The organism is Paenibacillus sp. FSL R5-0519, assembly GCF_037974275.1.
Classification (GTDB): domain Bacteria; phylum Bacillota; class Bacilli; order Paenibacillales; family Paenibacillaceae; genus Paenibacillus.
The window spans coordinates 3343188-3458530 of sequence record NZ_CP150234.1 but is presented as its reverse complement, the minus strand read 5'-3'; the positions used below and the strand labels follow the sequence as shown (position 1 = coordinate 3458530).

The following is a 115343-nucleotide window of genomic DNA, read 5'->3' as shown; positions in this document are numbered from 1 at the left end:
GAAACTCTGGTCAGCGCGTTTTTGTTTGAATACCGAGGATTGTTGGATTCATATTATGAAAGGAATCGGTACTTTATGCATAAGCGCAGCTCTCTTATGGAAAACTCTGTAGTGTGATTCATTAGCATGATTTTAATTGGGAGGTTAGCATTGTGACAAAACAGGACCCGCAAGAGCTTTTAAAGAAAAAACACGAGCTGGATGAGCAAAAAAGACAGTTCACTAATTTTTCCCGAAACATTTCAGGTCATGGTGAGGTTGAAGCTGGCCAAGAGTTCAGTGTTGACCGGGTAGAAGATGATCAAAACCGTATGAAATCGGTTGAGAACAGACGCGGCGAAGTCTAAAAGTTCAAATTTAAGCTGATCCTTTAGGGGATCGGCTTATTCATGCCAAGCTTTCTAACAACACAGGACTATGTATGGTAGTTGCACAAAAGAGAGGATATAGAAGGTGGTCAATCGTTGTAAAAGGTCGTATATTATTACTATGTGGATTGTGGAGTGAACATGGACCACATCGCAAAATGATAAACGATTTTACATAGAAGGACGGGAAAAAATGGACTTTAAACCACTTGCTACATTTATTGACCGCATGACATCTTGGCGTATACCGTGGGCAGAGGTATTGGTGATGCATCGAAATGATACTGTTTTCCATTACCGTAATGGTTACGCTAATCTGGAGGACAAAACGCCTATTAGCGATGGAGCAATCTTCAATCTATACTCCATGAGTAAAATCATGACCTGTGTGGCAGGACTGCAACTAGTGGAGAAAGGTGAAATACTGCTAAGTGATCCACTTTCCGATTATTTGCCCGAATATGCCGATATGACGGTGAAGAAAACGATGGTAAACGGAGAGGTTCGACTGGAAAAGGCTACAAGAGCCATTACCGTACGCGATTTGTTCACCATGACCGCCGGATTCTCCTATGACGTAGGTAGTCCAAGTATTCAGGAAGCCGTAAAAAACACCCACGGAACATTGCCAACACGTGAATTCGCGAAAGCGCTAGCGAAGGAACCGCTTTTGTTTGAGCCAGGAACACATTGGAATTACAGCATGTGCCATGATGTGCTCGGAGCCTTGGTGGAAGTCGTCAGTGGTAAAAGCTTTGGTGCGTATCTACGGGACGAAATCACCGGACCACTTGGTATGAACGACACAACGTTCAATCTGAACAATGAGCAGCAGAAACGCCTTATTCCGCAATATGCATACAATGACGAACTTGAAAAGGCTGTACGTATGGATGGGAATGGATTCCGTGTAGGTACTGAGCTGGAGAGCGGTGGCGCTGGGTTGTTATCAACCGTTAGCGATTATGCACGGTTTCTGAACGCGCTTACTGGACGTGGTACAAGTCCTGAAGGTGTACGCGTACTGTCACAAGCTTCAGTGGAACTGATGCGAACGGATCATCTGAACGAGATGACTCGCGGTGACTATTCGTGGGATCATATGTATGGATACGGCTATGGACTAGGTGTCCGTACGCATATCTCCAAAGCACGCAGTGGTTCGCTGAGCCCGCTTGGTGAATTTGGATGGAGTGGTGCTGCTGGTTGTATGGCTATTATTGATCCGGATTCAGAGCTTACGGTCATGTATGCCCAGCATTTGCTGAACAGTCAGGAAGGATATGTTCAACGACGCTTACGTAACGTGGTGTACTCCTGTCTATAAATTATATCGTTTTCGAATGTGGAAGAAGAGCCGCTGATCAGCGGCTTTTTTATGTTATATGGATTAATAACGAAAAAATAGATTGATATATATTTCTTTATTAGAAAGGGTATGTTATCATTCTTAGGAAAATAGTACTAGTAGGAGGACATGCTTATTGAACGTAAACCTATATTAATTACATAGCTTGATCAAAAGTACACTCTAGCAAGACTTATTAAAATGTTGAGATTATGCACGATTAAAAATTAGAAATGAGCTTTTAGATGTATATTTTATTAATCAGAGGAGAGTCATCAATGATACACCCTAAATACAAAGCAAAATGGGCTTCCCTAGCCTTACTTACCTTAATCAGCTATGTTCTGAGCGCATTGCTCCTGCTGCCGCCCAATGCCGCTGCCAAAGGAGAGCAAATCTCAGCCAAACAGCTGGAAAGTATGAGCCGGCTTTCATTTACGCTTCGTGATGCCAAGCAAACGGCATACACGGTTTATATTTTTGCTTATGATGAACAGAAGAGCACGCTGACCGAGGAAAATGGTTGGACGAAAAATAAAAAAGGAGATAAAAGTTACACTGGAACCTATCGGGCGGCCTTGCTGAAAAAAGGTGCAGCATACGGAACAGTGCAAGCAGCAAAACTGGATCTGAATACGATTATTTTGCCTCAAACCTGGAACTTCGTTGTGAAAGGCAAAGAGGCGAGTACACCAGATATGCTGATGATCACGGACTGGGGAACTTCTAATTTCAATGAAGTGAAAACGTATATCGTTCGTTCCGGGGAATTGCGCCGTGTCACATATGTCGATAATAAAGGAAAAAAAATTGACGATGCATACTCCGCGATCAGAGATGGTGGAATTCGTACTCTTACAGGTGCCCGAGTGCAGTTCAAAAATTACAACAACCTTCAATTCGTCTATGGCGTTAATACGTTTAAGCTGAATGTGAACAAATTGGAAATGCGGTTGGAAGATACGCGCAACCTTCGTACAAGAGATTGGCCGAACTCGGGTGTTGGCGATCGTGCTTACCTGAAAAGTCTGAAGGATGCTGCACTGAAGGGTGCATTGCCTGGGCGAACGGACATCAAGATTGGCATGACGCTTCAAAATGCACAAAAAAAGCTGGGGAAACCCAATTCTCGTTCTAACGAAGAATGGGGAGCGTTCTATTATTATTCTAAATTCGGCGTTGGATTCGATTCATATATGCACGAGCTTACCAATAAATCACGTATTGCCGTTTTTGACCTGTACAATGAGAAGCAAAATCTTTCGCCATGGAATGTGAGAATATGGATGGGGAAACCGTCTTCAGAATATTACAATGAAGTCGTAGGTGGTTATGAGATGGTATATCATTTGGGTAATCACGCCATTGTATTTAACTATGAGGAAGAAGAGGACTTGATTGACTTTACGAGTATATATTAAGGGATATAATCCAGAGAATTGAATATTCATGGGACTGTATAAACAGACAAAAGCCGCTAATTAGCGGCTTTTTTTAATGTCCATAAGATGCACTATGAGTTATTTTATTGGCGTGTTATCGGCGCTTTGTACAGAACGTACACGATTAACCAAGTAGATGCCAACGGATACGAACAACAATGCGGCCAGATTCTTCAATTCCAAGATCGTTTCGCCGAGGAATAACGCTGATAACAATGCACCAAACACAGGGATAAGAAAGTTATATACAGATACTCTTCCGACCTTATTGTACTTAAGAAGCATATTCCATAGACAAAATGCAACGGATGACAGCAAGGCCAAATAGATCAAATTACTGGTGGATTCCAGGGTGAAATGAGTGACTCGTCCGCCGAGTAATAGACCTAACAGCGTAAGCACCAGTCCACCGATGAACAGACTGACCCCTGTAATGATTAGAACATCGATGGTCGCGGTGAGACGTTTTGCGTAAAGGGCTGTAACGGAAAACACAAGGGCTGCTAAAATAATGAAACCTTCGCCTGTAAATGAAAAGGAAAAAGTAAGCAGATCGGTATGGAAGTTTACGATAATGACGCCAACGAATCCGAGCAAGCAACCAACGATTTTATTTCTGCTTAATTTGTCGTTTTTATAGATAAAATGGGCGAGAACAACACTGAAGAAGGTCGTCGTTGCGTTCATAATGGAACCTTTGACGCCCGTCGTATTAGCTACGCCAACGTAGAAAAACATATACTGCAAACCGGTTTGCAGTATACCTAACATGATAAGGCTTGTCCACTGAGTCCTGGATAATTGAAGCTTCTCTTTTCGAACGATACGAGACAAGAGTAATAGCAGCAAGCCCGCCAGTGTGAATCGATATCCGGCAAAGACGTATTTGGAAGCAATGTCTTCCGGCAGAATGTTAAATGCGATATATCCAAGTTTGATGGACGGGTACGCACTACCCCATAACAAGCAGCAAAGGCTCGCTATAAGCATGACGAAAATGGGATCACTAAATTTACTCGGTTTGTGGTTTTCAAGGGTATTTCTCTCTATCACTTTCAATCTTCTCCTCGCATTTCATGCTCATATGTATGAAGCTATTAACTTTCCTGACCATATCACATATCGCTAATATTTGTAATGATAATTAATAAATCGCTCTCCAGGTGGGAAAATTGGTAAGAAGGAGCGGTTCGTGAGGCGTCATTGTTATAAGTTTCTTTCTAATAAAATACCAACTTGTTCTGCAACAAAGTGAGGTTGCCGGGGTAACCCATTCGTGAAATAGGATTCCACTATGCCAACGATAGCTGTACCAAAAAACGTAAGGATGACATCTTTCGTTAGTCCTTTATTTTTTTCCTCTGTTAATTTCACCTCATCTTCCAGTTCTTCGATGACGAGAGCGAGGAAGCGACTGCGGAAAAAGGGGGCCCCTTTACTTCGTATCATAGCTGAGAAAAATGAATAGTGCATTTCAAAATAATCGAACCAAAGTAGATTGCTTTCTATAAAATCCAGATCGGATGCTTCCTTGCATAATCTTCTTAGTTCTTCAATATGTTCTTCGATTAATTTATCCAGCAAATCAAATTTGTCCGAATAGTGATGATATATCGTTCTGCGGCCGACATTAGCATGATCTGAAATATCTTGCATCGTAATGGTGTCAAAAGGTTTCTCGTTTATAAGTCTAATAAAAGCGGATTTGATAGCTTCCTGTGACTTAAGTACTCTTCGATCTGTGATAGAAACGATAGTAATCACCATTCTTTCCAGAGAGTAATTGCACAAATGTTGTCTCCTTGCGCCATAAGGCACAGATCGGGTTGATTTGATCCTTGCAGAGGCAGTGCAATTATTTTATATTATACACGAATGTGCGATATCGCACGTATGTGTGTAATCATTTTTTAGGTCAACATAGGAGCAGGACGCATTAATCAATAAGATCACATTGGAGGAAATGAAATGGCTAAATATGAAGAAGTTCAACATGGAGTAATATTCCCGGTAGGAGAAAAAAACGAAGCATATGCACAATATTTTGTAGGGCAAAGTTATCTCCAATCCTTAGTTGCTGATCCCAAAGTGAATGTGGGTGTTGGAAATGTGACGTTTGAACCGGGATGCCGAAATAACTGGCATATTCATCGCGGTGGATTTCAACTGTTGTTAGTAACTGGTGGGGAAGGTTGGTATCAGGAAGAAGGCAAACCTGCTCAATTCCTAAAAGCCGGCGACGTTATTGTGACTCATGATGGTGTGAAACACTGGCATGGAGCCGCTAAAGATAGTTGGTTTGAACATATTGCAATTACTGCAGGTACACCAGAGTGGCTGGAACCTGTTACAGATGTAATGTACGAAAATGCTACAAAATAAACAAATAATCTTGTAAACACAGGGGAGGCATGCTGTTTGAGTTGCGACTAGCGCAAGTCAGAGCATACCTTCCCTAAATTTTTTGCGATAATTCGACGGCGTGACTCCGTAATGACTAGAGAATTGTCGCGAGAAATAGTCCGGTGAAGGGAAGCCGACCGCCAATGCAATTTCCGTAATGGGTCGCATGGTATGTTTTAGTAATTGTTCAGCTTGCTGAAAGCGATATTTCATTAATGTTTCCATAATGGAATCGCCTACTTGTTCTTTGAACAAATGAGACAAACGCGAGGGAGATAAACACACACTCTTTCCCAAGTCTTCGATTAGAATATGATCCATGTAATTTCGGGTTATAATATTCAATACTTCCTGAACGCGTGAATCCAGTTCTCTCTTCGATGGATTGTGACTTGCTACCAACAAAATAATCTCTTCCAATGCGTTCAGTGTTAGCTCATCCCTCAAAATAGAATCTCCATATAATCTGTAAGAGATTACTCTGGAAAAAGCCGACTCGATCGCTTTTCGGGAACTGTCGTTTTGGATAGTCAGTTGAATTAGAGGACCATCTGTATTACTGGAAGGTATCCAATCCATCCAGGTCAGACGCGGCATGAAATGAGCCCACATTTTATTCCAAATAAACCCTTGCTCGGTGAAGTAGTCCTGTGTGATTCCGGGAGATACGATAGTCAACGTCCCTTCTTCACAGCTTAGGTATCCATTAGTCCCATTATATATACTTCCTTTACCCGATAATGTATATATGATTAGCCAATCTTTGGTGCCTTGGGGACGATAACAAGAGTACCCATAAGATTGAATATAATGGTCGGAGACCAGAATACCGGGAGGATGCGTGTATTGTTTTTTTGTATGAAACATAGCAGGATTATCTGGTTTGTTAGCCATATCCTCATTCCTTTCGCTTCCCTACATATTCTAAAATAATATATGAGATTGACATGAAATGAAAGCGTTCTATATGGATGAAAGAAAGAGGTGAGCCGCATTTCAGATCAAGAGCATAACAAGAGGATAGTTCAACTTGCGGGGGAATGGAAATATGTACTGGATCCCCAAGATATCGGTGAAACCGAACAATGGTATGAGTCGTTTGTTTCCCAATCGAAAAGTTTGATAACACTGCCTGGTACGCTAACAGTCAATGGGATTGGAGACGTAACCGAATGGGGCGATGAGATGGATCGAGAGTCGGTCCGTTCTCTGCGGAAGCGTCATTCGTATATTGGATCAGCATGGTACGAATACAAAATCGATGTACCTGCTGAGTGGGTTGAAAAACGATTTGTCTTATTTCTTGAGCGGATCATGTTTCAGTCTTCCTTATGGGTGAACGGTCAACTTGCCGGACAGCAAGATAGTTTATCAGTTGCTCATGAATATGACGTGAGTACATTTATTCAAACTGGAAGGGTTAACCGGTTCACCCTTCGGATTGATAATCGGGATGTTCAGAATCTGGGAAGTCATTCGAGCGCGTATACAGAAGAGACGCAGACGATCTGGAACGGGATTATAGGCCGAATGGAGCTGCATATTTCAGAGCCATTCTGGGTGAGTAATATACAGGTCTTCCCGAAGCCGGACCTGCGCTCTATTGTAGTGAAGGGCACATGTTATAATAAAACCGATACTGAAGCTCATGCCGATTTACGAATATACGCCCATATCCAACATGGCATAAAATCACATGCGGTTCCTGAGATAGAGAAAGGCATCCATGTCTCCGCCGCCTCCTCTGAGAACTTTGAATGGAAGATGGATATGGGTGAATCCCCCTTGTTGTGGGATGAATTCAATCCTAATATCTATGAATTAAGAATAGAAGCAAATGTATTATTGGAAAAATACAAACCAATTCAAATTGCAGAAAATCAGACATTTGGCATGCGATACTTCCATCGCAAGGATAGAGAATTGCGGATGAATGGAGGGCCTGTTTTCTTGCGAGGAACATTAGAGTGTTGTATCTTTCCGTATACAGGTCATCCACCGATGGACATTGAATCATGGCTCAAGCTGTTTCAGGCAGCTAAGAACTACGGATTGAATCATATCCGTTTTCACTCATGGTGTCCACCTGAAGCTGCATTCGAAGCGGCTGATCAATTGGGGGTCTACCTGCAAATCGAGTCTCCCATGTGGATGGATACGTGGAATATGGCAGTAGGTACGCACTCAGAGCACTACACGTACTTACCTGAGGAGGCTCGCCGAATTGCTCAAGTCTACGGTAATCATCCTTCATTTTGTATCTACAGTAATGGCAATGAACTGAATGGTGACTTCGACCTGCTGCACCGGATGGTAGACGACTTGAAATCGTTCGATGACAGGCGGTTATACACGCTCACCACGAACTGGGATCGGAAGCTGGATTCAGCAGATGATCTGTTTATTGCCCAATCTGTTGATGGCATTGGTGTTCGCGGACAATATTTTCCGGAAGAATTAGCGTTGTCCACTCAGCTGGACTTCCGAGACGCTGTAGCCAATCGCCCCGTACCTGTTATCTCTCATGAAGTGGGACAGTACGCTGTTTACCCGGATGTACAAGAGATAGAGAAGTATAACGGAGCGTTACGTCCGGTTAATTTGGAGGTCATCCAAGCAGATATGAAGAAAAGAGGTTTGCTTGGTGACCTTCGTTCATTTGTCCACGGTTCAGGCATGTTTGCAATGCAATTATATCGTGATGAGATCGAGGCTGCACTGCGAACGCCGAGTCTTGGAGGATTTCAGTTGCTGGATTTGCATGATTTTCCTGGTCAGAGCACCGCAACAGTAGGTCTCCTTAATGCATTTTGGGAATCGAAGGGCTTGATCGAACCTCAACAATTTCGAGAGTTTTGCGGGCCAACGGTACTGTTGCTTCGCATGCCGAAACGGATATATACGAATACAGAGCTTTACGTGGCAGAGATCAACATCGCCCATTTTGGAATAAAGGAATTTCCACCATCCTCCATCCAGTGGACAATTGAAGATGAACAAGGCGGCATGCTTGATTCAGGTTCTCTGCTTACAGACACGATTCCTCTTGGATCAGGTCAGCCCTTAGGCCGCATAGTTTCAGATGTTACACATCGAATACAGAAAAGCAACAGACTGACAATATCTTTGGAACTCAAGGGTAGCAAAATACGAAATGAATGGCCGTTCTGGGTATACAATTGCAGCGGGAAGGATAAGGAACTTCCTCAGGGCATAGTGGTAAAACGAAGTTTGGACGACGGTATGGAGAAGATCCTTGAAGAGGGAGGGACCGTTTTATTTTTGGCAAAGGATAGTGATTTAAGAAACACCATTCCAGGGAAGTTCTATCCGGTATTTTGGAGTCCTGCGCATTTTGCAACGGAAGCACCGTGTGGTATTATTGTGGATTCTGAACATCCGGCCTTGAACAACTTCCCGACCAGGGAGTACGCGGAATATCCATGGAAGGACCTGCTGGAGCGATCCGTAACTCTTGTGGTGAACGATGACATTGCATTTAACCCAATTGTTCAGATCATACCAAACTTTTTTCACAATCGAAAACTGATGAATCTTGCGGAATACACTATTGGAAAAGGAAAGCTGATCATCTGCGGAATGGATATCGAGAATGATATGAGTAGTCGACCTGTCGCAGCTCAGCTTCGCGGAAGCTTAATCGACTATATGTCCTCAGAATCATTTGCCCCCAAAGTATCGATGGAGTTGAATGAGCTTCGCCAAGTGCTTGAGAAGAATAAGCAACCTGCCATAACAGGAACTGTTTCATGCACTTCTGATCATGAGCTCGCTAGCGGTAAGTTAGCGCTAAGCGATAGCATGAACTATGGCAATGATGCCAAGTACGGAAATGATGGTGTTGATGAAACCTACTGGCAGGCAGAAGATGATACTCCAGGCCACTGGTGGCAAGTGGATTTATTACAGGAACGTTCCATCATAGGAAGCAAGGTGAAATTTCACGAGGAAGGCAACTTTCTATATGTGATTCAGGTTTCAAGTGATGCAACTGAATGGCGTGTGGTTGCTAACCAGACTGGACAGACATCACAGGTACAGACACGGATGGATCAATTTGAAGCAAAGGGGAGGTATGTAAGAATTGTATACAATGGGTTACCAAAGGGAGTTAGGGCAGGACATTGTGCATTTGAAGTTTATGGCAGCTGACCCGAGCAATGAATTTTATGAACCTTCCAGCGTAACATAGGTTTGGTATTCTAAGGCTTGTCTCAAAATCTGTTTTTTTAGGATTATGCAGACAAGTCTTATTTAATAACTTAGTTCCTTTTAATAAGTCCCATCTATTGAGTCTATTGCTCTGGGGCGCGCCGAACAGGCAGTATGGCTTGGATTTGTATATTTTTCAACAGAGTTTAGTTGACTTGGAGAAATTTCCAGAATGAAAGCGCTTGTCAAATCGAAAGTAATATGATAATTTAATATCTGTAACCGGTTACACATAGAGGAGAGCAACTTATGACAACAATTAAAGACGTAGCTCAACTGGCGGGCGTATCTGTTGCCACTGTATCCAGAGTCATCAATGATAGAGGTTATGTTCACGCGGATACACGCAAGAAAGTGGAAGATGCTGTGAAGGCGCTTAACTTTTCGCCAAATGAAGTGGCCCGCTCATTATATAAGCGCAAGTCCAAACTGATTGGCCTGTTGTTGCCGGACATTGCCAACCCCTACTTTCCGCAGTTGGCTCGCGGTGTAGAGGATGGGATGCAGGAGCAGGATTATAGACTGATATTCGGAAACAGTGATGAGGATGAACGGAAGGAGCAGGATTACATCCAGACGTTTATCCAGAACAATGTGGTCGGTGTAATCTCTTCAACGAACTACCCTCATTCTTCAATATATAAAAACCTGAAGATTCCCGTCGTGTTTTTGGATAGAACATCACTGGATCGTCCATCCGTGTATGCGGATGGCAGGGAAGGTGGAAGACTAGCTGCAAGGGAGATTATCCAACGCGGCAGTCGCCGGATCACAGTTATGCAAGGACCGTCACAGATCAGACCAGCTCAGGATCGCTTTGAAGGGGCGATAGAAATTATCCGTGATGCTGGGTTAGATTACCGGGTAATCCAGACGACCTCATTCTCAATTAACGAGGCAGGTATATGGGCTGAAGAATTGTTCAGGAAGTATGCGGACACAGATGGGGTGATTGCCAGTAATGATATCGCAGCTATGGCAGTACTGCATGAGGCCTCACGAATTGGAAGGAAGATTCCTGATGATGTCCAAGTGATTGGTTTCGATGATATACCGATGAGCAGCCTGTTATCGCCGGCATTGTCCACCATCCATCAGCCAGCATACGAGATGGGAAGAGAAGCGGCGGGATTACTTATCAAGCTTGTGGAACAAGCTGCAGTAAAGAATAAAAACATACAGTTGCCCGTAAGCTTCATCGAACGGGGCACTACGAGAAAGGTGAGATCAGATGGCTAAAATATGTGTAATTGGAAGCAGTTCAATGGATCTGGTTGTTACTTCGTCAAGACGGCCGGGGGCGGGTGAAACCGTTCTCGGAGACAGCTTCAAAACGGTCCCTGGCGGTAAGGGAGCCAATCAGGCTGTCGCTGCTGCGCGACTGGGGGCCGAGGTTGCGATGATCGGCCGGGTAGGAGACGACGCTTTTGGCAAAGATATTTTAGAGAACTTCAGAACAAATGCTGTAAATACGCAAAATGTGAAACCGGTTACACATTTAGAAAGTGGAACGGCTCATATCATTCTGGCGGAAGGTGATAATAGTATCGTAGTGGTTGAAGCGGCGAATCGCGAAGTCACTCCTGCATATGTCGATGAAGCAGCGGAAGTGATCCGCAATGCAGATATCGTACTGATTCAGCAGGAAATCCCGGAGGAAACTGTTGTTCATGTCAGTGCAATGTGTGCGGAGTTCGGAACACCATTATTGCTTAATCCAGCTCCGGCGAGAAAATTGCCGCAAGAAGTTATTGATAACGCTGCATATATCACACCAAATGAGCATGAGGCCGAGATTTTGTTTCACGGTATGAGTCCGGCACAGGCATTGCGCCAATATGCGAACAAACTGTTCATCACGGAAGGCAGTAAAGGGGTTCGTTATTTTGATGGCACAGAGGAAATTCTAGTCCCAACTTATAAGGTGCAGGCAGTCGATACGACTGGTGCAGGGGATACGTTTAACGCCGCATTTGCAGTTGCCTTGGCTGAAGGTCAACCGTTGCAAGAGAGTATACGCTTCGCTAATCGGGCTGCATCGTTGTCAGTCACCAAGTTCGGAGCGCAGGGCGGCATGCCAACGCGTGATGAAGTAGAGGAGAGCTTGTAATGAAAAGATACGGCATGTTGAATAGTCACATCTCCAAAATTCTGTCTGATCTCGGTCATACGGACATGATTGCGATTGCGGATGCAGGTCTACCCATACCGGACGGAGTTGTTAAAATCGATCTGGCCCTCAAACTGGGAACACCCAGTTTTCAGGAAGTCGTGGAGCTTATCGCAGAAGATATGGTCATTGAGAAAATTATTGTGGCAGAAGAAATTTACGAAGGCAATCCTGCAGCTATGCAATTCATCACTGAGAAGTTCAGTGAGGAAGCCATCGATGCTTCCGTCAGTCACGAACAATTCAAAGTATTAACTCGACAGGTGAAAGCGGTCATCCGCACAGGCGAAGCGACACCGTATGCCAATTGCATTTTACAATCGGGAGTCCATTTCGGTTAAAAGGAGGTTGCGTAATGCATATTCAGATGCAAAACATTCATAAAGCGTTTGGTACCAATCAGGTGCTGAGCGGAGTGGATTTTGAACTAAAAGACGGTGAGGTTCATGCCTTAATGGGGGAGAATGGAGCCGGCAAATCCACACTGATGAACATTCTGATTGGTCTCCATGAGCGAGATCAGGGAACCATCAGAATAGACGGAGAAGAAAACTATTTTGCAAGTCCGAAGGAAGCAGAGAAGTTAGGGCTCACCTTTATACATCAGGAGCTAAACGTGTGGCCTGAAATGACAGTGCTGGACAATCTCTTTATTGGCAAGGAAATGACATCATCCTTGGGGCTTCTTAATACGAGACAGATGAAAGCGCTTGCCAAAGAGCAGTTTGAAAAATTGTCCGTTGACATCCCATTGGAACGTCCTGCGGGAGAATGCTCTGTCGGGCAGCAGCAGATGATAGAAATCGCCAAAGCACTTATGACAGATGCCAAGGTTATCATTATGGACGAACCAACAGCCGCCCTCACGGAGCGCGAGATACAGAAACTGTTTGGTGTAATCAGCTCACTGAAGAAGGACGGAGTATCCATCGTGTACATTTCTCACCGCATGGAGGAGATATTCACGATCTGTGACCGGATTACCATTATGCGTGACGGCAGAACGGTAGACACTCAGCCCATTCCACAGACAAGCTTTGATGAAGTGGTACGGAAAATGGTAGGTCGTGAACTTACCGAGCGTTATCCTGTCCGGAATCCTTCTTATGGTGAAGTTGTTCTGGAAGTAAGGAATGCAAGCAGCAGAAGGTTGTTCGAGAATATTAACTTCACGGTGAGAGCGGGAGAAATCCTCGGTTTCTCAGGACTTATGGGTTCTGGGCGAACCGAGATTATGAGAACAATCTTTGGTTTGGATACGCTGGATAGCGGTGAAATCTTCATCCGCGGCAAAAAAGCGAACATTCGTAAACCGGCAGATGCAGTGAAACATGGAATCGGATTTATTACCGAAGACCGGAAGAATGAGGGGCTGGTATTAGACTTCTCCATTCGCGAGAATATGGCGTTGACGAATCTGTTCAGTTTCTCAAACAAAGGTTTCATCTCCGCTTCGAAAGAACAAGATTTCGTAGATACATTGATCAAACGTCTGCAGATCAAAACGCAATCCTCCGAGACGGCGGCAAGGAATCTATCCGGGGGTAACCAGCAGAAGGTGGTTATTGCGAAATGGGTTGGTATTGGTCCAAGCGTACTTATTCTGGATGAACCCACACGCGGGGTGGATGTCGGAGCGAAGCGCGAAATCTATGAATTGATGAATGAACTGACAGACCGCGGTGTTGCAATCATCATGGTATCGTCGGAGCTACCTGAAGTGCTTGGCATGAGCGACCGGATCGCAGTTGTGCATGAAGGACATATCAGCGGCGAGGTTGCAAGGGAAGTAGCAACACAAGAACACATTATGACATTGGCCACAGGGGGACAGTGATATGACAACAATGCAGGAAAACAAAACGGCTAAAAGCGGGTTCCGTTTCTCAAGCGTGATACAAAAATTGGGACCGCTGCTCGGTTTAATCATTCTTATTCTCATCGTATCGGTGTTGAATCCAAGTTTCTTGGAACCGCTTAATATTTTGAATTTATTGCGTCAAGTCTCGATTAATGCACTGATTGCCTTTGGCATGACATTTGTTATCCTAACGGGTGGAATTGATCTGTCAGTTGGATCGATCCTGGCTTTATCCAGTGCTTTTGTAGCAAACATGATGTTGTCCGGTCTGGATCCAATCTTGTCCATCATTATCGGGGTAGCACTCGGTGGTGTCATGGGTATGGTGAACGGACTGATGATTACCAAAGGCAGAATGGCTCCGTTTATCGCTACATTGGCAACCATGACGATATTCAGAGGATTAACGTTGGTGTACACAAATGGTAATCCAATTACAGGACTCGGGGATAACCTGTTGTTCCAACTGTTCGGCCGTGGATACCTGCTGGGCATTCCGGTACCTGCAATCACGATGCTGATTACCTTCATGATTCTATGGATTATTTTGCATAAAACGGCTTTTGGCCGCAAAACGTACGCCATCGGCGGTAATGAGAAAGCTTCCATTATCTCGGGTATCAAAGTTAATCGTGTAAAAATTATGATCTACTCCCTGACAGGTATGCTCGCTGCTTTGGCAGGTGCAATTTTGACATCACGCTTGAATTCAGCGCAACCAACAGCAGGTACATCCTATGAGCTGGATGCAATCGCAGCGGTTGTATTGGGTGGTACAAGTCTTGCCGGAGGACGTGGACGAATTGTCGGTACCCTGATCGGTGTTCTGATTATGGGCGTACTGAATAATGGATTGAATTTGCTCGAAGTAAACTCATTTTACCAAATGGTTGTGAAAGGTATCGTCATTGCCATTGCCGTCCTGCTGGACCGCAAGAAAACAGCATAAGGAGAGAATATATATGAAAAAGTGGACAATAACACTTGTAAGTGTGATGATGATTATCGTTCTGGCCGGATGCTCTTTGGAACCACCGGAATGGGCCAAACCTGACCCTTCCAAAAGTAACGGACAGAAGAAAATAGGTTTGTCGATCTCTACACTAAACAATCCATTCTTTGTATCACTAAAGGACGGGGTCATGGCTGAAGCCAAAAAACAGGGAGTACAGGTCATTGTGGTGGATGCACAGAATGATTCGGCCAAACAAACCAATGATGTGGATGATCTCATTCAGCAAGGCGTCAGTGCACTTCTGATTAACCCTGCTGACTCTGCTGCGATCTCCACAGCGGTTCAATCCGCCAATAGTGTGGGCATTCCTGTTATTACGCTGGATCGCTCCGCAGACAAAGGCGAAGTGGCAGCATTAGTAGCCTCGGATAACGTTAAGGGTGGACGCATGGCAGCGGAATACTTCGTGGAACAACTCGGTGAAGGAGCCAAAGTTATTGAACTTGAGGGTGTGCCTGGCGCTTCTGCAACAAGAGAACGGGGTAAAGGCTTCCATGAAGTGGCTGACAAGCAACTCGATGTGGTTTCCAAGCAATCTGCGGATTTTGATCGGTCCAAAGGATTAAATGTCATGGAGAACTTGCTGCAAGGTAATCCGGACGTGCAAGCGGTATTTGCCCATAATGATGAGATGGCACTTGGTGCGATTGAAGCGATTCAAAGCTCGGGTAAAGACATTCCGGTCATCGGATTCGACGGCAATGATGATGCAATCAAATCCATTAAAGATGGAAAATTGACGGCAACCGTCGCTCAGCAGCCTGTACTAATCGGTCAACTGGCGCTGCAAGCTGCTCTGGATGTGCTCAGTGGCAAGCAGGTGGAGCCATCGATCCCGGCTGAATTAAAGCTGGTAACGAAGGAAAACGTGAACGAATAAATCATGATATGCAATGTTTCTCGTCTTGTGGAGAAGAGCATAGGGATATAACCAAGCCGCTAATTTAGCGGCTTTTTTTCATTTTATAAGTGTGGACATCACATCAAATGGACCTATTGGCGTCTAAAAGCCTTCAAAATATACCCCAATTGAATAGTATTTTTTTATTGTTTTGGATTGCTCCAAAAGAGTGTTTTTGGATATGTATAACCAATCCATCGATTGATATACTAGCATGACGTTCTACACAATCTTCACAATACATAAGGAGGAAGCTTATCTTAATGATTCATTCCTGTGCGGAATAGAAAGAAGGCGAATGACATGAAGCATCTAGTTGAAGAAAATCTCCAATCGGTAAGACGGCAAATCGCATTGGCCTGTCAGGCCTCAGGGCGTGACATATCGGACATTACCTTGTTGCTCGCCACCAAAACGGTACCGCTAGAGAAATTACAAATGGCTATTCAAGCAGGTGAGGTCCTGTTCGGAGAAAACAAAGCTCAAGAACTTCGGGACAAATTTCCACTTATGGAACAAAACAAACAGGTAGAATGGCATTTTATCGGACATTTGCAAACAAACAAAGTAAAGGACGTTGTTAAATATGTTACGCTCATTCATTCCGTAGATCGTCTGAAGCTGGGTCAGGCGTTACATAACCAGCTTCTCAAAGAGAATAAGACTCTAGACATTCTAGTGCAAATTAACACCTCCTACGAAGAAAGTAAATTTGGGGCCTCTCCAGAAACAGCCATTGAGCTTGTAGAACAATTAACTCAATTCGAAACGTTGAACGTGAAGGGCTTAATGACCATTGGAAAACTGAATGCAACGAATGAAGAAACACGGCATTGCTTTCGTTTGTTAAACCGTATTCGCAATCAGATTAAAGAGAAAAATATTCCGCGTGTAGAAATGGATATTTTATCGATGGGCATGTCCGGTGACTTCCAGGTCGCCATTGAAGAAGGAGCTACAATGATTCGTGTAGGAACAAGTGTATTTGGGCCACGGTATTTACCAGACGAATATTACTGGAATGAAAACACACGCATCGATGATTAAGTGAGAGGTCGTGTTAAATATGAAGACAGCATCCCCTTCATTACGTGGTCGCGATCTGATCTCACCGATGATCGCCGCCTTAATATCCGTGATTGTTAATTACGGGGGTACATTTATTCTTGTGTTTCAAGCTGCAAAAGTGGCTGGTTTAAGCCCGGAAATGACGGCTTCCTGGATTTGGTCCATCTCGATTGGGGTTGGAGTAACGGGGATCTGGCTCAGTTATCGATACAAGGAACCGATTATTACAGCCTGGTCTACACCGGGTGTGGCGTTTCTCGTTTCAGCATTAGCGGTGACCCCTTATCCAGAAGCTATTGGCGCTTACATGATTTCAGCAGTCGGATTTATTATTTTGGGTATGTCAGGCATGTTTGAACGTTTTGTTCGACTTATTCCCCCAGGCATCGCTTCCGGATTGTTAGCAGGTATTTTGCTACAGTTTGGAATATCGGCCTTTGGAGGGGCTAAGCTTGATCCTTTGCTTGTTACTGTGCTGTTTGCCGCCTACATCGTGCTAAGAAGGTTTACTTCCCGTTACGCCATTGTTGGTATATTGGCAGTTGGTTTGATTTATTTGATATGCATGGGAAAAACGGACTTCAGTACGATCCAATTGGCGGTCGCTTCGCCTGTATTTGTTTTCCCCGCGTTTTCGTTAAATGCTTTACTTGGCGTTGCTCTGCCACTGTTCATTATTACTCTGACAGGGCAGTATATGCCCGGAATGCTAGTTTTGCGTAATGATGGATTCAAGACAAGTGCCAATCCCATTTTGGCGGTAACAGGTTTGGGATCACTGCTTGCAGCTCCATTCGGCTCACATGCGTTTAACGTGGCTGCGATTACCGCAGCGATATGTACAGGAAAAGATGCACATGAGGATGCAACAAAACGGTACATAGCGGGGATTGCTTGTGGAATCTTTTATATTCTTGTTGGTATTTTTGGCGTAACCTTAGCTGCACTGTTTTTGATTCTTCCTGCTACCTTTATTGCAACATTAGCCGGACTGGCGTTACTAGGAACAATTGGTGGCAGTCTCGCGAATGCATTAACGGACCCTAAAGGACGTGAAACCGCATTGATTACCTTTCTGGCGACCGCAGCCAATGTGACCTTACTTGGTGTTGGTGGTGCATTTTGGGGACTATTTGCAGGAATGATGGCGCATCTACTAATGAATAGTAGAATTCCCAAAAAACGATTTGGATCGAATAGATAATTTCTATATGGAGAGGAAGATGTTCATGAAACATTTGGAGAAGCAAGATCAAGTCATAGGAAATGCTGTCCAGCAAGAGCTTGCACGGCAGCGGAATACGATTGAACTGATTGCATCAGAGAATTTTGTGAGTCAAGCTGTGATGGAAGCAACGGGTTCCGTATTGACCAACAAATATGCGGAGGGGTATCCGGGCAGAAGATATTATGGCGGATGTGATCATGTCGATACCGTCGAAGAGATAGCGAATCACCGCCTTAAAACGCTTTTTGGAGCTGAACATGCGAATGTGCAGCCTCACTCCGGTGCTCAGGCAAACATGGCTGTTTATTCTGCCTCAGTGGAGATCGGTGACACAATCCTTGGTATGAATTTATCCCATGGTGGTCATTTAACACACGGAAGTCCTGTTAATTTTTCAGGGAGATTGTACAATTTTGTTCCATACGGTGTCGATGCACAAACGGGTCGTATTGACTTTGACGAAGTACGTAAACTTGCTCATAAGTATCGTCCACGCATGATTGTTGCAGGTGGAAGTGCATACCCGCGGACCATTGAGTTTGAATTATTTGCCCAGATTGCAGCCGAAGTGGGAGCGCTTTTCTTTGTAGATATGGCGCATATAGCCGGAATTGTTGCCGCAGGTTTGCATCCTAACCCGGTACCACATGCACATTTTGTTTCAACTACCACACATAAGACCTTACGAGGACCACGAGGGGGAGCCATTTTGTGCGGGGAGCCGTGGGCACAGTTGATCGACAAAGCTGTATTCCCGGCAATTCAGGGTGGTCCATTTATGCACGTCATAGCGGGGAAAGCAGTGGCATTCGGCGAGGCATTACAACCTGATTTCACAACATATATGGAGAGTGTTCTGGATAACGCCAAAGTATTGGCAGAAACATTAATTAATGAAGGACTCACCCTTGTATCAGGAGGAACAGATAATCATATGGTGTTGGTTGACTTACGATCCATTGATCTTACAGGCAAAGAAGCCGAGGCATTACTTGATAAAGTAGGGATTACGGCAAATAAAAATGCAATCCCTCACGATACGGCAAGTCCTTTGGTTACGAGTGGTATCCGCTTTGGAACACCGGCTATGACTTCAAGAGGGCTTGGAGGCAGGGAAATGAAAGAAATCGGTCAGCTTATAGCGCTTGCCTTCAAGAATCCAACGAACTCGGATGTCAAAAAACAGATATTAGGTAGTGTCCGCGAAATCACTTCAAAATTCCCTTTATATGAAGGGCTTGAATAGTTTAAGAGCAGAAACATTTGTAGCCTGCAATTGATCCTGATGGATTACAATTGCAGGCTTTTAATGTTGCTTGCTTAAATTGAGAACTTATTTTTTTGAACAGAAGAGATACACCCTAAGTGAAGTTTAAGACACACCCTAATACGCTATTCCTACACGAGACTGTACATACTCATCAGATATTAATTGCTGATAAGCAAACTCTGCCGTATCGATTACAGATATTGAAGTTCCACCGTCTGGCAAGTAGTTGCGCTCAACTCGATACTTACCGAGCGATTCTCCATCATATAAATAGGTGGGGCACACAATCGTCCATTCCAACTCTGAGGACTTGAGAATGTTGTACATTTCCAGATGCTCTTCAGCTGCGCGCGTTGACTTACGTTTGGATTCGGAGGATTGAAAACGAAACAAGCCAGGATCCGTTCGACTTTCCAATATTCCTGCTGTACCAATGGTAATGATTCTTCTGATATGCTCCTGAGCCATAGCCTCAACAATTAATTTCGTGGATTGTGATACTGTAGTCGTTCCATCGGTACTTAAGGAACTAACTACGAGATCCACACCCTGTATGGCTCGATAAATATCTTCTTTGACTAAAGCATTCCCTTGATGCAGAACGAGATTGTCATCGCTGATTTGTACCTTTTCCGGGCTTCTAACCAGTGCAGTTACATGATGGTTGGAACGTAGGGCATTAGAGACGAAATGATTTCCAACCCGTCCGGTGGCTCCTAACACTAAAATTTTCACTACAAAAAACATCCTTTCGAATCCGATTGGAGAGCATGTTCTCCATCATAATACAATCTTTGCAAGCCGGCGTATGCCTTCCTCAATCTGATCCTCATCCACTTTCGCAAAACCTAATATCCATCCTTTTCGATGACTCTCCAGGCAATATCTACTAAGCGGATACACGCGCACACCTTGATCAAGAGCAGCATTCGTCAGCGCTTCTTCATCAAATGACATTTCAGATTCTAGAAGCATATGTAATCCCGTTTCCACACCGCTTAATGTAAATCGTGAGCCTAACCCAGAAGCAACAATGGCTTTAGTCATGACTTCGTGTCTGCGTCGGTATATGTTCCGAACTCTTCTCATATGGCGCATAAAATGACCACGCTCAATAAAATGAGTTAGCGTTAACTGTTCCATAATCGGAAGATGACGATAAGTCAATTCATGAACTTGGGTAAGACGATCGATGGCTATTCTGGGCCCGATGATAGCGGATAGCCGAATGCCAGGTGCAACCATTTTGGAAAAACTCATCATATAAAGCGTATTCTGAGGTTGCTGACTGAATATAGTCGGAAGTGGATCTCCACGGTACCTAAATTCGCTATCGTAGTCATCCTCAACAATCCAATATCGATGATGAGCAGCCATGTGCATTAATTGTTGCCTGCGAGGTTCTGACATAATAACACCTGCTGCGCATTGATGAGAAGGTGTGACATATACGAGTTTTGTCTGTGGGTGAATACGATCTACACATAATCCATACTCATCGACTGGAACCGAATCGACTTGCATCCGGCGGTGTTTCATCGCCATCCAAGCAGCAGGGAAGCCGGGATCTTCTACGGAAACTCTATCTCCCTCACTTAAGAGGGCCTGAGCGATTAAATCAATGCTATGTTGTGCACCGGACGTTAACAAGATTTGATCCATTTCGATATGAATGCCTCGTTCAAGTGACAAATAACGCTGAATCTGCTCTCTTAACGCCAGTAAGCCTCTCGCATCACCGTAAGCCCAAAGATCCAGATTGGGTTCAGTGGAAGCTTGTAAAAAAGATTGCCTCCAGGCTTTTGTGAAACTTTCATCCAGATAAGGCTCGTGGGGATTAAAATCTATCTCGATCTTGCGGCGGTCTCTATTGCCGAACCAACGATGCAGATGACCAATAGATTCGGTTAGTGCAGGCAGTTCGGGAGGAAGCGGACCTTGGATCGTGGTTTCTTCTGATGAACGCGGGGCGTATGCCCAATCACTAACCCTTGTCCCTGCCCGACGGGAAGTTACCGTATACCCTCGGCTAAATAATTCCTCGTACACAATCTGTATGGTTGACCGTGAAACACCAATCAATTGGGCGAGTTCGCGGGATGGGAGCAGCAATTCACCTGGTCTCCATTTTCCGGTTGTAATATGTTGAATCGCTTGATCCAAAAGTTGCTGCCAGATCGGGCGAGGGTCATCTCGATTCACTTTTAGCATAAATTCAACTCCAATGTGGGGCGTTATGGATTGCTTTTAATTATGTATTTATGGTCGTTATTGGCACTCCATTGATTGATATATTATCATGGAAAAAGTTTGATTTGTAAACAAAACAAAGCTGTACTAAAGGGTTCTTTATCATGTGTTCAATTTATTTTGGTCGTTCCTGGCTGGTTCATACTCGATTCATATTCAAGCCACAGACAGTTCATCATGTTCGGTTACACTACTGGAGTACTACCACAGAGATTCCTAATCCATAGACTAGACAGGAGAAGATGAGATTGACACGAAAGAAACGAAGTTCTATCGCCGCCATAACCTTGGTGCTTGCGATGATGTCCCCAATGTCGGCCATGGCCACACCCGCAACCAGTGATGGTGGTAGACCTACGTATGATGTAACTAAAAAGGCAGCAAGTGAGAAGGCGAAGATACTTACCGAATCATACGCTACGACAAGTGTACAGTACGCACTGATGGATGGGGGCGAGATTGTAATTTCCGGTCAGGCCAGCAAAGATGGCTTAAAAAACAACATTCCGCTTTCGTCTGATACCATGTATGGCATTGGTTCAACCAGTAAAATGGTGCTTGCTACCGCCGTAATGAAGCTGGTGGAACAAGGTAAAATCGATCTTGATGAGCCTGTCGTGAAGTATATCCCGGACTTTAAAATGAAAGACAATCGTTACGATAAGATTACACCACGTATGCTCCTGAATCATTCATCCGGACTTCTCGGAACATCAAGTAACAGTGCAATTCTGTTTGGAGATCATGATACCTATGCACATGATACGTTACTGGAACAATTGGCGACGCAGCATCTGAAGGCCGACCCTGGTGCATACTCGGTGTATAGTAATGATGGTTTTACATTAGCTGAAATTCTGGTTGAACGGGTCAGCGGCATGAGTTTCACCACGTTCATGCACCGTTACATAACGGAACCACTTGGGATGGATCATACTAAAACACCGCAGGATATTGTGGACCTTAGCCAAATGGCAGCAACATATTCCTCGTCGCAAGAGGAGAAACTTCCATTAGAGACTACCAATATGATTGGGTCGGGAGGTATCTATTCCACCGCAGAAGACCTGGTTCAATTCTCGAAAATCTTTACAGGTGAGGTTGAAACGGTTCTTTCACAGCAATCTGTAGCGGCCATGCAGCAAGAAGAATACAAAAGAGGCATGTGGCCGGAAGAAGGCGATTCGTCCATTGGCTATGGCCTGGGATGGGACAGCGTGAATCTGTTTCCTTTTAATGATTACGGCATTCAGGCAGTAAGCAAAGGTGGCAATACGATAACCTATCATTCCTCATTGATTGTGTTACCAGAATATAATATGGCTGCTGCCGTAACCTCTTCGGGCGGTCACAGCTCAACGGATCAATTGCTGGCAACGGAACTGTTGCTTGGTGCGCTAGAGGAGAAAAATATGATTCCAGAGCGTAAGCCGGAGAAGTCTCATGGTACACCAGTGAAAGCAACCATGCCAAAGGAAATTTCACAGCATACAGGTATGTATGGCGGTGGTGCAAACATGTTATTGAGCTTGGCCGTGCAGGATGAAGGACAATTAACAATATCTAATCTGTCGTCTCCTAACAGTCCTGAACAGACATATACGTACACCGCTGAGGGATCATTTGTTAATGACGCGGGAACGGAAAAGCTCAAATTCGTTCAGGAAGTCAACGGAAACACATACTTGTGGTCCCGCTCGTATCAGTCTGTTCCCGGACTTGGACAAGTTGCTTCTTCTGAATATAAAGCAGAAAAGCTTGAAACTAATGAACTGTCTGCAGAAGTAAAGGCAGCATGGCAGAAACGGCAAGGCAAAGCATACGTGTTGGTCAATGAAAAATACACATCCACATTGTACAATGCAGCTATGCCGGTCATTCCCATTCATACTTTTAATGAGCTGCCTGGTTATATCTACACCAATAAAATTATGGGAGCTAACCAAGCCGTAAACCAATTGCAAATTCCTGGATTAGCAGGACGTGACACAATGGAGTTTAATTTCTATGAAGAAAATGGTGTGGAATACGTTACAGCCGGAGGCAATGTCTATGCCGCTCAAGAAATCATAGAACCGATCTATGCGGGAAGACATTCGAAGACAACAATTCAAGCAAATGGTCATGCTACATGGTACTCAATTCCGGCATCGGCCGCAGGTAAAGAAATGACGGTTAAGATGTCTTCAAACAGCGCATTTGCTGTATATAACCAAGCAGGTATAGGTATTAATCATACAGTGGTCAGTGGAAAAAATGAAATTGTATTGCCTGAGAACGGAACCATTGTGTTCGCGGGTGAAGCTGGTTCGAGTTTCGGGATTGTATTGACAACCAGAGAAAATTAATAGATGATAAAAAACTGTATAACAAAAAGTCGCGGAAATCGCGGCTTTTTTGAGTTTTAAATTTTAAATAATACGTTTTAAAGTAAATGTACCTTTTTATGAGATCCACAATGTAATATTGGGTTTCGCATAGCTTACCTAGAGGGTAAGTATGAAGAGGGCTTTTACTGGTTGGAAAAAATTACGGAGGAAAATGTTGCAAGTGGAAAGGCAGGGCATTGATTGTTAATATACAGTAAATAATAACAATCAAATGGGCAGAAGATCGACAAGAAGCATAACAGTAATACCGATTCCAAAGAAAATAATGATTATTCGGACAACCGAGACGGGGAGGACACATGAAAACAACGAAGATCTCATTTTTTATACTTTCACTGATGCTGCTCCTGGTGAGCGGTCTATCAGGGTGGGTTGGGAACGCTGCTGCAGCATCCGATTCAGGTAAAACTTATATTATCGGAACCGATATCACATTTGCTCCATTCGAATATCAAGACGAGAATGGTGATTATGTAGGTATTGATATGGATTTGCTGGATGCCATCGCCAAAGACCAAAATTTCAAGTACCAAATCAAAGCTCTTGGATTTAACGCAGCTGTACAGGCACTTGAGGCCAATCAGGTTGATGGTGTCATTGCAGGCATGAGTATTACGGATGAAAGAAAAGCAAAATTTGATTTCTCAGAGCCATATTATGATTCAGGCGTAGTCATGGGTATTAGCGCAAATAATGATACCATAAAGAGCTACGAGGATCTTCGTGGTAAAAAGGTCGCCGTGAAAACGGGTACAGAGGGGTACAGCTTTGCTGAGTCAATCGCCTCGAAATATGGATTTACCATTGTTCCATTCGACGATTCTTCCCAAATGTATGATGATGTTAAGACAGGTAATTCCGCCGCCTGTTTTGAAGATGAGCCTGTACTAAGATTCGGGGTAAAACAGAATAATGGTCTGAAAGTGGTTACTGACAAAGAAGACGGGGCTTCCTACGGATTTGCGGTAAGTAAGGATAAAAATCAGGAGCTTCTGGAGATGTTCAATGCTGGTCTCGTGAATATCAAAGCTAACGGTGAGTATGAGCGCATTATTGCGAAATATGTTGGAGAGAATGCCCAAGTCGCCAATCAAGGTCGCTGGGAGCTCATTCAGAAATCTCTTCCTGCCTTATTTAAAGGTCTGGGGAACACACTTATATATACGATTGTGTCACTGTTCTTCGCGTTTATCATTGGTTTGATATTCGGATTCATGAAGGTGGGACAGAACAAATTCCTACGTGGTGTTGCCACTGTATTTGTAGATATCTTCCGCGGTATTCCGCTGATTGTCCTGGCATTCTTTATCTATTTCGGGATTCCACAGGCGATGGGCTTCACGATGCCATTGTTCCTGGCGGCTATTCTGACACTTAGTTTGAACGCAGGAGCATATGTAACTGAGATTATCCGAGGCGGGATTCAATCGATTGATCGTGGTCAGATGGAAGCTGCCCGTTCATTGGGACTTCCTTATCGCAAAGCAATGATTAAGATTGTCATTCCGCAGGCAGTGCGGGTTATGATTCCGTCCTTTATTAACCAGATGGTGATCACGCTGAAGGATACGTCCATCTTATCCGTTATTGGTCTCGTAGAGTTGACACAATCGGGTAAAATTGTCATCGCAAGAACGTTCTCCTCTTTTGACATTTGGTTAACGGTTGCTGTTATGTATCTGATTGTTATCATCACATTGACCAAAGTTGCTGATTATCTGGAGGTGAAGGTTCGTCGTGGCTAAAATAAAAGTTGAAGGTTTGAAGAAAAGTTTCGGCTCGAATCAGGTTCTCAAGGGAATTGATGTAGCAGTCAACGAAGGAGAAGTCGTCTGTGTCATCGGACCTTCCGGCTCAGGAAAAAGTACCTTCTTGCGCTGCATCAATCAACTCGATGCGATTACGGCAGGCCGGGTTATCGTAGATGATCAGGATCTGAATGACCCTAAAACCAACCTGAACAAAGCTCGTGAGAATATTGGAATGGTATTTCAACATTTTAACTTGTTCCCTCATTTTAGTGTGCTTAAGAACATCATGTTTGCGCCGAGAGAACTCGGGATTTTAAATGCACAGCAGGCGCGTGATACAGCCCTCCAGTTACTTGAGCGCGTGGGCCTGTCTGATAAAGCAGACAGCTTCCCAACACAACTGTCAGGTGGACAAAAACAACGTGTAGCTATTGCTCGTGCACTTGCCATGAATCCGGATGTGATGTTATTTGATGAACCGACTTCGGCGCTTGACCCTGAGATGGTAGGCGAAGTTCTTGGTGTTATGAAGGACCTCGCGAGCGAAGGAATGACGATGATGATTGTTACACACGAGATGGGTTTTGCACGTGAAGTAGCTGATCGCGTCATCTTCATGGACGGTGGTTATATTGTCGAACAGGGTACCCCTGAACAGATATTTGGAAATCCGAAGAATGAACGGACGATCAGCTTTTTGGAAAAGGTACTCTAGAACTGATCAAGACTATACAGTTATCACATTGGAAGTCGCTAGTTTTAGCGGCTTTTTTTGTTATATTTAAGAGGTGATTTAATTTAATATATTTGAATACCAAATCCAGCAAGAAAGCGAGGTCTGTACTCCATGGAAAATGTGTCACAGGAAGACAAACTGGAATCCATCAAAGCCTTTCAATCAACCATCCACAAATCTGAAAATGCTTTATCGAATATGGCTCAGAAAAGTAATAACACAACATTGCTACAGAAACGTCTCCAAGCTTTTTACATTGGTCTAGCTTTGTTGGATAAACAGTGGAATCAAAAAGCTCATTCATACACCAAGGAAGATATAACAGAAGCCCAACTTGTTTTGATTGGATTGTTTCCATCCCTTGAGAGCATGTATGCCAAAGCCAAAGAAGGTAGCCCCCAAAAGACTCTTCTGGAAAGAAGGATTAGAGCATTTCATCTAGCTGTTCAAGCCATGGAGACATATCGTCTATCGAATGGGGACTGAATGTAATTCATCTTAACGATGAACAAGATATGAGAGAGAGGCCTGTCTATTTTAAATGACAGACCTCTCTTTTTCTTTTGCAAGCTTAAGAAAACCGATAAAGACGCACACCGTGTGTTGGCACAGTCGAAGTGAAGGAATTCTCTGTACATTCAGCAGCTTCCCCGCTCCACAATTCAGTACCTGCGGTAATACCGGACAGTCCGATCTTATCAAAAGACAGATCCACGGGAAGGGGGTTCTCTCCTGTGTTAAATACAGCAACGTAAGCGGAACCATCCGCATGTTGGGCAGTCCACACAATAAGATCTTCTTGGCGTAAGGCTTCTCTGGCTCCATAACTCTCGCGATGCATTCGCAGAACCTCACGATTGGTTAGCAGGGACAGTGTCCATTCGTCGTTATCTCGCAGTTCACCACCAAAAATGAGCGGGGAACGGAAGATACTCCACAGTGACATCATCGTTAATTGCTCGTCAGGTGTGAACCGAGTCCAGCGATCCGCTCCACCACCGTCTACAGAACGGATACCGATATGACCCAAAGGCAACATATCACAGTCTGGCCAACAGCCTGCTTGGGGAACGCCCTGCCACGTCCGGCAGCGGTCAAACATATCCAATAACAGCGGCCAAAGGTCCCAGAAATCGTCTGTGACACGCCACATGTTCGCATGTGCGGCTAGGAATTCCGAGTATTCCACCGGAGCAGGACCAGGAGAGAGACTTAGTACCATGGTTCGCCCGGAGCGCTCAATCGCTTTGGATATCATCTCGATCTCAGGCTGATGGGTGTCGTAGAGTCTGGAAGCAGCAATATCGTCTACCTTCACCAAGTCAACGCCCCATTGTGCATACAGTTCAAAGAGCGAATTATAATAGGCCTGTGCGCCTTCTTTTGAGCTATCGACACCATACATATCCGTATTCCACGGACAGATGGAGTTCGGATGAGCAATATCGCGCGCAGTGGCGGTTGTGCCCAGGATCGAAGTCCCTGCATGTGCAGCTTGACGTGGAATACCCCGCATGATGTGAATGCCAAATTGCAAACCCAGACTATGAACGTAGTCGGCTAATGGCTTAAATCCCTGTCCACCTGCAGCAGAGGGAAACCGATTCTCAGCAGGCATAAGCCGTGAATATTCATCCATGATTAGTGGAACGAATGGACGATATTGCGAAGAATTGGCCAAAGGCTCGTACCATTGAATGTCGACCGTAATATAGCTCCAGCCGAAGTCTTTAAGATGATCTGCCATGTACTCCGCGTTGCCACGAATTTCGTCTTCCGTAACAGCCGCACCGTAACAATCCCAACTGTTCCAGCCAAGAGGTGGAGTTGATGCTGCAAGCGTATGATTCATGGGAATACTCCTCTACTGATTAATTATTGCTCTCGCTAAATTCATCATAATAAAGGATTTTATTAATATCTACAGTAATGTTGAATGTCTAATAGCAAAATATTGCGGTTAGTCGAAGAATAATTTACGGTACACAAGGCTTTCACCACCGCTTCGAAATTCACCTGGCGTAACCCCGGTTATACTGCGAAAAGCTTTGATAAAATAACTTCCACTGGAATAACCAACTTGTTCGGCGATGACTTCAATGCTAAGAGTAGTTCCGCGCAGCAGTTCGAGAGCTTTCTCGGTACGTACACGGGTCAGGTAAGTACCTGGAGTCAAGCCAGTACTTGCGGAAAAGCGACGTATAAAATGATATTTAGAAAGGGAAACATACTCGGCAAGGTGATCGATACTGATCATCTTGGAGTAGTTGTTTTCTATGTATTCAACGGCTATTTGAATGTTTTCAGACCAATTCTCCCTGTTGCGCAATGTCGTTTTCTGTAATCGAGTCAATTCTGTCATGAACTGATATACGCTGGATGATGCGATCAGAGGATCAGTGATTCTGCCTGCCGCCGCATCAGTCACGATCATCCGCAACAGTCGGATGGGTGTGCAATCAGCGGGAAGATAGGGAACTTCTCCCGCTTCCCGAAGGAATTTTCGCCAGTGGGGCAGAATCAGAGTGGGCCTGAACAACAGGAACAGAAACTCCCAAGGTTCTTTTGACGCTGAATCATAGTAATAGCGATGTGCTCCTGGAATTTCCGCCAAAAAAGCTTGTCCTGCGGAAACATGATGTATGCAATTGTTTGACTCAAATACACCTTCACCCGAAGTTGTATATTGGAATAACAGAAGAGGCCCGTCCGAACGTTCAAGTCCATCCCAATGATAAGAAGGTTCAGTTATTGAATCACTTCCGGCTGCATAGAGTACACACAGTTGGAGCTCTCTGTCTTCGGCGAATCGAAACCCATAAGTTCCTCTGGGGATATTCATATCAGCTCTCCTTGTTGCCCCAAATTTTCACTGCGCTCCGCGAATGAAAATATCCACTAGTCTCTGACCTAGTGAAAAATTGGAACCATATTTATTCAGGTTATCTTGCCGATTGCCCATTAGCATCATGGTCGAGAAGGTCTCTGCCAGGAAAAACGGATCGTCCGTCCGCAGTTTGTTTGCATCCATGGCCCGTTGAAAATGAATGGCTAACACTTCATGAATATGGTGCTCTGCATCCCGTATGTCCTGAATCTGGACCTGGTCAAGAAAAGGCTCAGCTTCTCGGAGCATCGTTACAATCTCTGCATGTGGATTGGCCAGCCTGGCCTCTGCCAAATGCACAAGCCCCGACTCCAGACTCTCCGCTTGATCGAGCATATGCGAGGTTAATCGGCTCACATTCTGAAGCATCGTTGTGAAGGCAACTTTAAACAGCTCTGGCTTGCTGGTGAAATGATAATAAATAGTTGGTTTTGACACGTTACATGCTTTGCCAATTTGCTGAAGTGTGACTGTTTCGTAGCCATACTCCATGAATAACTTGGAAGCTGTATGAATGATCGTTTGTTGAATTGATATATCTTCGTCGCCGTGTTTGGGTCTTCCAGGCAAACGTTTGTGTGATTTTTCTGTCATTGGACTTCCCTCCATGAATATTTTATGACAAATAACGATAGTTAGCAAAACCAGCTTGTAATTATACTTACCGGTAAGTATAATTACTGAAGAGTTAAAAAAAACAACACATTATCCTCATAACAAGGTGGTTTTAGGGTTGAAAACAGCACAACGTACAAACAAATGGAAAAAAGTAATGATGTGGACGATCTTGTCCATCGTTATTATCGTAGCTGGAGTGTTCGTATATCTCAATTCGGTTACGTATAGTCCCTCTGAGCGAGCTGAGACTGCGATGACAAGTGATGCTCAGGTTAATGTCACCAAGATTAAGGACGGTTACCGATTTGAACCCGTGGGTACAGAGATAACCAAACCGAATATTATTTTTTATCCGGGCGGTCTGGTTGAACCTGAAAGTTATTCTCCACTTGCCAGAGAAATGGCAGAACAAGGTCACCGCGTATATATCGCGAACATGCCAATAAACTTGGCCATTTTCGGTCAAAACAAGGCTGATTCCTTTATCGAGGAACATCCAGACGAAGCGTTTGTTATTGGGGGCCATTCGTTGGGAGGGTCATTTGCATCACGGTATGCTGCAGAGCACAATGAGAAGTTGGAAGGCGTCTTTTTCCTGGCTTCTTATGCAGATGAAGGGGGGAGCGTGAAGAATACGGACTTGTCTATCTTACAGATTACAGGCTCGGATGACGGAGTGCTTAACTGGGAAGACTGGGAGAACTCCAAAGCAAATCTTCCGGAAGACACGACATATGTGAGTATTGAGGGTGGAAATCACGGTCAATTTGGCTCATACGGCATGCAAAAAGGAGATAATCAACCTGCGATTACAGAAGAAAAGCAGTTGGAAGAGGTAGTTATAGCGCTAGAGAACTGGATGGGTAAATTAAAATAATGTGCTAAATGAATGTGTTGAATGGTCATGATCCGTGGTACGATTAAAGTCGCTATTTTAGCGGCTTTTTTTGTTGAAGGATACGAGTAGGGCTAAATGGAGCAGGGTTGACTGCTTTTATTGATTGAATTTAAATCCAATGATGGGCCTACGGAATTGATTTAATTACCACAAGTCGTTAACATTAAAGGCATTGTCATCGAAATAACAGTAAAAGGGAAAACAACAAGAGCAATAACATCAAAGGAGAAAAGATTATGTTTTTCAGAAAATTTGCTTACACGTTAGTGATCATCCTCGCTGCATTATTGTTCTCGGGTTGTACATCAGAGTCTGTACTTGATATCGGATCACCACAAGTATCGGAGAATATGGGATTTGATGAGGTTGCCAATTATATCTCGCAGCATAATGAACTCCCACCAAATTACATTACCAAGAAAGAGGCCAGGGAATTGGGCTGGGAACCAAGTGAAGGGAATTTACATGAAGTGGCTCCAGGTAAAAGCATCGGCGGTGACGTGTTCGGTAACCGGGAAGGACTACTTCCCAAGAAAAAAGGCCGGATATGGTATGAAGCCGATATCAATTACACAGGAGGACGGCGCGGAAGCGACCGAATTCTATACTCGAATGACGGTTTAATCTATAAGACGACTGATCATTACAAGTCATTTGAACAGTTAAAATAAACGGAGGTCATGATATGAGCAATATTCAGATTGACGGATACCACATTCACAGCAAGGAAGAATTGCATCAAGTACTTCGGAATCAGCTTGAGTTAGACGAGAACTACGGAGGCAATCTGGACGCGCTGTGGGATGTCTTAACCGGGGCTGTAAGCATGCCGCTTACCGTTCAATGGCTTGGCTTCGAGAAGAGCAAAGAAATTCTTGGAGATTACGCAGATCAAGTCATCGAATTGTTGCGGGAAGTTGAAGCGGAGATCCAAGGATTTACGTTGGAATTATATTATTGAAAATATGTTTGGTGTGATGAGGCGATGGGCAACCATCGCTTTTTTGGTCTTCAGATTCTCATCAGATTCTACTCAGACTCATGTCTAGATCATGCTATTGTCATGGCTTAATAATCAAGGTTGGGGGTAGTAGACTTCCTTATACTTTAAGCATGGAATAGGTTAGGCGGGAGTGTAATTGTACACTAGCGGTTGAACATGTAAGCGTATACCACTCCATAGCGAACCATCTTAATGTCTGGATTGATTATTACAACTCACACCATTTAGGGGGCAGAAAAATAATGAGAGCCGTTTCAAAAATGCTAGGAGCATGTCTCGTAACGAGTGTTGTGCTGGTTTCCGCAGGTTGTGGAAACGCCGCAGAGAATTCCGAATCGAATACCAGTGACCCCAACAGTCCGATTACGTTTACCTTCTTTGGTGCAGATGCAAGTCCTAACTGGAACAATATGCAGGATGCTATAGGGAAGAAAATTACGGAAGAAACGGGTGTAACCCTTAATGCAGAATTCGATATCTCAAGCGGAGGAGGAAACGACCGGATATCCCTTATGGCCGCCAGCGGTGATTACCCGGATTTAATATTTCCTAAAGGTAACCTGAGCAGACTCGTTGATGCTGGTGCAATGATTGATCTGACGGATCTGATCGAAGAACATGCACCCAATTTGAAAAAAATCTATGGTGAGCAGTTTAATCGCTTGAAATATAGCAATGAAGACCCATCCATATATTGGATTCCAACGAATGGTGCAATTGATCAAGAAAGCTTCGATGCCACGAATGGTGCTGCTATTCAGCACCGAGTAGTCAAAGAGCTTGGATACCCCGAGATCAAAACCTTGGAGGATTATGAAAATGTCCTGCGTGAGTATTATAAAAATAATCCAACTACCGATGATGGCCAACCGACAATCCCGCTGACACTCAGTGCAGATGGATGGCGGCGAATGATCACCGTTACCGATCCGGCTGTGATGGCTACTGGAGGACCTGGGGATGGTGAATATTTCATTAACCCAGACACATATGAAGCTGTTCTGCATTATAAGCGCCCTGAGGAGAAGGAATATTTCCGTTGGTTGAACAAAATGTATAATGAAGGTTTAGTGGATAAAGACAGTTTTGTACAAAAGGATGATCAGTATAAGTCCAAAATCGCCAGTGGACGTGTTCTATCGGTGCTTGATCCTCTTTGGGGATTCAGCGATGCAGAAAATGCCCTTAAAAGTGCTGGCAAGGACGACATGACTTACGGATTCTATCCGGTAACGCTGAATAACAGCTTTCAACGCAAAGATTTTCAGAATATGGGCTTTGATGGATATGGTATCGGCATAACCGTTAATGCTGAAGACCCTGTCCGGGCCATCAAATTCCTGGATTGGCTTTCTTCTGAGGAAGGTCAAGTGTTGAGGAACTGGGGGATTGAAGGTGAACATTACGTTGTGGAAGACGGAGTTCGCAAAATACCGGCAGATATTCAGGAGCGTAAAAACAAGGACAATAGCACATTCAGCAAAGAAACCGGTATAAACTTATACACTATTTTTGGTGCTCATTATGGAGACGGTGTCAAAGATTCAACGGACAACTATTATACAACCAACTATCCTGAGCAGATCCAGGAAGGTTACTCTGATATTGAAAAAGAAACGCTGAAAGGTTACGGCATTACAACCTGGAAGGAGCTCTTCCCTAACGGAGATGAGTTCCCGGTGAGAGAATGGGGCGCTGCTTATAATATGCCGATCCCTACGGATAGCGGAGATTATAACGTGGTGTATCAGAAGACACAAGATATTATCCAGAAACGGATTGCGGAAGCAATTACATCCTCTCCGAGTGCCTTTGAAGGCATATATGACAATATGATTTCAGAACTTGATAAAGCAGGTGCAGTTGGGATGGAACAGCAGTACTCAGAGTGGATTAAAGATCGTGTTAGATTGTGGACGGGAAAAGAGGTCAATTAACTATTGGATATGATCACAATAATGGTTGGTTTACAGATCCAAAGTAAATACGTCAAGAACTAGAAAACATCGAGCCATTCTGCATGGCTCGATGTTTTCAGTTTACATTGAATGAACTTGTCATTATTTTAGTAATACTTCCGTTGCATCTCGTCTTTGTTTGATATATTTACCGGGGGAGATGCCGACCATTTTGGAAAAACTGCGAATGAAATTGGCATAGTCACTAAAGCCTGATTGAAAGCATGCATCCGTAATACTCATTCCATCAGACAGATGGAATTTGGCCCGTTCTATACGACGACCCAAAATATAGGAGCGGATTGTTAGTCCGGTATGCTTTTTGAATTGTCTGCTGATGTATGTGCTGTTCATATAGAATGCATCGGCAAGTTTGCGAAGTGTAATATCTTGATTTAGATGAAGTTCAATATAATCCATCGTTTCACGAACCAGCTCGGGCATGATGTCATTGGGAACAAATGAGTTGTTGTGAAACCAAACGTTAACCAAAACCAACAATTGGGCTACCGCTGCATTAATCTTGATGTCCGTGCCATAAGCATCCGAAGCAAGCAGTTCCTCCAGTTCGTTAGTCCATTGCATCATCATTTTCAAGCTTTGATCGTCCAAATGTACGATATTGCCCTTTCCTTTGAGGCGATGATCAAAACATGACAACAGATTGGTTGATGGTGTAGACAGCTGATAAAGGTATGTTTTTTTGAGATTGATTGTAATGCGCTCGTACTCGGATTCATCCAGAATAAAAGCTCGGTGCATCTCCTCGGGTGACATCACAAGCAAATCCCCCGGTTGCACATGATAGCATCGATTTTCTACATAAAAGTGGACATTGCCACGTAGGAACAGGTAAATCTCATATGCATTATGGCGATGATAGATCGTTTCCAGCTTATACGTTGTTACGCGGTGCAGATATAAGAGTTCAGGCTGGATGGGATCGTAAAAACACTCAGAGGATCCACTCATGAAGTACCTCCCGTCATTTCACGCAATAAATAGAGCGGTTAACGCAATGAAATTGTACTCAGCTTACCTTAAAATGTAATCATCCTATCATGATACCTTTTGTATTGCAAACGCTTTCTTATAAAAGATGTAACGAATAACGATTATTAGGGGGATTAATTCGATGAATCAACATACTACACCACATTCAGGTGAGCAAAAGCAAGACCAGGCAGCCAATCTAGGGGAGATTGGAAAGCTTCGTCCAAACGGGAACCCTTTGGTGGCCCACAAATTCGGAGCCGATCCCTATGCTCTGGTATTTAACAATAGAGTTTACTTATATATGACAAGTGATAAGCTTGAAAATGATAAGGATGGTCTTCCTCAGAAAAACAGCTATAGTTCAATCAACCGGATTACGGTCATTTCCTCAGATGACTTAATCAACTGGACTGATCATGGGGAGATCAGAGTTGCCGGACCTCAAGGTGCAGCAACATGGGCTTCGCAATCATGGGCCCCAGCAGCTGCTCATCAAATCTTGGATGGCGAGGATTGCTTCTTTCTATATTTCGCTAACAACGCCAGTGGAATCGGGGTATTGTCTGCACCAACACCTGTAGGTCCATGGGTAGACCCCATCGGAAAAGCACTTGTTACAAGAGAGACTCCGGGAGTGGAAGACGTAACCTGGCTGTTCGATCCAGCTGTAATTGTAGATGATGATCATCAGGCTTACCTTTACTTTGGTGGTGGTATTCCGGAAGGGAAAGCAGAAAGACCTGATACGGCAAGAGTTATGCGGTTGGGAGACGATATGATCAGTGTCGTTGGTACAGCTAAGGTTATTCAGGCGCCTTATATGTTTGAAAGCTCAGGGATACATAAATATAATAATAATTACTACTATACGTATTGTTCCAATTTTGACAAGGGAGATCGGCCAGAGGGCAGCCCGCCACCTGGTGAGATTGCATATATGACCAGTGTTCAACCAATGGGTCCATGGACATATCAGGGCACGCTGCTTCAGAATCCCGGACACTTCTTTGATATTGGCGGCAACAACCACCAGGCTATATTTCAACTGGCAGATCAGTGGTACATTGCCTATCATGCCCAGACATTATGCCAAGCCATGAATATCCCCGAAGGTTACCGTTCAACACATCTGAATCGAGTCGAGCATGATGCGGCTACGGGGAAGATTAAGAAAGTACATGCAGATTATCAGGGCGTGGATCAAGTCAAGTACTTCAATCCCTATGCGCGGGTAACGGGTTCCACAATTGGATGGAGCAGCAGGGTATCCACTGAGCAATATTCGGACTCGGGTGAGATGTCTCTATCAGATTCGAATATCATTGCCGCCAAGCTGCAAAATGAAAGCTGGATAGCTATATCCAAGGCTGATTTTGAAAGTGGAGGACCTTCTACCTTCTCAGCCATGATTTCGAATCAAGGAACCGAAGGTACGTTGGAGCTCCGTATGGATCGCACGGACGGACCTTTAATTGGAGAACTGATTGTTCAGCCCGCCACCGAATCGCTTCAATGGATGGAAGTAACAACCAAAGTTACGGGTGCGCAAGGTGTGCAAGACTTGTACATTATCTTTAGAAGTACAACAGACAGCTCAACTATCCTTTTGAGAGAATGGCAGTTTAATAGAAAAAATGAGGTGTAATTAAAGCATGTATCCAAATCCGATTATTTGGGCCGATTACCCAGATCCTGACGTGATTCGTGTAGAGGACACATATTACATGGTTAGTACAACCATGCATATGATGCCGGGATGTGTCATTCTGCGTTCATATGATCTGATCCATTGGGAAGTAGCTACCTATGTGTACGACACACTGGACGATACACCCGCGCAACGGCTGGAAAATGGTCAGCAAATATATAGTAAAGGCATGTGGGCCGCATCCCTTCGTTATCATAAAGGCATGTTCTATGTCATTTTTGTCGCAAATGATACCCGTAAAACGTACTTGTACACGTCGACCTCCATCGCAGGTGAGTGGAAGAAGCAAGTAGTGGAGGGATTTTACCATGACTGCTCTTTATTTTTCGACGATGATGAACGAGTGTATCTTGTGTACGGGAATACCGAGATCTATCTGACTGAATTAAGTTCTGATCTGACCGGTCCCAAACCGGGTGGAGTCCATCGCTTGATTGTAAAAGAAGAGCAGCCTTATCACCTTGGTTATGAAGGAGCACATTTCTACAAGATCAATGGCAAATATATTGTGTTCCTAATTCATATTACGAAAGCTTCCGGCCGGAGAACACAGGCGTGTTACGTGGCTGAATCTCTGGAAGATGTCTTCACTGGTGGAGAAGTATTTAATGACGATATGGATTATTTTAATTCTGGTGTTGCTCAGGGTGGCATCGTGGATACGCCGAATGGGGACTGGTACGCAATGCTGTTTCAGGATCATGGGGCTGTAGGGCGAATTCCTGTTTTGGTTCCACTCCATTTTGATCAAGGTATTCCGATATTTGCGAGCAAAGCTCCAAAGCAGATTGATATTCCGAGCACCAGACCAGAGCACCGTTATAATCCGTTAATAGGTAGCGACAATTTTAATTATGAAGCCGAAGAAGATGGCAGAATACGCCTCCATGACTTTTGGCAATGGAATCATACCCCTAATCAAGAACTCTGGTCCGTCACAGAGAAACCCGGGGTTTATCGTGTTCGGACGGGACAGATCAGCCCGAATCTGACATTCGCCGTCAACACACTAACCCAGCGTTCAATGGGGCCCGCTTGCGAAGCAATCGTTACGCTTGATGGCAGCCGTCTGAATAATGGCGACTATGCCGGGCTGTGCTTTCTGATTGGTTCATACGGAATGATCGCTCTTACGAAGCAGAATAACCAGTTTTACTTGGTCATGCATGCTAGAGATGGTGAGGACTCGACCATATTTGGTAATCTGATTGACCAGGAGCCAGCTACGGAGCATGAACGTATCCCTGTGTCAGGTCCAGTAGTTAAACTAAAAGCATTCGGAAATTTTGAGAACAATCTGGATGAGTGTTCTTTTGCCTACTTCGATGGGATAAAATGGAGAGATATCGGGATTGTCCATAAGATGATATATAAACTGGATCATTTTATGGGTTGCCGAACGGGGTTATTTGTATATTCAACCCAAACGGTTGGAGGAACAGCTGACTTTTCGAATTTCGAATATTGTGTGGTTAATCCGGAAGAGAAACAATGAACATATGTAAAAGCCGCCCAACGGCGGCTTTTCGTATTCAATAATTACAAGTTGTTGTACAATGATATGGATTCAAAGTTGACAGAGAGAAAAGAGTTGTTCAAACCGAACTGGGGGCATGTCGTCATGTATAAGAGATGTCTGGACATAACAAAATGGACCTTTATTCTGTTCCTTGCTGTGTCGATACCAGCAGGTCATACCGATGGAAATTCCAAACAACATCATTCGCAGCCAGATGGGCAGCAGATCCAACTTCCCGCGTTGTATGAGAAATATTCTCCTCCCATAGTAGTCTCTTTTGTCAGGGAAACCGGAGATGACCTTGAGCGTATGATTAGCCAGTTGCCTGGGGAGACGATGCTGGATAATCGCTGGACTCGTTTGTATGAGAAGGAGCTAGGAATTCAGATTCACTACGACTGGATTGCTAATGGAGATGTGTACAATCAGAAATTGGGTGTATCCCTTGCTGCAGGACGTTTCCCTGATGTGGTCAAAGTAAATCCATATCAACTTAGACAACTGAGCAACGCTGGATTGATTGAAGATCTAACCCGTGTGTACCAAGAGTATGCTTCACCACTTACGAAGAGTATATTAGAGGCAGAGGGAACAGGAGCATTTGATGCGGCAACCATTGACGGCAAATTGATGGCTATTCCCGAATCTTCTTCCTCCATTGAGACTGCACAATATCTGTGGATTAGAACCGATTGGTTGGAGAATCTGGGGCTGCGGCCACCTGAAACGATGGAAGACCTTCTTCAGATTTCGAAAGCGTTTACAGAAGGAGATCCAGACGGAAACGGAGAGCAGGATACGTACGGACTTGCGCTAACGAACCATCTATGGGATCCAGTTATGGGAGCTGCAGGACTGATGTCAGGCTACGGTGCCTATCCTACGATATGGGTTAAAGATGCGGAAGGAAAACTCACTTATGGAGGTATCCAGCCTGAAGTCCGAGAGGCTTTGAAGGCATTGCAAACGATGTATCGTGAAGGCCAGCTTGATCCGGATTTTGGCTATAAGAGTGGAAGCAAGGCGTCTAGAATGGTTCAGGATGGAAAGATAGGGATGCTCTACGGGGAACAGTGGACATCCTTTATGCTTCAGACCACCCGTGATACGGATAACGATGTAGAATGGCAGGCATATCCCATTGTTGCAAAGTCTGACCAGAGTCTGTTCGTTCCGCTACGTTCCAACACTGGTCAATACTTTGCTGTAAAAAAAGGCTTCTCTAATCCAGAGGTCGTGGTTAAGCTCATGAATCTGCATCTGGACATCAACTGGGGGGATCAGGCACAGTATGAAACATACTACAATGATGACTCCAAAGCGGTGTGGATGCTCTCACCGGTGACTCCTTTTCCCGGTAATAAAAATATAGATGCTTACAAACAAATTCGGGATGCCAGAATTACAGGGGACTACTCTGCTCTGCAAAATGAAGCTCTGGCCATTCACAAACGAATTGTGGCCTATGATGTGAACCATGTAGAGAGCGGCTGGGGATGGAAACAAACCTATGGGCCTTCGGGTGCTTTTAGCATTGCAGATTCTTATGAACAAAACGGTCAACTTCTCTATGACCAGTTCACTGGCGGTATTACGGACACCATGGTTGATCGACAAATCATTCTTCGAGATCTTCAGCTTGAAGCCTATATGAACATTATTCTAGGCAGGTCGATCGATGAGTTCGATCAATTCGTAGAGAACTGGCGCAAGCTGGGGGGAGATCAGATCACATCGGAAGTTAACGCGTGGTTTCGCACCAGCAAGCCAAAGGAACACTAATGTTCACTTTATTCATACAAGGAACCAACTCAGCCTTTGGCATTGGAGGTGAACGTATTGATCAAGATCCCTGCTAGATCATGGCTTAATAGTATATTTGCGCGATTAATAATTACCTATCTGGTATTCGTGCTTCCACTTATTCTTCTTGGCGTGTATCTGTATCATTGGAGTTATGACAATGCAAGCCAGGAAATATCGTTGTCAACGGAGAGACGGTTGAACCAATATGTCGTGGAATTGAACAGAGAGATGGAATGGATGGAATTACAGCAGTTTGATATCGTTGAGGATCGAAAATTGAATCGACTGGCGATTCTCTGGGATATGATGGATCAGGTTGAGCGGCGTGATACATTAAATTACCTGACTGAACGACTCGCTTCATTTAAGAACAGCACTGCTTATATCAAAAACGTTCATGTACATATCCCTTCTGTCGGCAAAAGTATATCCGCGATCCAAGGCATCGACGATTTCAATAAAAGTTCTTACCTATACTTCGGTTCAAGCATGCAAGGAAAAGGTACACGTTTCACGGTGAAGGAGGACACCCTGAACCTCAGTGCCGTCAGGCTGACCGGCACGAGGGGAGAGCCCCCGCTTTTTGTCATTCAAGTGGAGCTCGACACAAATCATTTTCAAAATGAACTCACACGACTTAATCTGTACCCGGAGAGTTCGACTTTCCTGATTGAGGACAAAACGGGGCATGCCATCATAGATAACCATCAAGCTAGTGTTATTCTCGCGAATTACCGGGAGCACAGTGTAAAGGGAACACTGGATGGCTTTCGGATGAAGGTGGGGGACACCATGTATCATGTGAGTCAGTTGCATATGGATTCCCTGGGCTTATCCGTAGCTACATATCTACCCGAGGCCATTGTCACCAAACCGCTTAGCAAGTTCTATCATTGGGCTTGGCTGTTTGCAATTACATCATTTGTTGCCATCACGGCGTATCTGTATTCTAGCTACAAGTTGATTCATATTCCGTTACTGTTGTTGGTGAAAAGATTCAAAAAAATGGAGGGAGGCATGCTTGATGTTCCCATCGCGCATAATCGAAAGGACGAATTCGGCTTCCTCTACACCCGTTTCAACCTCATGATTGAAAATCTTCAATCCCTGATCGACCGGGATTTCAAGAAAACACTGATGATGCAGCGGGCCGAGTTGAAACAGCTCCAATCCCAGATTAATCCTCATTTTCTGTACAACAGCTTCTTTATTCTGAATTCACTGGCAAGAACAGGGGAAACAGAGCGTATTGAGCAGTTTACTAATATGCTTGGCGAATATTTCAGGTTCATCACCCGGAATGAAACCGATCATGTGAAGTTGAAAGTGGAAGTGGAGCATTCACGAATCTATACAGAGATTCAACAATTACGATTCTCCAGACGAATCAAAGTTGATTTTGGGTCACTCCCTGCTGAGATGGAACATATTCACGTTCCCAGACTCATTATTCAACCGATTATTGAGAATGCATATGAACACAGCCTTGAAAAGAATACGGCCTCCGGTCTTCTAATTATCGGGTTTACTATGGAAGGTTCATATGCCGAGATTACCGTAGAAGATAATGGAAGCGAGTTGGATGAGCAACATATTGAAGCTCTTCAGCAACGCTTGCATAAGGACGGAGGTACGGATGAAATGACCGCGTTAATAAATATCCATCGACGTCTGGTCCTGACGTATGGAGAAGGAAGTGGCCTTTTCCTATCCAGAAGTAAATTGCAAGGATTAAAAGTCACAATTCGAATCCAGTGGAAAGAAGGAGAGAACGAATGTATCGACTTTTGATTGTAGATGACGAGGAGATTATTACGGATAGTCTCTATGAAACTTTCGCCAGACATATACCCGACCAGCTTGATGTATGTAAGGCATACTCTGCAACAGAAGCATTGTCCTGGATGCAGCGTTCTAGAATTGATATTGTTCTAACGGACATTCGCATGCCGGGCATGAGCGGCTTGGAACTGACAGAGCGAATTCAAGCCAGTTGGCCGAATTGTCGCGTCATTTTTCTGACAGGACATAGCGATTTTGATTATGCCTATCAAGCTTTTCAGATGGCCAATGTACGTTACTTGCTCAAAACGGAAGGTTATGACAAGGTAATGTCTGTTGTCGAAGATGTGATGGAAGAGATCCGGCAAAGTCACAGCATGCTTGAATTGTTGGAACATTCTCATCAAGTCAACTCTCAGCTTGCACGGATTCAACAAAAAGAGTACTTGCGGAAACTGCTTCAAGATTGTACAGCAGTTATGGTTTCTACTAATGATATGCAGGACGAATTATTCAAAAGAGATATCAGATTACAGATAAACTCGCCGATTTATCTCATACTGGGTCGGTTCAATAATCCGCCAGAAAAAGGTTCGGACCTCACAGAAGTCCAGGAATCTGTTCGCATTATCGGTTCTTCTCTAATGCATGATCGAACAGCGTACGTCAGCGTAACGGACCATTATGGAGATACAATCTGGTTGATTCAGCCCAAGCAGGAAGAAGAGATGTCCAATGATAAACTTGTACGGTTTCTAGAAGGCACACTGGAATTGGTACAGGAAGCTTGCATGGTATCTCTTGGCGTATCCATTGCATTCTCATTAAGCAGTCAAAGCTGCGAATGGTCCGAGTTAACCAAACAATATGAACGTCTGAGATTACTCCAGTGGATGAAAATAGGGGATGGCGTATCCATGGTGCTCACGGATCATCGCAATGACCTCTCATCTGATGTACCCAAAGAATCCATGCGTATCTCAAACCGGATTGAGATTATGTCAGGATATTTGGAAACGGGGCGAATTCAGCCTTTTTACGATATATTTGAGGAACTTGCAGGCGAATTGTTGCAGCAGGAGATTACGATGGAACGTGCAATGGAAACCTACTATAATCTGGCTTTATTATTACATTCGACAATCAATCGGTGGGGTCTTCAACAGAAGATTCCTGATCAACGAAGTTTGCTGCATTTAGGGGAGTATACATGCATGAAGGATGCAGTTCAATTTTTATATCGTGCTGCCGATGAATTAGTCCGGTACAAGAGGTCCAATGAACAGGAACGCGCTAACGTTGTCATTCATTCTTTATGCAGTTACATCAAGGATAACCTTGAGAAAGATCTTTCTTTAGTAAGATTGGCTGAACTTCATCATTTCAATCCATCCTATCTATCCCGATTCTTTAAGCAGGAAATGGGAATTAACCTGTCCGAGTTCATTGACGACTGCCGAATAAGAAGAGCCAAAGAATTGCTTCAGAACCCGAATTTTATGGTACGTGAGGTCGCACTCCAAGTGGGATACGAGGCTGCACATTCGTTTACCCGACTTTTTAAGAAAATAACGGGAATGACCCCCCAAGAATACCGGGAATCCCTTTTGGTACGTTAATTGTGAATTCTCAGGAATTGACTAGCTCAAATAACCACAAAAAACGCAGGGAGAACATCTCCTGCGTTTTTCTGTAGTTATTTAACAAACATAGCACATCGGCAATCCACCCTAGGCCGTGTGGATTTTTTGTCGTCTATAAGCATTAGGACTCGATCCGGCGTACGCTTTGAATTTTTTATAGAACCAATCAATATCCTTATATCCTACCTCAATCGCTATCTCATATATTCGAAGATTCGTGGAAGACAGCAGTTGCTGGGCCTTTTCCATACGTTGCTGGAGCATATAATCATTGAAAGACATCTTCTCTTCCAGTTTGAACTTCTGCCCAAGGTAGGCACAGTTAAAATGAAGCATATCAGAGATCTTCTTCAGCGTGATTTCATCACTCAGATGATCCCGTACATAGGCTTTGACGATACGAATCACATGACTGGAGTGCATGGGTTTACCATTCATTTGAACAGGCGTTTTGAAGAACGACGACGTTTTGTGTGCCGGATCGGTTTCAAGGTGGGATCGAAGTCCGTGCAGACTGTTAAGTAAAGAAGAGGGACTAACAGGATACGGTAGATAATCATTCACCTGATACGTAAGGGCTTTGCGTACGAACCTGAAGTGATCTCTTCCACCCATCAGGAGGATGGGGATCTGACTTTTCTTTCGAATCTCGTTGCATAACCAGAGCCCCGCGGTATCGAACCTCTCTGTATGTACCATAACAAGGGAAAAGTCTCGTTCTGACAATGCGGTCAAAGCTTCGGACGATGAGAACACACAATTTGCGATAGTATATTGAGCTTTGCTCCGTAGCAACATCTGTTGCAACTCTCCGCACAAACGACGGCTGAAATCCACAAGTAAAATATCATACATGAAGCAATACCTCACCTTCTGCTGAATTGTAATCCGCCAGATTAAACTCAATGATGACTTAATTTCATTATGGTAATAAAAGAAAGCGCATACAATGTGCATATTTTTGTAGAGAGTGCATTTCTTTACCAATTGGAACCCAGAATGCAATTTGTACGCACAAAATCACGGAAATCTATATTCAGCCGGGGTAAACACCTGTATTTTGGCAGGTTGTTTGCGCTTTCATTTGGGCGATACACTGTGAGAGCAAAAGACAATCAGGGGGGAAGACGATGAGAAAAAACAAGTTCATGCTACTGAGCCTGGTATTCGCGGTTTTGTTGGTGATTGCTGCATGCAGTTCTGCACCTACCGCTCAACCCGAGCCGGAAAAGACAACACCACAGGAGGAACAAACACCCGTAGAAACCGAGCAAAAGAATGAAAACTCTACGCCAGAAATGGACTTTGACATGGGCGGCAGAACGATCAAAGTTGTTGCTTGGTGGGACATGGAAATACAGGGGAACAACCCGGACAACATTCAACGCCTTGAGAATCTCGAAACGCTGAAGAAAAAACACAACTTTAATATTGAATACGTTTCCATTGATTTCGGCGAATATCAGGAGAAGGTAGTTGCTTCGCTGATGGCAGGGGAACCACTTGGTGATTTGGTGAGATTGGGCAAAAACTATGCCATTCCCGCATTAACCAAACAGGATCTCTTGTGGCCAGTGGATGATTATATTAAAAACGACAAAGTATTTAATCAGAAAACAACGAAGGAATATATGCAATATGAAGGCAAAGGTTACGGCTTTACCGAGGACCAATCTTCTTTTATCAACGGAATTTTCTATAATCGCACCCTCATGCAGGAGCTGGGCTTGAAGCCATTGCAGGAATATGTGGATGCTGATGAATGGAACTGGGATACATTCCTCAGCGTTGCCAAACAAGCGAACAAGGATCGCAACAACGATGGCAAGCTGGACACTTGGGGACTCGCTCAGACGGGATTGCTTGAACCGATTCTGTATTCGAACGAGGCTTCCCTGACCCTAGAGGATAAGCAGAACCTGGAAGATCCCAAAACGAAGGAAGCGCTGAATTTCCTGTCCAAACTGGCTACTGAAAAGGTCGGCAGAGCTTCTGAAGGCGGCGACTGGACTGAGCCATCCACGTTCTTCCGTCAAGGCAATACGTTGATGTATTCAGGTGCCATGTACGAGGTTGAAGGCATTATGACAGACATGAAGGATTACGATATCGGTTTTGTACCATTCCCTAAAGGTCCAAGTGCATCAGCGTATCACTCTGGAGAGTCCCGTTACCAGGCTATAACGATTCCTAAAGCAGTAGAGAATCCGGAACAACTGATGTATATCTGGGAGAAAATTAATGAGATCGATTCGATCTATGAGTATCCGGGCCAATCCACACTGGAGACACATCTGACCGATGAAGCAGATATCAACAACGCCAGAGAGGTTGCGGAAGGCATGCTGGTTCTGGACCATAACACATTCCCATCCTTGCCTTTCTGGGACTTTGATGGAGAGCTCAAAGAAGGAGTATCTGTATCTACGCTGATTGAGAAATACAAGGCACCTTTCCAGGCTGCGATTGATGAGGTATACAAATAAGCATCAGGACACACGGGCAGAACGCACCAGTGATGGTGCGTTCTGTCCGGGTTAGTCAATCGTCCAGTTCTCGCAACGCTTAGAGGAAAGGGGATACATTCGAACATGCGGTCACGTAAGAAAAAGGGACTAATCTTGGTGCTTGTCCTGGCCCTGGTACTCTCCATATGGACGCTATATCCATCGCGGGATCGTTATCCGGGGACGGTACATGCGCTTGAGGACTTTGACGCAGTATCGGCAACCGAGGATTCATTCAGTTATGACCATTATCTGACTACTCATGCCAATTCGGCTAATCCCGAGAAAACAATACGCATTGAAGGCGAATCTTATGTTCAGGCAACTGACGGAGAATTCGAGGTCGTGCAAGGTTATGCCGGACTGGATGGGAGCGCTGTAATTACGCCGGAAACTGGAACCATTCGTTGGGATGTTCCCGTTCAAATGAGCGGTTTGTACAATATTCGCATTCACTATTACCCTGTAGAGGGTAAAAGCTCGGGTATTGAACGCAGACTCGAGGTGAATGGGGAGGTCCCTTTTAGAGGGGCCGATGTTCTCTTGTTTGACAGGGTGTGGGGGAATCGCGAGGATAACGTTCGTCGTGACGATCGGGATAACGATCTCAGGCCAAGACAAGTGGAACAGCCCGAGTGGCAGCTGACTTCCTTCAAGGATAGCGGAGGCTATTTCGAGGAGCCCTTTCAGTTTTATTTTGAAAAAGGAAACCCGCAGTTATCGCTCACTTCATTAAGAGAAAGTATGGCGATTGATTATATTGAGCTGTATCAGGAAGGGGAGATACCGACCTATGCAGAGCTTGAGGCAACTTATGCCTCACAGGGGCTGAAACCAGCGGCTCCAGTCATGCTGAAAGTACAAGGTGAACAAGCAGTCAGCAAGTCTTCACCTACACTGGCACCCATCTCGGATCGTTCGAGCCCATCGCTGGAACCTTATGATGTATCCAAAATTCGCATGAATGCGATCGGGGGCATCAACTGGAAACTGCCGGGTGAATGGATCGAATGGGAAATCGACGTGCCTGAAGACGGATTGTATCAAATCGCGTTAAAGGTAAAACAGGATCAATTGCGCGGTATTTACGCTACCCGCAGTCTGACGATCAACGGCGAAGTTCCGTTTAAAGAAATGAAACGCATTCGCTTCAACTACAGCCCATCCTGGCAAACTCAGGTGCTGGGGGCGGCAGAAAATCAGCCTTACCAGTTTCATCTGGATAAAGGGAAACATCGGATTCGAATGACGGTAACGCTGGGCGACATCGCTCCTCTGCTTCGTACTGTGGAATCCAGCGTGCTGGAATTGAATGAGATGTATCGCAAAATCCTGATGATCACCTCCAACAGCCCCGATCCGCTTCGGGATTATCAGTTGGAACAACGCATCCCGGAGATGACGGAAGTCTTTGAACGACAGGCAGACACGCTCCGTTCTGTAGCGGATTATCTGGAAAAGGCAACGGGTGAGCAAAGTGATAAAGTTGCCGTGCTTCACGCCATGGTCATGCAGCTTGAAGATATGGCGGCCAAGCCGGAGACCGTTCCTAAACGACTGGATACGTTCAAAATTAACGTAGGTGGCCTGGGTACCTGGATATTGTCAGTACGTGAACAGCCGATCACTCTGGATTACCTCGTCGTGTCTCCGCCGGGTGAAGCCTTGCCAGATGCGGAAGCGACGGCCATTCAGCAGGTGAAACATGAGCTGGGTGCATACGTGGCTTCGTATACCGAAGATTACGACAGCATCGGTAACGTGGAACAAAAAAAGGATTCCATTACTGTATGGATCACGACTGGACGGGATCAGGCTCAGGTATTGAAAGGCATGATCGATGATTCGTTTACTCCGGATACGGATGTATCCGTGCAGCTGCGTCTTGTGCCGCCCAACATATTGCTTCCCGCAACGCTTGCAGGTGAAGGACCCGACATTGCCATGCAAATGGGTGAGGACATCCCTGTAAACTATGCGATGAGAAGTGCGGCAGCGGATTTGAGCAAATTCCCCGACTTCGAGGAAATTGCGGGTCGATTCCGTGAAAGCGGGTTGACACCATACCGGTATAACGACGGTGTGTATGCCCTACCGGAACAGCAACATTTTCCGATGCTCTTTTACCGCAAAGATATCCTGAACGAATTGGGACTGGAGCCGCCGAAAACGTGGCAGGACGTGTATAACGCCATTGCTGTGTTGCAAAAGCATAATATGGAGTTTTATCTGCCCATCGAGGATACACTGAACAACGCAAACCTTGTGCCGAACTCAACTTTTGCGATGCTGCTGTACCAGAATGATGGCACCTTCTATACGGAAGATCAGAAGAAGAGTGCCCTTGATTCGGAAATTTCGATGGATGCGTTTAAACGCTGGACACAATTCTATACCAATTATAAATTCCCGCTTAAAGCGGACTTTCCAAACCGCTTCCGTACCGGTGAGATGCCGATTGGAATTGCGGATTATACAACCTATAACATATTGACAGTTTTGGCTCCGGAAATTCGCAATCTCTGGGACTTTACCATTGTTCCTGGTACGCAGCTTCCGGACGGTTCAATCAGGCATGAGGTGGCCAGCGCAACAAGCGCGGTAATGATGCTTGAGAACGCCAGCAACAAGGAAGCTTCATGGAAGTTCATGAAATGGTGGACTGACGAGCAGACCCAGATTGAATACGGACGAGAAATGGAAGGCCTGATGGGGGCGGCAGCCCGTTACCCAACAGCCAACATTGAAGCTTTGAAACAGCTTCCTTGGCCCGTCAAGGATTATGAAAATCTGGAGAAGCAATGGAAATGGGTACAGGGGATCCCGCAGCTTCCTGGAGGTTATTTCACGGGACGGCATCTGGATAACGCTTTCCGTAAGGTGGTCAATGCGAATGAAAATCCGCGTGAAGCCTTATCGGACTATGTTCTGTACATTGATGATGAAATTGAGTTGAAGCGTAAGGAATTTAATCTGAAATAGAGGAAAGGGAGGGTAACGGTTGCAAGCTAAAACAACCAAGACAGCCGCCGCTCCTGCCGTCCATACCCGCCAGGTCGGCTGGTGGTCCCTTTTGAGAAGGGATCTGTATCTCAGCAGGCATTATTATGTGTTGATGGCACCGTTTATGCTGATTTTTTTCATGTTTACTGTCATCCCGGTCGGCATTTCACTGGGGCTCAGCTTTTTTCACTTCAACATGCTGGAGCTGCCGCGATTTGTCGGGTGGCAAAATTATTCCCGGCTTTTCCTGAATGACGACGTATTCCTGATCGCGCTCAAAAACACACTGCTTTTTGCCGTAATCACGGGTCCGCTCAGTTATATCGCCTGCTTTTTGTTTGCATGGATCATCAACGAGCTATCTCCCAAAATTCGAGCGGTCATGACGCTGGTGTTCTATGCGCCCTCCATATCGGGAAATGTCTTCTTCATCTGGCTGATCATCTTCTCAGGTGACAGCTACGGGTATATGAATGGCTTCCTGATGCGCCTTGGTGTCACACTGGAGCCGATCCAATGGCTTGCAGATGAGAAGTACGTGCTCGCGATTGTCATTATTGTACAGCTGTGGCTCAGCCTCGGAACCAGCTTCCTGGCCTTTATTGCTGGACTTCAGACCATCGATCGTTCTCTGGTTGAAGCCGGCACCGTGGACGGGATCAAGAATCGCTGGCAGGAACTTTGGTACATCACCCTGCCTTCGATGAGACCGCAACTGATGTTTGGTGCGGTGATGCAGATTACGGCTTCATTCGCAGTGGCCGAGATATCGATTGCATTGGCCGGTTTCCCAAGTGTGAACTATGCAGCACACACCGTCGTCACACATCTGATGGACTTCGGTACAATCCGTTTTGAGATGGGCTACGCTTCTGCCATTGCAACCGTGCTGTTTGCGTTGATGCTTGGTACGAACGTTTTGACGCAAAAAATGCTTAGAAAGATAGGTGAATGACAATGACCAGCAAAGTACGTGCCGTGTTTGGCATGCCAAAAAGGCTGAATCGGTCATTTACCGTCAGTCTGATGTTATTTGCACTGCTGGCCGTGTTTGGATCATTTATGGTGCTTCCGCTGATCTATGCTGTCAACAATGCATTCAAACCCCTGGATGAGCTGTTTATTTTTCCGCCGCGATTCTGGGTGAATAACCCGACAACAGAGAATTTTGCCGATCTGATCAACCTTATGGGCAATTCATGGGTGCCGTTATCCCGTTATATTGCTAATACCCTGCTCATTACAATCCTGGGGACGGCAGGACACATCCTTCTTGCATCCGCCGCGGCTTATCCGCTGGCTAAATATCGTTTTCCAGGTTCGAAAGTGTTGTTCACGATTGTCATTCTGTCTCTGATGTTCTCACCGCATGTCACGGCGATTCCAAACTACATGGTCATGTCTTGGCTAGGATGGATTAACACACACGCTTCCATTATCGTGCCATCGCTTGCTTTCTCCCTGGGACTGTTCCTGATGAAACAGTTCATGGAGCAGATTCCCGATGCGTTGCTGGAAGCAGCCAAAATAGACGGAGCCAATGAATATCGCATTTTTTGGAGCATTGTGATGCCGAATGTAAAGCCGGCATGGCTCACGCTCATGATCCTGCAGTTCCCTGCGTTATGGGGGACGGACGGCGGGAGCTTCATTTACAGTGAAAATCTCAAAACGCTGCATTATGCGCTCAGTCAGATTGTACAGGGAGGGATTGCTCGTGCAGGTGTTGGTGCGGCTGTGGCCTTGCTGCTGATGATTGTACCGATCACGCTGTTTATCATCTCCCAGAGCAGTGTCATGCAAACGATGGCCACTTCAGGCATGAAAGAGTAGAAAGGAGGCAGCGAGGTGCGGAGAAGCACATGGAAAAAACGCAAATCGATCATCATGGGCATGATCTGCCTCCTGTTGTTCGTTCAAGAGGCATCGTATGTGAGTGCAGACGGTAAAACGGATGCGTATCATTACTCCTTCTGGGGTGACGCAGTTCCGGCACCAGCGGCATATGAGGCAACAACCATTATCACCGGCAAGAAGCTGAACACGATTCCTATGAAAGAGCCAAGCGACATGCATGTTACCGCCAATCAGCACGTCTTTGTGCTTGATTCGGGCAATGGCCGCATTATAGAGATGGATCGCAACCTCAAGCTGGTACGGACGATTGATTCATTTAAGCAGGAAGGCAAGGAAGATCATTTTAAAAATCCACAGGGATTGTACGTTAGCGATCAAGGCCATCTGCTGGTCGCGGATTCGGATAATCATCGGGTCGTACATTTGGATGAAAAAGGCACGCTGGTCAAGATTGTCGCAGAGCCCAAATCAGACCTGTTAAAAGCGGATTTTCAATTCAAACCTATGCGTGTTGTTATGGACAAGGGGGAGCGTATCTACGTCATGGCCGAAGGCGTATTTGATGGATTCATGGAGTTCAGCGCCGACGGTACGTTCTCGTCATTTATTGGAGCAAACAGAGTTCAGGTAGACCCGGTGGAGTATCTATGGAAACGCTTCGCCACACGTGAGCAGCGCAGTCAGATGGTTATGTTCACTCCGACGGAATTTACCAATCTGGATATGGATGAAGAAGGCTTCATCTACGCGACTAGCGGGGATCGGGGCAAAGATCCGGTCAAGAAGCTGAATGCACAGGGCACAGACATTTTGCGCAGAGAAGGCTATCAGACCCCGCAAGGTGATATGGTGTATACCCAGGAAGCCGGGCCATCCCGTCTGATTGATGTGGACGTGGGGGACAGTGACATGTATTCCGTACTGGATTCCAGCAAGGGCCGAATCTTCACCTACAATGGAGACGGGTATCTGCTCCATATTTTTGGCGGCATCGGAAACCGCCTTGGCCAGTTTAATACACCTGTTGCGCTGGAACGTGCGGGAGACCGGATGTTAGTTCTGGATAAAGCACTTGGCGAAATCACCGTCTTTCAGACAACTGAATATGGACGCACGCTCCATGAAGCAGTTCGCAGTTATTATAACGGTGACGAGGAGCAGTCCAGTGTACTGTTTGCTAAAGTTGCCGAGATGAACGCCAATCTGGAATATGCTTATGCGGGAATCGGCAAAGCACTGCTTCGTCAGAAGGAATACGGCGAATCTGCGAAATACTTTAAGCGCAGTATGGAACCTAAAGGTTATTCCAAAGCTTTTCTTTTGTATCGCAAAGAGCTGATGCGTGAGCATTTTTCATGGATGATGTCCGGTTTATTCCTGGCTGTCGCTGCGTTTGTTACCGTCATCATCGTTCGCAGGCAGAAAAGGAGGACAACGAATGCAGGCATCAAGTAAACAGTTATATCAGTACCCGCTGCATCTGATCTTCCATCCGTTTGATGGATACTGGGAATTAAAATATGAGCGCAACCAGAGGAACTCACTGTTGATTGCTTTCATGATTCTGGTACTGCTGGTCATCACCAAAATTTTACATGCCCAATACAGCGGTTTTCTGATTAATCTCAGTAATCCCAAATACCTGAACAGTCTGCTCGAAATGGTATATGTGATCGTGCCGGTCCTCTTCTGGTGTGTGGCCAACTGGTCGTTAACCACCTTGATGGACGGGGAAGGCAAGTTTTCTGAAATTTTTATGTCAACCTGTTTTGCACTGGTGCCTCTTTTCCTAATCCATTTTCCGTGGATCTGGCTGAGTCTTGTGATCTCTGCACAAGAAACTGCCTTTTATTATTTCTCCAATGCACTCGCCGTCGCCTGGACGGTGTACCTGTTATTTGTGGGAAATATGACGGTTCATCAGTACACACCAGCCAAAACGATACTCACGATGCTATTGACACTTGTAGCTATGGCCTTTATGGCATTTCTGTGCCTCTTGTTCTTTAGCCTTGTACAGCAGATTGTATCGTTTGTCGTAACCATCTATCAGGAATTAGTGCTTCGGGGCTAAGGGAGGAGGAGAATGTGATGAAATATGCCGTAGCCAAAAAAATAACAGGAATGCTGCTCGCGGGCAGTCTGCTGCTCAGCGGATGTCAGTTCTCGTCAGCACCACTGACCAACCAGGTGGTATCTGCCGCAGACCAAGCGGACGTTCCCTCCCTGCCTCCCGGAGAAAAACTGAAATCATCTTTCAGTAATACCCGCCTTCCAGGCATGATTGGCATTGCACAGAATGATCAGCTTCAGCTGTTCATTCACGAAGAGACTGCCGAGATTGCAGTGATTCACATGCAGAGCGGGCAGATCTGGCGCAGCAATCCTGCAGATCGTGAACAGGATGGAATTGCCGCAGGGATAAACAAAGACCTGTTGTCTTCACAAACCAAGCTCAGCTTCTTCAACAGTCTGGGTCAGAGCAGCACGGTGAATTCTTACACGGACAGTGCCGCACACAAGCAGATCAGCTTCGAGTCACTGCCAAACGGCGTACGGGTGAATTACCAGTTTGGCAGCACCGAGCGATCCATTGAAGATTTGCCGATGAAGATCAGCAAAGAGCGTTTTGAGCAAAAGCTGCTTGCACAGTTGGATAAGACCGGGCAACGGGCCTTGAAGGTCGGATATGCAGAGGACAAAGAAGAAGGTACTTACGTCCGGATTGATAAGGCGATGCAGGGACTTCAGTTGTCCCGAGCGTTGAAAGCCTTTGACACAGCCGGTTACACACCGGAGGACCTGGCTCAGGATCATGCCGAGTTCGGCATTGAACAGGAACGTAGCGGACCGCGGCTGTTCATGATCACGATGGAATATGAGCTCGATGGAGAGGATCTGTTAGTTCGTGTTCCTTCATCAGGCATTCATTTTCCGGAGGAATATCCGATCAATAACATATCCATACTGGAGTATTTTGGTGCCGGAGGATTGAATGAAGAAGGCTCCATGCTGTTGCCGGACGGATCGGGGGCTCTTATCCATTTTAATAATGGGAAGTTGCAGTATCCTGCCTATCAACAAGATATTTACGGACCGGATATGACCATGAAACTGCGGGAAGCAAGTTCGAATGAAGCCAAAGCCCGATTGCCGGTGTTTGGACTTATTCGGAAAGAGGGGGCGTTCCTGGGTATTGTTGAGGAAGGGGATGCCGTTGCCGTTGTGAATGCCGATATCAGCGGCAAGCTAAACAGTTATAACAACGTATATCCAAGCTTCTATGTTGTGAACAAGAGCGATGTGACACTTCAGGCAAGCGATATGGTTCGTACACTTCCGAAATTTCAGAAGAATCCGACCGTGTCCGACTTCGCCGTTCGATACGCTTTTGTAGGGGCGGATAAGGCCTCGTACTCCGGGCTTGCCTCTCTTTATCGGGATTATCTGATGCAAAATGGCGGACTTCCCGAGCTGAGCGCCAGTAAGGCTCAGAATGACGTTCCGTTTTATCTGCAACTGTTCGGTGCCATGACAACAAGCCAGCATATGTTGGGCATACCGTACGATTCAACGGAGGCTCTGACGACGTTTGATGAAGCCAAAAACATCCTCACTACCTTGAAGGAGAAGAAGGTATCCAATATACAGGTTCGCTATGCCGGGTGGTTTAACGGCGGGCTTTACCATAGGATGCCCGATTCCATTCACGTGGACGGTGCTGTGGGTGGCAAAAAGGGATTGCGGGAATTCAGTGCATTCACCAAAGAAGCAGGCATCGGCTTTTATCCGGATATTGCTCTGATGAATGTGTTATCCAAAAAAGGATTTAAACCGTCTAAAGAAGCTTCCCGAACCTTAACCCAGGAACCGGCGGTTATGTATCCGATGAACCAGGCCATACAGCGTCGTGACAGGGATCGTTCACCTTCCTATGTGCTGTCGCCCAACTTGCTGGAGAACGTGACGGCAGAGATGCTGGATGAACTCAAGTCTCTTCAAAAAGATGAACTTACGTTGAGTCTGAATGACCTGGCCGCTCAGCTGAACAGCGACATGAATCCGAAAAAGTTGGTGGATCGAACGGAAGCACTGGGCTCCGTCAAGAAAGCACTCGAACAGATCAAACAGCAGGTAGGCCCTGTCGTTGCGGAAGGCGGAAACGCTTACGCACTGCCATATGTAACTGGGTTGACAGATGCTCCAATGAATAGCAGCCGTTTCAAGCTGGAGGATGAAGAGATTCCATTCTATCAGCTCGTTGTACACGGCAGCCTTAGTTATACAGGCATGCCATACAATCTTTCTACTTATACGGACGCAAGACAATACGTATTGAAGTTGATTGAATATGGAGCGAGCCCTTACTTTGCCTGGTTCAATGCACCAAACCATGTTGTGAAAGAAACAGATTATGATCAACTCTATGCGGCGAATTACGAACAATGGATCGATCTGGCTGCTGACATCTACAATGAGGTCAACGACGTAAACCAGTCATTTACGGGACGTTCCATGTTGTCTCATGAATCCATTGAAGAAGGCGTGTTCCGGACCATGTATGAAGGCGGCGGATTCGTAATCGTCAATTATAACGACTTCCCTGTAGATGTTGACAACGTTACAGTGGAAGCCCAAAGCTATGTGACTGGTGGTGAGCAGCTCTGAAGACGCTCCTGAAATGGAAATGGGGAAGTCGTACGTATGCTCAGCAGAAAGCCATGTGGGGCATAATTTACGTGCTCCCCTGGCTCATAGGTTTTGTGTTATTTTTCTTCATTCCGCTGTTAGCCTCTCTGCGATACAGCATGAGTACAATTCAGGCCAACGCGGAAGGCATAGCGATTCAGTTCACCGGTGTCGCTAATTACATTCAGGCGCTAACCGTCAATACGAGCTTCAACCGTGCGTTAATCGAGGCAATCACAGACGTACTCATCAACGTACCCCTAATCGTTATATTCAGTCTGTTCCTCGCTGTCATCCTGAATCAGAAGTTCAGGGGCCGGGCTGTTGCCCGGTCGATCTTCTTCCTACCCGTTATTCTGGCATCGGGAGTAATTATGACGCTGGAGAGCACCAGTCTGATAGAAGCGGTGAACCAGAGCAGTACAGGCGGCAGTTCACTCGGGACATTTGAACTCGAAAATCTGATGGTTAATGCCGGAGTAAGCGACTGGATCGTTACGTACCTGAGCAGCGCCGTAGATCGGATCTATCAGATCGTCAGTCAATCCGGTGTACAGATTTTGATCTTTTTGGCAGGCATCCAGACTATCTCCCCTCAGTTGTATGAGGCTTCGAAGATGGAAGGAGCTACGGGTTATGAAGCATTCTGGAAAATTACATTTCCGATGGTCAGCCCGCTGATTTTTGTCAATGCGATCTATACAATAATCGATTCCTTTGCCAATAATGCCATGACAGAACTGATCCGGGATACCGGCTTCGTCAAGTTCGACTTTGGTTTAAGCTCCGCCATGGCATGGGTCTACTTCCTGGCCATTGCCATCATTCTCGTTATCGTATCCATCATCTTCTCGAAGCGTGTCTTCTATCAAGATTAGAAAAGGGGGGGGCTCTACGTGACAACCTCACGATTATTATCGCTGGAGCATTGGAAAGGCTGGCTGTGGGCCATGATCCGGTTTGTCTTGATTACCGGGCTGTCCTTCGTTATCCTGTTTCCCATATTCCAGAAGGTGTCAACGTCCATCAAGGATAAAGGCGATCTGTATTCCGCAGTGGTAGTGTGGATCCCGCAGAACTTCTCCATCGACAATTTCAAGCAGGCTATCCGCGTCATGGATTACTGGGCAACGCTGTTTAATACATTTGCATTATCTGCAACAACCACACTGCTGACCACTGCATCCTGTGCGCTTGCAGGGTACGGATTTGCCAGACTGAAGTTCAAGGGAAGCAACTGGCTGTTTGCCGGGGTAATCCTGACCATTCTTGTTCCACCGACGACCATTCTGATTCCGGTATACCTGAATCTGAAGAGCTTTGATCTGATGGGACTTATGACGCTTATCACAGGCAAACCGATTAATCTGCTGAACACCTATTGGCCGTTTATTCTGACCGCGATTACAGCCAATTCACTCAAGGCTGGTTTATACATCTTCATTTTCCGGCAATTCTTTCGAGGTATTCCGAAGGAAGTGGAGGAGGCGGCCTATGTGGACGGTGCGGGCATCGGGCGAACATTCTCAACCATTATGTTACCCAATGCGATTCCGTCCATGGTTACGGTCATGTTGTTTTCGTTCGTATGGCAGTGGAATGACAGCTTCTATACAACAACTTATTTGACTTCGAGTAAAGTCATGTCGACCCAGTTGTCATCTCTTCCTTATAATCTGGCTCAGCAGGTTACTGACGGTGCAGCCTCCCAAGCTGATCCGTTCTATCTGAGCATGATTCAGGATACAGGAATTCTTCTTGCGATTCTGCCTTTGATCGTCATCTATCTGTTTGTACAACGATATTTCGTAGAGAGTGTTGAGCGTACAGGAATCGTCGGTTAAGTTCAATTCACCTGTACCTTTGGCGCGGCGATCAGCCTGGATAAGGAAGGAGGGATTCCATGGAACATTCCACTTGTAAAAAGGGGGCTTGCTGCGATCTTTTGCAAAACTGTTCACTTCAGAACCGCAACCCTTCGCTCCGCAGAATTCCCTTGCTGGTATGGAATGGGTTGCGGGAGCGGGCTCCGACCAGAGCGATATGCTGGTTTAGGAATGCGATGACAGCGTTACTTCGCAGTATAGCAAGACATTACATCAGAAGAGGAGGAATTATAGTGAAGAAGATTTTGACATCTTTCAAACTTTTAATCATTCTTGCTTTATTGATCACCATTGTTCCATGGGGAGGTAACCGAGCCGAGGCATGGGTGGGCATGCCGATGGGTAAGCTTCACGTTAACGGCAAAAACCTGGTGAACAGCAACAATCAGCCTGTGCTTCTGAACGGTTGGCATCAACCTTCAGGCGCCTATTGGACATATCAGGATAGCAATTATTACCTCAATCTACACGGTAATAACCGTCATGCAGCTACTCTGGCTTATCTGAAGGACATTACCGATACATTTGCGGATACCAGCCCGAAATACGGAAGCAATCATGGCTGGAATATGAATCAGGTACGTCTGTTTATCGACCGTCAGGATATGGGAGATGTGGCTGCTGGTACATATAACTTTGCCGGTGTGCAGACCGTTACGCAAAATGTCATTATTCCGTATATCCAATATGCCAAGAGCAAAGGCGTATATGTGGTTCTGGGACTCGACTTCACATTGAAGGATGATCAGGCAACAACACCTGCCAACCTGCAAAAATTCAACGAAATCTGGGGTTATCTCGCTTCACGCCCGGAGATCAAAAGTGCAGACAACGTTCACTTCGAACTGATCAACGAACCGGTGAAATCCTATGCCAATGGACATTGGGGTGGATACAACGGGGAAAATGACTTTGTGGATCACTGGAATGACCTGCGTAATTTCCAAAATTCCATGATTTCAACAATTCGCAGCAAAGGTGCGGACAATGTCATCTGGGCGGCAGGTCTGGGATACAACCAATTTTACAGCTTGACGGCAAGTCATCCATTGACTGACCCGCTCAACAACTATGGATATGCGGTTCACTGGTACCCTGGTTATGGCGCATATGACAATTTCTCAATCCTGCAAGACCAGTGGAATACCAACGTGAAGGCAGCCGCTGACAAATATCCAATTAACATTACCGAGGTGACCTGGTTCAAAAACAAACCTGGCGATTCGGCCTATTGGAACCTGTTTAATGGCAGCAATGAAGGTTTCGGTACCAATACCAAAACGATTTTCAATGCAGCAGGCAATGTCAGTATTGCAGCCCATATGAACGGTTTTATTCTAAGTGAAGGACCACGAAGCTCCTTTGCCGATCCAACGGCAGGCCTGAAATGGGACGGGGATGCTTCACGGAGCGCGATGGGACGTTTCCTGTTTGACTGGTATCATGAACGTGCTCAGACTTACCCGGGCGGTGGACAAGGTGGACCGACAACAGGTCTTGTATCTGGTGCGACCTACAAAATTGTAGCCCGGCATTCCAACAAGGTCATTGATGTACCTGGTGGTCTAAACGAGAACAATCTTCAACTCCAGCAGTGGAGCGATCTGGGCGGCAACCCTCAGAAGTGGGTTCTGACTTCGATCGGAAGCGGTAACTACACACTGACAAGTGTGAACTCACCAGACAAAGTCATCGACATTCGCAACGGTACTCTCACCAATGGGGAGGCGGTCCAACTCATGAGCAATCTGAACACAACCGCTCAGCATTTCAAAGTGAACGACCTCGGTAACGGATACTGGAGTATCATCAACGTGAACAGCAACAAAGCGATTGAAGTCGCCAACGCTTCCACGTCGGATGGTGCCAAGTTGCAGCAGAATACCTACACGGGTGCAACAAACCAACAATGGAAATTTGTTGCCGTCAGCAATTAAAAAAACAACCTTTAAAAAACCTTCCCAAGCCATTCCTGGTCTTGGGGAGGTTTTTTGCGTTTATTTTTAATCCTTTGGTATGTAGGCTGTGCGAAGGTAAATTGCAACTATTGTTGTGTGCCAAAGAGCAGAGAGACAATTATTTTCATGCAAGCATTGTACGCTGTAGTACGAAAATGTACCATAAGAAAGAAGTTGTACCTTCACTAAGAAGAAACGCCCGGTGTATCATGAAACAGCTACCTAATCAAAGAGAAATGTAAGCGCTTGATTAAAAAAGGGAGGGTACATATGCAGCTCCTATGGTCCAAATTTTCACCCGTGTTCCGTCGTTTCCTCATTTCCTATCTCGTCATTCTGATGATACCTCAAATTGCGGGATATGCCTCTTATCGAGCATCCATTGAAGCGGCCCGCTCCAGCTCCATTGAGAACAGCTACAAGTCGCTGAGTCTCGGCAAAGAAATCATTGAGCGTAATCTTCTTCAAGTCGAAGCCTTTACTAGACAGCTAGCCGTCAATCCGGATTTGCAAAATTTAATTGCTGGTCCGAAGCCGCATGATCTCTACAATGTATATGGTATGAACCGCATGCAGCGCAGCCTCTCCATGTACAGCAGCACCAATGAATACTTGTCCCATTTCTTCATTCACATTCCAAACTACAATGCCATTATCACACCAAGAACCGTATATTATCGTCCAGAACATTATTATGCTGCCAATCAGCTGGACGGTATGTCGTTTGAACAGTGGTATGACCAAATTTTAAAACAGCCGCACTTTAACGAGATCATACCGCTTCGAAACTATAAACGTGAAATTGTCGGTACCGTGCTTGCAGATGTTCCGGCCATCACGTTTCTGCAATCTCTTCCTCTGAACAGCTTCAACAAACCGCAAGCGACGATTGGTGTCATGATTGATCAGGATAAGATGGCGAGCCTGACTCAAAATATTGTGGATCAATATGGCGGCTGGACTCTCGTCACCGATGCAGAAGGACAGATCATTTTCTCGCTAGGCATTGATCAGGCCGAGGCTAAGCAAGTGGCACAAAGTCAGCGGATCGAAGGTAAAGCTGCCGAAACGGAGCAGAATGCGAAGAATGTACAGAATGTGCAGAGCGTTCAGCCTGGAAGCGATGATCGACTGTTGATATCGATTCAATCCAGTCAAAATGGATGGAATTACATGGCAGGCATTCCCGAGAAAGCACTCATGACCAAAGCGGACCAGATTAAACAAGTCACACTGGCCTTTACTTTGGCAACGATTGCCCTGGGATTACTGTTCGGGTTGGTTCTGGCATATCGGAATAGTGCCCCCGTGTATAAACTGTTGGCCACTTTCCGGGAACACATCACCGATTCTCCCGGCAGACGGGGGAATGAATATGATTTCTTGGCAAGCCATATTAACAATCTGATTGCAAATAATGACTCGCTTACAAATGCCATGAATGAGCAGATTCCATTATTGAGAGACGGTTTTATCAAACGGTTGTTAACCGGGGAATTCTATACCTCCACGGAGCTTGAAGTCATCTCATCACAGGCACACATTTCACTTCATAGCAGCAAGGGCTTAGCAGGTTTGGTGAGAGTAAACGGCTATGCTAATCCGGACAGTGAAGAGACGATTCATGAACTGGGCGTCGCGAGGCTTCTCGTCAAGCAGGTACTTACAGAGTGGAATGCCCAGGTACTGATTACGGATTGGGGAACGGACCAGATTGCTTTTGCTTGCCCATTGGATGCAAATCCACTGAATGAAGCGATGCGAAGATGTGAACAAGAGCTGAATACTTTAATGAAAGTGATCTACAGGGAACATCGGATATCTACAACAATTGGTACAGGTGCAGCGTATGAGGTCTGGAATGATGCAGGTCGCTCATTTGACGAAGCCAAACAAGCCCTGGATTATGGCATTCATATGGGAACAGATCATTTGGTGAGATTTGAAGATACGATGAAGGAAAATGAAATGTTCTATTATCCGATTGAGTCCGAACAGCGCCTGCTGAACACAATCAAAGCCGGGGAGCCAGAAGAGGCGATACGTATTCTGGAGCAATTATTTCTTCGCAATCTGGAGGAGCGGGAACTGTCCTACGAGATGACGCAGCAGTTCATCATGGAGTTGAAAGGGACCTTCCTGAAGCTAGACGAGCCAAAATTCAAGCTGGATGCCTCCCTGCTGGAGGAATATAAAAATCGGGTGAGCTCAATTCAGATGACCGAAACGATCGCTGTGCTGCGCGGAAAGTTTAAGCAGCTGACAGAAGACATTTGCGGTGACTTCCAGACTAGAAGAGCAGGGGCACATGCGGATACGGTGATCGAAATGATTGAATTTATTCAACAAAGTTATGCGGATGCAAACTTGACGATCTATCGAATTGCCGAGTACATGAGCAAGTCGGAGAAGTATATATCCCAACTGTTCAAAGAACATACGGGAGAAAATCTATCTGATTACGTAGAACATGTGCGCATTGAAGCGGCTTCCAACCTGTTGCAGTCCACTGGTCGCACCATTGACGAGATAGCCGAGGCTACCGGGTATAACAGTGCGCATTCATTCCGACGAGCGTTCAAGCGGGTACGCGGCATTTCGCCAAGCGTGTTTCGGAAAATGGACGGTCATAGCGGTTAATGTAGGCTGTTTACAGGGATATATATTCGTATTATGTACGTTTTCAGTGTAACTGTACCTTTACGCCTCACCAGAGAAAATCTTATGATTACCCCGAAAGTAAGCGCTACCAATTGTGATGAAGTTCATTATGGATGGGAGCCTTGAATGGGGGGATGATTCTGAGAACAACAATGACAAGTGAATCGAAGTCCGTAGAAAAGACAAGTAAATCGTCTGCCTTGCAGCGAGCATTATCCAGAAGCTGGAGGCGACATTGGCAGCTGTATCTGTTAATCCTGCCACCAATTGCTTACTTTATTATTTTCAAGTATGTACCGATGGTGAACGCGGTGCTGGCGTTTAAAGATTACAACGTCATCAAGGGAATCTGGGGCAGTCCGTGGGCCGGAACCAAGTATTTTGAATTGCTTTTTCAAAATCCGGCATTCATCACACTCATCAAGAACACGCTTTACATTTCGTTTTACAGCCTGATTGTCGGTTTCCCGATTCCTATATTACTGGCACTCGCGCTGAATGAAATCAAAAACATACGATTCAAAAAAATTGTGCAAATGGTGACATATGCTCCATATTTCATCTCTACCGTTGTAATGGTCTCCATCATTATGCTCTTTCTGTCTCCTCGGTTGGGTATTGTCAATACAATCGCAGGTGCTCTTGGGTTTGAAGCGGTGAATTTTCTCGGAGAGCCTGGACTGTTTCGTTCCATCTACGTCTTCTCCGATGTGTGGCAGGGAATGGGATACTCCGCTGTCATATATCTGGCCGCTCTCGCGGGTGTTGATCCATCCCTGTACGAAGCCGCCAAAGTGGACGGAGCCAACCGAATGCAGAAAATCATTAATGTTGATCTGCCTGGACTGCTTCCGGCAGCCGTCATCATTCTGATTCTGAGTGTAGGCAACATCATGGCTGTCGGATTCGAAAAAATATATTTGCTGCAAAATCCGCTCAACCTGCCTGCCTCGGAAATCATCTCCACGTATGTCTATAAAATAGGATTGCTGAATGCCAATTACAGCTTCGCTACTGCGGTTGGCTTGTTCAACTCGGTAATTAACCTGGTTCTGCTATTAATCGTAAACGCGGTCGCCAAGCGACTGTCCAATACAAGCTTATGGTAACGGGAGCGAAAGGAGGAGAACTAATTCATGTCTAACACACAAACAGATACCGGTCGTTCCCGAATCAGGAGCAGCAGTACAATCCGCGAATCTTGGGGAGATCGCGTATTTATAACGGTTGTTTATTTCATGCTGACGGTGGTGCTGATCGCCGTGTTGTATCCTTTGATATACATTGTGAGTTCTTCGCTCAGCAGTCCTGCTGCCGTCTCCTCAGGAAAAGTCTGGTTGTGGCCCATTGACCTGACATTCGATGGTTACAAGTCTGTATTACGCAATGATCAAGTCCTTACGGGGTATACCAATTCCCTTTTCTACACAGCCTGCGGTACGTTGATCAGCGTGGCTCTGACCATCATGATTGCGTATCCGTTATCCAAAAAAACGTTTGTTGGTCGCAGCTCACTAATGATGTTTATCACCTTCACCATGCTGTTTTCGGGCGGCTTGATTCCAACCTACCTGGTGGTCAAAACGATGGGGCTGATTGATACCCGCTGGGCGCTGCTGATTCCCAATGCTATCTGGGTCTGGCAAGTCATCATTGCACGTACGTTTTTCCAGAATTCAATACCGGAAGAGCTGTCCGAAGCAGCAGACATCGATGGGTGCAGTGACATCCGTTTTATCTTCAGTGTCATCCTGCCGCTCGCCAAACCAATCATTGCCGTGTTGTCGCTTATGTACGCAGTTGGTCAATGGAATGCATACTTCGACGCTCTCATTTATTTGAAATCACAATCGCTCTACCCGCTACAGCTGATATTGCGCAGCATTCTTATTCTGAACAGCAGTACGGGAAATATGGACGCTTCAGAAATGATCAAACAGCAACAGATGGCTGAACTCATGAAATACTCATTAATTGTCATGGCCAGTCTGCCGGTTCTGATTATCTATCCTTTTGTACAACGATATTTCGTGCAAGGCATGTTGATTGGTTCTGTCAAAGGATAGGTTCATTTTATTATTCATAAGGGAGAGGATTGTATTGAAGAAAACGGGTTTCATCATTCTTGCCTGTATGCTATTTACCTCGTTGGTTCTTGCCGGATGTTCCAGTTCTGAAAAGGGGAACGGAGAAGGCGGCGATTCGTCAGGCAAGACAGCCATTAATGTGTTTGCACACCAAGGCTCGGACACGAATCTGTCCACCAATAAATTCACGAAGAAAATGGAAGAGAAGTTTGATATCCAATTCAACTGGACTACGGTTCCATTCGATGGTGCAGCCGAGAAAAGACAGATTTCACTGGCTTCCGGCGATTATCCGGACTTGTATCTGTTAATCCCGTGGGTAGATCGGTTCTCCCAGACAGACTTGTTGAAGTTTGGCCAACAGGGGGTAATATTACCGCTGAATGATCTAATTGAGAAACATGCCCCGAATATTAAAAAAGTGCTTGAAAGCAATGACTATTATCGGGCCATGAATACCGCTCCAGATGGAAATATCTATGGTCTGACGGGTTTGAATGAATGTTTTCACTGTTCATACCCGAACAAGATGTGGGTCAACACCAAATGGATGGAACAATTAGGTTTGACCGAGCCTGCAACGACAGAAGAGTTTAAGGAAATGCTTCGGGCATTTAAAACCAAAGATCCAAACGGAAATGGTAAGGCAGATGAAGTGCCCCTAAGTGGTTCTACCGAGAATTTTGGGGTGCACATTATCCCTTATTTAATGAACGGTTTTATCTATGACGATGATCGGAATTATCTCATCGTTAACCAAGGGAAAGTGGAGACCGTTGCGAATAAGCCGGAGTGGAAAGAAGGACTTGCGTATATCAAATCCCTGTATGATGAAGGGCTGATCGATCCGGGGGCCTTTACGCAGAACGTGGGTGCTTTCAAAAAGATCGGTGATAATGCCGATGCACAGCTTCTCGGTGCAGGAGCAGCGATGCATCCATCGTTATTTGTAACCACTTCCGAAGGTTCACCTTACGGAAATGATTACAATCCCATCCCTCCACTGAAGGGACCGAATGCAACCTATGCTACGTATAACTATCCAATCGATCCCGGAGCGTCTTTTGTACTGACGAACAAGGCCAGCGAGGAAACACAGATTGCAGCCATTAAGCTGCTGGATTATTTCTACACCCAAGAAGGGACCATGGCATCTTATCTGGGAGAAGAGGGCACAAGCTGGCGTAAACCACAGGAAGGCGAAGTGGCGCTCAATGATCAGATAGAGCCGCTCTACAAAGCCATTCCGCTTCCTTCCGGAGAAGAACCTCGTAATGACAGTTGGGCAGCATTGAGTCAGTACAATCATCACCGTGCCTATCGTGACGCCGAAGTACAGGGCAAGGACATCTACGCCAATGACGGTTATGAACGGCGACTGTATGAGGCTACATTATTGATGGAAGGAAAAGAGCCAACGGACGTTTTCCCTCACTGGGCACTCTGGGTTGACCCGTCTCTGGCGGATGAAACAAGCATGATGCAGACTAATCTTAAAGACTATATCGATCAAAATGCGCTGCAATTCATTACGGGAGCGAAAAGTCTCGATAAGGATTGGGAAGATTATGTGAAAGGACTGGAGGGACTGAACATCAATCGTTATCTGGAAATCATGCAGTCTTCCTATGATGCTTCTTCTATTTCCAAATAGTTGAGGTGTCCCATTGCATGCATCAGGTGGAACAAATCAGATATACATTGAAACGAGGTGCCCTTTGTTTACCAACTTTAGCCTGAATGAAGTCAGGTTGACGAATGGAGATTTTGCTCATCGGCAGCAGCTTGTGCAAACCTATTTGATGTCATTCAACGTGGAACGGCTAGTACACACGTTCAGGCTAAATGCCGGAATGTCATCGTGCGCAGAACCGCTGAACGGCTGGGAAGCCGAAAATTGCGGCTTGAGAGGACATTTTACAGGGCACTTTCTATCGGCATGTGCCAAATTGGCTTTTGCCAATCAGCATCGGGCACTCACGGCAAAAGCCAACGAGATCGTGGATATTCTGGAATCCTGTGCACGTCCGGACGGCTATCTAAGCGCATTTGGGGAAGATCAGCTTGACCTGTTGGAAAGCGAGCATAGTCCAAAGGTCTGGGCACCGTACTATACCCTTCACAAAATAATGCAAGGACTTATCGACTGTCATATATATCTGGGGAATATGAAGGCTTTGCAGCTTGGAGTGAATATGGCCCATTATATATCAGGACGTTTTGCACAGCTCTCTTTTTGGCAAATCGATGGCATTCTCCGCTGCACAAGGCTGAATCCGGCGAATGAGTTCGGAGGAATGGGAGATGCCCTTTACTCACTCCATGAACTTACCGGAGATGCGAAAATACTGGAGCTTGCACATCTGTTCGACAGAGACTATTTTATAGATCCGCTTGTTAATGGTCAGGATATGCTTGCAGATTTGCATGCCAACACCCATCTTCCCATGATCATAGCAGCAATGCACCGTCATGAGATCACTGGCGAGAGCCAATGCAGAGAGGCAGCAATACATTTCTACAAATTTTTGAAAGGAAGAACATTTGCCAATGGCAATAACAGTTCAAAGGCTTTCGCTCCTGTCCGAGGCGGAGTTTCCGAGAAATCGGAACATTGGGGCCATTTCGGAAGATTGGAAGATGCACTGACAGGTGGAGAGAGTGAGAGCTGTTGTGCACACAACACCGAACGCATACTGGAGCAATTGCATTCATGGTCCGATGGAGTTGAATATCTGGAACATATGGAATTACTTAAATATAATGCCATATTGAATAGTGCCAGCAGTCAGACAGGGCTGTCTCAATACCACCAGCCAATGGGAAGCGGTGTAACCAAAAATTTCAGCAGTGCCTATGATTCCTTCTGGTGTTGTACGGGTTCCGGTATCGAGGCGATGAGCGAGCTGCAGAAAAACATCTGGTTCAGAAGCGGAAACAGATTGCTGTTAAATGCATTCATCTCGTCAACCGTAGAGTGGAGCGAGCACACCCGCATTGAGCAGTGCAGCAAATATCCCGATAAGCTTGTGTCTACCCTGGTGATCAAGACGGTAAGACCCGTGACATTGGCATTGTACCTGAAAGAGAAGTCTGTCGCAGCGGTGAAAATCAACGCCAGTGCCGCAGTTGTGCAACATAAGAATGGTTACATTGTCATTGAGCGAGAATTTCATGATCGGGATATCATCGAGATTGAGATTGATGCCAAGCTGCATCTGGTTCCACTGCAAGGTTCGGATAGCAAAGCCGCGATGATGTATGGTAACATTTTGCTGGCACAGCTGGGGGACTACAGAAGAGTGAAGGGAATGACGGCAGGCAATCTGCATGAGAAGATCGTCAGACTTCCCGTGGAGGAACTGGCATTCGTTGCAGAAAGTGAGCAAGGAGAAGTCCTGAACTTCATTCCACTGTTTCGGGTGGAAGAAACAAGGTACAGCGTTTACCTGGATCTGGGGAATGACGCTTCTCCTGTTCGACCATTCTCCGTGGCCGAGACGGGGAGCGCAGCTTATGAGTACGAGACAACCAGCAACCATGAAGACGCATTTAATTCCTAAAGAGACATGTCGTACAGTGAGAGAAATGATGATGTTGTTGCCTATATTGGCACATCCAAACGTTCCCGATTCGCAGTTAGCAGATGCGAGCCGGGAACGTTTTTGTGTGATAAGTCTCATGAGAGGATCTACATATCATTGCATCAGCTCGGGACGATGCAAATGCTCAAATTTATCTTAGAATTCTTTGCAGCGCCAGAAGATCCGCTTTCCGAGGGCGATGGTCGCTGAATTTAGCCTGGCCTCAACCATTGTTCAACGTCCGCAGGACAGGTGCAATGGCACGGACACATCCGCTTAGTACATGCGATATCTTCCGCTTAGAGCCAGCATGCTGAAAAAATACAGGCAATTGTCGTAATAACGCCGTTCTCCCTGACGCAGAGGCGTGTTCCAAAATTTGCGAACAAATGAGGCAGCATGCGGACCATCTGCAGCCAGTGAAGCCATGGCATTGGTAGCCAGCAAACCAACAGGATGCAGTGAAGGTTCGTCAAAAGGTTCACCCTCAATGGTATAACGACGATAATCACACATTTCAATATCACTAAAGAAGGACTGAATCCGATTGGATTGTTCGATCTGCCATGGATCCTTGCGGAACCATTCCCAGTCCAGCGCAATATTGGCAGCAGTACGATAGGCATCACTGTAAAAATGCCTGAAATCCCCATGTGGCTGTATTGGGGCAGGAGAGCCGTCAAAGTTCGCATATTCTGGTGAAAGTCCGGTGACGGGATGGCAGGCTGTATGCAGGTAAGACCGACTAGAGGTCGCCGCTTCTTTCCAAAAAGCCTGATCTTCTTCATCCGCATATTTCGCGAATAGTTCATAAAAATGAGGCAGATGGTAGGACGGATCGCTAAACGGTGTTTCCGGAATGAATTTGATCAGTTTTGTTTCGGGGTCCCACATGGGGTCACCCTCGCCGTCTTCACCTTGATGTATACAGGCACGAAGGATCTTGCGGGCTTGTGCCTTGTAATCATAAGGTTCAGCACCATCCCCCCAGCGGTTGGAGGCGAAAAACAGCGCCATGGCAAAAAACTCCTCGCCATCAGGAGCAGGTCCTTGCGAGAGACGGGTACCGTCAGGCTTGCAATGCCAAGCGAAGTAATCTTTGTATCGACCCTCGGTATGCTGCATGAACGTGTGGGAGAAATTCCAGAGTCGATCAAATTCGTCCTTCTTGTCCATCTGAACAGCCATCATCATGCCATAGGACATGCCCTCAGATCGAACATCGAAATTACCGGTATCCAGCAAATATCCCTTGTCCTCACCCATGGGGTAATATATTCGAGTATTTTCATCGCCATAAAACAGCGCGTTCCATGTTTCATCCAATCTGGTCGTAATCTCATTCTGATCGTAGCCTAGCTTCAAAAACAGATTCGTATACGTTCCCGTATCCAACGCGCCTTGACCTGTGATATTCATACGTTTCCTCCTTCATCAATGCGGTTTTTCAAAATTATAACATGGAAATAGTATACAAATTAAAGCGTTTACATGAAAAATTATAGGTGTTCTGATCCGCATGTTATTGTACTTAACTTTAAATGATATAGTGGTTGAAATCCTATACTTTGTCAGGTTGTTGTAAAATTATGTAAGAGATACACTTTGGGAGAAGGATCACACCTGATCTAATCATAATACAAGCTGTGGTCCTTTAAATGTGGTTTGAGGGATGATCAGAATCTAGCCGAAAGGATGTGATGGTGATTTATGCTCCGGGATTCAGAAGATGCAGGTGAAAACACGGAATTCACTGCACCGCGTGATCCAGTGGGAGTGACAGCTTCGTCAGTCAAGCCCGCAATTGACTTTGAATCACAAGGATATCGCGACATGATTGGCCGGTCTCTTCTGAACAAAGGGATTAATGTCAGATTAAAACGAGCCATTGAAAAGGCAAAAAACGGCGAACCTGTTGTTATTGCTTATATTGGAGGCTCCATTACCCAAGGTGCTGGTGCAATACCTATTCATCTTCAAAGTTACGCTTATCGGTCGTATGAATCGTTCAAGTTTATGTTTGCGCTTTCAAAAGATAGTCCGATTCATCTGATTAAAGCAGGCGTAGGTGGAACTCCTTCGGAATTGGGGATTGTACGTTATGATCGTGATGTGTCACGTGGAGGTACGGTTCAGCCGGATATTGTCATAATCGAATTCGCAGTTAATGACGCAGATGATGAAACTCAAGGGAATTGTTACGAGAGTCTGGTGCTCAAAGCACTTGCTGCCGATAACAAGCCAGCAGTCATCTTGTTATTCAGTGTATTTGAAAATGACTGGAATCTGCAGGATCGTCTCGCCCCGGTTGGCTGGCATTATGATCTGCCAATGGTAAGTGTGAAAGATGCTGTCGTAGATCAGTTCAACATGACAATAGATGAGGGTAACATTATTTCCAAAAAGCAATTTTTCCATGATATATATCATCCGACTAACACAGGGCATCGAATTATGGCCGATTGTTTGGAATATTTGTTCGATGTGACGAATCATTCTGAATGGGATGAGCAAGATCATGATAATAAAAAAGCTCCGCTAATTGGAGATGATTTTGTTCATGTGAAGCTGTTAGATCGGAAAAACGGCAATAACATTGCCCTTATCGATGAAGGCTCTTTTTGCAAAACGGACACGGATCTGCAGATGGCTGAGATGGATGCTCATGACTATGGTACACCCCAGTTCCCCAACAACTGGATGCGTTCGGGAGAGGGAAGAGGGTCTCAGAGCAGCTTCAAGATAAGCTTGCAGTGCAAACGCCTCATTCTGATCTTTAAGGATTCGGGTAGCGACGAATTCGGAACTGCAGATATCAGGGTAGATGGGGTATTGGTCCAAAAAGTCGATCCACGTAAGATCAACTGGACCCATTGCCATGCATTACTTCTGCTTAACGAAGAACAAGTTAGGGAGCACTCCATCGAGATCGACATGGCAGAAGGTCATGAACATAAATGCTTCACCATTCTGGGTTTTGGCTATGTGGATTAATTAAGACGGATAGTCATTCATATGTTCGGAGGAAAAGAGAATGAAATTGATCTCATCAGCAGTAACGGGATATGACCAATATCGGGAGAATATACCACGTGGAGTCATGGAGACGATAGAGTACCCTTCCAGGACGGTTGGCAATTCCCGTAAAGCGATGGTGTATACCCCACCAGAGTTTTCTTCGACAAGGAAGTATCCTGTATTTTTTCTTTTGCATGGGATTGGTGGAGACGAAGCCGAATGGCATACTCATGGTTCTCCCCAAATTATTCTTGATAATCTGTACAACGATAACTTGCTTGAGCCGATGGTTATTGTTTTCCCCAATGGTCGCGCAATGTCGAACGACCGGGCCGAAGGAGACTTGTTTGAACCTAAAAAAATCAAGGCATTTGAACGATTTGAATCCGATCTGCTTCACGATTTGATTCCTTACATGGAGTCGAATTATCCTGTTCATACAAGCCGGGATAAAAGGGCAATCGCTGGTTTATCCATGGGCGGAGGTCAATCCTTAAATATCGGATTAAGTAATCTGGATCATTTTGCATGGGTCGGCGCTTTCTCAGCAGCCCCGAACACCAGAGAGCCAGAGCTACTTGTCACCGATTTTACGAAAGCGCCTTCATTACTCTCGCTGTTGTGGATCTCTTGCGGTGAGCAGGACAATCTTATTGAGATCAGTCTTGGAGTTCACCGATATCTGGCACAACACGGAGTACCTCACATTTGGCATGAGGAAAGTGGGGGACATGATTGGCCTGTATGGAAGAACGATCTGTATCTGTTTTCGCAACGACTTTTCAAGTGAAATTTGCTGAAGATCATTCATATCGGATTGTAGTGTCAACCAAATCTATTAAAATATCAGGAGGTATCATTTTATGTTCAAATTCGGTAAAAAATTAATGACTGTTGTTCTTGCAGCTTCCATGAGTTTTGGTGTATTCGCAGCAACATCCAGTGCTGCAACAGATTATTGGCAAAATTGGACAGATGGTGGAGGAACGGTCAACGCCGTGAATGGATCTGGCGGGAATTACAGCGTGAATTGGCAAAATACCGGGAACTTTGTTGTCGGGAAAGGGTGGACATATGGCACACCTAATCGGGTAGTCAATTACAATGCCGGTGTGTTCGCTCCTTCAGGTAATGGCTATCTCACCTTCTATGGATGGACTAGAAACGCTTTAATTGAATATTACGTGGTGGATAGCTGGGGAACGTATCGTCCGACCGGAACGTATAAGGGCACGGTGAACAGTGATGGGGGCACATATGACATCTATACAACGATGAGATACAATGCACCTTCCATTGATGGTACGCAGACTTTCCCTCAGTATTGGAGTGTTAGACAGTCCAAGAGACCGACTGGTGTCAATTCTACCATTACGTTCAGCAATCATGTGAATGCGTGGGCGAGCAAAGGGATGTACCTTGGAAATAGTTGGTCCTATCAGGTAATGGCTACAGAGGGTTATCAAAGCAGCGGAAGTGCAAACGTAACGGTTTGGTAAAAATGATGTAATGTAATTCAACGTCTGCACTTGCATTTGATTTCAATTTTCCGAAAGCGTTGAGGAACCGTTATTCAGCAGATTAACGGACCTCGACGTTGCCGGATTCAAGCTTAACAAAGGAGAATAATTGAATGAGGAAGCTAGTATGGTTAACCTTAATTGCCATGGTTATTAGTCTGAGTGCTTGTTCAACCGGTAATTCTCAATTAAACGATCACATGGTTTTCGTCAAAGGAGGGGCTTTCAAGAGCAGTAAGTCGAGTTTTACTAATAAAAATGAAACGGTGGACTCCTTTTATATTGGCAAATATGAAGTGACTCAAAAAGAATGGATGGAAATTATGGGGGAAAACCCGTCTGGCTTCAAGGGAGATGATCTGCCCGTTGAAATGGTCAGCTGGTATGACGCAGTCGAATACTGCAATCAAAAAAGTATAAAAGAAAACCTGAAACCTTATTACAATATAGACAAGGACAATCTGGATACGAATAATCACAATGAAAACGACAATATCAAATGGAATGTAACAATCAACGAAGGTGCCAACGGTTACCGTTTACCTACAGAAGCAGAATGGGAGTACGCTGCAAGCGGAGGTCAAAAGAGCTTAGATTACACATACAGCGGAAGTAATAATCCGGATGAAGTTGCTTGGTACTGGATAAATGCCGGCGACAATATTCTGACAGGTGATTGGAGCTGGCCCGCTATTGAGAGTAATCGTAACCAAACCAAAAAAGTCGGAACTCAGAAGGCGAATGAGTTGGGAATCTATGATATGTCTGGGAATGTGAGAGAATGGTGCTGGGACTGGTTCAGCGATCCGGAGAGTCCAAAACAATCCTGGCGAGTAGTGAAAGGCGGAGGCTGGATTGGCGGTGTAAATAACAATGAAATAGCATTCCGAGGCAAATTTGATGCAAATGGTTTTGGGCCTGATCAAGGATTCCGTATTGTGCGCGGAGAATAAATTCTCTTGCCTGTTAGTGGATTACTTCTGATCTCGACCTATAATTTGTCGGGTGAAAACCTATAGTTTACCAGGTTGTTGCACAAAAATGTAAGCGTTACACTTGTATTGTCATTCCCGGCGCTTCGTTATAATCGGAGCGTTCTTATAATACGACTGATAGATACAATTCTAAGTTATCGATTAATAATGATTAGACTGGTGAAAATGTTATTTCTTATACAATTGCATACATCTTCAGATCCTGAAATTCTCCAAGTTGTGCGAGCAGACAACAATCCTGCTGTTGTTCTGCTGTTTAGCGTTTTCGGAACAAATGGAATCTACCCATAGATATAGATAAAATACATGCAGCTGATCACGGATAAAAGAGAGGTGAGCTAATGTACAAGGTCATTGTCGCGGATGATGAGCCGTTTATGCTAGAAGGATGGAGAACGATGATCGACTGGCGAGCTTGTGGATATGAACTCTGTGGGACGGCAACCGATGGGGAGGAAGCACTCGCTTTGTTCAACTCGGTTGAACCGGATCTTGTCGTCACTGATATTCAAATGCCTGTTATGGATGGTCTCGGTCTGATTCACACCTTGCGAGAAGATCTCGCTTATAACTCCAAAATCGTTATCGTTACAGGATACTCCGATTTTAACTATGCCAAGCAAGCGATACGGTATCAAGTCGATCAGTATGTGCTTAAACCTCTTGTTCCCGAGGAAATTCATCAAATTCTTATGGAAATGATTGAACCTCTGGACAAACGCAGAAATGAACGACAACAGCAGAATGAAATCCTGGTTACAGATGGAGCTTATGAAAATCATCTTCATGAATATCAATTAAGCGAAGAATATGATTTAGAGCAAATGTTGAACATCTCCAAAGAGATCTTGTCGCTGATTGAAGCAGGAAACACGTATTCCATCGATATTGCTGTGAGTGCATTGCTAGAGAAGAGTGAAAAAGCAGAAGTTTCGTTGGAATGGATACATCATGTCATCCGATATATCCATGGGGAGTTATTGCGGAAATATGGAAAAAGAGAGGTTTGCAGAGAAATACTATGTGAAAAAGAATGGCACGAGGCTGCGAGTTGGACTTCTGGCACATTACAAGACCTGTGTGTTCGACTGTCCGAGCAACTTTCCCAGTCTGAATCGAAGCAAAAATCGGGTACAGGAGGGCTTGTTGCAGAAGCGCTGAATGAATTGAAACAACACTATCGAAGTAAAATTAAATTACAAGATGTAGCTAATCGTATTCACGTGAATTCTGCCTATCTGGGTCAACAGTTCAAGCGGGAGATGGGAGTCAGTTTCAGTGACTATGTGCACCAGCTTCGTGTTGAGGAGGCCCGTAAACTCCTGCGACGTACCAATATGAAGATTACTGACATTGCATTCAGTCTGGGATATCATGATGCTGAATATTTCACCCAAAAATTCAGAGCACATACAGGGGAGCTTCCATCCGTCTACAAAAACAAAAATCAAGGGTGATCATATGCGTCATAAATTCTGGATGTTCCGTAAGGTTAATGATATTCCTCTCCGATCAAAATTTCTGCTTATTTATGTACTAAGTATTCTCCTTCCTGTAATAACGATTAATATCTTCTTCTATCAACGAACCTCTGCGGATATCAAAATTAGAGAACAGGAAAATCTGCGCAAATCCATCGACAGGGCTGCGGGGGAACTGCTTGGCATGATTGATGAGAGCGTTGCTCTTAGCCGTATTATTGCAGCAGACGATTCGCTCTACGAGGCATTGGATCGTACCTATTCTTCCCCCGTCGATTATTACAATGTGTATCATGCATTTCTGCGTGATAAATTAACACGGTATATGTCAGCGAATATTCTGGAGGTACGTATCTATACGGATAATGATACCATTCAGACGGGCAGTCATTATATTGTGATGAAAGACAAGAATGTACTTCCTGGATTGAAACAGCTGAAATCCACCAGTGGGGGCATTCTTGTTGTTGATTATGTTGAGCCGTCCGGATTTAACGCGGGAAGAAGGATCAGTGTGATTGGCAAAATGGATACCTATACTTCCTATGCCAATTACAACAAGTATTCCAAGATTGATCTGGAACTTAACCGGGTGTATAGCATTTTGAATCGTGAATCAGACAGTCTTCAGCTGCGTCTGGTCGATAGCAACAACCGTACTGTCGTTTCAAGCGGGGAATTCAGCGAAACCGCCATATCCAACCCGGATAACGAATCAATATCCAAGGATGCTGGCGATTCTGGTTATACACTCGAAAAGTCATTGGGCAATTTAGCGTACCTTAAGGGTTGGAAATTGATTGGCGTTGCCGATACGCGTCATCTTGATCACTTGTTGCAAGAAGCCTTCAAATCCATTCTGGGGTTATTGGCAATAAGTATAGTGGTCCCCTCTGTGTTGATTTACATTATTTTGCGTTCCTATCACTATCGGATTCGCAAGTTATCCAGACATATGGAGAAGGTTCGCAATGAACGATTCGATCTAATTGAAATTCAGGAAGGGCGCGACGAGATTGGCGGGCTGATTCGTACATTTAACATCATGATTGGTAAAATTCATACGTTGATTAATGACGTATATAAACTGGAAATCCGTCAAAAAGATCTGGAGTTGGATCAAGTAAGGACCGAATTGTCCATGCTCCAGAGTCAGATGAATCCCCATTTTTTATTTAACACTTTGAATGCCTTGCTGGTCGTTAGTACGAAAAATGGATATACAGAAGTCATTGAGATTATTAAAAGTCTGTCCATGCTGATGAGACAGTTGCTCAGTCATTCTGACAATCTGATTCCTTTGCAAGAAGAGCTGCAATTTACGAATCTGTATCTTCAGATTGAGAAGTTTCGCTTTGGAGAGCTGTTTGATTACACCTTTGAGGTTGACCCTGATGCAGCTTCGTTGCTGATTCCCCGAATGAGTATTCAACCGCTGGTTGAAAATGCCTGCAAACACGGCTTGCAGGCGCGAAAAAATGGCAGACAGATCAAGATAATGGCGAGACGAAATGCTTCTGAATTGGTAATTCAGGTGATCGATAATGGAATTGGCATGGATACAGGGAGACTAACCGAGCTTCTGAGAGATATTCGTTCTGAAAGACCCAGAAACGGTGAACATGTAGGACTGCGCAATGTCTACCGCAGGTTGGAACTCTTTTATGAAGGAAATGCGATATTCGATCTAAGCAGTGTACCGGGAGAGCAAACCATTGCAGGATACCGTATACCAATCTCCAGGCTGGAACAGAGGAAATAGGAGGTAAACTCTCATGTATAAAGTATTGCTAGTGGATGATGAACCGTATGCCATTGAAGGATTACAACTTCTGATCAATTGGGAAAAGCATGGATTTGAAATCAGAGGCGTGTGCGCCAATGGTGAGGAAGCCATTCGTATGATACAAGAAGATCAACCTGATCTCGTGGTGACAGACATTCGGATGCCTGTCATGAATGGGCTGGAACTTGTAGAAGAAGCACGACGATTGGAACATGAGTCTGTGCTGTTTGTCATCACGAGTGGATACAGTGACTTTAATTATGCCAGACAAGCCATTCGATTAGGTGTCTCCAACTATTTAACCAAACCCGTTGACAGTATGGAAGCAGAGGATATGCTGGTTCGTCTCCGTATGCAATTGCAGGAACGTGAAAATCAGGAGCGTATTCGGGAACATGCCAACGAGCAAAGGATCAAAGCGTTTTTGTCCGCATTGATAAAGGATAAGCAGACTATATCGGAGCAGGAGATGTCAGAGACCCTTCCTCGTTTGAACAAGTCCAATTGGGCATACCTGCGGATAGCTTTTCAGGGAGATATTCAGGAAGCCTGTTTAGTAGCTGAACAAATGGCTGACGCAACAACTTGTTGTTATGTGTTAGATAGAACAAGAGACTCAATGGGACTGGTATGGGGTGAAGAAGTGAATGATAGCGGGGGGACTTCTGAAGCAGTTAAAGCTTTTGCCCAGCGTTTGATGAGCAACATGCAAAATAACGGCTGCGAAGATATTCATATCGCGGTTGGTTCAACGGTGAACAAACTGGAGCTTTTATCTGAATCCTTCTGCTCCGCTCAGGAAGTTGGGCGTTATTTGTTTTTTAATCAAAAGCGCCTGTTGTCTGCCGAAGAAATTCAGATGGAGAATTGGCAGTTTGATCCGGAAACACTGTCAGAGGTGGACCATATTAGCGAGTTGCTTGAGAACGGTTCTGTAGAGGAACTCTCAAGCTGTATTCGTAGTGCCTTTGAACTGTTTATACAGATGAAGGCTGCGCCAGAGATTGTACATATTTTCTCTACCCATATTATATTCCGTGGACTGTCCTTGTGTAGAGAATTAGGAGGAGAATCTAATGCTCTAATGAATGAATTGGCAAGCGGTATCCTGGAGAAGGGCCAACGAAATATAGAAAAGGTTGCTAAAAATTTGGAACATTTCTGCTTGCAATGCAAGTCAGAACTGGCTATTTTCCGGGAAAGGCAACTTGGCGGCATTCAGGCAACGGTTGCTGAATATGTGCAGATGCATTACAGAGAGACGTTTACGATCCAGGAACTCGCAGAACGATTCTACGTGAACCCAGTCCATTTAGGGCAGTCCTTTTTGCGAAAGTACGGCAAAGGTGTAATCGAGGTAGTACATGATCTGCGAATGGAAGAAGCGAAACATCTCCTTCAGCATACTACTCAGACATCAAGTGCGATCGCAGAGCAGGTAGGGTACCGCAGTTACCAGCATTTTCTAAGACACTTCGAAAAACGTACGGCTATGAAACCTTTAGAATACAGACAAAAGTATGTGAATTGAGACTTGAAAAAGAAGAACCTCTCCCGAATAAGACCTGCAATTACAGGGGGGTGGACCTTAAATATATATATTTTGAAACCGCATACATTTCTTCATACTAAAAACAGTAAGACATACCACTTCCAAGGAGGGCAAGTACATGGGGGGACTTAAGAAAAAGAAGCTTTGGGGTTCCGTATCACTCGTTCTGGCTTTAAGTTTGGCACTTGCAGGATGCAGCGGTGACAATGAGAAAGCGACTACACCGGATGGGAAAGAGGTACTGAACATTACGGCCTTTATCGGAACGCCAAATCAGGCGCCAGCTAAAGACAACCGAATCTACAAGAAGATCCAGGATGAGCTTGGCGTCAATCTTGAGATGGAGTTTCTTGTGGGTGATCTTCAACAGAAGCTCGGCGTTATGATTGCCGGTGGCGATTTCCCTGACTTGATCACAGCAGATACCAAATTGGTATCAGCCGGTGCGGTTATTCCGCTCGAGGATCTCATTGAAGAGCATGCACCTAATCTGAAGAAGCATTTCGGTAAAGACTGGAACCGGATGAAAGATTCCAGTGACGGACACATTTACTGGTTGCCTAACTATGGAGTGTATACAGGGGAGTTCATTAGTAACTATTATTCTGGGCCAGCATTCTGGATTCAAAAGTCCATACTGAAGGATGCCGGGTATCCGACTCCTAAAACGTTGGATGATTTCACAAAGTTGGTTCGTGATTATGCAGCCAAGAATCCGACGATTGATGGACAACCGACAATTGGCTTTACTACACTGGCTTCTGACTGGCGGACGTTCCCTTTGCTTAATCCACCAGAACATCTTACGGGTCACCCTAATGATGGGGGCGTAGTCGTGGATGAGAATGGAGTGGCGAGTGTTTTTGCCGACAAGGATATCTCCAAACGTTATTATAAGGAACTAAACAATCTGTACAATGAAGGATTGCTGGATAAAGAAGCCTTCGTTCAGAACTATGATCAATATTTGGCCAAAATTTCTTCGGGACGTGTACTTAGTATGTTCGACCAGCATTGGAATTTCCAAGCCGGCGAAGACCCACTCGTAGCACAGGGGAAAATCGGCCAGACATACGTAGGCTTCCCGCTAGTCTATGATACAAGTATCACAGATCATTATCTGGATCGTCCGGTCATTAACTTGAACAATGGTTTTGGTATCAGTAAAGATGCCGAAGACCCTGTCGCACTCATCAAATTCCTCGATAAGCTTATGGATGAGAAGTACCAGAAACTCTTGTCATGGGGTGAAGAGGGTGTAGACTATCAGGTGAATGAAGAGGGAAGATTCTATCGTACACCAGAGCAACGTAAAGAGCAGGATGATCCGGCATGGAGATTGGTTAACAAAGCAGAAGGTTTCTATGCTGCGGCACCAAAACTCGAAGGAACATTTGAAGATGGCAATGCCATTGGAGCGATCAACCAACCTGAGGAATTCTATGACAACCTCAAACCGGAAGATAAAGAGCTTCTGGATGCATATGGCTTCAAAACGTGGAGTGACTTCTTCTCTCCTGCACCAGAAAATCCAGTGTACTATCCAGCATGGCAGGTCGATCTGAAAGAAGGCTCTGATGCTGCGGTAGCGAACAAACAAATGACAGACACTTCATTGAAATTCTTGCCTAAAGCGATCATGTCAAAACCGAATGAATTCGATAACATTTGGACTGAATATGTAGACGCTTACAAGAAAATCGATATTAAAGCTTATGAAGACCGAATTAATGAACAACTGAAATGGAGAATCGAGAACTGGTCTGTTAAATAAAAAAATGCGGCAATGATTCACTCGGAAGGTATTAACCAAAGGAATCACTCAGGCGAGTACCTTCCGGGTATCATGCATAAAGTCGCTGTAAGCCAATAGGAGGAGTGAAAGATGGCGAACACGCCTGGAGCCATACCAGAGCAAACCACCCGTACAGTCGTTGCCAAAACACCAATGTTAAAACGGTTGCGCGGACAAAGACAACTGATGTTCATGTCATTGCCCATCGTTGCGTACATTCTCGTATTCTCGTATTATCCCATTTGGGGCTGGGTTATGGCCTTTCAGAATTACAGTCCTGCCAAGAATTTCTCCCAGCAGGAATGGGTCGGGCTCAAACATTTCAAGTTTTTGCTAACTGATGATGCTTTTCTTAACGTGCTTCGTAATACCATTGCGATGAGTGTAATCAATATGGTACTCGGATTTGCGACAGCCATTATATTTGCCATTTTACTTAATGAGATCAAGCATAAGTTCTATAAACGAACGATTCAAACGATATCGTATTTGCCTCACTTTCTCTCATGGATTATCGTGACAGGCATCGTGGCAAGTTCACTGTCTGTAGACGGCGGGATTGTCAATGTGGTGCTCATGAAGTTAAATATCATTCAAGAACCTATCATGTGGCTCAGCGTTCCGGAATATTTCTGGGGCATTGTAGGCGCATCTCATGTGTGGAAAGAAGTAGGCTGGAATGCCATTATTTATCTGGCGGCCATTACGTCGATCGATCCCTCGCTCTATGAAGCAGCAGAGATCGATGGTGCGAACCGATATAAGAAAATGCTGTATGTGACCTTACCCGGAATCAAATCCATTGTTATCATTTTGCTGATCATGAATATGGGCTGGATTCTGGAAGCTGGATTCGAAGTTCAGTATCTGTTAGGTAATGGTGTGGTTGTCGACTGGTCACAGACGATAGATATATTTGTCCTGAAATACGGACTACAGATCGGAAATTACTCTTTGGCTACCGCAGCAGGCATATTCAAGACAGTAGTTAGTATCACGCTGATCTTTGCAGCGAATTCTATTTCCAAACGGCTCGGGGAAGACCGATTAATATAAGGGGGACTAGAGATGGGAATCAATAAATCTCGGCTTGAACCGATTGTCTTCCATACGTTAAATGGTATACTGATGATCGCAATCGCGATTGTTACCCTGTATCCGTTTGTGAATACACTCGCCGTATCGTTCAATGCCGGTAATGACACCATCCGGGGTGGGATTTATCTGTGGCCTCGGGTATGGACAGATCAAAACTACAGAGCAGTATTTGCAGGAGGAACCATCTTCAGCGCCTTTGGTATATCTGTGGCGAGAACGGTTTTGGGGACAGTATTAAGTCTATTCTTAACCTCCATGCTGGCTTACACGCTAAGCCGAAAAGACTATATATTACGAAAGCCCATTACCATTATTGTTGTTCTTACGATGTATTTTAGTGCAGGTCTTATTCCAACGTACTTCCTAATGAAAGATTTACATTTGTTAAACAACTTTCTGGTGTACATTATTCCTGGGTTGATCAGTGCTTTTAATATGATCGTTATTCGAACCTATATCCAGACACTACCTGAGGGACTGATCGAATCTGCCAAAATTGATGGTGCTGGAGATTTCAGAACGTTCATGTCCATTATTCTACCGCTGTGCCAACCAGTGTTGGCAACGGTTGCACTGTTCATTGCAGTCGGCCAGTGGAACTCTTGGTTCGATACGTTCCTCTATGCTTCTTCCAAACAAAACCTGAGTACGCTGCAATATGAGTTGATGAAACTATTATCTTCTTCCATGAATTCCAACAGCAGTGCAGCCGTTGCCAATGGGGCAGATCTTGGCGCTGCGCGCAACATGGTCACTCCTGTATCTATTCGGGCAGCCATTACAATTGTTGCCGCATTGCCGATCTTGGTTGTATATCCATTTTTGCAGAAGTATTTCGTTCATGGCTTGCAGCTTGGCGGGGTAAAAGAGTAAACTTGATTGGTAAACAGATTCAGTTAAAGATTAATACTCCAGAACGGCCACATGCGTGGCCGTTTTTGACTTGTTTAGAGCCATTTATCCACAAAGGGGAGTTACAGCAGAAGTACGAAAAAGTTTTGTTCAACAATATTGTTGACAATCTATTTGACACTACTGTATTATAAATTGTTTTACTTCTATAAATTACAGGAGTGCTAATAGCGCAAGTGCTCCTTATTAAAGAACTGTCTACAACACCTGAATTTCTCAAGCTTTAACATTGTTGACGAGGAGACTAAAGAAAATGAAAGTACTAATTGTGGAAGACTCCATCTTTGTACAGAAATTGGTCCGGAAGCTAATTATGGATCATATTACGGATTGCGAGATTCAGATTGCAAGCAATGGAGAGCAAGGATATAACTTATATCAGGCATTCAAGCCTGATCTTATCATAACGGATCTGTTAATGCCTGGTTTGAATGGACAAGAAATGCTTCGTATGATTCGGGAAATCGATTGGGATGTACATATTATTATTTTATCCGCGGATATCCAGAAGGCGACACGTGAAGAAGTAGAGAGTCTGGGAATCTCAGGCTTTTTAAATAAGCCTTTAACTGTTGATAAAGCAAATACGTTGGTTGAATTAATTCGGGTGACCAATCATGCTGAATGAATTGCAGAAGGATTTGCTTACTGAACTTGTGAACGTATACGTGGGACAAGCTGCCAATATGTTATCAGAGATTGTTGACAGGCATATTGTATTGAACATTCCTGATGTAGAACTGATTTCTTTCTCCGATGTTGATCGGAAAGATCGGAGATATAACATTTTTTTCAATGAAGGGCATCTATTCAGGTCTTCTCTTCAATTTGGCTATGAGTTTCAAGGAAAAGCTTTTTTGATGTTTCCCGCTGAGCAGGCTAAAATCCTGGCAAATATGTGTCTTGGGGAGCTCACTGAGACCATACCTGAAAACTTCCGCTTGATGGATACCGATCTGGATGTGTTGAAAGAAGTCAGCAATGTGCTTCTCAATGCCATCATTGGAGAATTTGGAAATTTCCTTGAGTTAAAACTCGAATATGTACTGCCGGATATTGAATTAATTCATGGCACTCACTCTGACCCGGAAATACTGCTTCAAAACGAAGTATATGTACTTGTTCTCCATACATCGTTTTTGCTCGCCGAAACGGACGTGAAAGGAATAATTATTATTGCGTTAAGTATGAGCTCCATCTCCATTTTGCTAGACAAAATTGATGCATTGCTAGGAGCTGGCCATGAATAATTTTCTATCACAAGCACTGAAAAAAGCCAATATAGGCATGCTCATTGTCGATAGACAATTGAAAGTTGTTCTTTGGAATGGCTGGCTGGAACGCTTTACTGGCAAAAATGCGGAAGAGGTTATAGGACTGAATCTGCTTGAAGTCTGCCCACGGTTTAAGTCGAACATGTATCAGAATATTTTGCAAAATGCGTTGTATCACGGTCAGAGCAGATTTTGCTCAAGCGCTTTACATAAGGCATTCATTCTCCCGAGGGAAGGCGAGGATGAATATATATTCAGACAAAATATGCACGTGGAGCCACTCTATCTGGAAGATCACAGTTATGCCCTTATTCAGATTACTGACATGACGAATACAAATACCCGTGTGTATAAACTTAAAAATCTGATTAAAGAACTTGAGACGGAATATACCACAATTAAAAAGTCCGCGAGAATGAGCAAACATCTGTCTTTGCATGATGTGCTTACCGGTCTGCCTAATCGTCTTGCTTATAATGACCGTCTTGCCTGGTCAATTAGTAATGCACAAAGACAAGATAGCAAACTTGCTGTCATGTTTGTCGATGCCGATGGATTCAAGCAAGTGAATGATACATATGGACACGATGTCGGGGATCAAGTGTTGATGGAGATGGCAAAACGTTTCAGAGAAACGATCCCGAGCACAGACATGGTTGCCCGGCTCGGCGGGGATGAATTCACTATCTTAAGCCATCTACAGAATGATCAAGAGGCTATAACGATTGCCAAAAAGTTGGATGCTGCATTCAGTACGCATTTCAAAATTGCTGGAAACCATATTAATCTATCCATAAGTATAGGCATTAGCCTGTTTCCAACCCATGGACAAGAGCCTTCCGAACTTCTAAGATATGCCGATCAAGCCATGTACATGATTAAAAAGAATGGCAAGAACGGTTACGGGATTTATGAACCTGAACATGCTTAAGAATTCTAAAGATGCCTTTTAATAAAGTTGCTATAATAGCAACTTTATTTGTCTATACGATTAACATAAGAAAAAATACGTTTCTGGTGGTGCGTAGATTGAACGAAATGGTTGGTGCGATAGTCGCACTTTTTCTGTTCACTTTGGAATTTACGATTAAACTTTTTCGCTACGATAAAATTGTGATAATTCAAGTTAGTTTTGTTCATTTAAATGCTCTTGAGATTACAGTACACTTAAAATAACATACGAACGGAACATACTAAACATGAGAAGAAATGTGAGGAATTATAATTCGTTGGAGGGTTAAAAGTGAAGACCAAAAATATCTGGTTTAATCAACCTGCTAGAACATGGGAAGAGGCATTGCCTATCGGAAATGGAACTCTTGGAGGTATGATTTTTGGAAAAACACAGATCGAGAGAATTCAGCTTAATGAGGATAGCCTGTGGTATGGTGGCCAGATGCAGCGGAATAATCCTCATGCCCTTGAATCTTTATCTCAGATCAGAAACCTGATTTTTGATGGCAAGATTAGTGAAGCAGAAGAACTCGCAGCAGATACTCTGGTAGGTGTTCCTGACGGGCAAAGACATTACGAGCCATTAGGCGACTTCTACATCGCTATGGATCACAGTGGACAAGAACCGAATGATTATCAAAGACATCTCGATCTGGAACAAGGTAAGGTAAACCTGCATTATACCGTAGATCAATCCATATACAGCCGTGATTATTTTGCTAACTACCCGGATCAAGTGCTCGTTGTTCATCTCAAATCCAGCGTACCTGGAAAGTTATCTTTCTCCACTATTTTTGGCAGGGGAACTGTTCTGGAATCATCATCATGGTCCAATATTCTCAAACATCCTGTTGGTTTCCAATCCTATCTGGATCGGATCGAGAAGCGTGGAACGAATAACTTGATTATCCGAGGAAGAAGTGGGGGAGAAGAAGGAATTCGATTTTGTTGCGGGATTCGCATTATATCTGAAGGAGGGCAGGTTCATTATTCAAGCGGACAGCTTTCTCTGAAGGATGGTAACTCAGCGACTATTCTAATCTCGGCCTGCACGGATTTCCGAATACCCAAGGAACAACTCGAAGCAGAGTGCCTCCGAAGAATTGAATCCGCTTCCACAAAGTCATATAACGAGCTGCTCGCCGATCATGTCTCGGATTATCAATCCTTATTCAAAAAGATGGATATACATCTCGAAGATGATCATACAGATGTTATCTGTTCCGAACTTCCAATCGATCAGCGCCTTGAACGGCTTAGAACTGGTAAACATGATCCGGAACTGATAAGTCTATACTTTCAATTCGGTCGTTATCTACTTATCTCAAGCAGCCGTACAGGTTCTTTACCGGCAAATCTCCAAGGGATATGGAACAAAGACATGCTTCCTGTATGGGATAGCAAATATACGATTAACATTAATGCACAGATGAACTACTGGCTCGCAGAGAGCTGTAATCTTTCTGAATGTCACGTTCCCTTGTTTGATTTTATAGAGCGACTGCATGTTCGAGGAAAGGAAACTGCTAGAATCATGTACGGATGCAGGGGGTTCGTCGCCCACCACAATTCGGATATTTGGGCTGACGCTGCTCCGCAGGATGTATGCATGACATCGACGTTTTGGACCATGGGAGGAGCGTGGCTTTCATTACATCTGTGGGACCATTATGAATACAATCAGGATGTTCAGTTTCTTCAAAAAGTTTACGCCACGATGAAAGATGCGGCTATGTTTATTCTGGATTATCTGATAGAAGATCCTTCCGGCAATTGGGTAATATGTCCTTCCTCCTCACCGGAGAATCGCTATGTATTAGATAATGGAGAATCGGGGGCTTTATGCTTTGGTGCTTCGATGGACAATCAGATTATTAGAGAGCTCTTCACGCGCTGCATTGAGAGTACACGGATCTTGCAAGAAGATCAGGAATTCGGAGAACAGCTCCGTAATGCTTTAACCAAAATACCGGAGACCTCCATTGGAAAACATGGCCAAATCCAAGAGTGGAGTAACGATTATGATGAATTGGAACCTGGCCACAGACATATTTCCCATTTATTCGCTTTGCATCCGGGAACGCAAATTACGGCGCAAGCCACGCCTGATCTGGCTAAGGCAGCTCGCGTAACACTCGACAGAAGATTGGAACACGGTGGTGGACACACCGGATGGAGCAGGGCGTGGATTCTCAACATGTGGGCACGATTAGAGGAGTCGGAACTTGCACACGATAACATCGTGGAGCTTCTACGTTCCTCCACGTTACCCAATCTGTTTTGTGATCATCCTCCATTCCAAATTGATGGGAACTTTGGAGGTACTGCAGGTATAGGAGAGATGCTTCTCCAGAGCCATGACGGAGTACTCCGATTGTTACCTGCTTTGCCCGCAGCCTGGCCAACAGGATATATTCATGGTATTCGGGCTCGTGGCGGATTTGAATTAGATCTGGAATGGGAAGCGGGTCGTCTGTTGAATACCAGAATTCGCTCTATTGCAGAAACTTCTGTAACCGTGTCCTATCAGGACCAAAAGATAGAATTAACCTTTCCAGGCCCGAATTCCATGATTGAATTAAAAGGATATCATTGGAATTAATAGATTAGTTATTAATAAAGTTACCGATTTATATGAGCGAATATCGCCCGACAGAATTGACGGGTGAATTCGCTCTTTTTCTTTTATGAGCTAAGAAAAAGCCATTGATTCAAGCTGAATCAATGGCTTTTACGTGTGAAATCGATGTTTTCAATAGTCCTTTCGCGCAATAAATATAACGATCTATGCAATGAAATTACAGAATGCAACCTATAAAATGTAAGCATATTACATATTTGAGTATAATTAATGAAACCGCTTCTAGATGGGAGGTAGTAGTTTCTGGCGGGGGTATTTTCGTTGGAAGAAAGGGGACAAAAAGATGTTATCAGTACTACTGGTAGATGACGAGATGTATGTACGAAAAGGGCTATATGAGCTCATTAGCTGGATTGATCTTGATATGGAGATTATCGGAGAGGCAGAGAACGGTCTAGAGGCACTGGATCTGATTGAACGCCTGCAGCCAGACGTGATTATAACCGATATTCGTATGCCGATCCTGGATGGACTGGAACTTATTCGTGCCGTAGAGAAAATGCCTCATCTGGAACCTGTGTTCATTATCATCAGTGGTTATCATGACTTCAAATATGCACAGCAGGCAATCAGGTACGGTGTTCAAGACTATATTCTGAAGCCTATTGATGATGAAGAACTGACGGCGACGTTGCAGAAGTCGGCTAATCTCATTTGCAACAAAAGAAAACATATGCTCATGGCTAAGGGACAGGCCAGTAACATCATGTTGGAGGATCTGATCAAAGGTCATGTACAGAAGCAGGATGAACCTCGATATGCCGAGATGCTCGGAATCAATCATAATTCCAATCTGCTCGTGACTTTGATTGAACTTCAGACCGGATTAGATGAAATTAAAATTACCATTGAACAGCTCCGTGAAGCAGTACAGTCTCTCGAGAGTAACTTATGCCAAATGTTCATCTGTGAGCAACAGCACGGCATGTTTGCATTATTAATGTTGTGGTCTAAACCTGATCAAGGTGGCTTGGCGTTACAGGATAAGCTGCATTCTATTCATATAACACTGAGCACAAAGCTTAATATGGACATCGGTCTTTACGCAGGAACACTCGTCAAAGAGATTGGAGATATCCCACAATCCCTTATGGCGGCTAAAGAAGCAGCCAAGCATAAATATGCAGAAACTGGTGGTGTCGTGCGCTATACGGAGATCAAAGACAAACCACTGTTTGTTTTTAATGTATACCAGGAGGAGGTAGATCAATTAATCTTGAGCCTGGAAGAGGGGGATAGGGCTGCTTACCACAACATTGTAGAAGAGAAATTCAAATGGTTTCATATGAATCGATTTTCTCCTCAGGCTGTAGCTGGTTCTCTGTTGCATTATATAACGGGAATTCTCGCTGTAGTCCACGAAATGGATGGTACTGATGAAGGGCTGCAGCAGCTAAAGGAGCTGGCACAACAAAGTCATGAAGGTTGGAATTTAAGACTACTAAAGAATGCTTTTCTCATGGCGCTGGAGGAAGCAGAGGATTATGTGTCTCATTTGCGAATGGAGCGATCCAAAGGGGATATCAGCAAGATCAAACGGTATATTGATGCAAATTACACCGAGAACATCAATCTCAAAAGCATTGCTGCGCTCTTCTACATGAATCCCGTTTATCTTGGGCGGTTATTCCGCAAAAGCTACAATCAATACTTCAATGACTATTTGCTGAACCTGCGGATTCATGAGGCGAAGAAGTTACTGCGGCAGACGGATCTGAGAATGTACGAGGTCGCTGCACGCGTAGGATTTCAGAATGCGGATTATTTTGTAACACAGTTTGAGAAACTTGTTAAGTTATCTCCTACAGAGTATCGCAATCTCCTTATGGGAAATGAGCAGCGAGGTGCACAATGCCAAGATGGAACCTGAACTACATGAAGCTTCGAGATAAACTACTGCTGATGTATGTCCTGTCGGTGTTTATTCCCATTGTTGTTACCAATGTGGTGTTCTACAATGTTACATCCGCCAATATTCGTAGTCAGAAAACTCGTGATGCCGGCATGGCCTTGAACAATCTGAAGAACGACCTGCGTGTAACCATTGATCAGGGCGTCGGACTCTCTTATTCGTTATATACGGATCCTGTGTTCAATGACACCATCTCGCGTTCATTTCGAAGTCATTTTGAGTACATTGACGCTTATAACTCGTACCTGAAGGGGCAATTCTCCGGTCAATTGAATCAGGGGATTCGCTGGTATCAAGTGTATACCGATAATCCTACCATTTTATCTTCCGGTTATATTGATCGTTTAACTGACGTGGTCCGAAGCTCTAACTGGTACGTTCAATTTCAGGCATACACTGCTCCTTATCCGGCTCTGATCTCAGCGGATCAGATGTTGAGTCTGGTACAAAGGCTCGACAATCTGGACACTGGGGGGAGAGAGCAGTTACTTAAAATTGACCTCAACATGGATATGATCAAGCAGTATTTTCACAACAGTGGATTTGACGGAAAAGTGTATCTGGTTGATCCGGAAGGACGGATCCAATTTTCAAATGATTCAACAGAAGCATCTCAGATAGGGAAACGTTACAGCGAGATCCAGTTTCCGAACAAAATGATTCCCTTTGAACTTACGTATACAGGCATTAACTATCTGGAAGGGTGGTCCCTGCATGGTGTTATGGATGAAGAAATTGTGCTGAAAGAGGTACGGAAGTCCCGTTCCTTCGTGGTTTGGCTTGCTTGCATTAATTTTGTCTTGCCTTCCATCATCATCGCGGCCATGTCCAGATCCATCCATGTCAGACTGGTGCGGATTCTAAAACATATGAAAAAAGTGAAAACACAGAATTTTCAGACGATTCCGCCTGAAGATGCAAGAGATGAGATCGGTCAACTCACGATGGAATTTAATCGAATGACCGAGACGATCCATAACTTGATTCATGAGGTATATCTAGCTGACATTCAGAAGAAAGACCTGGAGTTAAAACAGCAGCAAGCTCAGCTTCATGCACTCCATAGCCAGATCAACCCTCATTTTTTGTTTAATACCCTGGAGTCGGTACGGATGCGGAGCCTCATCAAGGGCGAGAAAGAGACCGCCAAAATTGTGCATAACATGGCCAAGATGTTTCGCAAGTCGATCAGTTGGAATCAGAATGATGTGACAGTGAAGGAAGAACTTGAACTCATCGAGAGTTTTTTGCAAATCCAGAAATATCGTTTTGGCGACAAACTCCAATACAGCATTGAAGCTGATCCTGCGGTACTGATATACCGAATCCCCAAGATGGTAATTCTCCCCTTTGTGGAAAATGCAAGTATTCATGGTATTGAATCATCTCCGGGTGTAGGCATCATACAACTCTTCGTTTCAACTGAAATTGACCACCTACTTATCCGACTAACGGATAACGGAATAGGGATGTCACAAGCTAGATTGGAAGAATTGCTGAGCTATCTGAATCAGAACACGGATATGGGAGAGCATGTTGGCATGAAAAATGCGTATAGTCGCTTAAAACTTTGCTATAAAAATCACTTTACATTCGACATCCAGACAGGGGAAGGAGAAGGAACACGTATCCATATTAAGCTTCCACTTGATCCATCAGCCATGCCAGGCGACTAAATATGAGGGATATACTTTTCAAAGTAGGAGGTACACTTTCATGGGTAACTTTGAAAGCGCTATCTTGATATATTGAGAAGGCTTAAAGACACAAACAATACTTGAAGGGGGCATTTGCTACATGTTTAGAAAAAGAAACATTATAACAGGTCTGGCAATTTTACTGGCTGTAACGCTGGGAGGTTGCAATAAAGCCAGTCCGGAAGCCTCTTATCCTGACAGTAATGACAACACCCCGGTCACCTTTAAATATTTCACGTTTGGCGGTGGCAAGAAGGATATTCTGGCAAGCAGCACGACCATTGGCAAGGAGTTACAGGAACAAACAGGTGTTGACTGGAAGATGGAATATCTGGTCGGCGATGGTGCAACCAAGGCAGGAGTCATGATTGCGAGTGGGGATTACCCCGACATCATCGACTCCAGTGGTGAAATGGCCAAGTTGATGGATGCAGGATCTTTTATCCCACTGGATGAACTGATCGATCAATACGGGCCTAACATCAAGCGGGTATACGGGCCTTATATGGACAAATTCAGACAGGAGGATGGAAAGATCTATTTCTTGCCATACACAGCCAACATTGGTTATGTGTCAGAGCCTAATTTTCAAACCGGCTTTTACATTCAGCGTGCTGTGCTCAAAGAGTTTAACTATCCCAAGATCAAAACGCTAGACGAATATTTTGACTTGATTGAGCAATATAAGCAAAAGCATCCGCAGATCGATGGAAAAGAAACCATCGGCTTCGCCACACTTGCGGGTGAGTCGGGCAGCTTCTTCACCCTGTTAAATCCGGCCATGCATCTGGCAGGTTATCCAAACGATGGCAGTGTGATGGTGGATATGCAGAGCCATGAAGCCAAACTGGTAGCCGGATCTGATTATCAGAAACAATGGATTCAGAAGCTGAGCGAGGTTAACGCACAGGGGATGTTTGATCCCGAATCCTTCACAATGAACCAGGATCAGTATCTCGCCAAGTTGACGTCCGGTCGGGTGCTGGGATATTTCAGTTACTCCTGGCAGGTTGGAGACGCAACGAACAACCTCAAGAAGGCTGGTATTGATGAAAAACGTTACGTATCTCTACCGATCGTATTTGATGACAGTGTCAAGGACCAGTATGTGGACCCGCCAGGCTTTGTGAACAACTATGGTGTCGGAATTACCGTCAATGCCAAAGATCCCGTGCGAATTGTTAAATATTTTGATAATTTGCTCAAGGAAGAAAACCAGATTCTGGTGCAATGGGGCATTGAGGACGAGACGTATAGTGTGAATGACGAAGGTCGCTTTTATTTCAAAAATGATGACCAACGCAAAGCACATGAAGATCCCGAATTAAGTCGTAAGTTCGGCTTTGACTATTTTAATTACAGCTGGCCTCGTTACGGCAATAACTCCGTACTGGAGGATGGCAACGCCTATGGACCAGGCAATCAACCAGAAGTGGCTACCTTTAGTTACACGGACGGTGACAAGCTGTTGTTAGAGAAATATGGTGTGGAGACATTCACAGAACTATTCAGCACACCGGATGAGCGTCCTTGGTCTCCTGCTTGGTCCATTGCATTGGAGCAGGGCTCTCCTGAACAGATTTTCATCACCAAGGCAGAAGATCTCCAGAAGAAATATTTACCCAAAATGATTATGGACTCGCCTTCCACGTTCGAGAACACATGGAATGAGTATATGAGTCAATTGAATCAACTGGACAAGAAAACATATGAATCTACGATAACACAGGCAGTGAAAGATCGTGTAGCTGGCAAATGGTGAGTGCAATCCATAGAGACCATAAGGAACGGGGGAATATTCACATGTTAAAAGCGAAAGTTAGAATAGCAAGTTTAGCTGTATTAGTGACTGTTTTGCTGGCTGGGTGCAGTCAGAACAATTCGTCATCACCTTCAGCCACAGGTGATGATGAGAACAGTCCAGTCACGTTCTCATATTATATGTTCTCTCCAGGCAAGAAGGATACTCTGGCAAGCGAAACAACAATCGGTAAAGTGTTGCAAGAACAAACAGGTGTGGACTGGAAGTTGGAATATCTGGTAGGTGATAGTGCGACAAAAGCCGGTGTCATGATTGCCAGTGGAGACTATCCAGATGTCATTAGCTCCAGTGGTGAGATGTCCAAGTTATTGGATGCCGGGGCCTATATCCCGCTGGATGATCTGATTGAGGAATACGGCCCTAATATCAAACGGGTATATGGACCATACTTCGATAAAATGAAAAATGCAGAAGACGGAAAAATCTATGCGCTGCCTTATACGGCTAACCAAGGTGAGTATTCAGGTAGTCCAAATGTTGGTGGGGGAGCTTTCTGGATTCAGCGCTCTGTGCTCAAAGAGTTTAATTATCCAAAGATCACTACACTGGATGAATATTTTGATCTGATTCAGGATTACAAGGAAAAACATCCAACAGTTGATGGTGCAGAGACGATCGGATTTGTGTCACTTGCAGGTGTCGCCAATAACTTCTTCACCTTGCAGAATCCAGCGATGCATCTCGCCGGTTATCCGAACGATGGCAGTGTCATGGTGGACATGACTACCCATGAGGCGAAAGTCGTCGCCGGAACAGATGCTCAGAAAAAATGGATTCAGAAGTTAAATGAGATTAATGCTCAAGGGATGCTGGATCCGGAATCCTTTACGATGAACAAAGACCAGTATTTGGCCAAACTGACTTCGGGTCGTGTGTTAGGATACTTCAATTATGGCTGGCAGATTGGGGATGCGTCGAAAAACCTGCTCTCGGCAGGCATTGATGAGAAGCGCTATGCACCACTTCCGATCGTGTTTGATGAAGGAATTAAGGATCAATATGTTGATCCTCCCGGCTTCGTCAACAACTATGCAACCGGTATCTCGGTGAACGCCAAAGACCCTGTTCGTATCATCAAATACTTTGATAATTTGCTGAAGGAAGAGAATCAGGTTCTGGTGCAATGGGGCATCAAGGACGAGACGTACAGTGTGGATGAAAAGGGCCGCTTTTATTATGCAAATGAAGATCAACGCAAGGCTCATGATGATCTGGAGCTCAGCCGTAAATTCGGGTTCACCTACTTTGGTACAGATTGGCCGAAATATGGCGGTGAATCTACACTAACCGATGGTAACGCTTATAGCCCTGGCAACCAGCCGGAAGTGGCCGCTGCATCTTACACCGAGGGAGACAAGAAATTCCTTGAAGCCTACGGTATCCAAACTTTTAGTGAATTGTTCAACAAACCGGAAGAGCGGCCTTGGTTCCCGGCTTGGTCCATCGCATTGGAGCAAGGATCACCCGAACAGATCTTCACGACCAAATCGGATGATTTGCAACGTAAATACTTGCCGGAAATGATCTTGGGAGCACCCTCGAATTTTGATAAGCTGTGGGATGCCTACATGGCTGAATTGAACAAATTGGACAAAGCTGGTTATGAAGCGACCATTACCAAAGTTGTGAAGGATCGAGTCGCAGGAAAATGGTGATACGAACACTTTAAGTACGTGTTCAAGAATTCCTTTTTTTGAACAAACTCGTTAAAACAAACTGTACATGCGCAGGAGAAGACGAAAGAACATAAACTCCGGTTTCTCCTCGCATGATGAACAGCATAGGAAAGGAGCAGGTTCACCGTGGAGAAACCTAATGTCTCCCTTAACTCGATGCCGCCAGCCTCGAATCCGAAGGGAACCAGAGCACATTCATTCTTCAAACGTCTTGTGCAACAACGAACACTTGCCTGGATGTGTATACCTTTTGTCATCTGGGCTTTTATCTTCAAGTACCTGCCGTTATGGGGATGGACCATGGCTTTTCAGAATTTCAAACCGGCGAGGTCCTTCTCGGATCAGCAGTGGGTAGGCTGGCAGCATTTTAGTACGTTATTTGAAGACAATACCTTCTACCGGGTGCTACGCAACACACTTGTCATGAGTTCCATTAAACTGGTATTGGGATTTGTGACAGCAATTACACTGGCCCTCTTGTTGAATGAACTGAAAAATGTCATATTTAAACGCTTTGTGCAAACCGTTAGTTATCTGCCTCACTTTATCTCGTGGGTTGTTGCCTCCAGCATTGTATTAACCGTACTGTCACCAGACGGAATTATCAACCTGCTCCTGATGAAGCTTCACCTGATTGATAGTCCGGTACTATGGATGGGAAAAGGTGAATACTTCTGGGGTATTCTTGGGGCAACCGAGGTGTGGAAGGATGTCGGCTGGAACACTATTATCTATCTGGCAGCGATTACGGCAATTGATCCAGCGCAATATGAAGCTGCCGAGATCGATGGAGCCAGTCGTTTCAAACGGATGTTATATATCACGCTGCCTGGTTTGAAACCGGTTATTGTGATCTTGTTGATCATGAACATGGGAAGTATTCTGGAATCCGGATTCGAGCCGCAATATCTGCTGGGTAACGGGATGAATATGGATTATTCGGAGAATCTGGACATCTTTGTACTGAAATATGGATTAGGGATGGGGAACTTTTCCTTGGGTACAGCAGCCGGCATATTCAAAACTGTGGTCAGCTTCGTCTTCCTTTTCTCTGCGAACTATATAGCGAAAAAAATGGGAGAGAGCAGACTATTCTAAAAGGAGGCCTATGCCATGCGAGAAGGAAACACATCCCGCTTGCGGAATAGCAGCACCGGGGATCGAGCGTTTGACACCATTAACATGATCTTCATGGTATGTCTGATGATTGTGACAATCTATCCCTTTGTTAATATGATTGCCGTATCCTTCAATAATGCAAATGATGCCATTCGGGGTGGAATATATCTATGGCCTCGTGTATGGACACTGGACAATTACAAATACATTTTTGGCGAATCGGATATCTATCACGCAACTCTGATCTCGGCGTTGCGTACGGTCATTGGAACCGTGGTGTCCGTCTTCTGTACAGCCATGCTCGCGTATACGGTTAGTCGTCAGGAGTTTGTGCTTCGCAAGTTTGTTACGATGTTTTTTGTATTTACGATGTACTTCAGCGGGGGCTTGATCCCCGGTTATCTGCTGATTCGAGACCTTGGATTGATCGGTTCCTTCTGGGTATATATCATTCCGGGTGTAATTGGAGTCTTCAATATGATTGTCATCCGTTCTTTTATTGAAGGTCTTCCTGAAGGCATTCTGGAGTCAGCCCGTATTGACGGGGCAGGGGAGTTCACGACATTTATCCGTGTTGTCCTGCCACTAACGATTCCCGCAATGGCAACCGTTTCGCTCTTTGTAGCGGTGGGGCAATGGAATTCCTGGTTCGATGTATTTCTGTACAACTCATCCAATAAAGAATTAAGTACGTTGCAATACGAATTGATGAAGATTCTGCAAACTTCAACGACCTCAGCGACTTCATCAGCAAGTGATGCTTATCAGTCTGCCGAGAGCAATGCAACGGCGGTTACGCCAACATCAATTCGAGCGACGATGACCATTATTGCGAGTGTTCCTATTCTGATGGTGTATCCGTTCTTGCAGAAATACTTTGTACAGGGCATGACGATTGGTGGCGTGAAGGGATAGTCATGATCTGCATTTCATTGAATTATGTCAACGCAACAAACGATACCGTATTAGCGTCTATTCATCCATAGAATAACAACAGGAGTGAAACAAATGCATGTAAAATGGATGACGATGATTGGTGCCGTCCTCGGATCTGTGCTTATAGGGGTGGGGACGGCAGCTGCGGAAGAAAATTTTGTTGATCTTAAGTATTCAAAGTGGGCAGAGGATGGCATCACGTATATGGCGAAACGGGGAACAGTAGCCGGATACGGTAATGGGATCTTCAAGCCTGAGGCTCTTGTGACACGGGCACAAGCCGTCACTTTTATGGTACGGGAGCTTTATCCAGATCAGCTTCAGAGAACAGTGGATGGCACAACCTATTCGGATGTTCCAACGACACACCCTTTCCATCGAGAAATCATGATAGCTGCTAAAAATGGACTTGCGAGTGGTTTCCCTAACGGAACCTTCCGTCCGGACGCACCGCTTAGCCGCGCAGAGACTGCGGCCTTCCTTACAAGGGCATATACACTCCCGGAAGGTAAGAAGCCCGCAAAATGGACCGATACGGACAAGCATTGGGCGGCAGCGCCTATTCTTATTATGAGTTCCAACGGCTTGGTCGGTGGTTATTCGGATACCACTTTCCGTCCAAATCAAGCTGTCACGCGCGCTGAATATGCCGTATTCATGGCGAGAGTCATTCGCTTCGAACGCGAAGCAGCCATTCGGGCGCAAGATTGGGATAAGCTGATATCTTATATGACGGTAAGTGAGCAAGTGGGTCAGATGCTTATGCCCGATATTAGGCAATGGAATGGTAAAGCGACGACGACCGTTAATGAGGGGCTGAAACGCAGTATCCATGACCAAGACTTGGGCGGACTTATTCTTTTTGACAAAAATATTGTTGACGTGAGGCAGCTTACAACGTTCACACATGATATGCAAAGAGAAGCAGGTGACATTCCGCTATTTCTTAGTATCGACCAAGAAGGTGGTGTGATTAAGCGAATACCAGGCGGTACGAATCTGCCAGGTCAGATGGCGCTGGGCGCAACTGGAGATGCAGCGCTTGCCGAAGCGGCTGGTCAGCTGACGGGGGAGGAACTGAAGGCACTGGGAATTCAGATTAACTTTGCGCCAGTGCTGGATATCAACAGTAATCCAGATAACCCCATCATTGGTATACGTTCGTTTGGCTCGGAGCCAGATTTGGTAACGCGGCTAGGTCTCGCAACGATAAAGGGCTTGCAGCAATCCGGGGTGATGGCGGCAGTGAAGCATTTTCCGGGTCACGGAGATACGCAGGTAGACTCCCATCTCGGAATGCCGGTACTAACTCATCATCGCGAGCGGTTGGATGCGGTTGAATTAAAACCATTTCGAGCGGCGATTGAAAACGGGGTAGAGATGATTATGACCGCGCATATTGCTTTTCCTGCCATCGATAACGAACATGTCACTTCGCTCAAAGATGGTGAACGTGTGCCGATTCCAGCTACCTTATCTAAAAAAGTACTGACAGGACTTCTTCGCGAAGAACTGGGATATAAAGGTCTCATCATTTCCGATGCATTCACCATGAATGCCATTGCGGAGCATTTTGGGGAGAATACATCGGTAGAACGCGCCGTTTCCGCAGGTGTTGATATCATCCTTATGCCAAAAGATTCAGCAGCAGCCCATCAAACGCTGGTGAATGCGGTGAACAATGGAACGATCAAGGATGAAACCATACACGCATCTGTGAAACGAATCCTGGAGATGAAAGCGAAATATGGTTTGTTTGAACGTAACCAGACTCTTGCGCAAAAGCTAAATCAGCTTAACGGTATTATTGGATCGAAGGAGCATCAAGCGGTGGAGCAGAAAATCGCAGAACGAGCGGTCACCGTACTCAGCAGCCGCGAAGTTATGCTTCCAGATCAAATTCAGCAAGGCGATCGGGTTGTGATTGTCGCAGCCGAGCAGGATCAGGCGAATCAGCTTGAAAAACAACTGTTGCAAGCTGCTAATAACCTGTCGTTAAAGACTGAAATTGCACTTGTTGGACAAGGCAAAATGAATGAAACGCTCCAGGCGATTGGCAAAGCGAATTATGTCATTCTTGCTTCTTACCAATTCCGGAATGTAGCCAGCCAGTTCGGTTGGAGCGATTATCAAACCTTGATTAATGCACTGAACAAGAGTCATCTGCGATATACGCTGTTGTCATTGGGTAACCCTTACGAGATGATCTATCTTCAGAACGTGCGCTCAGGGCTTGCGGTGTATGGAAAGCAGGAGCCAAATACGTCTGCCGGGATCAAAGTTTTACTTGGTCAATTGAAAGCTGGAGGACAGTTGCCCATTCAAACGGATTAAAGGTCAATCAATGTAGAGAAAATGAAGAAAAAAGACGGATCCCAGCATACGGAATCCGTCTTTTGGTTTTAAACTAAACGTTGATTTCACCGATTCATCTACCACGCCATCACTCGGATATTTCTTCGCTGCAAACAAATTGGAGCAGCATCTTCACAAATTGCTCCGTCATCCGCATATCCAATGCGTGATCATGAGCAGCACGAATCGTTACCATACGTTGGAGCATGGCCATCATCGTGGTGAAGATAAACTGAGCCAGATCGAGCGGAGGGGACGGATTCTTAATACTGCCGTCAACAACACCTTGGGATAAAGCGCCCATCAGGAAATGATTTTCTTTCCCATTCTGGTTGAATCGATCGTATGTTTCTCTTAATTCAGGACTAAAATCATACAACTCATAGTTGATATCAAATAATTGAATAAACCGGATGTAGTCTGGATGATCCTGGGCATAAACAACCCATGCATTCAACATCACCGTGAGTTGTTCTCGCCCGTTCATGTCCTTCACCGATGTAAGGCTAACCTCATCCGTTAAATGTTCAATCAGTTGCATCTGAATGGCCAGAAGAAGCTCATCCATAGACTGAAAATGTTTATAAAATGTCACTCTGCTAAGTTCAGCTTTCGTACATACATCTTTAATTTTTACTTGCAGCAATCCATATTTCAAAAAAAGCTCCTTACCTGCTGCAATCAAATCATCACGATGTTTATTTCCCAATTGTTGATGCCAGTTTTCATTCACTTGTATACCGTTGTCCTTTCTTCGAACGAAATGCGTTCAAGGTAAGTCCGAGAGAAGCGAGCAGCATAATTGCACCAAAAATATACGGGAAGTTTATGTTTTTGTCAAACAATAGTCCTGCGATCAGCGGACCAATCACCGTCCCGAGACTGGAGAATGTCGTATTCAGACCCGATGCATAGCCTTGCCGATCTCCTGCATTTTTGGATATTAACGTGCTGAGTGAAGGCCGCAAAAACGAGTTAAAGGCAAAGAATAACGCAGAAGCGAATAACAGAAAGGTCAGGTTTACTTTAATTAACATTAATAATAAAGCGATGGGCGTAATAATTAGGGAAAGACGGATTAGCTTAACTTCACCGATTCGCTGTACGAACCAATCTAAAAGCCAGATTTGCACAACGATACCGATAATTGCGCCCAAGGTAATAATGATGGAGATCGTTGCAGCGTTGAATCCGTATTTTTGTTCTGCAAAAAGCGCGAATACCGTCTCATAACTCATGAGGCCAAAGGTCATGACGAGCAGCACAATCAGGAATTTAAAATACGGCACTTTAAATGAACTCCAGATTTTCTTACCCAAGTGATCTCCCTTTTGAAGTCGGATGGAGACGGTTCTTTTTTCCGGGGGAAGTGTCTCAGGCAGCAGCAGCGTCATCAATGCCGCAATCAGTCCCAGACCAGCCGCGAAGAAATAAGGCATACGAATCCCCATCTCGGCGATGAGACCACCCAGACCAGGCCCGAGCACCATTCCCAAATTCATGGCTGCACCAAAATAACCCATGCCTTTCGCGCGGGTCTCAGGCGTTGTGATATCCGCGACATAAGCGAGATTCGCAGGAACCATTAAACCAAGACTGATTCCCCCGATAATCCGTGCGACATACAAGAGAGGCAGAGCGGTTGAAAGTGCAAAGATCACATCCGAGACAACGGAAAGAAACATGCCGGCCATGATCAACTTTTTACGTCCAAAGCGGTCAGATAATTTTCCTCCCAGTGGTGAAAAGAAGAATTGAGCTGCCCCGAAGGCTGCCACTAGAAATCCGGCGACGGTGCCTCCCGCATGAAAGAGCTTCAAGTACTCCGGCAAAATGGGAATAAGCATCCCTTGCCCCAATAAAGCAATAAACAGATTTAACATCAGAATGAATAGTGGAAAGCGAATTGATTTTGGTAATGTACTCATGCTAGTCGTAAGCTCCTTCATTAACATTATGTTAACCTTTACATTATGTAAACCATTTTAAATGATTCGAATGAGATATGTAAATGTAAATCTTTTTTAGGTGAGTAGAGCTATAATTAAATTCATATGGAGGTGGGAACGCGTGAATTTGGAGGAACTGTTTACGGTACATGTGAACATCGAGAAATCATTTGATTTACAGAATAGCGAAGGTAATTCAGTTGTCATGATTACTTTTACAGGTCGTGTAACCGGAAAGTACTTTGAGGGAATAGTGCTCGATGGAGGCGTGGATACTCAGATTATCGGGAAGAATGGTGACCCGCATACGCTATCGGCAAGATACATGCTTCAAGGGACAGATCACACAGGAGATAGCTGCAAAATTTATATCGAAAACAACGGAAACATCGATAAAACGCTGAACACTGCTTTATTTCGGACTTCTCCCAAAATGATTACGGACAGTAAAGCCTTATCCTTTTTGAACCGTGAGACACTTATTGGAGAGGGTTATCCAACGGAGTCCGGAGTAGATATAAAAATATATAGGACGTTATGAGAACGAGGGACTCATGATAACGAATTTGTTCATATGTATCGCACCAAGATAGGCTGTAATACAGATTAAGATTAAGATAAGAGTCGCTAAGGAGCGGCTCTTTTTTTCGTTATGCGATTTTACGTCCATCTTTATATGTATTTCTTTACATTAATTTAACAAAGGATGGATACAGCGCAGACACTTCTCACCTATAGTATGATGAGCGAAAATAAACCAATAATAGGCGGATTAAGGAGAAGACTAATCAATATGATGATCAAAAAAATCGGGATTTCAGTCGTATCACTCACCATGCTAACATCTGCGAGTATGTTTGACGTATATGGTGCAGCTTCCAAACGCATGATCGAAGTTGCTGAACAATCGGCTAATGTGGTCGTGAACGGACAAAGGGTGGAAGGAGAGTCTTTTCTCTACAATGGAGTTACTTACGTGCCGGCAAGAGCTGTTGGTGAGGCACTGGGACAAGACGTAGACTGGGATAACAACACCCAATCGGTGTTTGTTGGAGCAAAAATTAACGATGAGCAGGGATACCGCGGTACCAAAACGCCATATCCTTTTAAGGAAACCAATTATACAAAAGCTCCTGATGGATATGAACCGGTATTTATTAACTACATAGGCAGGCATGGTTCCAGACATCTATCCAGTTCCAAGTACGACAAGACGCTCTACGAACTGCTCGATATCGCTGAAAAGGATGGGCAGGCTACCAATCTGGGGAAAGAGCTGAAGAAAGAGATTGGCAAGCTTATGAAAGTTGAAAAAGATCATTATGGATTGTTATCCACTACGGGTGGAGAAGAATTGTAAGGGATAGGAACCAGAGTCGGACAGAACTTCAAAGAACTATTTACATCAGATAAAAAAGTGATCACTCAGGCCACCTTCAAAGATCGAACGCCCCAGAGCAGAGATCAGTTTATTGACGGATTAAAGGAAAGCCTGGGAGATAACAAGGTAGACATTCTGGCTTCAGCCTTTGAAGAAGGGAAAGACCCTTATCTGCGGCCCTACGACTTGGCTACGAAGTATAACGAGTATGTAGAAGATGGAGACTGGGTTAAGTTATACGAGGATTATGTCACACAGAGCACGGGAACTCGTTATGCAAAAGAGGTTCTTTTGCAATTTTTCACTGAAGACTTTTATCAGAGATTGAATTCTGGCGAGTTCGAGCTGAAGGATGAAAAAGGAAAAGTGAAGCTGAGCAACCCAACCGAAGCTGCTTCTAATTTATACGAACTGTACATCATATCTTCGAATATTAAAGGAGAAGGTGACTTTGAATTCGGGCGATATTTTACGACCAATCAGTTAAAGTGGTATGAGAGCGTTGATAATATTAATGACTTTTATGAAAAAGGTCCATCCTTAACGTCAACGGATCTGCCGCAGAATATCATTGCACCCTTGGTCAAAGAATTAATCGTGTCTACCGAACAGTCCATTCAGCAGAAAGACACGGCTGGTATATTTCATTTTTCTCACGCAGAAACCATTATTCCACTCTCTTCATTCCTCGATATCGCCGGAGCTAATGTGAGTATCGACAAACCGCAAGACGTGACCCAAAACTGGAATGGCTCAGTCATCTCACCGATGGGAGCAAACATCCAATGGATCTTGTACTCCAATGGGAAGGATGTTCTCGTAAAAATGCTTAGAAATGAAGAAGAAATCGCGTTCCCGATTGAAACAAAAACCTACCCATACTACAATTGGGATGATGTGAAGACATATTACCAAAACAAACTGCAGAAGGTAGGCGTGGAGCTGGATAGCAGCTTGGAAGATAATATCGAGCTTTTACAGAAGAAGTTCTAGTCGGGGAAAAGATATACAATGTATCATAACAAGTTAAAGACAAAGACAAGACAAAGATAAAGAAGAAGATGAAAAAGAAGAAAGCGACTCTCTCCATGGAGCTGCTTTCTTTTTTTGCATTTTAAATAAAATCGACAAATAAAAAAATCCAAAACAAAATGTGACCAAACGCCGTCCTTAGGAGTGTTAGAGGTATAAAGGAGGGCATAACAACCATGCAGCGATCAGTGCCCCAGCTGGGCGATCATGTGATGAAAGTCTACGAGACATATGCGGATACGCTGTTCCGAATTGCCATGGTGCACCTTGGCAGACGGGAAGATGCGGAGGAAGCCACTCAGGATACCTTCATCAAACTAATAGAAAAAGCCCCTACATTCAACGATGCAGAGCATCAAAAAGCATGGTTGATTCGGGTCATCACCAATCATTGCAAATCCTTATTAGGCAGAGGCTGGCGCAAACGGGAGGTCAAGCTGGAGGGTGTCGATGCCCTTACAGCGGACAACCCGGAAGATCACGCGCTGATCGAACTCGTGCTGTCACTGCCCCTCAAGTATAGATCGGTGGTTCATCTGTATTATTACGAAGATTATGCAATTCGGGAAATCAGCGAGATTCTGGAGATTAGCGAGTCAGCGGTGAAGATGAGATTAAAGCGAGGAAGAGAGCTGTTAAAGCTGGAGCTGGAAGGAGAGGAACTGTAATGAAGGAAGAACAATTCAAACAAAACTACAAGAAAGCGGTGAATCATATGAAAACAAACGAACAAATGAAAAAACGGGTAGAGCAAGCTTTGAACACGCAAAATCAGGGGCCAAAACGTCAACGCAAACCATTATACATTGCAGCAAGTGTTGTTATCGCTGCCAGCATTGGCTTGGCTGCACCGAGTGTATGGCAACAATTCAATGGACCCGCTGCACCAACTCCTCAGGTGGCAGAGGTGACTCCGGGCGCGTCGTTTGATCCGATTGTGATTCCGAAGAAGGAGTTGCCGGATTCTCAGGGTAAAGGCGCGATGGCGGATATGTTGCAGCTGGTTGTGTATGGAGGAAACATCTATACACAGTCCCCAACATTGCTTGAGGGCGCAAATGCACTCCCTCTGCGGGGCGAGAAGCTGGGTACTACAACTGGCGGCATCCACGAACTTAGTGGTCAGGATAAATACACGGAGCTTGCTTCCAACATTGGAGAAGCAGACATCTATGCGGTGAATGGCTACGATAAGGACTTCCGCATCATGTCTTACACCGAGATCGACGGTCAGGTGTATGCTCAACTATTTGACAAGAACAACGGGATCACCATTGGTACGGGTGCCGACCTGATCGGTAAGCTGCATCTCGAAGGTAACGTTGCCTCGGCACAATGGGAGACGTTTGATAGCTGGAACAATGGAAAGCAGCAGTTTCAGCCGTTAGCAGCGGATAAATCACTGGAAAGCTTCATCTCTGCGTTATCTGCTGCTAAACCAATTGCAACGAGTCCGGAATTGGAAGAGAATCTCTATGGCAAAGAAGATCGCAAGATCATCTATCTCACGCTGGAAGACAAAACGCAGGTTCAACTGGTTCTGTTCGGTGAAGGTTTGGTTCGTTACGGTAATGTTCCTGCATTTCTCGAAGTTGAAAAAGGCGCGTTTCAATCCTTCTGGAACATCTTGGGCGAGTAAGGAGAACACGGAGATACGATTGAATGAAGAAGAGCGAACAGGGCACGAAAGTGCTTTGTTCGCTCTTTAGATTATCGGTGGAGTTGTTTAATTAAAATTTTTGTAATAAACCAAATGATCGGTCCATTCATTATTTTCGTGTATAAACCCTTTACGCAGACATTCAAATTCCATACCAACACTCTCTGCCAGTTTCGTGGAAGGGGTATTATCCACATTGATATGAGCTTCTATGCGGTGAAATTTCAGATGTTCGAATGCAATATGAAGTGCTTCATTCACTGCTTCTTTCCCATAACCTTTTCGCCAATGCTGATTATGGATCGTGTATCCGAAACTTCCCCATTGAAAATCATCTCTTGCCAAGGTCGCAATATCAATCATACCCAGATGTGTACCATCTTGCTTTCGAAATACTCCAAAAACATATACCGTATCTGTACGCGCTAACTCCTGGTGTCGATCTACCAGATCATGAAACCAATCCAGCGTACATTCACTCATATCCATTTTTCCTTTATCATGGCGGTGTTGGGAAGGCAAGCGGTTTTCAAATTCATTTAACCAATTTTCATAGTCGTCTTTCTGTAATGGTCGAATGACTAGCCGTTCTGTCTCTGAAATATGATCAAATTTTTCTGCTTTTAATATCAAAATGACATCTCCTTTGGATTGATTTTTTATTCATGGCATAGCATTGAAATACTCCATAACCACGCTGCGAAACTCTAAAGCGGCTTTGGAAATATACCTGTTTTTATGTGAAAGTAGAGCGATTTCCCGAACGAGCTGGTGTTCCTCTACCTGAAGATATCTAATGCGCTCATGCGGGTTTCTGGCTGTGCTAGGTATAAACGCAAGACCGATCTCCGCCTCCACAAGGGCTGTTAATCTTGCAGGCTCATCACCTTCATATACATACTTCGGTACAAAACCAACGGATTGACATATGGAATCCACCATATCACGAACACCATATCCTTGCTTCACCCCAACAAACCACTCGTCCTTAAGCTCGGTTAATTGAATGCTGCTTCGGTCTGCATATCGATGCCCCATAGGAACAGCGACTACGATCGGATCGTCATATAGTATCTGACATTCGATATCGTCACCTTCAATCGGAGGGGAGGAGAGACAAAAATCCACCTCGCCCCGATATAGAAGCCTGTACATGTTTTCTAACGAAACCATTTGTACATGAAACTGAACGTCCGGCTTGTTTTTCCGAAATTCCCGCATTATACCTGGCAAAGTACTTGCCGTAGTCACCGCCAATTGCAGTGTACCCTGATCCGGGTTGGAGAGGTCAGCGATTTCCCGCTTTCCTTGTTCCAATTCAAATAGGGCTTTTTCAGTTCGCTGAAGAAATGTTCTTCCAAAGTCGTTTAGTCGCAGCTTTCTCCCGATTCGATCAAATAAAGGGACTCCCAGGTCTTCCTCTAATCGTTGTATCGTTTTGCTCAGGGAGGATTGCGTAACATGCAGCTTTCCCGCAGCTTCCGTAACATGTTCGCATCGGGCCACCGTCAGGAAATATTTAAGTTGAAGAAGCTCCATTTGCACCATTCCTTCATTCCTTCTAGTTCATCAAATCATAACATACAATGCGTTGGAATAAATGAATAGGTTCAAGTAAGATGACAGCAGAAGAAGGAGGAGTGATGCACTGATGAACGTTCGAAATAAAGGATTGATGTTGGCTGTGGGACTCGGAATTATGTTGAATCCGTTGAATTCCTCCATGATTTCGGTGGCAATCTCCAGGCTACAACAAGTGTACCAACTTGATTTTATAGCTGTTTCGTGGATCATTTTATCATTTTACATTGCCAGTGCTGTTGCTCAACCCGTCATGGGCAAGTGTAGTGATTTGTTTGGCCGCAGGAATATCTTCCTCATGGGTCTTGTTATTGTTTTTGTATCGTCCATGCTAGCTCCGTGGTCTTCGAGCTTTTCGTGGCTCATCGTATTCCGGATCGTTCAATCGATTGGCACAAGTATGATGGTGGCCGTCGGAATGGCGATTGTAAGAGTTAACGTAACTGACAAACAAGCCTCCGCATTGTCTACTTTGGCGATATTTCTCTCTGGAGCAGCTGCCATCGGGCCATTTATTGGTGGAGTATTGATACATTGGTGGGACTGGCATAGCATATTCTTCGTTAATATTCCGTTTGTCATGGCAAGCTTTTGGTTCGCTTGGAAAACAATCCCGAAGGACGAGCAATATCCGTCTATCTCTGGTCACATGTCCATTCGGCAATGGCTTGCATTAATTGATGCACCAGGCATCCTGATGTTTACGGTAGCTTTGGTGACTCTGCTCATCGGATTACTGTCAGTAAATTCCACAGGTGATATTTCTACATGGCATCTGCTGACAGGAGGGATCGGGTTAATTACATTTGTCATGTTCATCCGGCATGAATTAAAAGCAGCCAAGCCATTCATCCCTCTGCGAACATTTGCCGTATATCCAGAGATGACTTGGGTGAATGTACAATACACGCTGGTGAACATCCTGTTTTATGCACTTTTTTTTGGAGTTCCTACGTATTTGAAGCAGGTACGTCATCTCAACGAAGTTCATACAGGAATGAGCATGCTGGCTTTGGGGTTATGTTCAGTCATGATTGCTCCGATCGCAGGGCGCTGGATTGACAGATCGGGATCACGGCCAGCTTTAATCGTATCAGCTTGGTTAATGACCATTGGCTCTTTACTCATCGTATTCATGAATGAAACTTCTCCAATCTTCATTGTCATTGTTGCCTTGGCTTTATTTGGCATAAGTAACGGTCTAAACGCGGTTGGCATGCAAGCAGCTCTGTTCAAAAGCACACCCAAAGAAATGATAGGTGTTTCATCGGGGATTTTTAATACATCACGCTACCTAGGGACCATCATATCATCGTTATTGATTGGACTTGTTATGGGAGATACATTCAATGTGACAGGATTTCAGATGCTTGGAATCATCCTTACGGTATTAGCTGCATCATTGATCATCATGAGCGTACGCCGCGAGGCAGATGCGGTGAGTCCAGAGCAAATAAGCAAGCAAATAAAATAGTGAATCCACCGTGCAATACCACGTTTACACCCAATGAATCAATAGCTCTATTGGGTGTATTTTTTGTTTTTCACCAAGTTGTCAGAAAGAGTTGATCCTTTCTTGAACGTTTAGGGTAGAAGACGTGACTTTGATTGAATTAGGTAAAAATAAAGATATAATAATTTTGATTATTAGGTCTCGCATAGCATTTTCTATGCATTTAATATCAGGAATCAACAGGAGTAATCGCAAAGTACATGTGGCAACATATCGTTGCCGTTTACTTTGTGAAATTTTTCTCTTGTCCTGCAGATGCAAACTATAGGAGGTCCTAATCTGATATTAAATGCAACAAGTGAGTGCAGACCTAGTCATACGCCAAAATTGATTACTACAAATGGACAGAGTTTGAAAGGAGGCAATACAAAGAATGGCTATTGATACGGTGTTATGGAGCAGACTGGTGACTGGTTTGACACTCGGATTCCACGTTATTTTTGCGACGCTGGGTGTCGGTGTACCTTTGATGATTGCTATAGCAGAGTTCATCGGCATTCGGAAGAAAGATCACCATTACATACTTATGGCAAAGAGGTGGTCCAGAGGATTTGTCATATCTGTGGCGGTTGGTGTGGTGACAGGTACAGCGATATCGCTGCAATTGGCCCTGGTGTGGCCGAATTTTATGAAATTGGCCGGGAATGTTATTGCACTGCCACTATTTATGGAAGTATTCGCGTTCTTTTTTGAAGCGATCTTCTTGGGTATTTATTTGTACACGTGGGATCGGTTCAAAAATCCCTATATTCACTGGTTGCTGACTATACCGGTTGTTGCCGGGGCAGGGATGTCTGCTGTCTTTATCACGACAGTCAATGGATTCATGAACCAGCCTGAAGGCTTTGTCATGGAAGCAGGTCAATTCTTGGCAGTGAATCCTGTACAAGCAATGCTGAATGCGGCGACATTCTCCAAAGTATTTCATGTATTAAGCTCTGCTTATCTGACAGGAGCTGCTCTGTTAGCTGGAATTGCAGCCTTGGCGATGCTGAGAAAAGGGGTGTCAGCCTACCTCAAAAAGGGCCTGAACCTCATGATGGCCGTTGTTCTGGTCTTCAGCTTATTAAACTCCTTAGCCGGAGATGTATCTGCCAAGTTTTTGGCTGAGCATCAACCGGAGAAACTCGCAGCTGCCGAGTGGCATTTCGAGACGGAAAGCGGTGCGGACTTAATTTTATTGGGATGGCTGAATGCAGAACACGAAATTATAGGCGCACTTCATTTGCCGAAAGTGCTCAGCTTCCTTGCCTTTGGAGACTTTAACGCCGAGGTTACCGGGTTGAACGAATTTCCACCTGATGAGCAACCGCCGTTACTTGTGCATTACTTGTTTGATTTGATGGCTGGAATTGGATTCGCTTTACTCGCGATCTCATTGCTATATTTCCTGTTTGTGTTCTGGAAGAAGCGCAACCAATTTAACAAGTGGATGCTACGTATGGTTGCACTCAGTGCACCGCTTGCATTTCTGGCTGTTGAGATGGGCTGGTTCTATGCAGAAGTGGGGCGGCAGCCATGGATCATCCGAGGTTATATGCGCGTAGAAGAGGCCGCTACTTCTTCACCGAGTGTGAGAATTTTATTTTTCGTTTTCTTGCTTCTGTACATCGTGCTCGGCGTCATCTGTGTCCTCGTGTTGAGACGTTTGTTCAATAACAATCCTGCAGAGCTTGAGATGGAGAAATGGTTGAAGGAGAAGCATGATCAATCAGCCGAGAAAGGGGATAAGAGCTGATGAGTTATGAGTTGATTGGGATATCGGTACTCTGGCTGTTCTTGTACGGTTATCTTATTGTAGCTTCGATTGATTTTGGAGCAGGTTTTTTTGCCTTTTATGCACGCCTCACCAAGCAGGATCATCTGATTAATCGGCTGATTTCCCGGTATCTATCACCGGTGTGGGAGATCACCAACGTATTTTTTGTCTTTTTCTATATTGGCATCGTCGGGTTTTTCCCGGATACCGCTTATTATTATGGCTCCGCGCTGCTTGTCCCGGGAAGTATTGCCGTCATTCTGCTTGCTATTCGGGGGTCGTTTTATGCTTTTGAGAATTACGGTTCCAAAAATAACATTGTATATTTGTTTTTATACGGAGCTACGGGTTTGCTTATCCCGGCATCGTTGTCAGTGGCACTGACACTGTCTGAAGGTGGCTTTATTCTAAAGCAGGGGGAGACGGTTTCCCTGGATTATTGGGCGCTGTTCACCAATCCGTTATCGTGGAGCATCGTTGGACTCGCCATCGTATCCGTATTGTTCATTAGCGGATCATTTCTTACATTTTACGCTTCTCGGGCAGAGGATCATGCGGCATTAAAACTGATGCACAACTATGCTCTGTTCTGGAGTACACCGACCATTATTCTCGCGCTGACTGCATTTATATATTTGGGTCAACACAATGAGCGTCATTTTCAAAATATGATGGATTTATGGTGGCTGCTGGCGCTATCCGTTGCATTTTTCATGATTGCCATGTGGCTGTTATATAACGGTCGCCGTTACGGATTAGCTTTTATTTTCATTATGCTGCAATTTTTCACAGCCTTTTTCGCTTACGGCATTGGGCAGTATCCTTATATTCTTGATCCATATATCACGATTCAGAGCAGTGCCACACCGCCAGCAATGGGTTTTGCGCTAGTGGTTGTGTTTATCGGTGGGCTGTGCCTGTTAATTCCTTCTCTTATTCTGGTCTTCAAACTGTTCCTGTTTGATGCGGATTATGTGAAAGGGAAAAAATAAAGGAGGAGCTTTCCGTGAAGAGAAAAGCCAAATCCAATCTGATCTCGCAGCAAATGTCGTTACAACGAACAAACAGGCTGCTCCTTGCGATCATTTCGCTGGCGCTTGGTGTGGCTATTATAAGTCAGGCGGCATTGGTGACTGAAGCAGTCCAACGGATTTTTGTAGAGAAAGCTTCCTTCTCATCGGCGATGCTGCTGCTTGGGCTATTGCTGGCAGTAATGACTGTGCGCACACTGTTGACGTATGGCAACGGGAAAGTGGGTTTGCATATGGCAGCACGTGCCAAGACAAATATGCGAGCTTCTGTGTTGCAGAACCTTACCCGCGCTTCCATGCCTTCAACCCTTCGTGGACAGACGGGAGGAAAGGTCAGCGTTGCTCTGGATGCTGTGGATGAAGCTGACAGCTATTTCAGTCAGTACATGCCGCGTATGATGGAAGCTGCAATGATTCCGATACTGATTCTGATTGTTACGTTTACGCAGCACGCCAACACAGGCTACATTATGCTGTTTACAGCACCGTTTATCCCGCTGTTCATGATTTTGGTGGGACTCAAGACAAAGAACAAATCCGAAGAGAAATACGCGCAGCTGGCCGAGTTTTCCGGTACATTTCTGGATTCGCTTCAAGGGCTGGTTACGTTGAAAATATTCGGACGGGCTAAACGTCAGCAGCAGGAGATTGAGCGCAGCAGTCTGGGTTATCGGGATGCCACGATGGGCATTTTGAAGATTGCCTTTACAAATACGTTTATGCTGGAATCGATCGTAATGTTAAGCATCGGTATCGTTGCGCTCGAACTGGCTATACAGTTACTCGTGTTCAAATCGATGAGCTTCCACACGGCCTTTCTTGTGTTGTTGCTCGTGCCTGAGTTTTACAGTCTATTGAAGAATACAGGAACGGCTTTTCACAGCGGGCGAACCAGTATGGGGGCGATTCGTAAGGTGGAAGAGATGCTTGAGGACACAAGTGGCGCAAGTATGCCAATCGTAGATGAGAAAGCCGAAAAGAGTACACATATCGGTGATACAAATGATCTAAGGGTGCAGCAGGACGAGTTACGCACAACTCGTGCCGAGTTGGTTCCAATGCCACCAACCATTGAACTCGACCATGTCCGGTTCCAGTACGCATCGGATTCCTTTGGACTTGAGACAGGACAGCTCTCGATTGGACCGGGAGAACAGATTGCCATTGTAGGCAAAAGCGGCTCCGGCAAAACAACGCTGCTGCATCTCATTGCCGGTTTGTTAAAACCAGATTCGGGAGCGGTTCTGGTTAACAGAAGTGAGCTTTCGCAACATGATGAAACTGCATGGTTTGAGCAAGTTAGCTACATTACACAGCATCCGTATATTTTTGCAGGTACCTTTGCTGAAAATATAGCGATTGGAGCAGGTCGAAACGTCTCCAGAGCTGAAATAGAGCAGGCGGCAGAGGAAGCAGGACTTGCTGGCGTTGTCGCTCAGTTGGAGCAGGGATTGGATACGTTTGTTGGTGAGGGTGGTCGGGGGCTATCTGGTGGGGAAAAGCAGCGACTTGCCTTGGCACGTGCTTTTCTGAAGCGACCAGCCGTTATTTTGTTCGATGAACCCACAGTAGGACTGGATCTTCACACCGAACGGGTACTGCAACAGTCCATTGCGTCATTAGCCAAAACAGCGACGATGATTACGGTGGCACACCGTTTATATACGATTCAACATGCAGACAACATTTTGTTCATGGACAATGGGGTCTTAGTTGACTCAGGACATCATGAAGCGCTTCTGGTGCGCCTGCCTCAATATGCGGAGATGGTGGATGTACAACGGAGAGGGGGATTAGCATGACTGAGCTGACGATACTGTCAAAAGCGATGATTCAGGAGCGCAAGGATATCTTGCTTTCGATTGTGGGCGGATTCATCGCCGGCATAGCAGGGGTAGCACTCTTTTCCGCGAGTGGATACATGATTTCGCAAACGGTATTTGCGCCACCGCTATATACCCTAATCGTACTTACCTCGATGGTCAAACTGCTCGGTTTCCTTCGGGCGGCGAGTCGTTACGCAGAACGCTTGTACTCTCATAGGGCGACATTCTCCATGCTCAGCCGTTTGCGGACATCTTTTTTTGCCAAACTCATTCCGGTAACGCCGGGTATATTGAACAAAAATCGAAGCGGAGATCTGCTTGCGCGGATCGTGGGTGATGTGGAAAGCTTGCAAAATTACTTTTTGCGTGTCGCATATCCACCGATCATTGTTGTTATGGTGTTTTTGGCAACCATGCTGTTCACTTCGGCTTTTTCCATCTGGATTGCGTGTTTGTTAGTACTCGGTATGCTGATCACGGCATTTGTTGTACCAGGCATTGTCTTGTTAGGTCAGCGAAAAATCCACGGACGTGTCCGCCAGCAACGGGCCTTGCTGTCCACGGAAGTGACCGAAGTGTTGTATGGTTTCCGGGATCTGAAAGTATACGGCCAACTGGAACAGCGCGAGCAGCAGCTTCAGCAGGCTTCCGCTGCACTGGCAACAGAACAGAAACAAGCCGCTTCGCACTTGCTACGAGGGCAATCCATGCACGTTTTTGTGACGTACCTCGTGACATGGGGAGTGCTGGCACTGAGCGCTTTCTTAATTATGAATGGGGTGTTTGCCGGTGTGTTCCTCGCCATGCTAATTCTGGCTACACAGACCGTGTTCGAAGAAGCTGCGGCAATGGCTGTATTACCTCTATATAAGCAGGACAGCGAACATGCAGCTCAGCGACTGACGGAAACGGTGCCAACCTCCGATGTACATCCTGCACAGCCAAGGGGTGAATTGTCAGGTGATCATGCAGTATCAATCGAGTTATCTCATGTTAACTTCCAATATGAAGGAGAATGGAGACCGGCGCTGAGGGAGCTATCCCTGCAGCTTACAGCAGGCTCCAAAACTGCGATTGTCGGGCCGAGCGGGTCAGGTAAGTCAACGATTATCGATCTGCTACTCAAGCTGCGTACACCAATGTCTGGTGATATACGGTTAAATGATGTTCCGGTGCAGGAATTGAATGAAGAGAGTATTTGGCAAAGGGCAAATGTTGTGTTGCAGCAAAGTCATTTCTTCCGGGGAACCATTCGGGATAACTTGCTGCTGAACGGAGAAGAACATTCGGATGGACATCTGTCGGCTGTGCTGGATAAAGTACAACTGCCAAATAAGTCGTTGACCGACATGGTGTATGAAAAAGGGGAGAACCTGTCCGATGGCGAGAAGCAGCGGCTGGCACTGGCACGAGCCATGTTGCGAAACGGACGGTTATGGCTGCTGGACGAACCGACTTCTTCTCTGGATTACCTCACAGAGCAACGTGTATTACAGCATTTTCTGGCACAGGCATCCGAAGATACAATTCTTCTAATCTGCCATCGGCTTACGGGATTGGAAGAGATGGATCGGATTGTCGTCATGGACCAAGGCAAGATTGTAGAATCGGGTTCTTTCTCCGAGTTAATGGAGCAAAAAGGCTACTTTTATGAAATGAAGCAAGTTGAACGACAAATGATCGGCGACGCCGGGGCGTGAGAATGTAAGAAGAGTCCTGTTCGTGGTGTCGATAGTGCTTCAAAACAGGCTAAAGAACGGTTACTGATGTTATCTGTTATTAACAGTAATCCGTTCTTTAGTCTTTTTGTCTATCCATTGATGATGGCAAACATTCACGTGAGTGAACTCAAATGATGTATAATGACGCAGGAACGCTATAATCAAAATCAAATATATACAAGTTCAAAATAGCATGAGCTGAGGTGTACGATGAATCGCTTATTACTCGTAGAAGATGATGAGAACCTGGTGTTTGGTATTCAATACACATTGTCCAATGAAGGATATGAGGTCGTTGTGGCGAGTAGCTTGGTAGAAGCCAGACAGGCACTGCAGGCACAGTTGATCGATCTGATTTTATTGGATGTCACTTTGCCTGATGGATCGGGATATCAACTATGCAGTGAGATTCGGGTAACGTCGCAAGTACCCATTATCTTTTTGACGGCTTTGGATGAGGAGGCGAATGTGGTCGCTGGGCTTGATCTCGGAGCAGACGACTATGTAACCAAGCCTGTACGAACCAAAGAACTTATTTCACGAATCAAGGCCGTATTGCGACGTAACAACAAGGGAAAACAAGAAGTAGGCTTATGGATATCCGATAACATTCAGGTTCGTATTTTAGAAGGAACTGTACTCAAAAACAATAGTGAAATTACACTGACGGCACTTGAATATCGACTACTATTGATGTTGATCTCTCATCCAAAGCAGATATACAGCAGAAGTTCAATTCTGAATCATCTCTGGGATCTCTCTGGCGACTTCATTGATGATAATACGCTCTCTGTCCATATCCGCAGGTTAAGAGAGAAAATCGAAGATATTCCTGCAGCACCACAGTATATCGTAACTGTTCGGGGGATCGGATATAAATGGAATGTAGAGGTTATAGGGAAATGAAAATGATTGAAGTTTTGCGAAATCCCGAGTGGAAGTCCCTCGCCATTAAAGTACTTGCTCTGCAAGTTCTTTTGTCGTTTATGATGTTCTTATACATGCAGCATCAAGTTGATGGCATCAATACAATCATAGTGAATCAGAATAGCGCCCTAATCGGACATTTGTTGATGAAAGATCCCCAGTTGGAGAATGAGGTGATTCACTTTGTTACCCAAGGAGCTCAGGCCGATGAAATCGCAGAGGGGCAACGCATTCTTGCACAATACGGTTATCAGACAGGCAAGCCTTTAGAAGAGCAACCTGCTCTTACAGGACGAGCATTACCCTTGAAAACAGCGACTCAAGTACTGATGTTCCTGATTCCACTCCTTATTGTACTTCTGTGGGAGTATCGCAAATTTTTCGTGAAAATCAGAACGATTTCCCATGCGGCGGAGCAGGTTGTGGAACAGCAATTCGATCAAAAACTGCCTGAAACGGAGGATGGAGACTTTGGCTCGCTCGGCCGGAACTTTAATGCAATGGCCGGTAGATTATCCAACAGCCTGGAGTTACTCCGGCAGGAAAAAACCTTCCTGCGCAATTTGTTATCCGACATTTCCCACCAGCTCAAAACACCCCTGGCTTCTCTGATTGTGTTCAATGAAAATCTGACAAATGATCCCGGGATGAAAGAAGAAATGAGAATGACGTTTCTGGAACGAAGTCGGCAGCAGCTTGATCGAATGGAATGGCTCATCATCAGTCTGCTCAAGCTGGCACGAGTCGAGGCGGGAGCAATTGGATTTCGAAAAGAAAGGATCGGGTTAAGGGAGATGGTGGAGAGCGCTGTCTATTCACTCCGGGCGGTAGCAGACCAGAAGCGGCAAAACATATCCATCCTCGGAAGTGAGAATGCGTATGTGCATGCAGATGAAGAATGGCTTAAGGAAGCTGTTATGAATTTGATAAAAAATG

General features: G+C 44.9%; 90 protein-coding genes (1 of these 90 only partly in view). 75 read left to right on the top strand and 15 right to left on the bottom strand.

The window, feature by feature from the left end; all coding sequences use genetic code 11:
* The first annotated feature begins 152 nt into the window (after window positions 1–152).
* The 3 genes from MKY73_RS15545 (at window position 153) to MKY73_RS15535 (ending at window position 3137) form a co-directional block, all read left to right on the top strand.
* Window positions 153–347: a hypothetical protein gene (locus MKY73_RS15545; RefSeq protein WP_339302498.1), complete on the top strand. Its 195-nt coding sequence runs from the start codon at window positions 153–155 to the stop codon at window positions 345–347.
* 214 nt (window positions 348–561) lie between these two features.
* Window positions 562–1695, top strand: coding sequence for a serine hydrolase domain-containing protein (locus MKY73_RS15540; RefSeq protein WP_339302497.1), 1134 nt, complete (start codon window positions 562–564; stop codon window positions 1693–1695).
* 299 nt (window positions 1696–1994) lie between these two features.
* Window positions 1995–3137 carry a DUF4309 domain-containing protein gene (locus tag MKY73_RS15535; protein ID WP_339261120.1) on the top strand — a complete coding sequence of 381 codons (1143 nt, stop codon included), beginning with the start codon at window positions 1995–1997 and terminating at the stop codon, window positions 3135–3137.
* A 99-nt stretch (window positions 3138–3236) separates the two neighbouring features.
* On the opposite strand, the gene MKY73_RS15530 is transcribed toward MKY73_RS15535, so the two are convergent.
* Both MKY73_RS15530 and MKY73_RS15525 read right to left on the bottom strand, forming a co-directional pair.
* On the bottom strand, window positions 3237–4211 hold the full coding sequence (locus MKY73_RS15530) for a DMT family transporter (protein ID WP_339302496.1): 975 nt from the start codon (window positions 4209–4211) through the stop codon (window positions 3237–3239).
* Between the two features lie 153 nt (window positions 4212–4364).
* Window positions 4365–4949, bottom strand: coding sequence for a TetR/AcrR family transcriptional regulator (locus tag MKY73_RS15525; protein ID WP_339302495.1), 585 nt, complete (start codon window positions 4947–4949; stop codon window positions 4365–4367).
* A gap of 177 nt (window positions 4950–5126) precedes the next feature.
* On the opposite strand from MKY73_RS15525, the gene MKY73_RS15520 reads away from it, so the two are divergent.
* Window positions 5127–5540, top strand: coding sequence for a cupin domain-containing protein (locus MKY73_RS15520; RefSeq protein WP_339302494.1), 414 nt, complete (start codon window positions 5127–5129; stop codon window positions 5538–5540).
* A 57-nt stretch (window positions 5541–5597) separates the two neighbouring features.
* Here MKY73_RS15520 and MKY73_RS15515 read toward each other — a convergent pair whose 3' ends face one another.
* Window positions 5598–6428, bottom strand: coding sequence for a helix-turn-helix domain-containing protein (locus tag MKY73_RS15515; protein ID WP_339308618.1), 831 nt, complete (start codon window positions 6426–6428; stop codon window positions 5598–5600).
* 117 nt (window positions 6429–6545) lie between these two features.
* Between MKY73_RS15515 and MKY73_RS15510 the strand changes: the two genes are divergently transcribed.
* From MKY73_RS15510 to glyA, 10 genes are all read left to right on the top strand, one after another.
* Entirely contained in the window at window positions 6546–9734 is a 3189-nt protein-coding gene (locus MKY73_RS15510) for a sugar-binding domain-containing protein (protein WP_339302493.1), read from the top strand.
* A gap of 309 nt (window positions 9735–10043) precedes the next feature.
* Window positions 10044–11033, top strand: coding sequence for a LacI family DNA-binding transcriptional regulator (locus MKY73_RS15505; RefSeq protein WP_339302492.1), 990 nt, complete (start codon window positions 10044–10046; stop codon window positions 11031–11033).
* The gene (gene rbsK / locus MKY73_RS15500; RefSeq protein ID WP_339242630.1) at window positions 11026–11904 is read left to right on the top strand and encodes a ribokinase; all 879 of its coding nucleotides are present in this window, start codon (window positions 11026–11028) and stop codon (window positions 11902–11904) included. Before MKY73_RS15505 ends, rbsK begins: the two co-directional genes overlap by 8 nt.
* The gene (gene rbsD / locus MKY73_RS15495; RefSeq protein WP_339302490.1) at window positions 11904–12305 is read left to right on the top strand and encodes a D-ribose pyranase; all 402 of its coding nucleotides are present in this window, start codon (window positions 11904–11906) and stop codon (window positions 12303–12305) included. Before rbsK ends, rbsD begins: the two co-directional genes overlap by 1 nt.
* Before the next feature lie 14 nt (window positions 12306–12319).
* Window positions 12320–13801, top strand: coding sequence for a sugar ABC transporter ATP-binding protein (locus MKY73_RS15490; protein ID WP_339302489.1), 1482 nt, complete (start codon window positions 12320–12322; stop codon window positions 13799–13801).
* 1 nt (window position 13802) lies between these two features.
* Entirely contained in the window at window positions 13803–14774 is a 972-nt protein-coding gene (gene rbsC, locus MKY73_RS15485; protein WP_339302488.1) for a ribose ABC transporter permease, read from the top strand.
* A 13-nt stretch (window positions 14775–14787) separates the two neighbouring features.
* On the top strand, window positions 14788–15720 hold the full coding sequence (rbsB, locus tag MKY73_RS15480) for a ribose ABC transporter substrate-binding protein RbsB (protein ID WP_339242634.1): 933 nt from the start codon (window positions 14788–14790) through the stop codon (window positions 15718–15720).
* A 324-nt stretch (window positions 15721–16044) separates the two neighbouring features.
* Window positions 16045–16788 (top strand): YggS family pyridoxal phosphate-dependent enzyme, encoded by a 744-nt coding sequence (locus tag MKY73_RS15475; RefSeq protein ID WP_339242635.1) that lies wholly within the window; start codon window positions 16045–16047, stop codon window positions 16786–16788.
* Between the two features lie 19 nt (window positions 16789–16807).
* A complete protein-coding gene (locus MKY73_RS15470; protein ID WP_339302487.1) occupies window positions 16808–18013 on the top strand; it encodes a benzoate/H(+) symporter BenE family transporter in 1206 nt (401 codons plus the stop codon).
* Window positions 18014–18038: 25 nt separating this feature from the next.
* Window positions 18039–19283: a serine hydroxymethyltransferase gene (glyA, locus tag MKY73_RS15465; RefSeq protein WP_339302486.1), complete on the top strand. Its 1245-nt coding sequence runs from the start codon at window positions 18039–18041 to the stop codon at window positions 19281–19283.
* A gap of 138 nt (window positions 19284–19421) precedes the next feature.
* Here the strand turns inward: glyA and MKY73_RS15460 are convergent, their stop codons facing one another.
* Both MKY73_RS15460 and MKY73_RS15455 read right to left on the bottom strand, forming a co-directional pair.
* Window positions 19422–20042, bottom strand: coding sequence for an SDR family oxidoreductase (locus tag MKY73_RS15460; RefSeq protein WP_339302485.1), 621 nt, complete (start codon window positions 20040–20042; stop codon window positions 19422–19424).
* Between the two features lie 45 nt (window positions 20043–20087).
* Window positions 20088–21518 carry a PLP-dependent aminotransferase family protein gene (locus MKY73_RS15455; protein ID WP_339302484.1) on the bottom strand — a complete coding sequence of 477 codons (1431 nt, stop codon included), beginning with the start codon at window positions 21516–21518 and terminating at the stop codon, window positions 20088–20090.
* A 281-nt stretch (window positions 21519–21799) separates the two neighbouring features.
* Here MKY73_RS15455 and MKY73_RS15450 point away from each other — a divergent pair, with 281 nt between their 5' ends.
* From MKY73_RS15450 to MKY73_RS15435, 4 genes are all read left to right on the top strand, one after another.
* Window positions 21800–23905 carry a serine hydrolase domain-containing protein gene (locus MKY73_RS15450; protein WP_339302482.1) on the top strand — a complete coding sequence of 702 codons (2106 nt, stop codon included), beginning with the start codon at window positions 21800–21802 and terminating at the stop codon, window positions 23903–23905.
* 341 nt (window positions 23906–24246) lie between these two features.
* Entirely contained in the window at window positions 24247–25692 is a 1446-nt protein-coding gene (locus MKY73_RS15445; RefSeq protein WP_339302481.1) for an amino acid ABC transporter substrate-binding protein/permease, read from the top strand.
* Complete coding sequence (locus tag MKY73_RS15440) at window positions 25685–26413, top strand: amino acid ABC transporter ATP-binding protein (RefSeq protein ID WP_339302480.1); 729 nt, start codon at window positions 25685–25687, stop codon at window positions 26411–26413. Before MKY73_RS15445 ends, MKY73_RS15440 begins: the two co-directional genes overlap by 8 nt.
* A gap of 132 nt (window positions 26414–26545) precedes the next feature.
* The gene (locus MKY73_RS15435) at window positions 26546–26920 is read left to right on the top strand and encodes a hypothetical protein (RefSeq protein WP_339302479.1); all 375 of its coding nucleotides are present in this window, start codon (window positions 26546–26548) and stop codon (window positions 26918–26920) included.
* 85 nt (window positions 26921–27005) lie between these two features.
* Here MKY73_RS15435 and MKY73_RS15430 read toward each other — a convergent pair whose 3' ends face one another.
* From MKY73_RS15430 to MKY73_RS15420, 3 genes are all read right to left on the bottom strand, one after another.
* Window positions 27006–28286: a glycoside hydrolase family 27 protein gene (locus MKY73_RS15430; protein ID WP_339302478.1), complete on the bottom strand. Its 1281-nt coding sequence runs from the start codon at window positions 28284–28286 to the stop codon at window positions 27006–27008.
* Between the two features lie 108 nt (window positions 28287–28394).
* Window positions 28395–29276, bottom strand: a complete 882-nt coding sequence (locus MKY73_RS15425; RefSeq protein ID WP_339302477.1) for an AraC family transcriptional regulator — start codon at window positions 29274–29276, stop codon at window positions 28395–28397.
* 27 nt (window positions 29277–29303) lie between these two features.
* Window positions 29304–29915 carry a TetR/AcrR family transcriptional regulator gene (locus tag MKY73_RS15420; RefSeq protein WP_339302476.1) on the bottom strand — a complete coding sequence of 204 codons (612 nt, stop codon included), beginning with the start codon at window positions 29913–29915 and terminating at the stop codon, window positions 29304–29306.
* A gap of 139 nt (window positions 29916–30054) precedes the next feature.
* Between MKY73_RS15420 and MKY73_RS15415 the strand changes: the two genes are divergently transcribed.
* The 4 genes from MKY73_RS15415 to MKY73_RS15400 all read left to right on the top strand — a co-directional run bounded on the left by MKY73_RS15415 (window position 30055) and on the right by MKY73_RS15400 (window position 33777).
* Window positions 30055–30816 carry an alpha/beta hydrolase gene (locus MKY73_RS15415; RefSeq protein ID WP_339302475.1) on the top strand — a complete coding sequence of 254 codons (762 nt, stop codon included), beginning with the start codon at window positions 30055–30057 and terminating at the stop codon, window positions 30814–30816.
* Window positions 30817–31073: 257 nt separating this feature from the next.
* Window positions 31074–31508, top strand: a complete 435-nt coding sequence (locus MKY73_RS15410; RefSeq protein ID WP_339302474.1) for a ribonuclease domain-containing protein — start codon at window positions 31074–31076, stop codon at window positions 31506–31508.
* Window positions 31509–31522: 14 nt separating this feature from the next.
* Entirely contained in the window at window positions 31523–31798 is a 276-nt protein-coding gene (locus MKY73_RS15405; RefSeq protein WP_339242661.1) for a barstar family protein, read from the top strand.
* Window positions 31799–32082: 284 nt separating this feature from the next.
* Complete coding sequence (locus tag MKY73_RS15400; protein WP_339302472.1) at window positions 32083–33777, top strand: ABC transporter substrate-binding protein; 1695 nt, start codon at window positions 32083–32085, stop codon at window positions 33775–33777.
* 123 nt (window positions 33778–33900) lie between these two features.
* Here the strand turns inward: MKY73_RS15400 and MKY73_RS15395 are convergent, their stop codons facing one another.
* The gene (locus tag MKY73_RS15395; RefSeq protein WP_339302471.1) at window positions 33901–34770 is read right to left on the bottom strand and encodes an AraC family transcriptional regulator; all 870 of its coding nucleotides are present in this window, start codon (window positions 34768–34770) and stop codon (window positions 33901–33903) included.
* 163 nt (window positions 34771–34933) lie between these two features.
* Here MKY73_RS15395 and MKY73_RS15390 point away from each other — a divergent pair, with 163 nt between their 5' ends.
* The 5 genes from MKY73_RS15390 (at window position 34934) to MKY73_RS15370 (ending at window position 43228) form a co-directional block, all read left to right on the top strand.
* On the top strand, window positions 34934–36439 hold the full coding sequence (locus MKY73_RS15390; protein WP_339302470.1) for a glycoside hydrolase family 43 protein: 1506 nt from the start codon (window positions 34934–34936) through the stop codon (window positions 36437–36439).
* 7 nt (window positions 36440–36446) lie between these two features.
* The gene (locus MKY73_RS15385) at window positions 36447–37997 is read left to right on the top strand and encodes a glycoside hydrolase 43 family protein (RefSeq protein WP_339302469.1); all 1551 of its coding nucleotides are present in this window, start codon (window positions 36447–36449) and stop codon (window positions 37995–37997) included.
* 126 nt (window positions 37998–38123) lie between these two features.
* Complete coding sequence (locus MKY73_RS15380) at window positions 38124–39803, top strand: extracellular solute-binding protein (RefSeq protein ID WP_339302468.1); 1680 nt, start codon at window positions 38124–38126, stop codon at window positions 39801–39803.
* A 48-nt stretch (window positions 39804–39851) separates the two neighbouring features.
* Window positions 39852–41618: a histidine kinase gene (locus MKY73_RS15375; protein WP_339308616.1), complete on the top strand. Its 1767-nt coding sequence runs from the start codon at window positions 39852–39854 to the stop codon at window positions 41616–41618.
* The gene (locus tag MKY73_RS15370; RefSeq protein ID WP_339302467.1) at window positions 41603–43228 is read left to right on the top strand and encodes a response regulator; all 1626 of its coding nucleotides are present in this window, start codon (window positions 41603–41605) and stop codon (window positions 43226–43228) included. The genes MKY73_RS15375 and MKY73_RS15370 overlap by 16 nt, the downstream gene beginning before the upstream one ends.
* 111 nt (window positions 43229–43339) lie before the next feature.
* Here the strand turns inward: MKY73_RS15370 and MKY73_RS15365 are convergent, their stop codons facing one another.
* Complete coding sequence (locus MKY73_RS15365; protein WP_339242674.1) at window positions 43340–44107, bottom strand: helix-turn-helix domain-containing protein; 768 nt, start codon at window positions 44105–44107, stop codon at window positions 43340–43342.
* A 275-nt stretch (window positions 44108–44382) separates the two neighbouring features.
* On the opposite strand from MKY73_RS15365, the gene MKY73_RS15360 reads away from it, so the two are divergent.
* The 15 genes from MKY73_RS15360 (at window position 44383) to MKY73_RS15290 (ending at window position 67463) form a co-directional block, all read left to right on the top strand.
* A complete protein-coding gene (locus MKY73_RS15360) occupies window positions 44383–45738 on the top strand; it encodes an extracellular solute-binding protein (protein ID WP_339302466.1) in 1356 nt (451 codons plus the stop codon).
* 105 nt (window positions 45739–45843) lie between these two features.
* Window positions 45844–48741, top strand: a complete 2898-nt coding sequence (locus MKY73_RS15355) for an extracellular solute-binding protein (protein WP_339302465.1) — start codon at window positions 45844–45846, stop codon at window positions 48739–48741.
* A 19-nt stretch (window positions 48742–48760) separates the two neighbouring features.
* A complete protein-coding gene (locus MKY73_RS15350) occupies window positions 48761–49717 on the top strand; it encodes a sugar ABC transporter permease (RefSeq protein ID WP_339242679.1) in 957 nt (318 codons plus the stop codon).
* Window positions 49718–49719: 2 nt separating this feature from the next.
* Entirely contained in the window at window positions 49720–50595 is an 876-nt protein-coding gene (locus MKY73_RS15345; protein WP_278295182.1) for a carbohydrate ABC transporter permease, read from the top strand.
* Window positions 50596–50610: 15 nt separating this feature from the next.
* Window positions 50611–52074 carry a hypothetical protein gene (locus tag MKY73_RS15340; RefSeq protein WP_339261171.1) on the top strand — a complete coding sequence of 488 codons (1464 nt, stop codon included), beginning with the start codon at window positions 50611–50613 and terminating at the stop codon, window positions 52072–52074.
* Window positions 52058–52693 carry a YIP1 family protein gene (locus MKY73_RS15335; RefSeq protein WP_339261173.1) on the top strand — a complete coding sequence of 212 codons (636 nt, stop codon included), beginning with the start codon at window positions 52058–52060 and terminating at the stop codon, window positions 52691–52693. The genes MKY73_RS15340 and MKY73_RS15335 overlap by 17 nt, the downstream gene beginning before the upstream one ends.
* Window positions 52694–52710: 17 nt before the next feature.
* Window positions 52711–55287 (top strand): DUF5696 domain-containing protein, encoded by a 2577-nt coding sequence (locus tag MKY73_RS15330; protein ID WP_339302464.1) that lies wholly within the window; start codon window positions 52711–52713, stop codon window positions 55285–55287.
* A 53-nt stretch (window positions 55288–55340) separates the two neighbouring features.
* The gene (locus MKY73_RS15325; RefSeq protein ID WP_339302463.1) at window positions 55341–56186 is read left to right on the top strand and encodes a sugar ABC transporter permease; all 846 of its coding nucleotides are present in this window, start codon (window positions 55341–55343) and stop codon (window positions 56184–56186) included.
* An 18-nt stretch (window positions 56187–56204) separates the two neighbouring features.
* Entirely contained in the window at window positions 56205–57152 is a 948-nt protein-coding gene (locus MKY73_RS15320; protein ID WP_339302462.1) for a carbohydrate ABC transporter permease, read from the top strand.
* 275 nt (window positions 57153–57427) lie between these two features.
* Window positions 57428–59131 (top strand): RICIN domain-containing protein, encoded by a 1704-nt coding sequence (locus tag MKY73_RS15315; protein ID WP_339302461.1) that lies wholly within the window; start codon window positions 57428–57430, stop codon window positions 59129–59131.
* Window positions 59132–59422: 291 nt separating this feature from the next.
* On the top strand, window positions 59423–61792 hold the full coding sequence (locus tag MKY73_RS15310) for a helix-turn-helix domain-containing protein (protein ID WP_339302460.1): 2370 nt from the start codon (window positions 59423–59425) through the stop codon (window positions 61790–61792).
* Between the two features lie 275 nt (window positions 61793–62067).
* A complete protein-coding gene (locus tag MKY73_RS15305; RefSeq protein ID WP_339308615.1) occupies window positions 62068–62922 on the top strand; it encodes an ABC transporter permease subunit in 855 nt (284 codons plus the stop codon).
* A 27-nt stretch (window positions 62923–62949) separates the two neighbouring features.
* The gene (locus MKY73_RS15300) at window positions 62950–63879 is read left to right on the top strand and encodes a carbohydrate ABC transporter permease (protein ID WP_339302458.1); all 930 of its coding nucleotides are present in this window, start codon (window positions 62950–62952) and stop codon (window positions 63877–63879) included.
* 34 nt (window positions 63880–63913) lie between these two features.
* Entirely contained in the window at window positions 63914–65554 is a 1641-nt protein-coding gene (locus tag MKY73_RS15295; RefSeq protein ID WP_339302457.1) for an ABC transporter substrate-binding protein, read from the top strand.
* Between the two features lie 64 nt (window positions 65555–65618).
* Entirely contained in the window at window positions 65619–67463 is a 1845-nt protein-coding gene (locus MKY73_RS15290; protein WP_339302456.1) for a beta-L-arabinofuranosidase domain-containing protein, read from the top strand.
* 297 nt (window positions 67464–67760) lie between these two features.
* Here the strand turns inward: MKY73_RS15290 and MKY73_RS15285 are convergent, their stop codons facing one another.
* Window positions 67761–68903, bottom strand: a complete 1143-nt coding sequence (locus MKY73_RS15285) for a glycosyl hydrolase family 8 (protein WP_339302455.1) — start codon at window positions 68901–68903, stop codon at window positions 67761–67763.
* 291 nt (window positions 68904–69194) lie between these two features.
* On the opposite strand from MKY73_RS15285, the gene MKY73_RS15280 reads away from it, so the two are divergent.
* From MKY73_RS15280 to MKY73_RS15180, 21 genes are all read left to right on the top strand, one after another.
* Window positions 69195–70478 carry an SGNH/GDSL hydrolase family protein gene (locus MKY73_RS15280; protein WP_339302454.1) on the top strand — a complete coding sequence of 428 codons (1284 nt, stop codon included), beginning with the start codon at window positions 69195–69197 and terminating at the stop codon, window positions 70476–70478.
* Between the two features lie 40 nt (window positions 70479–70518).
* Window positions 70519–71292: an alpha/beta hydrolase-fold protein gene (locus tag MKY73_RS15275; protein WP_339302453.1), complete on the top strand. Its 774-nt coding sequence runs from the start codon at window positions 70519–70521 to the stop codon at window positions 71290–71292.
* A 73-nt stretch (window positions 71293–71365) separates the two neighbouring features.
* Window positions 71366–72001 (top strand): glycoside hydrolase family 11 protein, encoded by a 636-nt coding sequence (locus tag MKY73_RS15270; RefSeq protein WP_339242701.1) that lies wholly within the window; start codon window positions 71366–71368, stop codon window positions 71999–72001.
* A gap of 134 nt (window positions 72002–72135) precedes the next feature.
* Window positions 72136–72975 carry an SUMF1/EgtB/PvdO family nonheme iron enzyme gene (locus MKY73_RS15265; RefSeq protein ID WP_339302452.1) on the top strand — a complete coding sequence of 280 codons (840 nt, stop codon included), beginning with the start codon at window positions 72136–72138 and terminating at the stop codon, window positions 72973–72975.
* 383 nt (window positions 72976–73358) lie between these two features.
* Window positions 73359–74474 (top strand): response regulator, encoded by a 1116-nt coding sequence (locus tag MKY73_RS15260; RefSeq protein ID WP_339302451.1) that lies wholly within the window; start codon window positions 73359–73361, stop codon window positions 74472–74474.
* A gap of 4 nt (window positions 74475–74478) precedes the next feature.
* A complete protein-coding gene (locus MKY73_RS15255) occupies window positions 74479–76260 on the top strand; it encodes a sensor histidine kinase (protein WP_339302450.1) in 1782 nt (593 codons plus the stop codon).
* 13 nt (window positions 76261–76273) lie between these two features.
* Window positions 76274–77815, top strand: a complete 1542-nt coding sequence (locus tag MKY73_RS15250) for a response regulator (protein ID WP_339302449.1) — start codon at window positions 76274–76276, stop codon at window positions 77813–77815.
* Window positions 77816–77954: 139 nt separating this feature from the next.
* On the top strand, window positions 77955–79610 hold the full coding sequence (locus tag MKY73_RS15245) for an ABC transporter substrate-binding protein (protein WP_339242710.1): 1656 nt from the start codon (window positions 77955–77957) through the stop codon (window positions 79608–79610).
* Between the two features lie 174 nt (window positions 79611–79784).
* Window positions 79785–80687 carry an ABC transporter permease subunit gene (locus MKY73_RS15240; RefSeq protein ID WP_339243071.1) on the top strand — a complete coding sequence of 301 codons (903 nt, stop codon included), beginning with the start codon at window positions 79785–79787 and terminating at the stop codon, window positions 80685–80687.
* Between the two features lie 12 nt (window positions 80688–80699).
* Entirely contained in the window at window positions 80700–81602 is a 903-nt protein-coding gene (locus MKY73_RS15235; protein WP_339242711.1) for a carbohydrate ABC transporter permease, read from the top strand.
* A gap of 292 nt (window positions 81603–81894) precedes the next feature.
* Window positions 81895–82269 carry a response regulator gene (locus MKY73_RS15230; RefSeq protein WP_339302448.1) on the top strand — a complete coding sequence of 125 codons (375 nt, stop codon included), beginning with the start codon at window positions 81895–81897 and terminating at the stop codon, window positions 82267–82269.
* Window positions 82259–82891 carry a chemotaxis protein CheC gene (locus MKY73_RS15225; protein ID WP_339242714.1) on the top strand — a complete coding sequence of 211 codons (633 nt, stop codon included), beginning with the start codon at window positions 82259–82261 and terminating at the stop codon, window positions 82889–82891. The genes MKY73_RS15230 and MKY73_RS15225 overlap by 11 nt, the downstream gene beginning before the upstream one ends.
* The gene (locus MKY73_RS15220; RefSeq protein WP_339302447.1) at window positions 82884–83846 is read left to right on the top strand and encodes a diguanylate cyclase; all 963 of its coding nucleotides are present in this window, start codon (window positions 82884–82886) and stop codon (window positions 83844–83846) included. Before MKY73_RS15225 ends, MKY73_RS15220 begins: the two co-directional genes overlap by 8 nt.
* A gap of 312 nt (window positions 83847–84158) precedes the next feature.
* Window positions 84159–86471: a glycoside hydrolase family 95 protein gene (locus MKY73_RS15215; RefSeq protein ID WP_339302446.1), complete on the top strand. Its 2313-nt coding sequence runs from the start codon at window positions 84159–84161 to the stop codon at window positions 86469–86471.
* Between the two features lie 322 nt (window positions 86472–86793).
* The gene (locus tag MKY73_RS15210; protein WP_339302444.1) at window positions 86794–88380 is read left to right on the top strand and encodes a response regulator; all 1587 of its coding nucleotides are present in this window, start codon (window positions 86794–86796) and stop codon (window positions 88378–88380) included.
* A complete protein-coding gene (locus tag MKY73_RS15205) occupies window positions 88362–90098 on the top strand; it encodes a sensor histidine kinase (protein WP_339302443.1) in 1737 nt (578 codons plus the stop codon). The genes MKY73_RS15210 and MKY73_RS15205 overlap by 19 nt, the downstream gene beginning before the upstream one ends.
* 121 nt (window positions 90099–90219) lie before the next feature.
* Entirely contained in the window at window positions 90220–91881 is a 1662-nt protein-coding gene (locus MKY73_RS15200) for an ABC transporter substrate-binding protein (RefSeq protein ID WP_339302442.1), read from the top strand.
* A gap of 41 nt (window positions 91882–91922) precedes the next feature.
* Window positions 91923–93596 carry an ABC transporter substrate-binding protein gene (locus MKY73_RS15195; protein ID WP_339302441.1) on the top strand — a complete coding sequence of 558 codons (1674 nt, stop codon included), beginning with the start codon at window positions 91923–91925 and terminating at the stop codon, window positions 93594–93596.
* A 177-nt stretch (window positions 93597–93773) separates the two neighbouring features.
* Window positions 93774–94715, top strand: a complete 942-nt coding sequence (locus MKY73_RS15190; protein WP_339243073.1) for an ABC transporter permease subunit — start codon at window positions 93774–93776, stop codon at window positions 94713–94715.
* Between the two features lie 15 nt (window positions 94716–94730).
* The gene (locus tag MKY73_RS15185) at window positions 94731–95651 is read left to right on the top strand and encodes a carbohydrate ABC transporter permease (protein WP_339302440.1); all 921 of its coding nucleotides are present in this window, start codon (window positions 94731–94733) and stop codon (window positions 95649–95651) included.
* Window positions 95652–95744: 93 nt separating this feature from the next.
* Entirely contained in the window at window positions 95745–98006 is a 2262-nt protein-coding gene (locus MKY73_RS15180) for a glycoside hydrolase family 3 N-terminal domain-containing protein (RefSeq protein WP_339302439.1), read from the top strand.
* Between the two features lie 109 nt (window positions 98007–98115).
* Here the strand turns inward: MKY73_RS15180 and MKY73_RS15175 are convergent, their stop codons facing one another.
* Both MKY73_RS15175 and MKY73_RS15170 read right to left on the bottom strand, forming a co-directional pair.
* A complete protein-coding gene (locus tag MKY73_RS15175; RefSeq protein ID WP_339302438.1) occupies window positions 98116–98760 on the bottom strand; it encodes a TetR/AcrR family transcriptional regulator in 645 nt (214 codons plus the stop codon).
* Window positions 98753–99955 carry an MFS transporter gene (locus MKY73_RS15170; protein ID WP_339302437.1) on the bottom strand — a complete coding sequence of 401 codons (1203 nt, stop codon included), beginning with the start codon at window positions 99953–99955 and terminating at the stop codon, window positions 98753–98755. Before MKY73_RS15170 ends, MKY73_RS15175 begins: the two co-directional genes overlap by 8 nt.
* 142 nt (window positions 99956–100097) lie before the next feature.
* Between MKY73_RS15170 and MKY73_RS15165 the strand changes: the two genes are divergently transcribed.
* The 5 genes from MKY73_RS15165 (at window position 100098) to MKY73_RS15145 (ending at window position 104028) form a co-directional block, all read left to right on the top strand.
* The gene (locus MKY73_RS15165) at window positions 100098–100517 is read left to right on the top strand and encodes a DUF3237 domain-containing protein (protein ID WP_339302436.1); all 420 of its coding nucleotides are present in this window, start codon (window positions 100098–100100) and stop codon (window positions 100515–100517) included.
* Window positions 100518–100769: 252 nt separating this feature from the next.
* The gene (locus tag MKY73_RS15160) at window positions 100770–101336 is read left to right on the top strand and encodes a copper amine oxidase N-terminal domain-containing protein (protein WP_339302435.1); all 567 of its coding nucleotides are present in this window, start codon (window positions 100770–100772) and stop codon (window positions 101334–101336) included.
* A 3-nt stretch (window positions 101337–101339) separates the two neighbouring features.
* Window positions 101340–102350, top strand: coding sequence for a histidine-type phosphatase (locus MKY73_RS15155; protein WP_339308613.1), 1011 nt, complete (start codon window positions 101340–101342; stop codon window positions 102348–102350).
* Between the two features lie 215 nt (window positions 102351–102565).
* Window positions 102566–103057 carry a sigma-70 family RNA polymerase sigma factor gene (locus tag MKY73_RS15150; RefSeq protein ID WP_339302434.1) on the top strand — a complete coding sequence of 164 codons (492 nt, stop codon included), beginning with the start codon at window positions 102566–102568 and terminating at the stop codon, window positions 103055–103057.
* Window positions 103057–104028 carry a hypothetical protein gene (locus tag MKY73_RS15145; RefSeq protein WP_339302433.1) on the top strand — a complete coding sequence of 324 codons (972 nt, stop codon included), beginning with the start codon at window positions 103057–103059 and terminating at the stop codon, window positions 104026–104028. Before MKY73_RS15150 ends, MKY73_RS15145 begins: the two co-directional genes overlap by 1 nt.
* Window positions 104029–104115: 87 nt before the next feature.
* Here the strand turns inward: MKY73_RS15145 and MKY73_RS15140 are convergent, their stop codons facing one another.
* Both MKY73_RS15140 and MKY73_RS15135 read right to left on the bottom strand, forming a co-directional pair.
* Entirely contained in the window at window positions 104116–104682 is a 567-nt protein-coding gene (locus MKY73_RS15140; RefSeq protein ID WP_339302432.1) for a GNAT family N-acetyltransferase, read from the bottom strand.
* A 30-nt stretch (window positions 104683–104712) separates the two neighbouring features.
* Window positions 104713–105588 (bottom strand): LysR family transcriptional regulator, encoded by an 876-nt coding sequence (locus tag MKY73_RS15135; RefSeq protein ID WP_339308612.1) that lies wholly within the window; start codon window positions 105586–105588, stop codon window positions 104713–104715.
* A gap of 112 nt (window positions 105589–105700) precedes the next feature.
* On the opposite strand from MKY73_RS15135, the gene MKY73_RS15130 reads away from it, so the two are divergent.
* The 7 genes from MKY73_RS15130 to MKY73_RS15100 form a co-directional block, all read left to right on the top strand.
* Window positions 105701–107104, top strand: coding sequence for an MFS transporter (locus MKY73_RS15130; RefSeq protein WP_339302431.1), 1404 nt, complete (start codon window positions 105701–105703; stop codon window positions 107102–107104).
* Window positions 107105–107516: 412 nt separating this feature from the next.
* The gene (locus tag MKY73_RS15125; protein ID WP_339302430.1) at window positions 107517–108881 is read left to right on the top strand and encodes a cytochrome ubiquinol oxidase subunit I; all 1365 of its coding nucleotides are present in this window, start codon (window positions 107517–107519) and stop codon (window positions 108879–108881) included.
* Entirely contained in the window at window positions 108881–109894 is a 1014-nt protein-coding gene (locus MKY73_RS15120) for a cytochrome d ubiquinol oxidase subunit II (protein ID WP_339302429.1), read from the top strand. Before MKY73_RS15125 ends, MKY73_RS15120 begins: the two co-directional genes overlap by 1 nt.
* Before the next feature lie 53 nt (window positions 109895–109947).
* Window positions 109948–111735 (top strand): thiol reductant ABC exporter subunit CydD, encoded by a 1788-nt coding sequence (gene cydD / locus MKY73_RS15115; RefSeq protein ID WP_339308610.1) that lies wholly within the window; start codon window positions 109948–109950, stop codon window positions 111733–111735.
* Window positions 111732–113459, top strand: coding sequence for a thiol reductant ABC exporter subunit CydC (gene cydC, locus MKY73_RS15110; RefSeq protein WP_339302428.1), 1728 nt, complete (start codon window positions 111732–111734; stop codon window positions 113457–113459). The genes cydD and cydC overlap by 4 nt, the downstream gene beginning before the upstream one ends.
* Before the next feature lie 231 nt (window positions 113460–113690).
* Window positions 113691–114386, top strand: a complete 696-nt coding sequence (locus MKY73_RS15105) for a response regulator transcription factor (protein ID WP_339302427.1) — start codon at window positions 113691–113693, stop codon at window positions 114384–114386.
* On the top strand, window positions 114383–115343 hold the 5' portion of the coding sequence (locus MKY73_RS15100) for a HAMP domain-containing sensor histidine kinase (protein ID WP_339302426.1). Its footprint extends 293 nt past the window's final position; 961 of the gene's 1254 nt are visible here — the first part of the coding sequence; the start codon lies at window positions 114383–114385; its stop codon lies beyond the right edge, outside the window. The genes MKY73_RS15105 and MKY73_RS15100 overlap by 4 nt, the downstream gene beginning before the upstream one ends.

What these genes read in the sequence shown, in the direction of transcription:
- MKY73_RS15250 (WP_339302449.1), top strand. Translation starts at nt 76,274, where the DNA reads ATGTATAAAGTATTGCTAGTGGATGATGAACCGTATGCCATTGAAGGA.
- MKY73_RS15430 (WP_339302478.1), bottom strand. Translation starts at nt 28,286, where the DNA reads ATGAATCATACGCTTGCAGCATCAACTCCACCTCTTGGCTGGAACAGT.
- MKY73_RS15400 (WP_339302472.1), top strand. Translation starts at nt 32,083, where the DNA reads ATGAGAGCCGTTTCAAAAATGCTAGGAGCATGTCTCGTAACGAGTGTT.
- MKY73_RS15385 (WP_339302469.1), top strand. Translation starts at nt 36,447, where the DNA reads ATGTATCCAAATCCGATTATTTGGGCCGATTACCCAGATCCTGACGTG.
- rbsK (WP_339242630.1), top strand. Translation starts at nt 11,026, where the DNA reads ATGGCTAAAATATGTGTAATTGGAAGCAGTTCAATGGATCTGGTTGTT.
- MKY73_RS15265 (WP_339302452.1), top strand. Translation starts at nt 72,136, where the DNA reads ATGAGGAAGCTAGTATGGTTAACCTTAATTGCCATGGTTATTAGTCTG.
- MKY73_RS15475 (WP_339242635.1), top strand. Translation starts at nt 16,045, where the DNA reads ATGAAGCATCTAGTTGAAGAAAATCTCCAATCGGTAAGACGGCAAATC.
- MKY73_RS15205 (WP_339302443.1), top strand. Translation starts at nt 88,362, where the DNA reads ATGCCAAGATGGAACCTGAACTACATGAAGCTTCGAGATAAACTACTG.
- MKY73_RS15240 (WP_339243071.1), top strand. Translation starts at nt 79,785, where the DNA reads ATGTTAAAACGGTTGCGCGGACAAAGACAACTGATGTTCATGTCATTG.
- MKY73_RS15445 (WP_339302481.1), top strand. Translation starts at nt 24,247, where the DNA reads ATGAAAACAACGAAGATCTCATTTTTTATACTTTCACTGATGCTGCTC.
- MKY73_RS15335 (WP_339261173.1), top strand. Translation starts at nt 52,058, where the DNA reads ATGCAGGCATCAAGTAAACAGTTATATCAGTACCCGCTGCATCTGATC.
- MKY73_RS15535 (WP_339261120.1), top strand. Translation starts at nt 1,995, where the DNA reads ATGATACACCCTAAATACAAAGCAAAATGGGCTTCCCTAGCCTTACTT.
- MKY73_RS15235 (WP_339242711.1), top strand. Translation starts at nt 80,700, where the DNA reads ATGGGAATCAATAAATCTCGGCTTGAACCGATTGTCTTCCATACGTTA.
- MKY73_RS15425 (WP_339302477.1), bottom strand. Translation starts at nt 29,276, where the DNA reads ATGAATATCCCCAGAGGAACTTATGGGTTTCGATTCGCCGAAGACAGA.
- MKY73_RS15260 (WP_339302451.1), top strand. Translation starts at nt 73,359, where the DNA reads ATGTACAAGGTCATTGTCGCGGATGATGAGCCGTTTATGCTAGAAGGA.
- MKY73_RS15355 (WP_339302465.1), top strand. Translation starts at nt 45,844, where the DNA reads ATGCGGTCACGTAAGAAAAAGGGACTAATCTTGGTGCTTGTCCTGGCC.
- MKY73_RS15105 (WP_339302427.1), top strand. Translation starts at nt 113,691, where the DNA reads ATGAATCGCTTATTACTCGTAGAAGATGATGAGAACCTGGTGTTTGGT.
- MKY73_RS15230 (WP_339302448.1), top strand. Translation starts at nt 81,895, where the DNA reads ATGAAAGTACTAATTGTGGAAGACTCCATCTTTGTACAGAAATTGGTC.
- rbsD (WP_339302490.1), top strand. Translation starts at nt 11,904, where the DNA reads ATGAAAAGATACGGCATGTTGAATAGTCACATCTCCAAAATTCTGTCT.
- MKY73_RS15435 (WP_339302479.1), top strand. Translation starts at nt 26,546, where the DNA reads ATGGAAAATGTGTCACAGGAAGACAAACTGGAATCCATCAAAGCCTTT.
- MKY73_RS15420 (WP_339302476.1), bottom strand. Translation starts at nt 29,915, where the DNA reads ATGACAGAAAAATCACACAAACGTTTGCCTGGAAGACCCAAACACGGC.
- MKY73_RS15370 (WP_339302467.1), top strand. Translation starts at nt 41,603, where the DNA reads ATGTATCGACTTTTGATTGTAGATGACGAGGAGATTATTACGGATAGT.
- MKY73_RS15450 (WP_339302482.1), top strand. Translation starts at nt 21,800, where the DNA reads ATGAGATTGACACGAAAGAAACGAAGTTCTATCGCCGCCATAACCTTG.
- MKY73_RS15345 (WP_278295182.1), top strand. Translation starts at nt 49,720, where the DNA reads ATGACCAGCAAAGTACGTGCCGTGTTTGGCATGCCAAAAAGGCTGAAT.
- MKY73_RS15275 (WP_339302453.1), top strand. Translation starts at nt 70,519, where the DNA reads ATGAAATTGATCTCATCAGCAGTAACGGGATATGACCAATATCGGGAG.
- MKY73_RS15225 (WP_339242714.1), top strand. Translation starts at nt 82,259, where the DNA reads ATGCTGAATGAATTGCAGAAGGATTTGCTTACTGAACTTGTGAACGTA.
- MKY73_RS15195 (WP_339302441.1), top strand. Translation starts at nt 91,923, where the DNA reads ATGTTAAAAGCGAAAGTTAGAATAGCAAGTTTAGCTGTATTAGTGACT.
- rbsC (WP_339302488.1), top strand. Translation starts at nt 13,803, where the DNA reads ATGACAACAATGCAGGAAAACAAAACGGCTAAAAGCGGGTTCCGTTTC.
- MKY73_RS15395 (WP_339302471.1), bottom strand. Translation starts at nt 34,770, where the DNA reads ATGAGTGGATCCTCTGAGTGTTTTTACGATCCCATCCAGCCTGAACTC.
- MKY73_RS15170 (WP_339302437.1), bottom strand. Translation starts at nt 99,955, where the DNA reads ATGAGTACATTACCAAAATCAATTCGCTTTCCACTATTCATTCTGATG.
- MKY73_RS15180 (WP_339302439.1), top strand. Translation starts at nt 95,745, where the DNA reads ATGCATGTAAAATGGATGACGATGATTGGTGCCGTCCTCGGATCTGTG.
- MKY73_RS15300 (WP_339302458.1), top strand. Translation starts at nt 62,950, where the DNA reads ATGTCTAACACACAAACAGATACCGGTCGTTCCCGAATCAGGAGCAGC.
- MKY73_RS15310 (WP_339302460.1), top strand. Translation starts at nt 59,423, where the DNA reads ATGCAGCTCCTATGGTCCAAATTTTCACCCGTGTTCCGTCGTTTCCTC.
- MKY73_RS15405 (WP_339242661.1), top strand. Translation starts at nt 31,523, where the DNA reads ATGAGCAATATTCAGATTGACGGATACCACATTCACAGCAAGGAAGAA.
- MKY73_RS15520 (WP_339302494.1), top strand. Translation starts at nt 5,127, where the DNA reads ATGGCTAAATATGAAGAAGTTCAACATGGAGTAATATTCCCGGTAGGA.
- MKY73_RS15190 (WP_339243073.1), top strand. Translation starts at nt 93,774, where the DNA reads ATGCCGCCAGCCTCGAATCCGAAGGGAACCAGAGCACATTCATTCTTC.
- rbsB (WP_339242634.1), top strand. Translation starts at nt 14,788, where the DNA reads ATGAAAAAGTGGACAATAACACTTGTAAGTGTGATGATGATTATCGTT.
- MKY73_RS15390 (WP_339302470.1), top strand. Translation starts at nt 34,934, where the DNA reads ATGAATCAACATACTACACCACATTCAGGTGAGCAAAAGCAAGACCAG.
- MKY73_RS15130 (WP_339302431.1), top strand. Translation starts at nt 105,701, where the DNA reads ATGAACGTTCGAAATAAAGGATTGATGTTGGCTGTGGGACTCGGAATT.
- MKY73_RS15470 (WP_339302487.1), top strand. Translation starts at nt 16,808, where the DNA reads ATGAAGACAGCATCCCCTTCATTACGTGGTCGCGATCTGATCTCACCG.
- MKY73_RS15540 (WP_339302497.1), top strand. Translation starts at nt 562, where the DNA reads ATGGACTTTAAACCACTTGCTACATTTATTGACCGCATGACATCTTGG.
- MKY73_RS15150 (WP_339302434.1), top strand. Translation starts at nt 102,566, where the DNA reads ATGCAGCGATCAGTGCCCCAGCTGGGCGATCATGTGATGAAAGTCTAC.
- MKY73_RS15120 (WP_339302429.1), top strand. Translation starts at nt 108,881, where the DNA reads ATGAGTTATGAGTTGATTGGGATATCGGTACTCTGGCTGTTCTTGTAC.
- MKY73_RS15380 (WP_339302468.1), top strand. Translation starts at nt 38,124, where the DNA reads ATGTATAAGAGATGTCTGGACATAACAAAATGGACCTTTATTCTGTTC.
- MKY73_RS15245 (WP_339242710.1), top strand. Translation starts at nt 77,955, where the DNA reads ATGGGGGGACTTAAGAAAAAGAAGCTTTGGGGTTCCGTATCACTCGTT.
- MKY73_RS15515 (WP_339308618.1), bottom strand. Translation starts at nt 6,428, where the DNA reads ATGTTTCATACAAAAAAACAATACACGCATCCTCCCGGTATTCTGGTC.
- cydC (WP_339302428.1), top strand. Translation starts at nt 111,732, where the DNA reads ATGACTGAGCTGACGATACTGTCAAAAGCGATGATTCAGGAGCGCAAG.
- MKY73_RS15125 (WP_339302430.1), top strand. Translation starts at nt 107,517, where the DNA reads ATGGCTATTGATACGGTGTTATGGAGCAGACTGGTGACTGGTTTGACA.
- MKY73_RS15505 (WP_339302492.1), top strand. Translation starts at nt 10,044, where the DNA reads ATGACAACAATTAAAGACGTAGCTCAACTGGCGGGCGTATCTGTTGCC.
- MKY73_RS15160 (WP_339302435.1), top strand. Translation starts at nt 100,770, where the DNA reads ATGATGATCAAAAAAATCGGGATTTCAGTCGTATCACTCACCATGCTA.
- MKY73_RS15220 (WP_339302447.1), top strand. Translation starts at nt 82,884, where the DNA reads ATGAATAATTTTCTATCACAAGCACTGAAAAAAGCCAATATAGGCATG.
- MKY73_RS15145 (WP_339302433.1), top strand. Translation starts at nt 103,057, where the DNA reads ATGAAGGAAGAACAATTCAAACAAAACTACAAGAAAGCGGTGAATCAT.
- MKY73_RS15330 (WP_339302464.1), top strand. Translation starts at nt 52,711, where the DNA reads ATGAAATATGCCGTAGCCAAAAAAATAACAGGAATGCTGCTCGCGGGC.
- MKY73_RS15365 (WP_339242674.1), bottom strand. Translation starts at nt 44,107, where the DNA reads ATGTATGATATTTTACTTGTGGATTTCAGCCGTCGTTTGTGCGGAGAG.
- MKY73_RS15325 (WP_339302463.1), top strand. Translation starts at nt 55,341, where the DNA reads ATGTGGGGCATAATTTACGTGCTCCCCTGGCTCATAGGTTTTGTGTTA.
- MKY73_RS15185 (WP_339302440.1), top strand. Translation starts at nt 94,731, where the DNA reads ATGCGAGAAGGAAACACATCCCGCTTGCGGAATAGCAGCACCGGGGAT.
- MKY73_RS15280 (WP_339302454.1), top strand. Translation starts at nt 69,195, where the DNA reads ATGCTCCGGGATTCAGAAGATGCAGGTGAAAACACGGAATTCACTGCA.
- MKY73_RS15455 (WP_339302484.1), bottom strand. Translation starts at nt 21,518, where the DNA reads ATGCTAAAAGTGAATCGAGATGACCCTCGCCCGATCTGGCAGCAACTT.
- cydD (WP_339308610.1), top strand. Translation starts at nt 109,948, where the DNA reads ATGTCGTTACAACGAACAAACAGGCTGCTCCTTGCGATCATTTCGCTG.
- MKY73_RS15270 (WP_339242701.1), top strand. Translation starts at nt 71,366, where the DNA reads ATGTTCAAATTCGGTAAAAAATTAATGACTGTTGTTCTTGCAGCTTCC.
- MKY73_RS15410 (WP_339302474.1), top strand. Translation starts at nt 31,074, where the DNA reads ATGTTTTTCAGAAAATTTGCTTACACGTTAGTGATCATCCTCGCTGCA.
- MKY73_RS15360 (WP_339302466.1), top strand. Translation starts at nt 44,383, where the DNA reads ATGAGAAAAAACAAGTTCATGCTACTGAGCCTGGTATTCGCGGTTTTG.
- MKY73_RS15490 (WP_339302489.1), top strand. Translation starts at nt 12,320, where the DNA reads ATGCATATTCAGATGCAAAACATTCATAAAGCGTTTGGTACCAATCAG.
- MKY73_RS15210 (WP_339302444.1), top strand. Translation starts at nt 86,794, where the DNA reads ATGTTATCAGTACTACTGGTAGATGACGAGATGTATGTACGAAAAGGG.
- MKY73_RS15285 (WP_339302455.1), bottom strand. Translation starts at nt 68,903, where the DNA reads ATGAATATCACAGGTCAAGGCGCGTTGGATACGGGAACGTATACGAAT.
- MKY73_RS15135 (WP_339308612.1), bottom strand. Translation starts at nt 105,588, where the DNA reads ATGGAGCTTCTTCAACTTAAATATTTCCTGACGGTGGCCCGATGCGAA.
- MKY73_RS15255 (WP_339302450.1), top strand. Translation starts at nt 74,479, where the DNA reads ATGCGTCATAAATTCTGGATGTTCCGTAAGGTTAATGATATTCCTCTC.
- glyA (WP_339302486.1), top strand. Translation starts at nt 18,039, where the DNA reads ATGAAACATTTGGAGAAGCAAGATCAAGTCATAGGAAATGCTGTCCAG.
- MKY73_RS15200 (WP_339302442.1), top strand. Translation starts at nt 90,220, where the DNA reads ATGTTTAGAAAAAGAAACATTATAACAGGTCTGGCAATTTTACTGGCT.